The following is a 115,343-nucleotide window of genomic DNA, read 5'->3' on the forward strand; positions in this document are numbered from 1 at the left end:
AGAGAACTCATTATGGTTGCGTTACAACCCGACAAAAACAATTCGTGAAGTGTTGACCCGTATTTATGAATGCGATGCGGTTGAGATTAGTGATGATGAACGCGATTTGTATGCATCGCTTAAACGCCATTTGACGAAAAAAGAGCTCAAGATGGTGATGATGAATGAGGCGGGAATGAGCAGTGATGAGATTGCAGCTGAAGTGGGTATCAAGGTAGAGGATTTAAAACTAGCTCAACATAAAGCTTATCGTAAAGTCCGTCAAGAGAAGATTCGCACTGAAGTACGGGCCAATAAAGTCAAAGAAGAAGTCATTGAAGAGGAAGAATAAAAAAACTCTTTTAAATTTGTTTTATTAATAGTCTATTTATACTTTACGTGATATCATTGTGTTGATAAGCAAAAAATCAATATAAGGGAATCGTATGATGAAATCAACTTCGTTTTTACTTGCAGCGGTAGTTGCTGTTGGAATGATGAGTACAACTGTATCTGCTGATGATAAAAAAGGTCAAAAAGCATATTTGAAAACCTGTAAAAACTGTCATGGTAACGGTACAAAAGGTGCAGCGATGCATACACAAGATGAGTGGGAAGACCTTTTTGCAAACGGCGGAGAAAAAATGATCAAAGCACACGCAAAAGATAAATCTTCAGCATATTTCAACGGTGAAGCTTTCAAAGATCAAGCAAAAGATCTACGTGATTTCTTATTCATGTACGGTTCAGATTCAGGAAATGTCCCTTCTTGCGGATAACTTCTCATTAGCACCCATTTCTGGGTGCTCTTCTTTAGCTCCATATTACCTTCAAGATAATAAAAATTAATCCTTAATTTATACTAACTAAGATACTATTATTGCCATATTTATAATAAAAGGAAATATAATGATCCATTTATCTCCATTTTTTGCTGTATCCTTTGCTTTGATGTGCTTCATGAGTACTACTGCATCAGCCGATATTGCTAAAGGTCAAAAGTGGTACGTTAAAAATTGTAAAGAGTGTCATGGGGATGGATCAAAAGGTGCAGCACTACATACTCAAGATGAGTGGGAAGAACTATTTGGCAATAGTGCGAAGCTGCTTATTAAAAAGCATGAAGGAAGTAAAGTCGAGTTGTATTTTAAAGGTGATGAATTTAAAGATCGATCGAAACATATTCGTGATTTTTTATTTGAATACGGTTCTGATTCTGGAAACGTCCCTGCCTGTTAAACTTTTTGTTGGTTAAGTGTTATACTTAACCACTCTATCACTTGATGATTCACTTTATCCATATTTTTTTTCAATGCTTCAATTCCCCCTTTGGCATTATTAGACGCCGATGGATGGGTTGAATAAAAATGTTTTGTTGCAATTACTTTTTTGGATTCCAAATCGATTAATCGATAGCTTATATCAATTATCCCCTCACTACTTCCATCCTCTTTTATTGTATGTTGAAAAATGGCTAGATTGGATTCAAGAATGTAATCTGTTTTTGCCCATGAAGCTGATGGAGCAACAGTAGAAAATAAGTTGCTGTGTTGAAGCGCAAGAAACAGAGTATTTTCTATCATACTAGAGGGGGTATCGCTCCATGCACTGTAGAGATAATTTCCTGATTCTTGAGTGGATGAGGAGTAATGAATCGATTTGGTAGCAAGAGAGGATAATGTGATGGGTGCATTGAGTTTAATGCTTTTAGGTAAGCTGGTAGAAAAAGGAGTTATACCTGATGGTGCTGGAGTCAACAATGAGTATTCTGTAATCGCAGGAGTGTGAATAGAACATCCGCTAAAGAGTGCTAAGATAAGAAGTGGGAAGATTTTTTTCATTATTTTTCTCCTGGTCCTGGGGTTGGATTAGATGTTTTAAATAAGATGTCTGAAGGGCTCTCTTTGAGTGTTTTCAAAGTTTGTTCCATCTCCACTAATGTCGCACGGGATTGTGCTAAGAGGGCATTGAGCTCTTGGGTGGAGGTTTGGATATCATAATCTCCTCGCGCCATACTACTTTGAATAGTCTCAATAAGGGCATTTGTTTTTTTTGAGGTCTCTTTCCATGCGTTCATACTAGGTCCGAAGCTATCTTTCATGGTGGTTCTAAAGGTTGCCATAGAATCATTGACGGTATCGGAGGATTTTCCGACTCTTGCCATCATATCATCCATATTTTTTCCAGTTTGGATAGAATTTTTGAGGAGGATATCGATTTCATCTTGATAATCCGCCATTTGGATTGAAATATTTTTGAGATTTGCCAAGGTTTGTGAAAAGTTTTGGGCATTTTTATCATTTAAGATAGCGTTTGTTTTATCAAGTGTATAGGAAAATTTTGTGACAACGCTACTAAGTGTTTCATCGAGTCGTTTAATTAATGAGGGTGAGGTCGGGATAACGGAGATATTTTTATCGGATGTTTGTAGTAGAGGGGCATTTTTTGCACCTCCGGCGATTTCGATAAATGCGAGTCCCGTGATACCGAAAAATTTGAGCATAGCGGTAGAATCATTTTTAATAGGGGCTGTTTTTTTGATTTTTAAAATAAGGACAACTTCTTCACTGTTCTGAGGATTGATTTGGATTGATTCCACTTGACCTACATCAACACCGTGAAATTTAACGGAGGCTTCGGGAGCGAGCCCTGATACCGATTCGGTAATATAGACTTTAAAGCGTTGGTATTCATTATCATCGTCGTTGTATTTGCCAAGCCAAAAGACAAAAATAACCATGGCAATGGTAAAAAAAAGGACGAATACCCCTACGATTGTGTAATTAACCTTGGACTCCATGTGTCTCCTTTTGAAAGAAATAATCGATTATGGGATGATTGATTTTAAGTACTTCAGGAAGTGTCCCCTCGGCAATCACCCTCTTTTCTCCTAATAAAACAAATCGATCTACAATATGATGTATAGTATCCAAATCATGGGTAACGATCACTATAGTGAGTCCTAAAAGATCGCGAAGCTCTTTAATAAGGGCATCAAATTGACGTGAACTTAACGGATCAAGCCCTGAAGTGGGTTCATCTAAAAAGAGAAGTTTAGGATCAAGGGCGAGAGCGCGAGCAAGGGCTGCACGTTTAATCATCCCTCCGCTGAGTTGGCTTGGGTAAAGATGGACAGCGTGTGCCGGAAGTCCGACAAGATCAATTTTTAGTTTGACAAGCTCTTTAATCAATTTTGGTGGGAGATCGGTGTACTCTTTGTAGAGTAACTCAATATTCTCACCGACGGTGAGGGAGGAGTAGAGTGCACCTGATTGGAACAATACCCCCCATTGTCGTTGAAGAATTTGGGATTGCTGAAGATTTAGATTTTTTAAATCATATCCTAATACCGAGAGTGAACCTGAAGATGGTTTGCCAAGGAGAATCATCTCTCGAAGGAGTGTTGATTTTCCTGAGCCGCTTCCACCCAAAAGGGCATATATCTCATTTTCATAAATCGTGCAATTAACTCCGTTATGAATTAGATTATTGCCAAAAGAGGTTACGATATTGCGTCCTTCGATAACTACTTTTTTCATAATTGTAGCTCTGTGAGGAGAATAGAGAAAATAGCGTCACAAGCGATGACCAAAAAAATAGAGTTTACGACACTCTTGGTCGTGTATTGACCGATACTCTCTGTATTGGAGGAGACTTGAAACCCTCGATAGGTTCCTACCAATGCGATAAGCATCGCAAAAAAAGGTCCTTTGACTATACCGATGACGAAATGTTTCATCGGCAGTGATCCTTGCAAGCGATGTATAAACTCACTGTAAGAGAGATGTGCTTGAGCGTTGGCAACGACCATCCCTCCGAAGATTCCTACCAAATCGGCAAAAAAGATAAGCAATGGCATGATAATCATTAGCGCAATCACGCGAGGCCATACGAGAAAGAGGTAAGGGTGAAATCCCATCGTTTTCATAGCATCAATCTCTTGGGTCATTTTCATCGCCCCAATTTGAGCCGTAAAGGCTGAACCACTCCGTCCGGCAATAACGATTGCTGTGATGAGAGGGGCAAGTTCACGGGTTAAAGAGATACCGATCATATCAACGATGAGAATATCGGCACCAAATTTTTGGAGCTGTTCGACACTTTGATAGGCGATGACGACTCCGATTAAAAAAGCGCTGAGTGCGATAATAGGGAGTGCGTCGGCACCGGAGGTAATAATGTGGGAGCTAATCGAGCGATAACGGATTAGCCACGGTTTACGAAGAGAGTGTAACAACACCATAAATGCTTCACCGAGAAAACTAAAGAAATTAAGAGTTTCTCGTAATGATTTGATACTCTCAACCCCAAGGCGAAAAAGAAATGTGGGACGTATAGGTGGAATCTCATCGGCATGTGGATGGGGGTAGAGGAGGTGATAGAGTCGTAATTGCTCATCATTTGCACCGATGAGTTTTGAGGGGAATCCTAACGCTTCAAATTCACGGTAATAGAGTTGTAAAAGGGCAATTCCGGCAGAATCAATCGTTGTAATCGCCGTTATGTCCCAATGTAAAGGTAAAGTTGGAGTAAAATTTTCTAATATCTCGGCAAGTGGGCGTAAAGTATGAAGTTGCCATTCCCCACTGCAGACAATACGGATATGATCATTTGCAGTATGTAGTTCACATGATGGGAGCGGCGTCTTTTGCATATCTTATTGTAACGCAAGTTTGTTTTAAAAAGTGGCTTTTAACCCAGCATATACCATTCGCCCACGTAGTGGTCCCCAGATGTGGGCTGAGTCAAATCCACCAGTGGCATCATAAAAAAGTGGTGATTCGGTATCCGTTTGGAGGGTATCAAAAAGATTTTTTGCCCCCGCGTATACGGTAAAGTTTTTATTGAGCTCTTTTGAAATTTTCAGATCGACGGTTGTGTAGGATGGAGCTGTTGTGTTTTTTGGCGATGTCGCGAGAGCATCGTTGTAACGATCACTATACCCATAAGGGGTTAAATCACGTGCTCCTACCCATGTGGCTTCGGTATACAATTCCCATCCATTGGCATCATAATCGATACTAAAACGGGCACGTTGTTCGATAGCGGCGAGTGAGAGATGGGATTTATAGGCATTATCATAGCGATACATTTCATAAGCACCTGAGAGGTTTAATCCTTCGATGACTTCATAGCCGATGGAAATATCGCCATTTTTAACGCTGCCGGATTCAGTGCTATTGCGCAATATCGGTGTTGCGGCAGAGTTGTCGATGTAGGCGAGATTTTTAACCTGTGTATAAGCAGCGGATGCGGTAATATTTAATCCATGTGTATCATACGAGAGGGCATAACTTGCCCCTTTGGATTTTTCCAGTTCGGTGATTGCCATATCAAATCCGCTATCAAGTAGTCCGTGCTCCGATTCGAAAAAGGTCAACGGCGCACGATACCCCATTCCGGCACTGAGTCGTGATGTTAACTCATTGGTGTGGTTGTGTCTCCAAAGCAAACGCGGTACGAGCATGGTCTCATCGATTTCATTGCCCTGAGCCGTTTTGGCACGCCAATCAGCAGTTATTTTTGCACCGCGTAGTGCAAGGGTGAGCTCATTTTTATCATCAATCATCCATGCATCTTGGGCATAAAGACCTAATGCGGTGTAATCAAAATCATCTTTATCCATCCCTGCAACATCGAAAAATGCGACCGATTGTGAGCGTGCCGTTTCGATTTTAGCATCGGTTCCATACGTTAAGAAATGGTTGTTGTTGAGGGCGTGATCGATTTTTAGATCGCCGAAATAGGTTTTATCGGTATTGAGATAATCGGCACCTTCGTAGAGAGAATCTTGGAATTGTTCAGCATACGCGAGAGTTGTTTGGAGATTCATGGTACCGTTGAGTGTATGACGCTGTTTGAGGTAGATTTCATCGCGCTTTGTGTTGATACGCTCTAATACCGACATAGGCTGGCTGATGAGAGGATTGTTAACATTACCGCCTGCAAATGTAGGGTTATTGTTAGCTGGGTCATAGTTCGCTACCGCAGAACTTTCTGAAACCATCGATCCACCAAACGAGTTAGAGGTAAAATGGCTCGCTTTGAGTTCAATCGAATCATACGGTGAAAACTCATGGGTTACCATAAGAGAGAGTGATTGATTCTCCAAACTCGGCGATTCGCTGACGCTATTGTGATCGTTATCTACTTGATTTTGCGTGTGATAGGAGGCGGAGACGAGTATACCGGTTTTTTTATCGCTACTCATCGCCTCACCCAAAACAGAGTAGTTTTTAGTCCCTAATGTCCCTATAGAGAGATCCGTTTCCATAGCATTGTTGCGTGGTTTGCGAGGAATAATGTTGATCGTTCCCCCGATAGCTTCAGGTGCTGTGAGCGATGTCCCTGTCCCGCGAGCGATTTCGATACTCTCGATGTCCGCCGTACCGATAGCATCCATGCCGTAAAAACTCGATACGGTTGAGTTAAAAGGGATACCGTCGATTAATACCGTTGTATGCTCCCCTTTAAGACCGTTTATTTGTACCCGTTTAAGTCCGCAGATGGAACAGCCGGTGGTGACGTTAATCCCCACTTCTTGATTGATGGCTTCGGCGAGAGTGGAAGATTGTGTATGCTCAAGTTCTTTTTTGTTGATCACTTCTGTTTTTTCTACCAAATCTTTGAGTAAGCCTTTGTGCTGAATAACGGTAGTAACCGTACCATTGACCGTGATAGTATCGAGGTGTGCTTCATTGGCGGAAGCGAGGGTACAAATCGCTGCACAAGCAATGAGTGAAAGTGTTTTTTTCATAGAAATATCCTAATTGTTTAAAATAATAGTAATGGTTGAGTATTTAGGGTATTTTAGGAGAGTGGGGGTGATCGGCTATGTGTTGGAATGGTTATGGCGAGTACATAAGGTGGTGCGTGTAAAAGAAACGGCTCAAAAACGGTGTTGAGAGTGGGAAGGTTCACCTCTGCATTCATCATTGTTGGAGTATGGGCATAGAGATAAAGAGCACAGCTCTCATCATTGTCATGTCCGAATTCATGATGATGATCGTGAATGATTTCATGGAGTGCGCTAATGAGGGTTGCAACAATAAAAAGCAGTGCAAAATATCGTCGAAAACGTCGCATTAAACCCCTTGTAAGAGTCGAATTATAGCGCGAATGGTATGAAGTTTGCTTAGTGATGAGGTATGACTGTAGAACTAAGGATTTTCTCATAATGATTAAAAAAATAACCTCTTTGTGTTTAGCGTTTAGTATTTCACTCTATGCGGGTGTCGATAAAAATGAGCTCGACCATCTTCGTGTAGGGGCATTGGTAGTTAAAGATTTAAAAACGCGGAATGTTCTCTATAGTAAAGATGGGGATAAGCGGGTGAGCCCTGCGAGTTTGACGAAAGTGATGACGGCATTGCTCGCTATTCAAAGTGGTAAAATGAACAAATCGGTCACTATCACGCAAGAGATGATTAGAGTGGAACCGACGATTGCGGGATACAAGCGGGGAGAGGTTGTGTTGATGTCGGATTTGGTGAAAGCGGCAATGATCAAATCGGATAACGATGCTGCCAAAGCGATTGCTATTACAGTAGGGGGAAGTGAAGAGCATTTTGTTGCTATGATGAACCATTACGCCCATTCTGTCGGGATGAGAAATACCCATTTTAGTAATCCTTGCGGATATGATAAGGATGATCACTATTCAACGCCAAACGACCTTTTAAAACTCAGTGAGTATGCGATTCGCAATAAAACTTTTAATGCCATCAGTAAAATCAATGAGTACACCTATTATTCACAAAATACCCATCGCAAATTTTATGCTTATACCCATAACCGTCTTTTAAATCGTTATGCCTATGCAGTAGGGATAAAAACAGGATTTACCAACAAAGCGGGTGCGTGTCTCATCGCACGGGCGAAAAAAGGGAATAAAGATTGTCTTATAGTGATGATGCATGCTAAAGAAGATCGTTGGAAGACTGCTAAAAATATCTTTGAGCAGGTTCTAAATAGCTAGGTATTTTCCTAAAAAATCTTTATAGAGTTTTGCTTTTTCTTCTTTTTTCATTGCCGCATGAGCAGGTGATGTGGAGGGGAGCAATACTTTTTCTATTTTCAAATTTTTAAAAAACTTCATAAACAAATCATGGCTTTTTTTTCCCGTAAAGGCGAGGACTTGAATATTGGGATACTCCTCTAGTAGCTTTTCAAAATCATTAGGGATGCAGTTTTTCAGATTCGTATCGCTCGAATTGCTTCGCTCACATGAACCGATTACATCCCACAATCCGATTCCCTTTTCCAGACAAAATGTTTTTTTCGCTTCATTGGTTTCCAAATGTACATCAAAAATTTCTTCGAGTATCGGCCAAAACGCGTTGCGCGGATGGGCATAATAGAAGGCTTGCTCGAACGATGCGATACTGGGGAAACTGCCCAAAAAGAGGATGCGGGTATTTTGGTCGAGGAGTGGGGGGAAGGGGTGATTATAGGAGTTCATAGAAGAATTTTATCTCAATTTACCTTCCCCTAAACCACCTTTTGCTACAATCCCGCCATTAATTTATGGGCATACGACCCAATCAAAGGAACTGCATGAAGCGTGCATTGCTCAGTGTCAGCGATAAAAGCAACATCGTTGAATTTGCCAAATCTCTTATCGGTTTGGACTATCAGATCATCTCTACGGGCGGAACGTACAAAATGCTCAAAGATGCGGGTGTAAGTGCCATCGAAATCGATGAGGTGACCAAATTCCCTGAGTGTTTCGAGGGGCGTGTTAAAACCCTAAACCCGTACATCCACGGCGGTATCTTGCACCGACGCGATAAACAATCGCACCTCGATCAAGCGGTCGAACTCGGTGTCGAAGCGATCGATCTCGTGTGTGTCAATCTCTATCCGTTCAAAGCTACGATTGAGAAAACCGACGATTTCGAAGAGATTATCGAAAACATCGACATTGGCGGTCCTGCGATGGTACGCTCTGCGGCGAAAAACTTTGACAGTGTGATTATTCTCACCAATCCTTCGGATTATTCTCTCGTGCTCAATGCGATTGCTAACGGTGAAAACACAGTTGAATTCCGCCGTGATCTCATGATTAAAGCGTATGAGCATACTGCAGCGTATGACTCGATGATCGCCAACTACATGAACAAACGGTTTAACAACGGCATGGGATCAAAACAGTTCATCGTCGGATCCAAAGTGATGGATACCCGTTACGGCGAAAACCCGCACCAAAAGGGCGGTTTGTACGAGTTCGATACGTTCTTCTCACAAAACTTCAAAACCCTCAAAGGGGAAGCGAGCTTCAATAACCTTACCGACATCAGCGGTGCGGTGAAAATTGCGGCGGCGTTCGGGGATGAAAATGCGATCTGTATCGTCAAACACGGTAATCCATGCGGTTTTGCAATCCGTGAAAACCTCCTCGATGCGTATAATGAAGCGCTTAAATGTGATCCGATCTCCGCATTCGGCGGTGTCGTTGCGGTTAACGGTGTCGTGACGAAAGAGCTTGCGGAGAAAATGAACGAAATGTTCCTCGAAGTGATCATTGCAGGCTCTATCGATGAGGAAGCGCGCGCAGTGTTCGAGCCGAAAAAACGTCTTAAGCTATTCGAGTACGGCAGTGATCGTATCGCCCTCAGCAACGATGCAATCGATTTCAAACACATTGATGGCGGGTTTGTATTCCAAGATGCCGACCGTGTAACGCATGAAGAGGTTGCTAACGCGAAACTGGTAACCAAACACGTTGCAAGCGATGCGGCTTTGAGAGATGCCGAAATCGCCTACAAAGTAGCGTCATTGACCAAATCAAACTGTGTTGTTTACGTCAAAGATGCGGCGATGGTCGCCGTCGGTATGGGGATGACCTCACGTGTCGATGCGGCGCGTTGTGCATTGCGTAAAGCCGAAGAGATGGGTCTGGATGTAAGCGGTTCGGCTCTTGCTTCTGAAGCATTTTTCCCATTCCGCGATTCGATCGATGCGGCGGCGGGTGCTGGTGTTAAAACGGTTATCCAACCGGGCGGTTCGGTACGGGATGAAGAAGTAATCGCGGCAGCGGATGAACACGGGATGGCACTTTACTTTACAGGTGTTCGCCACTTTTTACACTAAGAATGATTGCGCCGATATGGCGCAACTTTAATTCCTCTCTAAAAGCCTACTCTACGAACTTTTCTTTTTAACCTTGATTGACTTTGACTCAACTATTCTGTTATAATTTTTAACAAATAATTTACAATGATTCAACAGGATTAAAAAATGTCAAAAAGTTTATACACTACTCTCGAAATATCCCCCGGCGCAAGTGAAGCGGAGATTAAAAAAGCGTACCGCAAGCTCGCCCGTCAATATCACCCCGATGTGAACAAAGACCCCGCAGCAGAAGAGAAATTTAAAGAGATTAATGCCGCGTATGAAGTGTTGAGTGATAAAGATAAAAAAGCGAAATACGATCAGTATGGGGACTCGATGTTCGGTGGTCAGAATTTCCATGATTTTTCTCGTGCCCAAGGTGGCAATGTCGATTTGGATGAGATTTTACGCAGTATGTTCGGTGGCGGCGGTGCTGGCGGATTCAGCGGCGGTGGTTTCGGTGGATTTGGTGGCGGTTTCGGCGGTGGTGGATTTGGAGGGGGGATGAACCTCGATATCGATGCTAATGTAACCATCCCATTTGCCGTTGCAGTGCTCGGAGGCAAACATGCTATCAGTCTTAATGGGGATAGTTTTGATATTAAAATTCCTGCCGGTATTAAAAACGGTGAAAAACTTCGTGTTCGCGGAAAAGGGAAAAAACACGGTTCCCAAGTGGGTGACTTGTATTTAAAGATTGAGGTTGGAAGCAACCCTGAGTATGAGAGAGAGGGGGATAACCTCGTCAAAACGTTTAATGTTCCTCTCTATGCAGCACTCTTTGGGGGTAAAGTAGCGGTTCAAACGTTGGAGAAAGAGGTAACCCTTAAAGTGCCTGAAAATACCAAAAACGGACAACGTTTTCGCCTCAAAGAGATGGGGGTAATGAACCGTCAGAGCAATGTACGTGGCGATTTGTATCTAAAAGCCAATATCGTGTTGCCAGCTGTTGATAAAATCGATTCGGATTTGGTCGAAGCGATGAAAAAAACACTTCCACAGGAGTAGAGTATGCACCATTTTGACGAACCGGTTTATATGATCAGTATTGTTGCCAAGATTTTGGATATCCACCCTCAGACCCTTCGTCAATATGAGCGGGAAAACTTAATTGCCCCGTCACGTTCGGATGGGCGGATACGTCTTTATTCTCAGCGTGATATCGAAAAAATCAAAATGATTTTACGTCTGACTCGTGAAGTAGGGGTGAACCTCGCGGGAGTCGATGTAGTGATTCGTCTCAAAGACAAAATGGAAGCGATGGAGCAAGAGATGATGGAGTTACGCGCCGAAATCGCACGTATGCGAAGCTCTAGCGGTGTCCCTCCTGAAAAATCACTCGTGACCAAACGTAGTATTTACGAAATGGTCATTTTCGATGATGATATTCTCAAATAATGGCAACTAATCCGATTATCCATGAAAGCTGGAGAGAGGCGTTAAGTGCTGAATTCGCTCATCCGTATATGGAGGAGTTGAAAGCCTTTTTGGTCGAAGAGAAAAAACATTACACGATTTTCCCCCATGGAAGCAATATCTTCAATGCGTTTAACTCCACCCCTTTTGAGAGTGTCAAAGTGGTTATTTTAGGTCAAGACCCGTATCACGGAGTAGGGCAAGCGCACGGGTTGTCATTCTCGGTACAGCAAGGGATTCCTCTCCCCCCCTCACTCCAAAACATCTTTAAAGAGCTGGTGAGCGATATCGGATGCCCGTATCCCAAAAGCGGTGATTTGAGCCATTGGGCTCGTGAGGGGGTATTGCTCCTCAACACTCTCCTCACTGTCCGCTCAGGTGAGCCATTTTCGCATAAAGAGCGGGGGTGGGAGCGGTTTACCGATCAGGTAATCCGAACACTTAGTGCACAACGTGAACATATCGTTTTTATCCTCTGGGGAGCACCTGCGGGGAAAAAGGCTTCGTTGATTGATGGACGTAAACATCTGATTCTCACGGCTCCTCATCCCTCTCCTCTCTCTTCGTATCGAGGGTTTTTCGGCTCAAAGCCGTTTAGTCAAACGAACAACTATCTCAAATCGATACAGATAGCTCCGATTGAGTGGTCTCTTTGAGCTTTTGAAGCACTTTTTTTTGTTTTTTCAATAACTCTTTGACCTCGGGTGAGGGAAATTCCAGATAGATTTTTTTAAGCAGGTCGATTTGGTTGACGGTGTCTTGGATGGAGCCTAACATGTTTTGTAGCTCTTTACAGTGGGCAATCACTTCACTGCATTGGTGTAAATCGGAAATCTCTAAAAATTCAAAACCGTAGCGTGCGTCTTTGAACTCTATTCGGAGTTGATGGAGCATTTTAGGGGTGGCATTACTCTCTAATGCTAAATAAGAATCCAAACAATGTTGGTAATGGGTCAGCACTTTTTGGATAAGTATTTCGGAGATAAAATCGGGTTCGTATTGTGAAATGAGATAGGAATACTCCTCTATCAACAAAAGAGTTTTCGTGTGATATTGAGGGGTAAAAAGGGTTTTTACACTTTGTTTTCGAAGTTTCTTGAGATGTTTAAAAAGTTTTGGGTATTGGGAGCGTTTAAGGGTGTTAATCAGTACATCGAGTTCTCGAATCGAGTTGGTCTCTTGCATAGCAGTTTTTAAAATTTTTGGAAAAGGGGTAACGTCATTGAGAAAGAGTTTTACGAGAGAACGGATACTGCGAAGGGTGACTCGAAACTCATGGATTTGCTCCTCCTTGCCATTATTCGAATGGAGAAGAACTCGTGCGTGATAAAGCTGATAAAGTAAAAACTGAGTTAATTTATGTGGTTTCATATGACTATTATAGCAAGAATATTCTATATTCGAAACAAAGCATAAATCGGTAAGTGATCGGAATACCCCTCTCCTAAATGATGTTTCGGGTAGTTTCGGCTCGATTTCCAGCGGTAAGGCTTCCCTTTATCAAAGAGATAGTCCGGATCAAAGCGTTCAAAACTCCCCCGTATGTATTCTATCCCCTGACCATCAGCTAATGCGTGGGGGATGATGATGTTATCGAGAGCTTCCCCTTTTCCCCTAAAGAGATGACTCCACCGTTTTTCTTCCGTAAGGTCGTACCAAAGGTTGTAGAGAGTGTCGGTAGATTTTTGCAATGTTTCGTAGGTGATAGGATTATTATCATCATCGATGGTGTGGAGGATATGGTTGATTCCGGTAATCCCCTCGGTATTGTTGAGTTTACGGCTTTTTAAAAAGGTTTTATACTCTTCATAGTGGGAGTTAAAATCGCCAAGAAGGACAAAGGGTTCATTGTGAGGTAGCTCTTTAAGTCGTAGAAGAAGCCGTTTTGCACAGGCTAATCGTTCACTTTCGGGTCCACTTTTGGATTTCCAGTGATTGACGAACATGTGTACTGTTTTTCCGTTGATGTTTATTTTGGCTTCGAGAATATCGCGGTATTTACCGCTGTAATTGACGGGGTGTTTGAGGGCGCTTTGGATTGGGTAACGGCTGAGGAGTGCTACGTTTACCGCTGAATTGCGTGTTTTGGCAAATGCGTAATAGGGGTAATAGAGCCCTTGACGGTTAATTTCCGCTTTGAGATCTTTGAGGGCTATTTCGGATTCAATCTCTTGTAAACCGATGATGTCGGCACCGATATCTCGGATGACGGTCGCGGTATGGCTCAGTTTTATCCGATACATATCGCTTGTCCATCCCCACGCGGTGTTGGGGATGTACTCTTCGTATTCACTACCGTCGTCGTTCATATCAAAGAGGTTTTCAACATTGTATGAGGCTATTTTCACGTCGGCTCCTTGGGTTAGTGTTAGTAGGAATACTAATAGCCAGATGAGTTTCATCCATGAATGCCGTTAAGTCGTAGTAGATGTGCCGTTTCACACTCTCGTCCCATCATCTCGTGAAAAAGTTCCTGCATACTTTGCGATCCCCCTTTGGCTAATACAATCTCTTTGTATTTTTGTGCCAGTTCGGAATCAAAAATCCCCTCATCGACGATAGCGTAATAGGCATCTGCACTGAGGACTTCTGCCCATTTGTAGCTGTAATACCCCGCACTGTATCCTCCGCTAAAGATGTGGGAAAATCCGTTTTGAAATTTGTTATACGATGGCGGTTTGATAAAGGTTGTTCTCTCTCGGATAGAGTCGAGGAGGTGTTGAATAGCATCTCCTTGGTAGAGTTTCGAATGGAGCTCAAAATCAAAGAGGGAGAATTCGAGTTGGCGGAGCATAAAGAGGGCGCTTTGAAAATTCTTGGCACGGATAAGTTTGGCAATCATCTCATCACTGAGCACTTCATTTGATTGATAATGTTTGGCAAAAAGTTTGAGAACTTTAGGTTCATAGGCAAAATTTTCTAAAAATTGGGATGGGAACTCTACCGCATCCCACTCGACACCATTTACACCGCTTACCCCATGCTCACGAGTGAGACTGAGAACATGATGGAGGGTATGCCCCATCTCATGAAAGAGGGTGACGACATCATCGTGACGTAAGAGGGATGGGGAGGTGTCGGATGAGGGTGGGAAGTTACACACGACAAACGCACTGGCGAGATGGGTAGACCCCTCGCAATCTTCGTGGTGGGTTTGAAAATTGTGCATCCATGCTCCACCTCGCTTGTTTTTACGTGCTTCGAGATCAAAATAGATACGTGCACGAAGTACGTCGTTATCGTATACGTCGTACATACGTGCTTTTTCATCCCATAGTGGAGCATCAACTTTAACAAAACGGATTTTGAACATTTTTTCTAAAAAGGTAAACATCCCATTCAGAACACTGTGTTGTTCAAAATAGGGGCGATACTCCTCTTCATCGATGTCATATTGAGCTTTTTTGAGAATCTCACCGTAGTAGGCGGTATCGTAGCTTTGGAGATCGATGTTGGGGGCAATGGTACGCAGTTCGTCAATTTCACGCGAGGCTTGTGCGTGGGAGGTGTCGATAAGTTCATTTAAAAATTTTAAGACGCTTTGGGTATCAGGTGCCATTTTCGATGCCAACGAGTAGTGTGCGTAATTATCAAATCCGAGGAGTTGCGCCATCTCTTGACGTAGAGACATGAGTTCATCGATGATTGCACCGTTTTGGGGAGCGCGTGTTGTATAAGCACGGTACAGCTCTTCGCGGATGGTGCGGTTTGGTCCATAAGTCATGTAGGCGATATAGGAGGGCATTTGGAGAGTGAAACGGTATTTTGTGACCCCCTCTTCTTCAAAACGTGCCTCTTCGAGATCACTCTCCCCTATCCCCTCGATATCGCGCGGATCGGTGATAATCTTTTCATACGCATTGGTCGCATCGAGGACGTTTTGGGAAAAATCATTCGAGAGGGTACTTTTACGGTTATTGATTTGGGCTAAACGCTCTTTGCTCTTCTCATCCAAATGGGCACCCGCGAGTTCAAAATGGAGGATATTGAGATCGACAATTTTGCGTTGTTCGATGTTTAGTGATTCATATTCATTAGATTTAATCTCTTTAAACGCATCGTAAATGGCGAGATTTTGCCCGACAAAGGTGGAATAATCGGTCAAAATAGGGAGCGCTTCCGCGTATACTTTTTGGGAAGCTTCGGAGTTATTAACCGCATTGATATGAGAAAGTGGGGTAAACAAAAGTTCCATCTCGTCTTCCATCAGATCAAACGGACGGACAAAATTGAGATACGTTTTAGTCTCAATAGTAAGTAATTTCTCAATGGTGACGTGATTTTTGGTAATCAAAGTGTTTAAATCATTGATAAAAATCTCTAAGTTAAGGGTAAAGTCGATAAAAGGGTGCATGGTTTCTCCTAAAAAAGTGTGTTATTGTAGTAAAGAGTTTCAAAAACTATTCTATAATATTGCAATTTGAAAGTAAAAGGAAGTTTATGGGCTCAAAAGCCAAATTATTATTTCGCTATATTTTTGTAGGGGCTTTATCTCTTTTCCCTTTAATCTTGGTATTGATTGTTGTTAATTATCTAAAAAATTTGGGGGTTAGTGCCTATCTCTCTTTGCATGATTTTACCAATTCGTTCGGAGTGACAATCTTTTTGATGATTGGAGTTATTGTTGTTTTTGCAGTTCTTGGGTACTCGATAGAAAAATACGGTCGATCTATTTTTGTCTCCGCTATCGACAACACTTTTGAAAAAATTCCCGCCGTCCGCTCTGTCTATTCGATTTCGAAAAAAATGGCGGCGATGTTTTCAGGGGGGGATGAAAATTCGAAAAAAGAGGTAGTTCTCGTCGAATATCCCAAAGAAAACGTGTGGGTTCCCGCTTATTTGCTAAACCATCATGAAAATATTTGTGTCTTATTTATCCCTACCTCTCCGAACCCTACGAGCGGTTATACGGTATTGGTCGATGAAAAGATGATTAAAAAAACAACCCTTACCCTTCAAGAAGCATCCTCCTTTATTATCAGTATGGGGGCAGATTTTCCTCAAAAAGAGAAAGTCTCACAACTTATTCAAACTCATCAAACTTCGGTTCAGGGGCTTTAAAATTCTCAATCAGATTTTTTTGATAGAGAGGTGCTTGGGTATAAAGGGCGGTAAATGCTCGTTCTCCGTACTCTTGGGTGAGAGAGGTATCGATAATCACATACGAGAGATAGACGGTATTTTGATCGATAGAGAGTTGTAAATCTTCTAAACGCTCATTTTCTGAGAGTAAAAAATCATAAAGCAGTTCAATATTCTCTTGGGGAATCCGACACAGTGCCGCATCGGCGATAACGACTCCGTTATCATAATAATTGACTTCAATACGTGTATTTTGTCCATCAAATCGCCAGCTTCGTTGAGATCGTCGAGACAAGGTGACGTTGACCCCTAATTTATTGATAATTTTTTCGATGAGGGCTACTGCACCAGAGGGTTTGTACCCTTCACGACGACGTTTGGCAACATCGAGTTTGATACCGCACTTGGGGCAGTAATCATTTGCAATATTCGATTCTTGAATCAAATTTTTACACGATACGCAACGGATAATATTGGTTTGATTCAGAGCTAAGAAATTCTCCAATGCCTCTTGGAGGAGATAATAGGGGAGGGCAAATCCTAGATTATTGGAATTTTGGATGATAAAGGTATTGACTCCGATCACCTCTCCAGCTTCGTTAAATAGAGGACCCCCGCTATTACCGGGATTGATGGCGGCATCGAATTGGATGTATTCGGCTTCTCCTTGTACCCGTATTGCTTTGGAGATAATCCCCTCGGTGGTTGAATAATTGAGACCGTAAGGGTGTCCGATAGCGACAACAGTATCCCCATCATTAATCGTCTCTGTGCAAAGACGGAGCGGTTGATTGGGATGGATAGGGGAGGGGGACGCGATAAATGCCAAATCGTATCCCGCATCATCGTAAATAACCTCACCTATCGTTCTAGGGAGCGTTTTGGTGCTAATAGTCACCTCTTTAAGCCCTCCTACAACATGGGAGTTCGTAACAATTAAATCACCGATTATAAACCCACTTCCTGTCCCATAAGGGGTCATGATTTGGACGATACTTTCGATTGAGGTTTCGAGTGTCTCTTGGGTCAATTGTTTCATACTCAAAGCTCCTGATAATCGAGATTTTTGATTTGAAGATAGAAGCTTTGGCTAAAATGGTCTAAATCGGTGTAATTTAGCTCTTTTGCAAAATTTTGCAGATTTTTATATCGGTGGGTATAGGGCTCTATCGCTGAGGCTATCAATTCACTGATTCGCTGAATGTTAAACGATTTTGTTGATGGAGTATACAATCGCTCTTCCCCCTCATCGGCAAAAAAATCGGACGCATAGATTTGAACATGGAGGTGAAAGAGGACGCGAAGTGAAGGGTGGAGACCGTAATTAAACAAAACATAGAGGGCAATATAACGATAAATCGTCGGGATAACGTAACTGACATGGTTGTTTTTATACCAACGAACTTTTGCTAACGATTCATCGATAAACGTAGCGATATCATCATGCATCGCCTGATCGTAAGGTGAAAATGTTGTTGGGGCTGTGTAAAATTGGGTTGAAAAGTCCTCAAAACTCATCTGTGAAAGCTCATCCAAATAGCTCTCCAAATCACTGTTCTTATCGGTCGTGAGTTTTTCATCATCGATAAAATAGCCGTTGATTTTCTCATTAATCTCTTTTGCCATTTTTTTATGAGGGGTGAGGAGATAATCAATTTGGAGCAAGAGTGCAAGATAGCTAAACGATGCCATTCCGTTATTGTCATTGGATAACAAGCCAACCAAACTCTCTTTTGTTTGGGCAATCCAAGAGAGCATAGTCGTATAGAGGTGGCGAAGCCGTTCGTGATTAATAGGGTGGATATGATCTATTTCAAGCAGTGCCGATTCATCGAATTCGCTGGCAATAAAATCTTTTTCAAAATCGGCATTAAGGGCAAGCTCACGGAGGGGAAAAAAGATTTTTTGAGGGGTGATTGTGGTGTTGTGTAACTCAATGCTTAAAATGATATGGTTCTCTTTTTGGGAAAAATGGGCGTAGGTAAGTTGAAAATTACGTTCCAATAACCGTCGTTTCATGGCAACCGGTATTTTAGAGGCATGGGCAATTTTTGCAGATGCGTAAAAACGCTCCTCGCTCACCTCTGCTTGTAGGATTGCCATCCCTTGTTGGAGGGTAAAAGAAATGCTTTTTTCATGTGGTTTTAGTATCAGATGGTGGGTATTGCCATGATGTTGAATCGATTCGAGAAAAAAGTGGTATCCACGGAGAACTTCATGGTTTCCAAATGCTTCAGCGGATGCTTCAAAGAGTTTTTGCTCATCGGGATTTGGAAGAGCATGGATACCTCTTCCGTAGTGAATAATCGGAGGATTTTTTTGAGGTATAAAATGGCGCCAAAGCTGTTTGAAAAAATTTATATCCACTTTTTAGCTCCCTTTATCTATGGCTAAAGTGTAATCAAAGCAACCTTAAAGCGACAATAAAGTATAATCCGATTAATTACGTAAAGGGGGTTGTATGGGTTACAAACGTGTATTGGTAAAGTTCTCAGGTGAGGCTTTGGCTGGTGAAAACGGTTATGGTATCGATACAAAAATCCTAAAATTTATCGCAACAGAGATTAAAACCCTCGTAGATGCAGGGATCGAAGTGGGAATTGTTATCGGTGCCGGTAACATTATCCGAGGTGTTACCGCTGCTGCGGATGGAATTATCCGTCGCACTTCAGGTGATTATATGGGGATGCTTGGAACGGTGATTAACTCGATTGCCGTACAAGAAGCGTGTGAACACGAAGGTATTTTAGTTCGTGTTCAAAGTGCCATTAAGATGGAGCAAATTGCAGAAGCTTTTATCGTCCGTCGTGCAATGCGTCATTTAGAAAAAGGGCGCGTTGTGATTTTCGCCGCAGGGACAGGGAATCCGTTTTTTACGACCGACACGGCGGCAACGCTTCGTGCGGTAGAGATCGGTGCGGAAGTTATTATTAAAGCGACCAAAGTTGATGGTGTGTATAATAAAGACCCTAAAAAGTTTGCCGATGCCATTAAGCTTCCGTCTCTAGGATATGAAGAGGCGCTCCAAGATCATATCAAAGTAATGGACGATACCTCAATCGCATTAGCCAAAGAGAATAAATTGCCGATTATCGTGTGTGATATGTTCACTCCGGGTAATCTACTCAGCATCATCCAAGGGAACTTGGATACTTGCTCAATCGTTAAATAAACCACAAAGGAAATAGAATGATGAGACTTGAACAATTAACAGCAAAAGCGTTAGAAACTGCCAATATTGATCGTTATCAATTGGCATTAGCGGTAGCAAAGCGCTCAGAAGAGCTTTTAAACGGTGCATCAACAAAACTTAATGTTGATACAAAAAAAATGAAACATGCTGATATTGCTTTGATGGAAATTGCTGAGGGGCATGTTACTATCAAAGGCTTTGTTAATAAAGCGTAATTTTTTTTAAAGCTGCATCGTTGAATCAAATCGATATTAAAACTATTCAGAGTATCAATGATGTTGAAGGTGCGGTGACGTATCTTCGTGCGCAAATCCCCTTTTCCCCCCTTTTAGAACAATCTCTCAATTTAGCATCGGATGCTCATGCAAACCAGCTTCGAAAAAGCGGTGAACCCTATATCGTCCATCCTATTTTGGTCGCGAGTATCGTAGCAGGTCTAACCGGTGATGAAGCGATGGTAATTGCGGCATTGCTCCATGATGTTGTTGAAGATACGGTGATTACGATTGATGAGATAGGATTTGATTATGGTCCAGATGTCGCCCATTTGGTAGAGGGGTTGACGAAAATCGATACGATTCGTGATGCAGAGCTTATCCCGTCTCATTCGGATCAAAAACTGGTTGTCTCTGCACTTACTTTTCGCAAAATGCTCCTTGCCTCTATCGAAGATGTTCGGGTATTAGTGGTAAAACTGTGCGACCGATTACACAATATGTTGACGTTGGATGCATTGCAACCGTATAAACAACATCGAATTGCTGAAGAGACACTGGTCGTATATGCCCCTATCGCCCATCGTCTTGGGATCTCTTTTCTAAAAAACCTACTCGAAGATTTAAGTTTTCAATATCTTTTTGTTGATGATAAACATGCGATTGAGAGTTATTTGGAAGAGAATTTTCGTTCAATCAATGAACGACTCGATGATTTTTGTGAGAAGTTAACCCAAATCTTGTTATCTAACGGGATGTGTCAAGAGGATTTTGAGATATTGAGTCGGGTAAAACATCATTACTCTATTTATCTTAAAATGCAACGTAAAGGGATTAGTATCGATGAGATTCTTGATCTTTTAGCCGTCCGTATTTTGGTAAAAGATTCGATTGATTGCTACAAAGTTTTTGGCATGGTACATTTGCATTTTCAGCCGCTTAGTGCACGCTTTAAAGACTATATCGCCATCCCAAAAGAGAATGGATACCAAACCCTCCATACTACTGTTTTTGATGAGAGTGCTATTTTTGAGGTTCAAATACGCACTTATGAGATGCATGCAACGGCAGAGCTTGGGGTTGCGGCTCATTGGAAGTACAAAAGTGGCGGAAATAATGCAATCAACCTTGATTGGCTTCATAATCTTCAGTACCAAAACGAATCGGTAGAGGCTTTTTACGAACTTATTAAAAATGATCTTTACAGTGATGATATTTCGGTTTTCTCTCCTAAAGGTAAAGCATTTACGTTACCGCGTGGAGCGGTTGCACTCGATTTTGCTTATGCCGTTCACACCGCAGTGGGAGATATGGCTGAGGGGTGTTTAGTTAATAAAGAGAAAGCGAGTCTTTTATCTGAATTGCACAACGGTGATGTTGTTCGTATTATTACCGCACCTGATGGGAAAAAAATTACACGATGTACATGGGTCGATGCAGTTAAAACATCAAGAGCAAAATCGAGCATGCGCTCTAACTGTAACCAACGTATCCGCTCTGTAGACCATGATAGTGGGGTAAATATCCTTTCCACTATCCTTCGATTGCCTCCGGATAAAGTAGCTGAAGTGTTAGAAAAAGTGGAACTTTCTGAACAATGGCATCGGATTCCGCGTGAGCTCGATTTTCTAAAAGAGGTATTAAACCGTATTAAAGAGGCGATGCAGGAAAACAGCCGTTTCGGTGCTTTTTGGACACGGGATCGCTTTAAATTAAAACCCTATCTTTTTAATTCGATAGAAATACTCTCCAACCAAACGATTTCGGATTCGGTATTTGATTATTGTTGTCATCCGAAATCGGGAGATGAGATTGTTGCCTTTTTACAAGATAATAAAGCACATGTCCATCATAAAATGTGTCGTTATGCCAGTGGGATGATTGATGCGCACCAACCGATGCTATTTGTGCAATGGAAGCGGGAACACCTTAGCCGTTACCATCTTATTATTAGTATGGCAAATGCCAAAGGCTCTCTTGCAGAGTTACTTACCTATATGGCAAAAATGGGGTGCGATATTGAGAGTATTGAACTGGGTAAAGCAAAATCAGAGCATACCCAATATTGTGAGATGGAGTTTCAAACGTTGGAGCGTGATCTTAACCGCTTGCGCTCTAAGCTGGATAAAAAAGGGAAAATAATACAATTTTTTCGGACCGATGATGCGTACCGAAGCCAAGGATAAACAATGAATCAAAACAAAATTACTGAAGCACTCCGTGAAATTAGACGCGGTACGGCTGAAATTATTGATGAAGCACGGATGGAAGTATTACTCAAAAACTATTTTGACAAAGGGGAGACCTATACTGTTAAAGCAGGATTTGATCCTACGGCACCTGATTTGCACTTAGGGCATACGGTGTTGCTCCAAAAATTGGCAATCTTTCAAAAATACGGTGGTCGTGTACAGTTTTTGATTGGCGATTTTACCGCACAAATCGGTGATCCTACTGGAAAAAGTGAAACCCGTAAAAAACTTCTCCCTGCGCAGATAGAGGAGAATGCGGTGAGTTATAAAACGCAAGTATTCAAAATCCTTGATCCTGAAAAAACCACGGTGGTTTTTAACTCTGAGTGGATTAATCCCTTGGGTGCGGCTGGAATGTTGGAACTTACAACGACGTTTAATGTTGCCCGTATGTTGGAACGGGATGATTTTGATAAACGTCACAAAGCAGGTATTTCCATCTCTATCAGCGAATTTTTATACCCGCTTCTTCAGGGATATGACAGTGTTCATCTTAAAAGTGATATTGAAATCGGGGGAACCGATCAAAAATTTAATTTGTTGATGGGACGACATTTGCAACGCTCGTATGAAGTAGGAAAAGAGCAAGCAGTATTGATGATGCCTATCTTAGAGGGGCTTGACGGTGTCCAAAAGATGTCCAAAAGCTTAGGCAACTATATCGCCGTTGCGGATGCCCCCAACGATATGTACGGTAAAATTTTGAGCGTTAGTGATACGTTGATGTGGCGCTACTATGAGCTTTTAAGTGCACTTACATTAGATGAAATCGATGGACTAAGAATCGGTGTAGAAAATGGTTCTCTTCATCCTAAAAAAGTGAAAGAGGCGTTGGCATTAGAGATTACGGCCCGTTTTCATACACAATTAGAAGCGCAAAATGCGGCTGATGAATTCCAAAGAGTTCATGCGCAAAGTGAAATTCCAACAGAGATGGATGAATTTAGTTTTGAAGGACCTGTTTGGGTTGCAAAAGTTCTTGTAGAATGTGCACTTTCTCCATCAACGTCCCAAGCACGACGGGAGATTAAGCAAGGCTCTGTTAAAATTAATCAAGCTAAAATAGATGATGAGCAGTTACAATTAGAAGCTGGCGAGTATGTTATGCAAATCGGCAAACGAAAATTTGCCAGAATAAAGGTGTCCTAATGAGTTTACAATCACTTCAAATCGGTAAATATACCATTCCCGTCCCTATTGTTCAAGGTGGTATGGGTGTCGGAATCAGTTGGGATAGATTAGCAGGTACGGTATCGTTAGAGGGTGGTTTAGGGGTCATCAGTTCTGTAGGAACTGGGTATTATGAGGATAAATCGCATTCAGATAAATTGGTGGCAGGGCGTCCATTGGAAGCTGATAACTTTTATTCCAAAAAAGGGCTAATAGCTATTTTTGAGAATGCTCGAAAAATCTGTGGTGATGCACCGCTTGCATGTAATGTACTTTATGCGATTAATGATTATGGTCGTGTGGTTACCGATGCGTGTGAAGCAGGTGCTAATATTATTATTACAGGTGCAGGACTACCAACCAATATGCCTGAATTTACGGCAGATTATCCCGATGTTGCGTTAGTCCCTATCGTCTCTTCGCCTAAAGCATTATCTATTATCTGCAAACGTTGGCAGAAACGGTATAACCGCTTACCGGATGCGGTCATACTTGAAGGGCCGCTTAGTGGAGGACACCAAGGGTTTACCTATGAGCAATGTGCTATGGAAGAGTTCCAACTTGAAAATTTGGTAGCTCCGGTTGTCGAAGAGGCGGCTTTGTGGGGGAATATCCCTGTAATTGCTGCCGGCGGGGTCTGGGATAAAAATGACATTGACAAAATGATCGCACTCGGGGCTTCCGGAGTACAGATGGGTACCCGTTTTATCGGGACACATGAATGTGATGCCCATGATAATTTTAAACAGGTTCTCCTAGATGCGCAGGAGAAAGATATTACGTTGATGAAATCGCCTGTTGGGTATCCTGCGCGCGGTGTACGGACTAACCTTCGTAATCTAATTGATACACGAAGTGGACCGGCTATAAAATGTATTTCTAATTGTGTTGCACCGTGTCATCGTGGAGTAGAAGCCAAAGAGGTAGGATTTTGTATTGCTGATCGTCTTAGTGATGCTTATTTGGGTAATTTAGAATTGGGACTTTTCTTCTCTGGAAGTAACGGTTACCGTATTGATAAAATTATTTCCGTCAAAGAGTTGATGGCGAAATTAACAGAAGGCGAATAATCAATTATGATCCGCTTTTTTCTTTCACTTATTGTATGTGTTTCGTTATTGTTGGGAGCTACTGATAGTGAACGTTTAGAGAGCGCACAAAAAGCATTAAATAGTAGTGATGAGATAGAGCAGTTTCGTGGTTATAATGAGTTTAAAACTCTCTATACTAAATCCCTATCTACTAAAAATAGTGCTATGACGAAAGAGACATTAGAGGGGATTATAAAAGGGGGGGAGATTTTAAAGATTGATGTTACTCGATACAAAACAGAACTTTCAAAACTCGCCCCACAAGAGATAGTAAAGCCTGTTGAAATTGCTCCACCTGTAATTGCACAAGAGAATCAAAAACCGCTTGTATTCCCAAAGGAGTATCTCAAAGCACCATCAGTAGCTACTAATGTCTCTACTAATTTTTTAACTCCCTCATCAGAACAGTTAAAGCAGCAAATTGAAATTCCAAAGTTTACTAATGATTTAGGTAAGTCTCACCGTCTATTGGATGTAAAATGGAAAGATAATAGGATTGAATTGCTTTTTGATACAGCGATTGATTCAAAAGAGGTACAACTCTCTAAGATTATTGAAGCCGATAAGCAGCGTTTCCGTTATATTATCGACATTGAACAAACCACAATTTCTGGAACAAAAGTTTTGGAGCAAGATAAACTTCAAAAAATACGACTAGCACAATACGATGCAAAAACTCTCCGAATTGTGATAGAAAATAACGAAGCTATTGCCCTTAAGCCGGTGTATAAAGGGACATCAATATATGTAGATTTTTCATTTCAAAAAGGGACACTAACAACTCCTTCTCCAGCCGTAACACCGGCAGTAATTCAACCCCCGATTGTAAAAGATCCCCCTCCGATTATTGCTCTTCCTCCTATGCAAAGTATTACCCCTCGTGATCGAAGTAAAAAAGTGATTGTGATTGATCCTGGGCACGGTGGAAAAGATAGTGGTGCAATTGGTAATGGCTATATGGAAAAGGAAATCGTTTTAAAAATCGGTTTAGAGCTTGCCGATCAACTTCGAACATTAGGGTATACCGTCTATATGACACGCTCTACTGATATTTTTATCGAGCTTAAAGATCGTACCCATTTTGCGAATGATAAATCAGCAGATCTTTTTTTATCCATTCATGCTAATGCCATCCCTAAGGGAGCTGATGCAAACACAGCATATGGGATAGAAACCTATTTTCTCTCGCCGGGACGAAGCGAACGTGCTATGAGGGTAGCAGCATTGGAAAACTCAGAAGATATGGGTGAGATGGGGGCGTATGGAAAACTCAGTTTTTTAAGTGTTCTTAATACGGAAAAAATAATTGCTTCCAATAAACTTGCTATCGATATTCAAAAAGGGGTATTGAATAATTTACGAAAACAATATCCGAATGTTAAAGATAACAGTGTACGAGAAGCACCGTTTTGGGTATTGGTCGGTGCGCAGATGCCCGCTATTTTGTTAGAAACAGGCTATATCAGTAATCCGGACGAATCTGCACGTATTGCTGATCCAAAATATCAAAAATGGATGGTTGAGGGGATGGTAGATGGTATTAAACACTATTTTGCAAATAACCCTTAACCCACTTCATTAGCCTACTAAAAGGAGAATAATGTTCTTTAAAACAGTACTTTATTTTCTTTTTGCTATCTCTTCTCTATCCGCATCTACCCTCTCGTATCTTAAAGATATTCATCCCATTTTAGAAAAACGGTGTGCCGTATGTCACTCGTGTTATAACGCCCCCTGTCAGCTTAAAATGGAGGCTTTTGAAGGGATAGATCGCGGTGGAAGCAAAAAAGCCGTTTATATGGCAACCCGCTTAAGAGCACAAGATCCTACCCGTCTTTTTATGGATGCAAACACAACGGAACAATGGCGATCAAAAGATTTTTTTAGTGTAACCAATGACTCTAATCAATCCATTTTACAAGGGATGTTGGATTTGAAAAAACTCCATCCCGATTCTAAAGGGAGCTATTTTGCCGAAGCTGAAGATATTACTTGTGTTAACAATAAAGAAGAATTAGAGAGTTATAAGAGAAAACATCCCAACTGGGGAATGCCCTATGGATTTCCACCTCTCAAAAAAAATGAGTATGAGACTATGACGCGCTGGTTAGCTCAAGGGGCAAAAGGACCAAGCCAAAAAGAACAATTATCACTTATTACCCCTTCCCTTAGCGCTTCAAAAAATATACGAAAATGGGAAGTTTTTTTAAATCAGCAAGATCCAAAACATCAAGTTACCGCCCGTTATTTGTATGAACATTTTTTCTTAGCACATATTCGGTTTGGGACAAGCAGCGGACGAGAATTTTTTGAATTGGTGCGATCTTCAACACCATCCGGTGAACCTATTAGTGTAATCTCTACTGTTCGTCCCTATGATGATCCAAAATCTGAATATGTTTACTATCGGTTTCGTAAAATTCATGCTACTATTACCCATAAAACCCATATGGTTGTATTACTGGATGATGAACGTTTAGAACGATACAATGAGCTTTTTATAGCACCAAAATGGGTTGAAACGCCTCATTTACTCTCCTTTGACCCTATAATCAGTGCTAATCCCTTAATTGCATATGCCCAAATTCCGGCAGAGTCACGGTACAAATTTTTGCTTGATCACTCTCAGTATATTGTAGATACATTTATACGAGGTCCCGTATGTAAAGGGCAATTAGCTCTCAATGTTATAGAAGATCATTTTTGGGTTATGTTTATGGATCCGAAATACGATTTAGGGGTAAAGTATCCTGAGTTTTATCGCGAGCAACAAGAAAATTTATCGATTCCCAATGAAGCGGGAAGTGATATGAAGGTATGGAACATTTATACCAACAAATATATTAATCGCTATGAGGAGTATTATGCGGCGAAAACAGCGTTATATGATAAATATTATCCCAAAGGGTTACCGCTAGAATCGATATGGAGAGGTGAGAGATCGGTGGATGCCCCACTCTTAACGGTCTATCGCCATTTTGATAGCGCATCGGTTCATCGTGGAGTAAAAGGGGAATACCCGAAAACAGCATGGGTAATGGATTATGCTCAGTTTGAACGAACCTATTATGCCCTTGCTGCAGGATTTGATGTTTTTGGAAATATTGCCCATCAAACTAATATTCGTCGATTTATGGACTCTATACGTGAGGATGGTGAGTTAAATTTTATCCATTATCTTCCACGAAATGTACGTTATTCTCTTATCTCATCATGGTATTTGAGTGATACGATTGATCCAAAATATTTTGAACGTTTTCAGGGAAAATTTGATACTTCTTTTGAATACACAAGCGGTGATCCAAAACGTGAATTGATTGAAAAAGTAGTTGAACAGTATATATTACCCTCTACAAATATTGCGTTTGATACTCTTAACTATTTTAGAGCTCACGACGAGCACCCTAAAATGCCTACAGTATTTAAAACAAAAGCCGATTACATGCAAGGCTTTAGAGCATTAACCGCGCCAGGGACAGGTTTTATCCGAAAAGTGAATGAATTTGGGGTGGATGTAGTTTATATCCGCATCCGAAATACCCCTATAGGTGATCGATTTGTATCTATGGTGATTAATCGTTGGCATAACAGTGTAAATACAATCTTCAAAGAGTCAAGTCAATTAGACCCCAGCAAAGATACGATAGATTTTTTTGCTGAGAGTGTTGCTTCTTACCCTAACTATTTTATCGACGTCGATTTTTCACAACTCCCTGATCTTTTTGATTTATTGCAAAATTATGATGGTTCGGAGCTCTATAAAGCAAAATTAAATAAATATGGAGTTAATCGGACAAATGAGCATTTTTGGGAAGTGTTTGATGCATTTCAAAAGAATTTTAATAAAAGTGAACCGATAGAATCAGGGCTATACGATTTAAACCGTTATTACAATAAAGCAACCGAAGAAGAGAGCTTGGTAACGAGATTAATGGAACTTAGAAATTCATTGTAAGAAAAAGCTATTATCAATGATGTAATAGGATTACGCAGGTGATATTACATTTGAATGTGTTATAGAAAAAGTTTATATTTATGTTTCAAATGAAAATTATTCAGTAGACTTTTTAAATGATGAAAATATTTCTACATATAATAGCGATTAAGGGATATTAGTACTTACATAAATATTAGTAAGCCTTATATTCATAGTAAAGTATTTAATGCTCTCTTTTTAGCTTTAATTTATGGCTTTATGATTATTGCAACATTTTTTGTATTATTAGAGTGTTATTGTAGTCAAAATTTATATTTGTTAATTTTTCAATTTTCCATGTATCTTGAAAAAGTTTTGTAGTATTTTCTTCATATATATTTAATATCAAAAGTTTTATTTGCCTACTCTTTTCTGCTTCATCCGTCACATTTAAATCTTTTAGACTATTTGTTTGAAATATATCATAATAATAATATACACCATCCTTAATACCTAAAAAAATAATAGGTTTTTGTAAATATTTGTCATAAACAAGAGAAGTTTTATTGTCTATGTAAAAATCTGCAACCATATTTTGAATTGGGAAAATTTTTCTATTCTTGTTATTGTTTGCGCCAGCAATAATTGAGGAAGTAGCGTATATTATTAAAAGAAGAACAGCAGTTTTTTTCAAAACAGACAATAAATTATGTTTTGAATAACTGTTTTTTGATTTAGAATCAGCATAAATCATCAAAAATGTGATTACGGCAAAAATAGAAAAAATTGATAAGAATATTGCAATAAATATTTTAATTGATAAAAGGATTTCACTATCATTAATTAAGCTGTATGGTATGGTGTGTAGAATTAATAGTATAGATGCAACAAGAATGGAAGAATATGTGGTTAAAAGGATTTTAGTTCCTGTGAAAGAACCTAAATTTTCTTTAATATATATTTCATATTTCAAATTATCGATATTTATAAAACATTCAAGTGTTTCTTTGAGCTCTCGAATTGCTTGTTTTTTATCTTTAGGAATTTCAATAAGAATGATTTTAACAGTTTCATCTATCTTAAAAATATTTGTAATATTTTCTTTATTTAATGTCTCATACTGATTAGTAACACCATGTTTTTCTCGATTATAAGTATCTTTTAAAAAAAACGGTGTATATAAAATCCATTTGAAAATATTGCAGCCAAAATTCAAAATTTTCTTTTGTTTAGAAAGCAGTTTTATATATTTTGCATGAACAATTTTTTTCTTATCGTCATAAAAAATTAAAAATTGTGACATATCAGAGATTAGTTCTATGTCTTGTACTAATAAAAACTCTTGAAAACTTTTAAAGTCACCATTAAAAGTTAAATATGTTTGGATATTTTTTAGGATTTTATCATCATATATTGATAAATCACGTTCAATTGTCATGTATAAGATTCACAAATTGTTTTAGCAATAAAATAATTAATTATTATTGACATTAAAATCCTTTTATCTTTAAATATTTTTTTTACTTATTTTATCATCTGCCGTTGCTAAATTATCAGTTTCAGCTTTACGAACAAAGCGACGGATCTGTTCAACTTCTTGGTAATAGTTACTTATTTGCTCTGTACTATCTTTGCCAAAACTTTCTGGTCTATCAAGTAAACGCCGATAGGTATCATAAAACTCTGATTCACCATGTCTAAATGATTTATAATTGTCTTCAATTTTAAGTCCTCTATGAAAAGCTAATAAAATTGCAGTGAATGTTGAAATGAGAGTTAAAAATTCTTTAGAGAAATTATTGGGTTCAATAAATTGCGTAATTAGTGGAATTAATACGGAAGAAGGAATGGTCCAAAAAAGAGTATATATGTGAAATCTTCTATATTTTTCTGATTCATTCTTCCAAAAAATCAATGTGCCATGTATTCTTGAATAGTGTTGGCTAAGCATAAATTTTTCATTTTCGCTAAAATGCAAAGATTCTTCGAAAGATTTTCCACCAGGATTTAATTTTACTCGCTTTATAATCGCACAAAATACAGGTAGAAAACTTCCGATTGCTAAGACGCAATAAAGAATAAAAAAAAGAGACCAAATATCATTCATTTGCATTAAAATAACTTCCTACTTATCATTAAATACAGTTAATAAAAAATTTATACTTATTGTATCTTGATATTTCTCAAAAATAAGCTAATCATAACAACGGATGGAATTGTTGTAGTTTTATGGCACATTAATTCTCAACTAATGCTGGAATGACCTCCTAGCAGTTGTGACCTTTTTATTTAAAAGTACATAAGTGACTTGAAACTTAATTTTATAAGAAATCTAATTCTGGCAACTCTGAAGATGTCTCAAGAGTTATTATTTAGTATCTTTTTGTTTTTCAAATTGATAATAATGAATTAAGTCATCTCCATCTTCTTTCATATGAATAATATACATAATTTGGTCATCTAAAAGCCTAATTTGATGTGAGTTAAGTAAATTCATAATTTCACTGTACCATTTATGCATGTTTTCTCTATAATAGCTATAGTCAATTTTTCGACCATATGGATTCTCAGCATGCAGGATTGCTCCGCATTTTTCATATATGAGTTCGAATCTTTTTTTTGTTAGATATCCTTCATTTTTATCATGAAGTATAGATGTTAAATCTTCTTGATTAACAAATTCTTCAAAAATTGGATTTGGATAAAAATTTGGATTAATTTTTTCTAAATCTTTTAAAAGGTTTTTTGCATTCCAATGTTTTGCAAAATTTTCATATTGTTTTGAATATGTGCGTTTGTTGGCAATTAGTGAAGAGAATGCGATAAGTTCTAATATTTTTCTAAATTGTAACGCCATTGATTCAATAGTTGTTGCGTTAAACATAGTATTATCAAGAAGCAATGAAAAATTTACTATTGTTTTCATCCTTTTTTTGATTTCTTCCATTGAGTCACAATATTTTTCAATCTCTTTTTTTTCCATTAATAATCCTGAAACCTTTGCTTTATAAAAAAATAATAAATGGGCAAGTAAATAAAAAGGTGGAGCGGGAAACGAGACTCGAACTCGCGACATTCAGCTTGGAAGGCTGACGCTCTAGCCAACTGAGCTATTCCCGCGTATAAAAATAAACATGAAAGTGGCGGACGAGGAGAGATTCGAACTCTCGGTACCGTTGCCAGTACGTCTCCTTAGCAGGGAGGTGGATTCAGCCGCTTTCCTACTCGTCCTTCGTATTGAAGAGGCGTAATTATACGCAGGAGTAGATAACAAGTACCTTAAAGTACTGGTTATAATGATTTTAGAATTTTTTCAACCACTTCGGCAGGATTAGCAGCTTTATAGATGGGGCGACCGACGACGATAAAGTTTACTTTCTCATTATGGGCTATTTCTATCGTTGCTACCCGCTCTTGATCCCCTGCATCTTCACCAAACGGTCGAATACCGGGGGTAAGGGTGATAAATGTATCGGATGTTAAGGATTTAATCGAAGCACTCTCGTAAGCACTGCACACCACTCCATCAAGTCCAGCTTCATGAGCATCCTCAGCAAATTGATCGGCTTTGGTAGCGATAGATTTTTCATATACGTGGCTAAATTCTCCCTCTTCGAATGAGGTGAGGGCAGTGACTGCGAGGACGAGAGGACGGTTTTCATAGGGCTCAAGCCGCTTCATCACTTCCCTCATCGCTTTACGCCCCGCAGAAGCGTGAACATTAAACATATCGACACCCAATCCCATAATTGATTCAGCAGCATCTGCCATTGTGTTAGGGATGTCGTAGAGTTTAAGGTCCAAAAAGATTTTGAATTCGGGATTAATGGATTTGATAGCATCGATAAAAGGTTTACCGTCACGGATATAGGCGCGTAGACCCACTTTGAGCCAAATAGGATAGGTTTTAAGTTTTTCGATAAGGGCTAGGTTCTCATCTTGAGAAGGGAGATCAAGTGCGACACACAATTGCATATAAAACCTTTGAAAAATGATTCAAAAGTATAACAAAGCTTAAGTTTTTTTCTCATTAACGTAGTGTTAAGAAATCGTTTTAAAAAAGACTATACAATAGTCCCTGATATTTTAGAAATAAAAGGGGATAAAATGAATAAATTAGCCGTCATATTGGCTGGAATACTAGTGAGTGGAAGCGCTCTTTTCGCAGCACCTTACTCGGTCGATGTCTCTCACTCCAGTGTTGGTTTTAAAGTTAAACACATGATGATTAGTACGGTAAGTGGAAACTTTAGCGGTTTTAGTGGATCGTATGATTTGGAAAAAGGTAAATTGAAATCATTAAGTGGTACGGTTAAAACGACAACCGTTGATACCGGAATACAAAAGCGTGATGATCACCTTCGCAGTGCTGATTTCTTTGATGTTGCTACTTACCCAGAAATGACGTTTGCCATGACATCACAAAAAGGGAAAAAGGTTACCGGAAATCTCACTATACATGGTATTACTAAAGCGGTAACCATGACGATGGATATGGGTGGAGAAATTACCGATCCATGGGGTAACAAACGTTCTGGTTTTGTATTGAATGGAGTGGTCAATCGAAAGGATTTTGGGTTGAACTGGAACAAAGCGATTGAGGCAGGCGGTGTGGTTGTCGGTGATGATGTTAAAATCACCATCGAGATTGAAGGGGTAGCAGATTAAGTTCTGCGCTTACCCTTGCAGTGATGCTAATTGAGCATCTATTTTAGTAATCTTATCTTCTGCATCGGCAAGACCATTACGATTTTCGGTAATAACGGCTTCAGGTGCATTCGCTACAAAACGCTCGTTAGAGAGCATTCCACGTAATTTATCTACCTCTTTTTGAAGTTTTTCACGCTGTTTGGTAAGTCGGTCGATAATTGGGCTTAAATCAATCGCATCGGTTGGCAAGTATACTTCGACGCTATCTCCGATATCGCTGATTGCATTATCGATTTTTGTGTCGGTGAAGTGGAGAGTCTCCACTTTTGCCAAGCGGACGATAAACGGTGCCATCATCGCTTGATCGCCAGCGCATTTGAGGTAGGCAAAATCGATTTTTTGGTTGCCGAGATCGACGAGGGTTTTGGCACGACGGATCGTGACGATGGCATCCATGATGATCGCGAACTCTGCTTCAATCGCCTCATCTATCTCGATATTTTCAGGGTATGCCATAATCATGATGGAGTTACCCTCTTCAAGCGTTGTCCCTGAGAGTTCATGGTAGAGGTACTCGGTGATGAATGGCATAAACGGGTGGAGTAGTTTCATCGACTCTTTGAAGATACTTCCCAGCTCATCAACGCTCTCTTTGGACGCTTTGCCCAGCTCGATACCCCAGTCACAGAACTCGTTCCATAAGAAGCGATAGAGTACCGTAGCCGCATCGTTAAAGCGGTATTCGTCCAAGAACGCTCTCGTCTCAGCTGTTGCACGATGAAAGCGAGAGAGCATATAACGACCCAATGGAGTGGTGATCTCTTGATCCGCCAAATCTTTAAATGTCGGAACATTCATTTGGAGGAATTTGGAAGCGTTGAAAAGTTTGTTGGTAAAGTTACGGCTTTGTTCCAATCGGTCGTTACTGAGGCGGATATCGCGTCCTTGAGCAGCAAGGACGGCCAACGTAAAGCGGAGGGCATCGGCACTGTATTTTTCAACCATGTCGAGCGGATCGATAACGTTCCCTTTCGATTTGGACATTTTTTGACCGTTTTCATCGCGCACCAATGCGTGGAGGTAGATGTGGTTAAACGGCAATTCTCCCGTGAAACTTTCTCCCATCATCATCATACGGGCTACCCAAAAGAAAAGGATATCAAATCCCGTAATAAGAAGGGTATTCGGATAAAATCGAGCCATATCTTCGCTTTGGAAGAGTTGATCTTGTGCGGTATCACCATTCCCCCATCCGAGAGTCGAGAACGGCCAGAGAGCAGAGCTGAACCATGTATCGAGGACGTCAGGGTCTTGGGTGAAGTTTTTACTTGCACAATGAGGGCACGAAGACGGGGCTTCTTCCAAACTTGCCCACTCATGGTTACACTCGTCGCAGTAAAAAACGGGGATACGGTGTCCCCACCACAGTTGGCGAGAGATACACCAGTCGCGCAGTTCACCCATCCATGCGTTGTAGCTGTTGATCCAGTGCGGAGGGAAGAATTGGGTTAGCCCCTCATTGGTTTTATCGATGGAACCGCGTGCTACTTCTTTGCGAACGAACCATTGTTTAGAGATGTACGGCTCTACAATATTTTTACAGCGGTAACAATGCCCTACTTGGTGGGTGTGTTCTTCGATTTTCTCAATAAATCCAGCCTCTTCTAAACGTTTGACGATGACTGCACGGGCTTCGAGACGCTCTAATCCTTCAAATTCGCCTGCGTGGTGATTCAACATCCCTTTTTCATCGAATACGGTGATGAATTCGAGATCGTGACGTTTTCCTACTTCGTAGTCGTTCGTGTCGTGGGCTGGGGTGACTTTAACAACCCCTGTTCCGAATTCACGATCAACATGGCTGTCGGCGATGATTTTGATATCACGGTTGATAAGCGGCAAGGTGACGCTTTTCCCGATGAGGTTGAGGTAACGCTCATCATCCGGGTGTACCATGATCGCAGTGTCGCCGAAATAAGTCTCAGGGCGGGTAGTCGCAACCACGATATGACCGCTTCCATCACTGAACGGGTAACGCATGTGGTAGAAGTTCCCTTGGTGCTCTTCGTGCTCTACCTCGATATCACTCAATGCGCCGTCATGAGTACACCAGTTGACCATATAGTTTCCGCGAACGATGAGGTTTTGGTTGTAGAGGTGGACAAATGCCTCTTTGACAGAGGATTTTAGCCCCTCATCCATCGTAAAGCGCTCACGGCTCCATGCGGGAGAGACACCGAGTTTTCGGAGCTGTCCCACCATGATTCCGCCGCTCTCCTCTTTCCAAGCCCAAACGCGCTCTAAGAATGCATCTCGTCCGAGTTCCTCTTTGGTTTTCCCCTCGGCGAGAAGCTGTTTTTCCACGACGTTTTGGGTAGCAATCCCCGCGTGATCGGTTCCCGGTTGCCAGAGGGTCATGTAGCCATCCATCCGTTTGTAACGGACGATGATGTCTTGGAGGGTAAAGGTGAGAGAGTGTCCGATATGGAGTCGTCCCGTGACGTTTGGCGGAGGCATCATGATGGCAAAATGTTTATCTGGCTTTGCAATTGATTTATTTCCGTCTATTTCGAAATAACCCCGATTTTCCCAGATGGGATAGTAGTTCTCTTCAATATTTTTTGGGTCATAATGGGTTGCGGACATAGTAAGAGCCTTAAATAGGTAAATTATGGGCGAATTATACCAAAAACTTAGAGGAATGAATTTTGCTTTAGTTTACTACTTTAGCGCTAAAAGGGAAAAAGATGCAGTACGACGTAAAATCGGTGATTTTAGGATTTGAAAATATCACGAAGGTTGAATTGAATGAAATCGATGAGATGTTTTCAACGTTAAAAAGTTGTGATGAATCTAATATTGGATTTACGGTCGTGAATCCGTATAGTTTACGAGAATATTCGTTTGATGTTCCTACTCCTATCCGTATTTTGCTTGACATTAATGAGAATTCAAAGCTGCTTGTATATAATATCGTCATTATTCAAGACCCACTCGATGAATCGTGTATTAACTTCCTTGCACCATTAATTTTCAATCAAGAGAATGGGACTATGGCCCAAGCGGTATTAGATGCCGTGACTCATCCGGATTTAGGTTTAGCCGAACCGATCAAAAATTTTAAAGTATAATTTAGCTCCTTCCTAGGGGCTTTAAGGAGCCTCTTGCCACTTTCGCGCCTCAACGAACAACAATACAGTGCTGCCACAGCTGCGTATGGACACAATCTTATTATCGCATCTGCCGGTACAGGTAAAACATCGACGATAGTGGGACGTATTGCCTATCTTCTCTCTCAAAATATTAAACCCGAAGAGATTTTATTATTGACCTTTACTAACAAAGCAGCGCAAGAGATGGTGGATCGTGTTGCGGCCTTTTTTGGGCGGGAAATTGCTTCTAAAATCGATGCAGGGACATTTCATGCGGTAAGTTATCGATGGCTCAAACGTAAAGAGGGGAGGGTTGTTTTAAAACAACCTCGCGAATTGAAAACCCTTTTTCGTAGTGTCTATGAAAAACGGACGTTCTCTCATCTTGATAATGCAACTCCTGCGTATGGCGCCAATTACCTTTACGATGTCTACTCCTTTTATCAAAATACTGAACTTACTATGAATTTTGAAGAGTGGATTAAAGCACGCCAAGATGAACATGCAGTGTATGCCATGATCTATGGTGACATCATTGATGAATTTGAATCCCTCAAAAAAGAGTATGGTTTTGTCAATTTTAATGATCTATTACTCCAAATGCGCTATTTAGCATCACAAAATGATCTAGGGTATAAAGAGGTATTGATTGATGAATATCAAGACACTAATGCATTGCAAGGGACATTAGTAGGTGCCATGAACCCTCCGTCACTTTTTTGTGTTGGAGACTATGATCAGAGTATTTATGCTTTTAACGGTGCGGATATTTCCATTATCGGATCGTTTGATAAAACATTTAGTGATGCACAAGTGCATACTCTAACCAAAAATTATCGCTCAACCGTCCCCATTCTCTCTTTAGCCAATACCGTTATTTCGTATAATGAACGTATCTATCCCAAAGCACTCGAAGTAACCCGTACGGGTGAAGCGAAATCACCTGCTTTGATTGTGTACGAAGAACTTTTTGATCAATATCATGGCATTGCCCGTCTTATTGGAGATTCTTCCATCGCACGCGATGAGATAGCGGTGATTTTCCGTAACAATGCATCTGCTGATGGGATTGAAGCGACGTTACGGGAAATGGGGATCGCGTGTCGTAGACGTGGCGGAACGAGTTTTTTTGATTCCAAAGAGATTAAAGCATTGCTGGATATCTATACACTACTTGTCAATGAGTCAGATATGATGGCATTTATCCACCTTTTTGATTTTGCTAAAGGTGTTGGAAGTGCGGTAGCAAAAGAGCTCTTTGTTGCACTTCAAAAGCTAGGAAATGGCTCTTTTTTTCGAGGACTCTATACCCCTGATACATCGATTTCAAATCCTTTTGAAAAACGAAAACTAAATCACCAACTAGGGTTGTTTGATGATTATGCAGAATTAGGAAGTGCAGGTCGGTTTGCTAAACTAGGACTCGATCCGAATTTTATGGGAAACCCTATCTTAAAACACTCAAAACTTTCCAAAGAGTCAGCCACTTTTTTACACGATTTATTTATGTTATTTCGTAAACTCAAAGAGGCAAAATCTCCTAAAGAGGCGGTACAAAAGATTGCCCTCTCTAATCTTTACGGCCATGTCATAGAGCATTTGTCCCATCGACGTGCCATGAGCGAAAACGGTTCCGTTGATGAGCGGGTAAAAGCGGAATCGGGAGATAAAATCCGTCGGAAATGTACTTTACTGTTTGAACTCTCAAAGCCTTATAAAGAGCATGAACGTTTTTTAAACGCAATGATTTTAGGCTCTCAAGATTTAACACAAGGTGAAGGGGTACATTTACTAAGCATTCATGCATCCAAGGGGCTAGAATACAAAGAAGTGTATGTTATTGATTTGATGGATGGACGATTTCCAAATCGAAAACTGATGTCTCGAAGCGGTAGTATTGAAGAAGAGAGACGATTGTTTTATGTCGCGGTAACCCGTGCAAAAGATCATCTGTTTTTAAGTTACGCAAAATACGACAAGATTAAGAAAAGTAATTTTGTCCCGTCTCAATTTTTATTTGAAACAGGATTGATTCCTAAAGACGAACTTTATACCGCCCTTGTTAACAAAGGATCGGTTGAATAATCGGTTAAGGTCGTTTTATTTACGACCGTTAACAGCGTTCCCCATACTCCACATTGGTAAGAAGATACCGAGTGCTAATAAGATTACCATCCCTGCAATTAAGAAGAGCATGATAGGCTCCACTGCTTCTGAAAGGCCATCAATGATTGCATCAAATCTCATTTTATAGTATTCCATTACTTTTTGCATCATCGCATCAAGTTGACCGCTCGATTCTCCCGCAGAAACCATCTGGATAATCATATTTTCAAATAGTTTTGTCTCTACTAATCCTGCGTGCAGGGATCCTCCTCGTTCAACGGTTGTACGGACTGTAAGCAATTTTTCTTGCAATGGTAAACTGTCAATCATCGCAGTAGAGGTCTCAAGTGCTTCTGCAATAGGGATACCTGCTCGGACGAGTTCTGAGAAAACCAACGTAAAACGATTTAAAGTTGCAAACATGATGATATTTTTGATAAGGTAGGTTTTGAGCAAAAACTGGTGCCATTTATATCGAAATTCACGATTATGGTCAAGCATATATCTAAATACAAAAATAAAGACGACTATCGCTCCAAGGACATATAAACCATAGGTATTAAAAAGGTGTTCTAAAAAGAGGAGAATTTTCGTTGGAAGTGGTAGTTCTGCATGTAATTGCTCAAATATCGCCTTGAATTGAGGAACAACATATGAAATAAGGATAGTAAATGCAACTGCCATAGCTATCATAACGTTACGTGGATAGGCCATCGCTTTTTTAAATTTGATGATATTACGACGAATTTCTTCCAACATATCTGCTAGCTTATGTAAAGCATCAGCCATATTCCCTGTTTTTTCCCCTAATTCAATCATTGCAATACTAAGGGTACCTAATTCATACGTAAATTTACTTGCAGATTTAGACAAACTATGTCCGGCATTGATATCTTCTGCCATTGTTCCAAGAACTATTTGTAATGTTTTATCCGTCGTGGCTTCTGTGATCTCATGAAGAGAGTCATGGATTGAGATACCAGCATTTGCCATAACTGCAAGTTGTCGAATTGCTGCAATTAGAGAATCCTGTTTGAGTTTTCTTTTTTTAATATTGGATAAAAATGTCTCTTTGAACTTTTTAAACTGATCTTCTAGCGGAGGAGAAGATTCTACCGCTTTTAAAACCATCCCTGTGAATTTTATTTTTGCTAAGTACTGAGCCTCTTTTTTATGTTCTGCATAAAAGCCATATTCACTCTTTTTTCCTTTAGAGAGAACGGTTACGATAAAGTATTTCATCCTTTTGCTACCCTTAGTATTTCATCTATGGTGGTGACACCTTGTACCGCTTTTGCCATGCCATTTTCAAACATACCGACAAATCCTTCTTGTTTGGCTTGCTTGAAAATTTCCTCTTTAGATCCTCCTCGAGCAATCAAGCTTGAAAGTTCTTCGCTAATGGGGAGTACTTCACATATCATTTCACGTCCCATATACCCCGAACCATTACACTCTTTACATCCAATTCCTTGATAAAAAATAGTTCCATTGGGGATATATGCACTGTATTCTTCTTTTAATAATAAAGGAATATCGGCCTCTTTTTTACAATATTTACAAATACGACGTACAAGGCGTTGAGCTTGTATCGCTACGAGAGCACCGCTTATGAGATACGGTTCGATTCCCATGTCGGACATACGAGGTATTGCACTTATAGCATCATTGGTATGCAATGTTGAGATTACTAGGTGACCAGTAAGGGCAGCTTTAATAGCAATTTCAAGTGTCTCATGGTCACGTATCTCCCCAATCATGATTTTATCGGGGTCTTGACGGAGGATTGAGCGAAGCGCATCGGCAAAAGAGAGTCCTACTTTAGCATTCACTTGTACTTGTTGAATCAGGTTCATCCGATACTCTACCGGATCTTCTACGGTGATTACTTTATCCTCTACGTTACGGAGTTCATTAAGTGCTCCATATAGTGTGGTGGTCTTACCACTTCCGGTAGGTCCGGTAACCAAAATGATTCCAAAAGGGGATTCAAGCGATTTAATAAGCTTTTGGTAACTTGCAGAATCCATTCCAGAATCTTCAAGTTTGACGAGTGCTTTGGTTTTATCCAAAATACGCATTACTATCGATTCCCCATATAAAATAGGGAGGGTTGAGATACGAAAATCAAACTCAGCGTCCATAACCATGGCTGAAAAACGACCGTCTTGAGGTTTTCTGCGTTCGGCAATATCGAGATTTGCTAAGAGTTTAATGCGAGATGCAAGTGGAGGATAAATATCACGATCAAAAATAAAAATTTCACTGAGTTTTCCATCGATTCGACCTCGAACGACACAGTTTTTTTCGGTTGGCTCAATATGGATATCACTGGAGCGTCCTTTTATACACGCTTTTAAAATAACGTCAATAAGCTGTAAAATAGAAGAGGCTTCTTGTTGCTCTTCAATCGTTCCAATATTTCGTAACTCACTACGTATGTTATTGACAAGTTCTTTAACACTATCTTTGAGCTCAATTTTAAAGAGGTAAGCTTGAATCTGTTTTTCGGTAGCAACGGCGACTTTTAAAGATTTACGAGGAAAAAGACGTTGCAGAGATTCTTGTGCCTCAATATTGAGTGGATCTGCAAAAGCAATAGTAATATACATGTCATCTTGAAAAATAGGTAATGCGTTATATCGTTTTAATTGAGCTGTAGGAATTTTATCTACAAGTTTATAATCCATATCAATAGAATCTAAGTCTACATAAGGAAGTTCAAGAACTTCTGCCAAATACGATAATATAGAAGATTCATCCAAAAAATGGTAATTTTTAATAATTGAGAGTTCATATATCCCAAGTCGTATTTGTTCAACAACGAATCGTTTGACAAAATTAAGAGAAACAACTCCTACTTTTGTCAATGTTTCGAGAATAGTATCATTCTGTACTCCTCGTGAAAGGAGGCGATCAATTTGTTGTTGAGTGATATGACGCTTTTCTAATAAATCTTGCGTTATTCTATCCATCTCAACTTTCCTTAATATACATGGTGTAATGTTAATATTTTATCATAGTATTCATCAATTGCAATCGTTTTTCTTCCTGTAATTTCGATAGAATAGAGTTTATACGATATTCTAGGATTTATTGAATCTATATATTCTTTGACTGTACTTTGTGGTTGAGGGTTATTTTGGTAGAAGTTAAATAATTTTGAAAGTAGATGAGAGCTTGTGGGTAATTTAAGAGTTTTAATTGGGTAATTATCAAATAAGGCTTGGGTAAGTAGTTTTTTTTGTAAGACAATTAAAGAAAAAAATGAAGCGTTAGCACGTGCTTCTCTGGTTTGATTTAGAATCATTATTGGATCATTAAGACGATCAATTTGATCTGCTTTTAGACATGAAAATGCATATAAAGAGGTATAGGCTTCATTGAATTCTAATTGCTTTAAATGTTGGAAACCAATATTGCAGGAAGCTGCGTAGTCACCTTTTTGATACAGTTGAAACATTTGTGATGATGTATCAGCATGTAGGTTTAAAGAGAGAAAATAACAGAGTAAGACAAAACGGATCATTTTGAATTGTCCTTATTGAGTGAATCAAGTAAAGACTTGGCATTTTCTGAATTTGTTTGAGATACATAAAGTTGTAGCGTTTTTTTTGCTTGATCACTTTTACCAAGTTTGACTAATGATTTTGAAAATATAAGCCAACTCTCTTCAATTGAACTGTCAATAGCGTTGGTTTTTAAGGCGTAATTATATGCTTCGTTGTAATTTCCATGATCATAGTGATATCGAGCAATATAGAGACCTAAATGAGGATTTGAATTATTTTTAAAACGTTCTTCAATTTCATGCACATCAAAGGTTGCAGTATCTCGTTTTATAGATGCTGGAGAAAGTAAAGGTTTTACTGGTGGTGGGGAAATAATAGTGTTTTGAGGAACAGGTGTTGTTACTACAGGTGTAAAAACTTTTTGTTGCACATTCACTTTTTTTGTATTTACTGCAGCTACTGGTTGAGGAATAGGTGCTTCTTTTATATCAGGAGATATAGATTCAATAAATTGCATAGAGGGTTCAAGGATCATATTGTCATTTGGTTTTGTTTCAACGGGCTTTATTGCAATTTTAGTTACTTTTGGTTTTGTAATTATAACTTGAGGTTGTTTTTTATCTGAACTGGAAGTTGAAAATAAAAAAAATATAATTATAGAAATGGCGCTTAATATAGAAATTATAATGTGAGGTAGATAATGTTTAAATTTATATTTTAGCCAACGTCGTTCTAGTGTGTGGGTATCAAGCATGGATAAGTCCTGTATGGATTGCTGCCATCTCTATCCATTGCGATTTTAAGGCATTATATTTTATTTTTGACGGGTTGTGTTCTTCATACCACTCATATAAGCTAAAGAGAGAAAACATTAATTTATTTGCATCACGATAATTGCCTTTGGTTAATTTAGCAATCAATTTAATATTTTTGTCGTTTATCATATTCGCTACATCAAAACAGTTTGATTTAAGAAGTTTTTTTTGAATATAAATTTTAAGTTCTTCAGGAGTTGCATTTTGTAGTTCTATACTTTCCCAAATACGTGTTTGAAAATGCTCTTTTGCAATAATATCTTCATCTTCTGTCTTATGTAAAGTAATAACAAATTTTAAAGCACGCGCATCAGAGATAAGGCGTATCTTTTCCATCAAAGATGAACTGTAAAGTTGCGCTTCATCGAGTAATACAATAGGTGTTTGAGGATAATTAACTGCAGATGCTAACTCTAAAAAATAGGTTAGTGTAATTGCATCTCTGTTCACATATCCATAAATCTTACTAGCAAGAACCCTTAAAAAATCATCTTCATCTATAATAGGGATATCGATCATAAATACTTTTTGATGTTTAGAGAGATCATGATTTAATTTATGAAGAAGCATACTTTTACCGGTACCCGGTTTCCCATAAAGTAATATCATTTTGAGAGGTTTTTGTACAGATGATTTTAAATTTTGATACATATGTGAAACACTATCGATTTGGACGTAATCACGTGGATTGACTACGTCAATAAATAGCTCTTTTGGTTTTGAGAAAAGGGAAGACTCCATATTTTTTATTTAACGTTTTCTTTCATATCTTTTGTTTTAGTAGCATCTGTTTTGATTTGCTCATTTTGCTTGAGTCTATCATTTTCCATAGCTGGAGTTAAACGGCTGTAGCCCAAATCAGAAAGACCGATATTTGATCCATCTTTTTTAATGATATGAGGTTCTATAACAATAACAAGTTCTTCAACTTTCTCGCTGACACCATCTTGTTTGAAAAGATATCCAACGACTGGTATATCTCCTAAAAATGGAACTTTCGTTGTTGAATTTGAAGTTTTCCGATTAATTAAACCACCTAAAACAACACGACTACCATCTTTGACGGTAACCACAGAAGATATTTGTCTACGGCTTAAATCCGGTGGCATAGTACGAGTAGAATTATCCGTTGAGAGGGTACTGGCTACATCAGAGACAGAAGGATTAATACGTAGAGTTATACTACCATCTTTTGCAATCTCCGGGGTAATATCCAATAAAACACCTGAGAAGACTGAACTGATAACTTCATTTTGTGATGTTGTTCCAGTTGAGCCTCCTGCTAGAGTAGACGAACTGACTGTTTTATAAAATAATTCTGTTCCCGCAGTAATAAGGGCTGGCTGATTATTAAGGGTCATAATTTTTGGATTAGAGATAGAGTACACATCCCCTTGGGTTTTTAAAAACATAAGGAGGTTGTTGATACTAATACTATTGCTCAACGTAAACATTTTAGAAGTTGTATTTACTGCTTCACGAACACCTGCTAAAGGAGCCCATTGAATTGTTGGAGATGCAAGGGTTCCTGAAGTACGAGGACCTTCTACAGAATCACCTGTAGTTGCGGTTGTAATTTTATTACCGGTAAAGGTATCTACGTTCTGAAAATTGATTTTATTAAATCCTACTTCAAAATTTTGAAGCTTATAAATTTGAGACCAATCGATACCGGTTGTCGAACCATCGTTAAAGACAACACTGTACATCTTAACATCAATCATCACTTGAGATTGCATTTTCTTTTGCAAGTCATCAATATAGGCATCTAAACGCTTTATTTGTCTTCCAGTCCCGGTAACAGTAACTAATCCTGCATGTTTGTTAATATATATAGCATGATTGTCTTCATTTGTATCAGATTTGTCTTTATTATCCGTATTAGTGAGTTTTTTGGTTGATTGATATTGATCTTCAGGGCGACTGAGTAGATTTTTAACTTCTTTCTCTAAGTTGTCCCAAAATGTAACTTCATCAATAGTAACAATATTGGTACCTGATTCTGATGATCCACCATTTGAACCCGATGATGATGTGTTACTTGTTGAAGATGTGCCACTTGATGAAGATGTGCTACTCGCTCCAGAATTTGAACTCAATCTTATGTTGGTGCTTCCACTCCCTTTTCTACCTGTTGCAATGTAATCAAGTTGGTAGGTTTTGGTTGTCAAATACGAAATTTTAAGTACATTGTTTTGTAATGTGTATTGTAAATCATTTTCAGAAACAATTAAATCAAGCACTTCATTAAGCGTAAGATTTTTTAAATATGTTTTATTCATCTGTTTTTTGAGTATATTTTCTGCTTCAGCATCAGCTATAACGACACTTATACCACACTCATCACTGATTTGATCAATAAATTCTCCAACACTCGTCCCTTTTACGGATGCAATATTAAATAGCTCATAAGTACAATCAGCGTACATTGAGCTACTAAGCAATGCTGCAGTTACAACAGATAAGAAGAGTTTGTTTGCATTTGGTTTAAATACTTGTCTCATGGTGCTTTCCTACTTTGTTTGTATTTTGATATTGTTGTTGTTTTTGCTAAGAAATAAAATTAAAGGTTCACCTTTGTTGCCACGTAGCATTACAGATGATGATTTAATCTCGCTTAGGCTATAGCTACGTACTGCGTCATTTAATCTATACCATTTTCCATTAATAAGCGCAGCTTTATTCATCAGTGCTTGTAATTTTAATGGTTCTTCTACAACTTTGACAATGGTTGGTATCTGCAAAGTACTACCTAATTTTGGAGGAGCAAGTAAAGTTGATCCCACTCCTGTTACGATGCCTGTCTTACGCTCAGGTATTTTATATTTCATTGGATCAATTAATGAATTGATAAAACCATCAGATATTCCAACACGCGCAGGGAGAATAGCTTTAATATGTTCATCAACCCACTGCAATTCTTTATCATTACCTGATTCTACAACTGTAACAGTATCTGTTGTAGGTGCAGTCATTGTTGCATTAATAGAATTCGAAGCCGATGCCGAAATGGCAGATAGTAGTAAATAAATAAGGGTTAATGATTTCATTGTCGCACAATCCCCCATACTGAAATATTGAGATCACTTTTTAATTTATCTCCACTTGTCATATTGATATCATGCAGATCCACAACGAGATAACTTTGTTCTAGTGCATTGATAAATTTCAACGTATTTTTATAAGGCGCTTCTGATGAGATAGAGATATCTAAAACATGCCCAAAAGAACTATTGTCCGTTGTTAGTACATTGGCAAATTTAGTAAGTTTTACATTATAAGCTCTAGCGTATTTACTAATAGAATCTAAATAAGCACCCCATATTTGTTCATCATAATATAATGATGAAATTTGTTCAAGTTGTTTCTTAATATAGTCATTATATTCAATATAGTGTTGATGGTCTAACTCTATTTGCTTGGTTTCTTGCTCAATTTGAATAATACGCTCTGGTGGGTTTGCAGATAAATATTGCTTGTCAGTATTAAGATTTTTTTCCATTGCTGAAGCTTTTTCATGAGAAGTGTTAAATCCAGCTTCTGCCCCTTCCCATAAAAGTAAATAGGAAAAAGCAAACAATCCCGCAAAAATCATAACGAAAAGCATCATCTTGTCGCGTTCACTTTTTAATGAAAGTGAACGATCTAAATTATAAAGGTGATTTTCTATGTTAAAAGTCATTTGAGTACCGCCTTAAGTTCACTAAGATAACTGGAACTATTTAGATCATAAGAAATTAATTGCAGATCAAAATCATAACGATCTTGTTTCGTCGCTGTCAAATGTTTAAGTAGTGCTGTGATATCTTGAGTATTTGGTGAAGTAAGCATAAAATTAAACGTTTTTTCGCTGGTATTTATGTCTTCAGAATATCCTAATGATTGTAGTTTTACACGATATTGATTAAAACTTTGCGTGAAATCGGCAGCAATTTTAGCTTTCATAGGATAATTGACTTTCTTATCATGTACTTGAGTAAGGGTGTCTTGCTTTTGTTTATAAGAATTTTTTTGCTCATTTAAAAGAGCTTGCGCAGCATTTTTATTTGCAGTTTTAAGATTAATTGTAGCTTCTCGTGTTGTTTTTTCAATATGTATACCTTCATACTCTTGCTTCATAAGGGCATAATGAAACTCTTCAACATAGGATAATCCCCAATAGCTTCCCGGATAAAGTAATGCTGTGGCAAGCGCAGCAGCAGTTACTAAAATCAATTTTCCACTATCACGCTTTGCAAAAGGTGGTGGGCGATGATAAATGGTAAAATTACATTCATATCGCTCATCAGATTGCAGACGAGCGTACAAATGCATTAATTGATGAATTTGATCTATACTCTTTCCAGCAATACTGAATCCATATTCAAAATCGAAAGCTTGTGTATGTAAGCCAAGATAGGTTTGCGTATACTCATCTAGACCGTTTACCTTTCCAACGGTAGTGCCAATATAGATCATTTCAAATTGTTTAATTTCAAAAGCACGTTTAGAATAGGTAATAACATCATTTACATGGAGAAATATCTCACCAAAAAGTTTTAATAGATTTTTTTGATATTCTGGATTTGTTGGATTTAGTCCCTGTTCACTTAAAATATTTTCAAAAGATGCCAAGTCAATAGGCTCTCCCAGTAATTCACAAAAACGCTCATGCATTTGTTTAAGTGAATATTTAAGTGATTTTGTATAGATAAATTCTTGTTCGTTATAAACAGTGAAAAAAGCATCATTCTCTTGAAAATAGATAAATCCATGTGCTCCGTTTAATTCAATAATATTTTGAGTATACAGAGATTTTAGTATAAGAGGTACCGGTATGATTTGATCGATATATTTAACAGCTTCCACCGTAGATGCAAATTCTTGCTCCAAAGTGAGTGGATCAACAACGAAAACATGAAAGAAACGCTCACTTTCGCTTAACCTATTTGGTGCTTCAACATATTGCAGTTGATATTCTACTGCCATATCTAATGCAAGTTCTTCATATACTTTGTTTTCTAATGCATCAGAAATATCATCATCAGGAACGTTTTTACTGATTCCTATAAGTGCCGAAATAAAACCTTTTGTATTTAAAAAAGAGATAACATATTGCTCTTTTGAAAATGACGGTGATGTAATTTCTGTAATGCTATTAAGAGTACTACTATAGTAATCTCTTCTATAAGGATTAGCTGATACGATGGTAGAAAAAGATTGTTGTTTACTCATCTAGTGTCCTATTTAAAATGTGCGAGAACCATCCCACAAAAACGATTGCCTCGATAAAATTCAACTCGATAAACTTTATGGTTTTGATCGATAGAATATTTCGGATCTAAATCACCAATACTAACATTGGCGTTAGCTTCATCATTTCCACTTTTTGGCGTGTACCCAATGATATTTACGCGAATGTCTTTGTTCTGTATTATAACCTTAAAATCGGCAGTTACAAAAAATTCTGTAGCAAAAACAACATTTTTTTGTTTTTTATCGATTTCAAGAACAATTTTTTCATCACATTTTGCAACTTCGTGGATACTTTGGGATAATGTTGTGACTTTTTTATTCCCGATATATAGGTCGAATTTATCTTTATTTTTAACAGCCAATCCCAATGGATGGGAAAAATCAAAGTGATTCAAATCAGATTGTAATGGGATATAGCTTAAATTGTTATTGATATTATCAAGATTTAATATAAATGTGTTATTAATAGTAACAGTTTCGCTTTTTTTAAGTAAATTTATAAGGTTTTCTGTTGTTAAATTAAATGTACGGGTATAAGTGATCCCTAAAAAACGCATATACGCTTCAATAGCCCGTAATTGATAAAAAACTTTTTCAGGTAAAGTCGGAAGATTTTTACTAGTTTCTATAGCAAATGCTGGTTTGTTATGATTAATAGCAAAGTAGGTTAATGAATGTTTCATGGCTTCATCATCAAAACGGGTGTTAGTATTTCGTATATCAAAGGAATGATAATCTTCAATGAGCCCGTCATTAAGTTCTTCACGAACGGCTAAGGCTATTTTATTTAAATCTTTATAAGGATGGTCGCAATCTAGAGTTGTTTGATCTATAACACATGTTTGTCCCCATGAAGCAGGATTGAATATAGTATTTTTATACTCTTTACGGTAAAAGCCGTGCCCATCGTGTAAATTTAAGATGAGATCAACTTTTGGTTCAGTTATAATGTTTTGAATCTCTTTCACAACAGTGTAATCAGGATCGCTTGAATTAATTTCGGCAAATTTACGGTTCATATCCCCATTAACGCCTCTATTATCCATTGCAATACTAAGTTTATTAAGGTTTGGCACAATCCACAAATGTCCACTTTGAATGGTATAGTATTGCGAAAGTATGGAGGTAGCAAAGTAACTCCCAGGTTCATTACCGTGAATTCCACCAATAACAAGTAATGTGGGGCCATCCTGACTGGAAGATTCATGTTTGATGAATGAAAATGAAAGGGCATGTGATTGAAAAAATAATAAAAATAACAAGATGAAAAATTTCATTGTTATTGCTCAGATATTATTGAGATTGAATTATCAGAGTTAAGTAATAACATTAGTATTTTTGGACCGGTAAAATTGTGTTTATCACTAGTGTAAACTTCATCAAAGGTTACCATAAACAGATTAGGCCGATCACCTGGATACGGGATAATATTCAGATTGGTGAAAAAGATCTCTTTTGTCTCTTTACGTTCAAAAATACGTTGTTTATAGTTCTTGAAGTCAAAGTATTCCATACCGTCAAAGCGTACAAATGTAGTATCATAAAATGATAGATAAGCTTGAAGATCGTTATATTTCCAAGCATATCTCCATTGATAGAGTTGTGAAATAATCGCATCGTAAGCAACATTGCCATAGGTTTTAGTTTTAGTATCAATGATCAAAAAAAGATTTTTGTAATTTATATTTTGATCTAAATTGGTGAGTTCTCCGTTGTCAATAGCTATACATCCTTTGGTAAAGCTATCACGATCTCCTGAAATAGGGACACCATGTATCCAAATACCATCTCCATTTTTACCTCGAATACGGTCATACAGGTTAGGATAAGAGGTAACAAATGCCATTGGTCCATAAAATTGATCAACGTTCTCCCGTTTTTCCGTTAAGGTATAAACACCGATAGGGGTTCGTCGGTCCCCAGCATTCATTTTATCGCCCTCAAATTTTCCGGTAAAAGCCGGTATTGTTTTTATCCGTGTAAAACGTTCTTTATTATCTTTACGATACAGAGAAAGGGAAGGTTGGTTTTTCTCACAAATGAGCAATGTGTTAGTTGATTCGTAATAACCGAACTGAAGATCTTTCTGAGCCAATTTTTCTTTCCAAAAAGTACGATCACCAAAACCATGGTCAATCTCTTTTTGGATTGCAGCCATTCCCCCTTGACGATAAAGATCCATTACTTCTCCTCCAAAGAGAGAAGTAAAAAGCAGAGGAAGTAATACTATTTTTTTTACCATTCGTATCCTAAGTCACTTAAGAATTTTTTGTCACTTGTCCACCCTTTTTTAACCGAAACAAAAAGTTCGAGATAGACAGGTTTGGAAGAGAGCCGTTCAATTTTTTCACGAGCACTTTTACCGATTCGCTTGATGGCTGCCCCCCCCTTGCCGATAATAATCCCTTTTTGGGAATCTTTTTCGACGATAATGGTGGCACGGATGTGTTCAGTCGGAGTGTCTTCATCAATTTTATCAATAATAACATCCGATTCGTAGGGAATTTCATCACTGATATTTTCAAATATGGCTTCACGAATAAACTCTTTATAAATCGTACGAATCATCTCTGTGGTGATATTTTCGGGGTCATATAAATATGGAGACTCATCAAGATGTTTGACAATGGTATTAAGCAAGTCATTTTTGCCCACATTTTTAGTGACTGACATTGGAATAAGGGCAAGAAATTGATCACTGTATTGGTTATATTCCCCGATTTTTTTGAGCAAATCACCTTGTGAAATTTGATCAATTTTGCTTAATACAATGATATGTTTCCGTTTTTGGTGATTAAGCTCTAAAAATTTTTCATAATGGAGTGTTTTATCGGATGCGGGAGCAAGATAGACAACAACATCACAATCGCCGATTGCTTTTAGTGCCTCTTCGAGCATGTATTGATTGAGAAGTTTTTCAGCTTGATGGAGACCTGGGGTATCGACAAAAATAATTTGATCATCATTATGCATAACAATTGCGTTTGAGCGTTTGCGCGTTGCATTGGCTTTCTGACTGACGAGGGCAATTTTTTCACCCAATATCCAGTTCATAAGGGTACTTTTTCCTGCATTCGGTCGCCCCACAAGAGCGACAAATCCTGCTTTACTCACCCTTGATCTCTAGGTGAAGTGTTGCATGAATACCATGACCGAGTTTGAGATCTAAATCATGCAAACCGGTTGTTTTAATACCATGTTTGGCATCAAGCTCTTTTTTATCGATCTCAATACCATGTTGTGTTTTCAATGCATCACTAATCTCTTCTTTGGTGACAGCACCAAAAAGATGGCCAGTATTACCGAGCTTTTTTGTGATTAGTACTTTTATATCGGCAAGTTTTGCTTTAATAGCATTGAGATTTTCAATCTCTTGTGCTTCACTGGCCGCTTTTTTTCGTTGATCGGCTTCGTATTTCTTAATAACTTCATGGGTTGCAATCAGCGCTAACCCTTTACCTACTAAAAAGTTTTTTCCGTAGCCATCAGCTACTTCTTTGATTTCGCCTGCACGTCCTACACCCTTGACATCTTTAGTCAATAATACTTTCATAAATCTCCTTGATTAACCGCGAACGATTTTACCACTGTATCCCACAATACCGTGGATAAGATTGGTTACTTTAGTGTATCCCATATCAGTAAGGATACGTTGACAATGGGCACTTCGACTTCCTACATGACAGTATACAATGATGTTTTCATCATTATTGAGTCCTGATTCATTGAGTGTTTGGAAAAAACTACTTGTTGGAACAAGAATATCTACCCCTTCAATACGGCCTGATTTCCACTCCATCCATTCACGAACGTCCACCAATTTGAAGGTCACCATTCCAAGCTCACGCGCTTCAAAGAGAGAGGTTAGCTCATCTGCGTCGATATTGCGTTTTTGTAGTAAAAATTGGCACTCTTCGGTAGTAAGACCACGGGAATGTTGATGGGTGACGGTTTCAATCTCTTCGGATTTCATCAAGGATACCGCATATTCAGGTGTACAAAAAATTTGACAGTGACAAACACCCTCTTGTGGTATCTCTTGCTCAATAGCAGGAGTACAAGGGCAGAGTCTATTATCACTACTTTTATAGACGCCATCTACCTCTTCCACCATATAACAAGGGCAAAACCGTTTGTTATACATCATTTTATTACGGGCAAGTCCCATTTGGACACCCTCGTTGATTTCAGCATGAGGATTGTATACCCAGTTGAATTGCGCAACGACTTTATCGGTAAATCTAACTGTTTTTTCGAGTTCAGCCTGAAACTCAGGTGAATTCATATCGATTTTGATGATACTCATGTTTGTTCCTAAAAATTATTTGTTTTTTCGTGCTTTACCGGCAATAATAAAACGTAATGCATTGAGTTTAATAAATCCACCGGCATCTTTTTGATCGTATACAGAATCTTCTTCAAAGGTACAATATTCTGGATTAAAGAGTGAAAGATCTGAGCTACGTCCTACTACCATTACATTTCCTTTGTAAAGTTTCAATCGGACGGTTCCTCGAACATTTTGCTGTGTTTTATCAATTGCCGCTTGAAGCATTTCACGCTCCGGTGCAAACCAAAAACCGTTATAGATTAGTTTTGCATAACGAGGCATTAGCTCATCTTTGAGGTGCGCTTCTTCACGATCCAATGTTAAAGACTCGATTGCACGATGCGCTTTGAGCATAATGGTTCCACCCGGAGTTTCGTAACATCCGCGGCTTTTCATCCCCACAAAACGGTTTTCTACGATATCGGCACGACCGATACCGTGACGTCCTGCAATAATATTAAGTTGCTCAAGCATATTGGCAGGAGAGAGTGCTTTACCGTTTAAGGTGATTGGATCTCCTTTTTCGTAGCCGAGTTCAATGTATTCTACTTCATCCGGTGCATTCTGAGGAGATACCGTCCAACGCCACATACTCTCTTCGGGCTCAGCGGCAGGATCTTCTAAGATTCCCCCTTCATAGGAGATGTGCAAAAGATTTGCATCCATAGAATATGGAGATTTTTTTCCGCTCATTTCGATTTTGATACCGTGCTCAGCTGCATAAGCAAGAAGTTTTTCTCTCGAGTTTAGATCCCATTCACGCCAAGGTGCGATAATAGTGAGGGCACTGTTTTGCCCTAAATATCCCATCTCAAAACGGACTTGATCGTTCCCTTTTCCGGTTGCTCCGTGACTGACTGCATCTGCTCCGGTAATACGAGCAATTTCAGATTGACGTTTTGCAATCAAAGGTCGAGCAATAGAGGTCCCTAATAGATATTCTCCCTCATAAATAGCATTGGCACGAAACATAGGAAATACATAGTCACGGACAAACTCTTCGCGCAAATCTTCGATATAAATATTTTCAGGTTTGATTCCAAGACTAATCGCTTTTGCACGTGCCGGTTCTACCTCTTCTCCTTGTCCAATGTCAGCAGTAAAGGTTACCACTTCACATTTGTACTCGTCTTGGAGCCATTTTAGAATAACACTGGTGTCCAATCCGCCAGAGTAGGCAAGAACAACTTTTTTGACCTCTTTTTTCATAACTATCCCTATATGAATATATTTTCACACAATTGTGAAGTAAATGGGGGGATTTTAACAAAAAATAGATGAGATAACGGTTAAAGTTTGAGATTTAGTGATGAGGGCTCAGAATTTTCGGTTGCTTTTAAAAAGTCAATGGTACTTTTAAGTTGTTTAAGAGAATGAAGTGTTGCAGAACGTTCGTTCTGCATAAGATTCGTTGCATTTTGCAGCAAATAAGATGCCTCTTCCATTTGTTCAAGTGATTCAAATGAAGGGATGTCGGTTATAAGAGATTCAAGTAGTTGATAATCTTTAAGAATGATTGCTTTTTTAAGCTCATTCAGCCACATTGGTACTTTCTCTCCAAGCATCTAAAAGTGCTTTGACAACACCCGTTACTTCATCGAGTTTGGCAGGGTTACTGTAAAGATTAGCTTCTGATAAAAGGCGAATTTGATAGTTATACAATCCTGCTAAATAATGGGCTATCTCACCATGGTTAAAATCAAGGATATTAATAAGTTCACTAAAAACGGCATTTGAACGATTAATCCAGTAGGTGCGACGTTCGATATCACCTTCGTTAATAGAGCGTTTTGCTTGCATATTGAAGCGTAAAATTCCCTCATACATCATCTGTACCAATTTTTCAGGTGATTCAACTCCGACATTGTTTTGAGTGTAAGTGCTATAGGCCAAATTATTATTGTACATTGAAAAATCCTTAATTAAATCGTTATCTTTATTCAAAGTGATACTTATCCTTTATGATCGAAAAGTATTCCTGTCACTTCTTTCATTTTTGGTAATAATTGTTCAGCTTGCTCCAGTGGAAAACGACGTAGCATACGATTGCTTTGGGTATCAACGACGGATACGTAAAAATCATCGCTTTTATTGTCAAAACCAAAACGAAGAGAGGTATTAAATGGATCAAGCGATTTATTAAGCTGATCGATGAGTTTATCCATATCTTCTTGACTACCCACTTTTTGTGTTTTTGAATCACTCTCTTGTTGAGCTACTTTATCTTGATTGATCTGTGCTTTTTGAATCTCTTGAACACTTTGCGTTTGTTGTGTAGCCGCAACTTTTGCTGTATTCATCTGAGATTGCTGCATTTTAGCAGTAGATTGTAAGATTTCCATTGGGTCTTCCTTTGTTCGGAGGTTGAGTTTGACTCTTCTTGAATGCTATATCGTCTTCGTAAAAAAAAACTTTAGAGGGGGGGTGGAAGTTGTGCTAAACTTCCCCTCATGAAACGCTATTGGACACTTTTACAAAACGAGCCGTTGCTTCGTCGTTTATCGATTATTCAGTTGATTGCCTATTTTGGTGCGTGGTTTAGTAATGTTGCTATTTATACCCTATTGATTCAATTGCATGTGAGTGCAACGACCATAGCCTTGGTTGCTGCACTCCATTTTTTTGCGGGAGTATTGCAAGCTCCATTAAGCGGGGTTATTATTGATCGATTTTCACCTAAAAAATTGATGATACTATTGACCCTGACTGAAATTTCAGCGACACTCGGATTGCTTTTGATTCATGATATTTCACAGTTAATTTGGCTTTATGGGTTGGTATTTATCCGTATGGGGGCGGCAAGTTTTCAATTTACGGTGGAGATGTCGCTATTACCCAGAGTACTGGAAGGGAAAGCACTTCAATACGCCAATGAGATACACTCTGTAATTTGGTCATTTTCTTATACAGCTGGGATGGCATTAGGGGGTGCTGTTGTCTATTATATTGGGACTACGTATGCTTTTTTACTCGATGCCTCTTTGTTTATGATAGTGTTAATGTTACTTTTTACCCTTACAATTTCTGTGAATATTGAGAAGCAACACCAAACATTTGTCACAATGATGGGAGATGCCTTTCGTTACATTCGGCAGAATAAAATCGTGTTGCATTTGATGTTACTTCATGCGGTGGTCGGATTTACTGCTTTTGATGCATTGGTGGTTCTTAGTGTGAAACAATACTACATGGATATGATTGCGGTTTCGCTCGGAATCGGTTTGGTACATGCTTCAAGAGCTATCGGATTGACAATAGGGCCACTTTTTCTAGGTGAGTGGGTCACATTAGAACGGTTGCGCTATCTTTTTGTTGCAGAGGGGTTAACGATTATCTTATGGGCTATAGTAATCGAACATTTTTATCTTTCGCTTCTCGCATCGGTTTTAGTGGGACTTGTGACAACTACCCTATGGTCGTATACCTATACTCTTTTGCAACACCATACACAAAGTGACTATTACGGTCGAATCGTTGCTTATAATGATATGATTTTTTTGATAGTTGGCGGATTCGTATCTCTGTTAATCGGATTTTTAGTTGATATCCATATTCCACTGGCAATCATTACGGTGATTTTAGGGGGCGCTTTTCTGGTCGCCGCATTTTATTATGGGTGGATACGACACCATTACACATTATTTGAAATTGGACATCAATGATATACACACATAACGAGCAAACAATAGATTTGGCTAAAGTAACCCGGCTTTATCCGGCGGCATTGATTAGTGCCGGAGGGGAGCGTGCTTCGGTATCATTAGAGTGGGCAGAGATGAAAAAAGGACAAATTCTCCTTGAAGCTTATGTGTTAATTTGTGATTTTGACCCTATAGGTGAAGTGCCTCTCAATCGAGTTGAATTACGATTTGAGACAAAAGAGAAACTTTTTGAAGCAATGAATGAGATATCCCATCTCTTAAAGTCGTGAATTCTACCTCTCTACGTCGGCGTGTTGTCTCTTTAGCCGTACCTGCTGCATTAAAACAGTTACTCGATATTGTGCAACTATTGATTGATATGTTGATGGTTGGTACTCTTGGAGTAGCAGCACTTGCTGCAGTCGGACTTTCGATGCAGTTTATGATGGTAGTTCAAGCGATTATGTCTCTTTTTGCAGTTGGAGCCAGTACCCTTATTGCTCACTATATAGGGAGTGGACGTTTTAATCGCGCATCAAGCGTTGTCTATACAGCAGGACTATTGGCGTTAGGGCTCTCGCTCATTGTTATGATTATTGGGCATTACGGTGCAAATGATTTTTATCAGATGATGAGTAAAGATAACGAAGTCGTTCGATTAGGAACTCAATTTTTTGGTGTTTTATCGCTAGGGATGTCTCTTGTTTTTTTAGATGCCTTGGCATTTAGTGCACTAAGCGCTGGGGGAGATACTAAAAGTTCATTGTATATAAAAATTGGTTCGGCATTTTTAAATGGAGTGCTAAATTATCTCTTTATTTTTGGGCATGGCGGGTTTGAACCGATGGGGGTAGTGGGAGCTGCTTATGGAACTTTGTGCGCGTATGGCTTTAGTTTGATATTCTATGGATGGTTGTTTTACAAAGGAAAAATTTTAACGGTTATCCCCATCATAAATAAGAAAGATGTGCAGAGGATTTTTCGAATAGGTCTCCCCTCGGTTGCAGAACGTTTTATAGGAATTAGCGGATTTTTGGTTTTTATTTGGCTTATCGCCAGTTACAGTACGGAATCGTTAGCAGGATATCAAGTGGGATTACGTATTGAAGCGTTTGCCTTTATGCCGGGAGTCGGATTTTCAGTTGCGGCAATGGCTCTTGTCGGGCAATATATTGGAGCGAAAAACTATGAAGATGCCTACAAGGCAGGAGTTCTGAGTGCTAAAATAGCAATCAGTTTTATGGGAAGTGTAGGGATTATATTGATGGTTTTCCCCCATTTTTTAGTTGAGCTATTTACAACCGATACCGCAACCATTGAACAAGCAGTATTGTATTTGCGTTTTGTCGGAGCGGTTCAAATCCCTTTGGCATTGACATTTGTACTCAGCGGAGCTTTACGTGGTGCAGGTTCGACACGATTAACACTTCGTATCAGTTCACTTTCGTTATGGTTGTTTAGGATAGTACCGGCATGGTTGGTAGTGCAATTAGGTTATGGGATACTTGCCGTTTATGTGGCGATGACGGTAGAAACAATCATTAAAGGGTTTTGGTTTTGGCGTGAATACAAAAGTAGACGTTGGATGAAAAAGATTCTTTAAGAACCTTTTTCTACCTCCATTAATTGTTTGTATTGATTAATGATGGTGCTGAGACGGATGCGATCCGGCATTTTACGTGAAGCGATATAGCCGACAACTTCTCCATGTTCATTTAATTTTGGGACGATATTGACAACAACCCAATAATATTTACCGTCCTTACGAAGATTTTTAACATATCCTTCCCACGTTTTTCCCTCTTTGATGATTTTCCACATCCCCTCAAAGGCGGCTTTTGGCATATCAGGATGACGAAGGATGCTGTGGGGTTGTCCGATAGCTTCTTCTTTGGTATAAAGGGTCATTTCGGTGAATTTGCGGTTGACAAAAGTGATAACACCTTTTGTATCTGTCTCAGAAATGAGACTTCGTCCGTCAAACAGAACTTCTTCATTAACAGGTGCGGGACGTTTCATGGGCTATAAATCCTAGAATAAAATTTAAATCAACTACAAGCATTGTATCAAAAGTATCACAAAAAAACAAAGGCAAAATCAAACAGTTGCAGATTATAATAACAAAATGTATTACTGAGGAAGCAAATGTGAATGTTTTAGAACTCTTGAAAAAAATGATAGAATCGAAAAGTCAGACCCCTGATGATGGAGGATTGCTCGATTTTATTACCGAATATCTTGATGGATTTACGGCAATACGAATCGATATCGAAGGGGTAAAAAATCTTTTTGCCTATCGCCGTTTTGGAGAGGGTGAACATCTGTGTTTTGCAGGGCATGTTGATGTTGTCCCTTCCGGTGATGGCTGGGAAAGTGATCCGTATGTCGCAACATTGAGAGATGGATTTGTCTACGGGCGGGGTGCTCAGGATATGAAAAGTGGGGTGGCGGCATTTACACAAGCACTCAAAGAGGCTAAATCGTTTAAGGGGACATTATCAATTCTCCTCACCTCAGACGAAGAAGGTCCTGCAAAATTCGGGACACTTGAAGTATTGAAATATCTAAAAGAGCATGACCTCCTTCCTGACGCAGTAGTGGTAGCAGAACCGACGTGTGAAACAGTTTTTGGAGATGCAATGAAAGTAGGGCGTCGCGGTTCTATAAACGGTATTTTAGAGGTGATTGGAAAGCAAGGTCATGCGGCATATCCTGAAAAAGCAATCAATCCTATCCATCAAATGGCGAGTATCTTGCCTCGTATAGCAGGGGCATTTTTAGATGAGGGAGATGAAGTTTTCGCCCCTTCTCAACTGGTCATTACTGATATACGCTCCGGCATCGAGACGACAAATGTCTCTCCAGGAAAATTGAAGATGATGTTTAATGTTCGTAATTCGACCAAAACTGATAAGATGAGTATTGAAGCATTTATCGCTGATGCGTGTAAGGGATTAGAGTATACACTGACTCTCGATCAGAGTGCTGAGCCTTTTGTGACCGATTCGGCTACCAAGATAGTGCGTGTGTTAAGTGAGTGCATCAATGAGGTGTGTGCTTATACCCCGAAACACTCTACCGCCGGTGGTACATCCGATGCACGCTATATCGCAAAATATGGAATTGACGTTATCGAATTCGGTGTTAAAAACGATACGATTCACGCACCAAATGAGAGAACTTCTGTAGCTGAAGTAGAAGATTTATATAAAGTTTTCAGTTTATTGATACGCCGTTTTTGATAAAATAGCACCAAAGGATATATATGAAAAAATTATGGTTACTTGCCTTAATGGTCGTTAGTGTGTTTGCAAGTGAAATCAACTGGAACAGCTCGTATGATCAGGCTTTAGAACAAGCAAAAAAAGAGAATAAGCCATTAATGGTATTGATTACCAGTGAGCAATGTCGTTGGTGCCGTAAACTCGAAAATACAACACTCAAAGATGAATCTATCATTAATCATATCAATGGTAAATTTCAAGCCGTCAATGTTACGAGAGACAAGAGCATTTATCCCAAAACATTAAGTGCTAAAATGGTTCCTATGAGTTATTTTATCGATCCTAAAACGGGTAAAATTCTCTCTTCAATCCCTGGATATTGGGAAAGTGAAGATTATAACTCTATTCTCGATGAAGCACTACAAAAATTTAAAAAATAAAGGATAAAAATGACAATAGTACAAACTCCCAATGCTCCGGCAGCTATCGGACCTTATTCACAAGCGATTATTGCAAACGGTATGGTTTTTACCTCAGGACAAATTGCCCTCACTCCAGCAGGTGAAATGCTTAGCGGTGATGTGAAAGTGCAATGTGCACAAGTGATGTCCAATTTGAAAGCGGTTCTCGAAGCATCTGGTAGCTCGTTGGATAAAGTGGTTAAGACTACTATTTTTCTCGATAATATGGATGATTTTGTGGCTGTGAATGCTATTTATGCAGAGGCATTTCGCGATCATAAACCGGCACGCTCTACCGTTGCGGCAAAAACATTGCCGAGAAATGCTTTAGTGGAGATTGAAGCGATAGCAATGATCTAATCAATTAGGGGTTTATAAACCTTTAAAGAACTTATAACATTTCACAAGTTCTTTTGGTCACTATTATGCAGGTATAACACCTAGCACCTGTATTCCTGTTTGAATCCAGAGATCAGGTGCTGTTGTATCACCCATATCATAGGTAAAATAATTAATTCCACCAATATTTTCAGTACCTATTTGGTAAGCAGGATTTGTCATGGTAACTGTATCGTTAGCATTTCCCGTAATATAAAGGGTATGATTTTCATTAAGAGAAAGCAGATTGCTAAAGTTTAAAATTAGGCTGTTGTGATCATTTGAATTATAATCTAAACTAATTTTTTCAATGCTGGCTATTTTAGTATTGTCTATAGCGGTTAGATCTAGTGTGATTGAACTAGCATCTAATACTAGTGTATCCATTTCTGTACCTCCATTGATTTGCATGTGATGATCATTATTATCGCTTAATGAAGTGATATTTGATTCATTAAGAATCAAGGTATCATCGTATGCTCCTGAAAATAATACATCAGATCCCCCATTCCCTATTATCACATCGTATCCATACCCTCCAAGAATAATATCATTAGACGACGTACCAGTTAAGATATCGTTACCACTAGTACCTAAAATATCTACCATGCCGGATAAAATAGATAATGTATGGGATTGGAGATTGCTAGCGTCAGTAAGTGCTTGTTGTCCATCTGTACGTGCACTATCAGCGATTCCATTGAGGGTAACAATTGTCGCTTGAGCTACATCAAGAGCTGTTTGTTCCATGGTAGTATCTTCGTTTGCGGCAACTGCTTTATCGTAGGCGTCTTGGACAATACTGAGAGTGTTTTGAGCTTCCATGGATGCATATTGTATATCCATCATGTTTGATATCATGTTTGCATAATTTAGGGCTGCGTCTACAGCATCCTGAGCAGTGATATCCGCATCAACAAGGGTTTGAATATTATTGATGTTTATTGCATTTTGCGCTGTCGTTGCTGTAGCAAGTGCCGTAGTTGCATTATTTGCGAAATGGTTGTGCGTCATAGTGTAGTTTTGATTTGTCCCTTCGACTAGTATCTGTGTGTTATGTACATTATTTTGTGCATTATCCAGTGCAGATGCTACGATTGCATCAGTTGCTGCTTCGGTTGCGGTTTGGAGATCAAGCGCTGCGGTAAGTGCTTGTTGTCCTGTTTGTTGTGCATTTATTTGCGCTACATGGACGCTATCAACAAGTCCATTAGCTGTAGTGACTGCGCTGTGTGCTGCATCAAGAGCGGCTGTTTGTGTTGTGGTATCTTCGTTTGCAGCAACGGCTTTATCAAAGGCGTCTTGTGCCGTGTTAAGGGTATCATTAGCATACATTTGAGCTCTTTGAGCATCCATGAATGCCATCTCGAAAGCGAATCCATTAGCGATGTTGTTCGCTACGTACACTGCGTTTTGTGCAGCATTCTCTGCATCACTGAGGGTTTGGTTATTATTACTGCTAATCGCAGCTTGAGCCGCTTGAGCTGTAGCGAGTAATGAAGTTGCAGCGTTTGCATAATCGTTTGCCATAGAGAGATCCATGTTGACCATCTCGGTAGACATTTGGGTGTTTTGTACCATGCTTTGAGCATTGGCAAGTGCAGATGCTACGATTGCATCAGTTGCTGCTTCGGTTGCGGTTTGGAGATCAAGCGCTGCGGTAAGTGCTTGTTGTCCTGTTTGTTGTGCATTTATTTGCGCTGCCATAACGCTATCAACAAGTCCATTAGCTGTAGTGACTGCGCTGTGTGCTGCATCAAGAGCGGCTGTTTGTGCTGTGGTATCTTCGTTTGCAGCAACGGCTTTATCAAAGGCGTCTTGTGCCGTGTTAAGGGTATCATTAGCATACATTTGAGCTCTTTGAGCATCCATGAATGCCATATCGAAAGCGAATCCATTAACGATGTTGTTCGCTACGTCCACTGCATTTTGTGCTGCATTCTCTGCATCACTGAGGGTTTGGTTATTATTACTGCTAATAGCTGTTTGAGCCGTTTGAGCTGTAGCGAGTAATGAAGCCGCAAAGTTTGCATAATCGTTTGCCATAGAGAGATCCATGTTGACCATCTCGGTAGACATTTGTGCGTTTTGTACCATGCTTTGAGCATTGGCAAGTGCAGATGCTACGATTGCATCAGTTGCTGCTTCGGTTGCGGTTTGGAGAACTTGTGCGTCACTTAATGCCTGCTGTGCTGCACTTAGTGTTGCTTGTGCATTAGCAAGTGCAGTGTCTGCTGCACTTCTATTGTTACTTACAGGGGTTAAAAGTGCCATTATTGCAGTATTATCTGCATTCGCTTGATTCGCTTGATTTAGTGCGTTATAAACTGCATTTGCCGCTGTTATAGAATTGGCTTGGGCAGTTGTTGCATCGGCTACCAAGGTAGTTGCCGCTGTTACATAGTCGGTCGCTTTTGCCACAGCATCGGCTGCAGTGCTTTCAGCTGTTGTTATGGTTGTATTATCACTATAACTGATTGCACCTTGTGTGCTCATTGCTGCAGTATATGCTATAGATACTTCATTTCCTTGTAAGCTGGCGAGTGTATACTCATCTTGTACACTATTAACGTTATTGATTGACTCGGTTAATGAATCAGCTGCAGCGGTAACGATACCTGCCAAGATCCCAGCCGTATCAATGATCACGCTGTTTCCCGAGACTAATGAGAGATTTCCTGCCGTATCCGCTGTGTAGAGCTTATAGGTACCGTCTATCAATCCTACCAATGACAATGTCGTATCGGTGTTGACTGTAGTGATGGTAACGCTGTTAAAAGTATTATTTCCTGCTGCAGTGATGCTTGCCATATTCGTAACACTTACCGTATCGTTGACGAGATACGCCATACCCACTTCAGTGCTTTGAACAGTGATATTCGCTGTACTCATAAGCGTTGCGGCGGTGAGAGTTGCTGCATCCGGTGCACTGGTGTCGACGATAAGAGTAGTAGGCTTTGCTACAATGGTACCATCAGCATTGAACTTTTGGACAAATATGGAGTTGTCCCCTTGACTATCGGTTCCATAAAACGTCACCACATACTCACCAGTAGTCCCCACCGAAGTGATTTGAGTACCTTGATCAGTACTATATGGCATATTGATTGCTTCGAGCATTACCATAGAGCCTTGTGTGGTTCCATTAGCATTGAACTTTTGGACAAAGATGGAGTAATCTGTTGGTGATGAGCTATCTTGCCCAGTAAATGTCACCATATACTCACCCATAGTCCCGACAGAAGTGATTTGAGGAGCAGAATCACTACCATCCGTTTTAGCGATTGCTTCGAGCTGTACCATAGAGCCTTGTGTGGTTCCATTAGCATTGAACTTTTGGACAAAGATGGAAGTATCCGTTGGTGATGAGCTATCTTGCCCAGTAAATGTCACCACATACTCTCCCGTAGTTCCTACGGCGGTGATTTGAGGAGCAGAATCATTACCATTCATATTAGCGATTGCTTCGAGCTGAACCATAGATCCTTGTGTGGTTCCATTAGCATTGAACTTTTGGACAAAGATGGAAGTATCCGTTGGTGATGAGCTATCTTGCCCAGTAAATGTCACCACATACTCACCCGCAGTTCCCACTGAAGTGATTTGAGTAGCAGTATCAGCATCATTCGTCATATTGATCGCTTCGAGCTGTACCATCAAGCCTTGTGTGGTACCATCAGCATTGAATTTTTGGACAAATATCGAGTTGTCCCCTTGGCTATCTACTCCATAAAACGTCACGACATACTCTCCCGCAGTTCCCACTGAAGTGATTTGAGGAACAGCATCATTAGCATTCGTTTTAGCGATCGCTTCGAGCATTACCATCTTGCCTTGTGTGGTTCCATTGGCATTGAACTTTTGGACAAAGATAGAGTAATCCGCTGGTGATGAGCTTTCATACCCATAAAACGTTACCACATACTCACCCGTAGTTCCCACTGAAGTGATTTGAGGAGCGCTGTCCTGACCGGTCGCATTCCCATTCGCTTCGAGCTTTACCATAGAACCTTGCTTCGTTCCATTGGCATAGAATTTCTGTACATATATAGATTGGTCTGTTTGTGGTAACGTATCTTGCCCAATAAATGTCACCACATACTCACCCGCAGTTCCCACTGAGGTGATTTGAGAAGCAACGTCCAAACCGTTTGTTCTTCCAATCCCTTCGAGAATTACCATAGAGCCTTGCTTCGTTCCATCGGCATTGAATTTTTGGACAAAGATGGAAGCATCCGCTGGTGTTGAGTTATCATAGCCCGTAAACGTAACCACATACTCTCCGTTTGTCCCCACCGAAGTGATTTGAGGAGCAGAATCATTACCCGCCGTATTCAATATCGCTTCGAGCTGCACCATCGCATAGGCTCGATTATCACTTCCCATTTTAGAGATATTGCTATTACCTATGAGATCGTATTGTTTCACTAAAATATTTCGCGTATCGTAAGTTCCATCCGCCAACGTAATCGTATTTGAACTTCCGACATTCCAAGTTGTTCCTCCATCCGTTGAGAACTCCCAGTGATCGGTATCGTTAGCGAGACTAAGGATTATTGTAGGATTTGAGGTGATGGTATCGGTCGAACTGATACCGGTATCACTATTGACAAACCCTGATTGACTGATGAGTGTTGGTGCCGTGGTATCGACACTGATATCATAGGTAGTGGTCGTGGTGTTACCTGCCGCGTCAGTTGATACGGCACTCAAGGTCTCTGAACCTTCTCCCATTGCGGTGATTGCAGCAGCATCAAGAACGTAGCTCCAAGTTGTTGTGGTATCTTGGGTAACGGCATGTCCGTTTAGTGTGGTTGTCGCATCTGCTGCGTTGGTACCTGTGAGGGTCACGGTTGCGGTTTGTTCTGCTGCACTGATGATATTGTCTGTTGCTACCGTATCGATGGTTGGTGCAGTTGGTGCTGTGGTATCGACGGTGAGTGTCGCTACTGTTCCTACCGATGTACCGTTGAGGGTAGCGGTAAATACTTTATCTGCCCCATCACCGGCATTTGCTAATGTTGCTGTCGATACAGCAACTGTAGCGTAACCATTTGTGATATCTGATGCAAGAAGTATATAGGAAACGGTTTGTTCTGTCCCTGAACCGCTTGCTGAGATAGTAAGAACTATTTCTTGATCTACTATTGCCTCTGAAGGAAGTCCAACTGCAACACTGATTCCTCCATCTGAAAGTGAATCAGTAGAATTTATCACACCATCTGCAAGTTCTCCTGTATGGTTTATGACAAGTGCATGGGTAGTATTGTAAAGAGTTGTCGCACTACTTAGTACACTACTTGCGCTAGCAAGTTCTGCATTTGCATTAGTAAAAGCAGTATTGGCTGCTGTTTTTGCTGTGCTGGCATTATCAAGTGCTGTTTGTTCCTTGATAGTATCTTCGTTTGCGGCAACTGCTTTATCGAGTGCGTCTTGTGCAACGATTAGTGCTGTTGTTGCATCGGCTTGTGCTATTGTTGCATCAGCTACTAAAGTCGTTGCTGCTGTTACATAGTCGGTTGCTTTTACTACGGCGGTTGCTGCGGTGCTCTCAGCTGTTGTCAAAGTTGTATTATCACTGTTGCTGATTGCAGCGTATGCTGTGGTAGCAACTGTAAGGGCATCCGTTGCATCACTTTGTTTACTGTCTGCGTTCACTTGCTCATTACTTACGATAGCTTCTGAACTGCTTGCTACTGTTGCCGCTTGGGCTGCGTTATCCAGTGCATCGGCGACGATTGCATCGGTTATACTCTCAGTTTGAGTTTGGAGATCAGTTGCAACACTCAAGAGATTTAGAGCGTCTTTATTGATCGCCATCGCATTTACAGCTGTTGCATCCGCTGCTTGGTAGGTCGACATCGCCTGATTAAGAGCCGCTTTTTCTGCGGTGGTATCTTCGTTTGCGGCAACTGCTTTATCAAGTGCGTTTTGTGCAGCGGTTACAGCCACTTTGGTCATGCTCACGGCATCGCTTGCATCTGTGAGTGCTTGTGCTGTTGCAGCCACATATTTTTGAGCAATATCAACCGCCATTGCCGTTTCACTCTCGGCTTTTGTCAATGTAGTGTTGTCCGTAGTACTGATTGTACTTACTACTGCTGCCGCGTTTGAAATCGCTGATGATGCAACTGATCCGATAGAGGATGCATTTGCTATTTCATTCACGGTCATAGCCGTTTTATTTTGAGCAGATGCTACGTCGTTTTGAGCAACGCTCAATGCATCGGCGACGATTGCATCGGTTATACTCTCAGTTTTAGTTTGGAGATCAGTTGCAACACTCAAGAGATTTAGAGCGTCTTTATTGATCGCCATCGCATTTACAGCTGTTGCATCCGCTGCTTGGTAGGTCGACATCGCCTGATTAAGAGCCGCTTTTTCTGCGGTGGTATCTTCGTTTGCGGCAACTGCTTTATCAAGTGCGTTTTGTGCAGCGGTTACAGCCACTTTGGTCATGCTCACGGCATCGCTTGCATCTGTGAGTGCTTGTGCTGTTGCAGCCACATATTTTTGAGCAATATCAACCGCCATTGCCGTTTCACTCTCGGCTTTTGTCAATGTAGTGTTGTCCGTAGTACTGATTGTACTTACTACTGCTGCCGCGTTTGAAATCGCTGATGATGCAACTGATCCGATAGAGGATGCATTTGCTATTTCATTCACGGTCATAGCCGTTTTATTTTGAGCAGATGCTACATCGTTTTGAGCAACGCTCAATGCATCGGCGACGATTGCATCGGTCATTGCTTCTGTTTGATCTGCAACAGCTTGCGCCATACTTACTGCTTTTGATGCATCCGCCTGTATTGCCAATGCATCAGTATATGCTTTATTGGATACAGGTGAATCTGCTACCGCAAGTGCATCTGCAGCTTTTGTAACTAATGTATCTGCCAGCTTACTGTACTCTATGGCTACAGTATAGGCAGTTTCTCCAGCTTTTTCAGCATTACTAAGAGTTGTATTGTCATTTGCAGTGATTGCATCTTGTGCAGTGATTGCAGATGTAAAAGCAGTCAGAGCATCGTTTCCTTTAGTTATTGTGAGGGTTTGAGTATCACTTACTTTACTATTAAGCCAATCAGATAGTGATATGGTTTGAAGCGTTGCAGTTATCCCCTCTTGAACCATGATTTTAGTCTGAGTAGTCTCATCGGTATAGGTGATGTATCCCGATGGTGCATTGGTTCGTGTCCATGTACCATCGGTGAGGGTTAGGGTATCTCCTGTGTTACCGTTGATGGTAATGCTATGGTATCCACTCTCTAGGGTACTCATACTTTGGATATCGATAGTTGAGAGCTTTAGGTTGTTGTTTCCGTTAGCTGTAATATCGATGGTTTCGATATTTTGGAGACGAGTGTCTCCGATTTTTGTCAAGTCGAGATTGGCATACCCTTCAAGCTTGAGGGTATCAATTCCTGCCCCTCCGTTGATGATGGAATTAACCATATCGGAGTTCCGTGTGATGATAAAGGTATCATCACCTGTTTCCCCGTTTAAGTGATCGGATCCTCCGTTACCTCTTAGGGTATCATTACCTACTCCACCGTTTAGGATATTATTTCCACTGTTTCCGATAAGGGTATCGTTGTATGCACTTCCGGTTAGGTTTTCGATATTGGTTAGGGTATCTACTCCTGCTCCTAGTGTATCTTGGGCAGTAGTGATAGTAAGATCGACATGTACTCCGATAGTTGCATTACCGTAGTTTGCGTTATCAATCCCCTCTCCTCCATCGAGTATATCATTACCTGCTCCACCTAGTAGGGTATCATTCCCTGCTCCACCGTTTAGGGTATCATTTCCTTTTCCACCGTTTAGGGTATTGTTTCCGCTATTACCGGTTAGGGTATCGTTCAAAGCGCTTCCGATAAGAGTATCGTTTGTGGTACCGGCACTTGCGGTTAAATTTAAAAGTGTTGAGGTATAGTGTTCAACGCTTAGGGTATTACTCTCAATAGTTCCTGTAGTTGCCTCTAGGTTCCAGTCTCCTTTTAAACCTGTGAGATCGGTAGATGCTGCTATATCTGCATTGGTGTAGGTTGAGAGTGTCTGTATGAACTGCTCCCCTTTTTCCCCTTGGGCTACATCACATCCGTACAGTAGAATATCCCCTTTAGTACTGAGGGATTGTCCGATTGTTTGAAGTTGTTCTTGGTAGCCATCTATATTCGTCTGATTGAGAGTTACATTGCCCAGTGTTATACTTCCGCTCTCTCCGTGTGAAATGATATGCAAACTCTCTACATCATTGTATCCGCTGAGTATATTGGCTATTTGTTCTAGTCCATTTTTATCGGCTTCTAATACATAATACCTTGCACCACTCTCTAGGCTTGCGATTATTCGCTCTTGATCGGTTACTTTGCTATCGATGATGTAGAGGGGGGTTGGCATGGGGGGGCTCCGAGTATGATTTTAATGATAAAATCTTACACTCCAAGTATCATTAGAGTATCATCAAAACAACAAAAATTTTATTTTTTGATAAATTAGCCAATTTAGATTATCGTAGTGGAACTTTTAATCTTTTATTTTATAACAACTGATTATAGTAGTTAATAAAACAATATTGGTTACAAAAAAAATATTTTATGGAATAATGATGTACTATTCTCAATAAGTACATCGATTGGATAAAATTTAAACGACATGCGTATAAAAAAAGTTTTTTTTTACTATATATTTTTAGTGCTATTTTCCTTTTCATCAACCCTGTTTGCCGTTGATGTAACGGTAGGTTTCGGTTATTCCAAACCCCCGTTTGTTTTTGCTCAATCCGAAAAAGACACCAATGAAAATCGCGGCATTGAATTGAAAATCATGTCAGAAGCATTGGCATATCGAAACCATACGATGAAAAGCAAATATATCAGTAAAAATAAGTTACTTACTCAACTACAAAGCGGAATCGTTGATGCTTCGTCAGCACTTTCTACTTCAGAATCGCAACACAATATTTACTATTCAGATGAATTTGTCTATTTTTGGAACTATGCCGTTACCCAACCAGATGATACAAACACCATTTCTTCGTTAAACGACCTCGAAGGAAGGAAAGTACTTGCTTGGGAAAGTGCTACTAAGGATTTAGGGCCAAAGTTTAAAAAAGCAACATCAAAAATGGCATTTTACAGAGGAGTCGCCAATCAGGAAGAACAGGTCTTATTGTTTTTAGAAAAACGAGCTGACACATTGGTAATCGATTGGAATGTTTTTTCCTACTTTGCACTAAAATATGGCTATGACCCGACCAAATATCACCAGTACAATATATTTGGCGGTAAAACGGGATACAAAGTCGGATTTCGAGATGCTGCGTTGCGCGATGACTTTAATGCAGGACTTGCGCATCTCAAATCTTCCGGACGATACGATGAAATCTATGATAAAATTTGGACAGTATCCGATAAAGTTTCGTTGAGCAAAGAAGAACAAACTTATATCGCACTTAAAGGTTCTCTGCGATTATGTTTTGATCCGGACTGGATGCCCTATGAGGGGAAAACAAAAGATGGTATGCTAGATGGCATGTCCTCTGATTATCTCGCTTTGTTAAGTCACAAAACTGGTTTTGATATAACTTTACGACCAACGTATAATTGGTCAGATAGCTTATTGGCGATAAAAAAGCGTCAATGCGATTTAATAATTATGGCAACGTCAACGAAAGAGAGGAAAGCTTATTTAGATTTTACAACTCCTTATCTCTCTTTTCCTTATGTGGTTGTGACTCAAAGTAAGCAAGATTTTGTAGATGATTTTGAGAAAGTCATCAATCATAAGTACGCAGTACTAAAAGATTATGCTAGTGTAAGTGATCTTAAAAGAAATTATCCCTCTTTGGATCTAGTAGAAGTTAAAAATATCTCTGAAGGTCTTCATAAAGTTAAAAGTGGTGAAGTTTTTGGTTTTATTGATTCTACAGCAACTGTGTCGCGTGTTATTCAAGCCGAAGGGCTGGATCTAAAAATATCCGCTAAATTACCTATTGGTTACGAACTCGCAATTGCTACACGTAATGATGAAGTATTCTTACATTCTATATTCCAAAAAGCTGTTGATTCCATTACTCCTGAAGATAAACAACGTATTGAGAATAAATGGTTAGCAATAAATATTCAACGTATTACTGATTATTCGTTAGCGTACAAAGTGTTATTTGGAAGTATAGTATTTATGATATTGATTTTATATTGGTATAAAAATCTTAAAAAAGCGCATAAGCGGACACAACATGCATTATGGCTACTTCAAAAGGCTAAAAAAAATTTAAAACAATTAAATTTTAATCTTGAAAAGCGGGTTGAGGAGGAGCTCGCTAAACGTATGAAGTTTGAGAAAGAACTATCTCAAAAAAGTCGTTTAGAATCTATGGGTGAAATGATTGATAATATCGCACATCAATGGCGTCAACCACTCATGAATATCAATGCAATTTTGCTCAATATAGATCGTATGTATGAATTGGGAAAATTAGATGCAAGCTATTTGGAAGATACACTCAAAGAAGCTACTGATTTGACAGCACATATGTCTCAAACTATCGAAGACTTTAGAAATTTTTTTCGTAAGGATAGAGATAAAGAGCTCGTACATATGAATGAGATTATGACTTATTCGTGTAATCTCTTAAGTAGCGTTCTTAAAGATATAACAATTTGTTTGGATAGTGCAGAAAATCTAAAAATATTAGTTTATAAAAATGAATTGATTCAAGTGATAGTTAGTATACTCAGTAATTCTATAGATGTTTTGATGCAACGAGATATTGGAAAGAAAAAAATTTTTGTTTCTGTAGTAGATTATAATGATGAGATAAGAATTATCATTGAAGATAACGGTGGTGGGATAGCAGATGAACATATAGACAGAATATTTGAACCTTATTACACTACAAAGCATAAGTTTGGTGGCAGTGGATTAGGGCTATATATATGTAAAATGATTATTGAAGAGCATATGCATGGTTTTATTTCTGTAGAGAATACGACAAATGGTGCAAAATTTATTATTATATTAAAAAAGGAGTTCTCTTGGGAGCAGATTTAAGAGAATATACTCTTCTTTATGTCGAAGATGAACGTAAGATTCAGCTTAAAATGGGTGAGTATTTTGAATCATATTTTAAAACTGTTTATTATGCATCAGATGGGAATGAGGCTTTAAAATTATATCACCACTATTATCCTGATGTGGTAATTTTAGATATTAACATACCAAAAATAAATGGTTTAGAGGTTGCTAGACAAATTCGAAATGTAAATAAGAGAACAAGAATTATCATAATGAGTGCTCATTCAGAGAAAGAACTATTATTGCAAGCAACTGAAATTGACATGAGTAAATATTTAATAAAGCCTGTATCCCCATTTGAACTGAAAAAGGCACTTGAAAAAATAACTTATGAACTATCATGGATGACTACTAATTTAACTCAAAAAAGTTTTGATTATCATATTGGCAAAGAGGGGCTAATATTCAAAAATAATAGTCCATTATCCTTATCGAAAAGTGAACATAAAGTACTAGGGTTACTTATTAAAAATTTTGGTAATATTGTTAGGTATGAGAGTTTTTTTTATGATGAGCTAAATTCCCCAATTACAAATGAAGCAACATTACGTAATATTATTGCAAAACTTCGTAAAATATGCCCAGATATTATTATTAAAAATATTAAAGATGTAGGATATATTAGTAATAAAGCTGAGTAGTTTGGTTGTCATTTTCCACTTACATGGAAATGACAAGGTAAACAAAAATTATCTTCCTGCTGGCAATATATTGGGATTAGGGACATTTTGCGTGTTGTCCCATCCTCCTCCGAATGCTTTATAGAGATTCACTGTAGAAATCAAATTATTTTGGCGTGCTTGCAGGTAACTTTGTTGTGCTGAGAGCCATTGTTGTTGAACGATAAGCAAATCGTTGTAGGAGATTGTTCCGACGTTATAACGAAGTTTTGCCTGATCAAAGGCGATTTTAATAGCTTCTGAGCGTTCTTTTTGGTAGCGAAGTTGATCATTGGATTTAGAGTTTTGAGCGATGGCATTATCCGCATCGTTAAAAGCATTTACGATAGCTTTTTGATATGCTGCAAGCATCTGTGTATGTTCTGCTTCTGCTGTTTTTATATCTCCCTCTACTCGTCCTGCCGTAAAAATAGGGAGTGTGATGGAGGGGAGGATTTTCCATATTGTGGTAGGGTTTGAGGTAAAATTAGAAAGATCTAGGCTTTGTATTCCACCCATACCGGTCAACTGAATACTTGGATAATATTCGGCGCGCGCAATACCGATTTTGGCATTTGCAGAGATGAGGTTTTGTTCTGCTAATGCAATATCCGGACGATTTTGGAGAATTTGAGACGGAAGGGCTGATGGTAAGGTTGGTAAAGTGATTTTATCCAGTTCTGTTGTTGTCACATTGGTAGGGTTTCGTCCCAATAAGAGATTAAAATTTGCCTCTTCGGCAATTTTAGACGCTTCGAGTTGAGAAGCTATAGCTTTGGCATTTTGAACCTCCGCAGACGATTGGAGAAGGGTAGTTTGGGCGATTGTCCCATACTGATATTTAAGTTTATTAAAATTATAGATATCTTCGGAAGCTTTGATGTTTTCACGTGCAAGAGCTATTTGGGAGTTTAAAGAGGAAATTTTGATATACGATGCCGCAACATTGGCACTGATGGAAATTTTTAGTGTTTGGTGTGAAAATTCTGTGGCGAGTAATTGGGCACGTACCGCTTCATTAGCACGGCGTACTTTTCCAAAGAGATCGATTTCATACGTTGCGAGTGAGAGATTAGCGGCATAGGTTGAGGTAACTCCATCCTTTAATTGATACGTATCAGTTCCATTGACACCTTGACGAGTGAGTGATCCGTTTGCATTGATTTGAGGGTACAAATACGATTTTGCCGTATCAAATTTTCCCAACATAGCATCCACCGATGCCGAAGCACTGATGAGATCAAAGTTATGGGCCAGTGCCTCTTCAATACTTTTATTGAGATAATTATCATCAAAATGGTTCCACCATGCTTTGTCAATGGTTGTTGAGGTATTGCCATCACTGTATCGAAAAGAGGTAGGTGCACTATTTTGAGGACGTTCGTAATCGGGTCCAATCGCACACCCCCCTAAAAGAAGGGAACAAAGTAATGAGAGTGTAATGGTTGTGTTATTCATGAGCGACTCCTTTGCGTGATGCAAATTTTTCTTGAGTCGTAGCGACCCAGTAATAGAGGAACGGAATAAAATACCGCTCGATAAAGGTTGCCGCAAGCATACCTCCAAACATTGCAACTCCGATTGAGAAACGTCCCATAGCACCCGCCCCCGAACTAAAGATAAGTGGGAGCATCCCTGCTAAAAAGGCAAACGAGGTCATCATCATCGGACGGTAACGAAGACGTGCCGCTTCCATCGCTGAATCGTAGACACTTTTCCCCATCAGCCGTTGCTCTTCGGCAAATTCTACTACTAAGATAGCATTTTTTGCCGAGAGGGCGATAAGGGTGAGTAGCCCGATTTGGAAGAATACGTTGTTATTGAGAAACGGAATCAACCAAACCACCGTATACGCTCCCATAATCCCATACGGTACAGCGAGCATAATTGAGATTGGCAATGTCCAACGCTCATAGAGTGCCGCAAGAATCAAATAGACCATCACCAATGCAAAAGCCATAATCATCAGTGCTTTAGAACCGACGAGTTTCTCTTGGAGGTATAACCCTTCCCAATCATAACTTACCGTTGATGGTAAGACATTATCCCCTTTGGCTTCCAAAATTTTAATCAAATCACCGGAACTATAGCCTGGTGCAGGTGAACCCATGACGGTGGTACAGAGAACACCGTTAAAGTGCTCGATACTAGATGGTGCACTCGACATTTTAGCGGTGACAACTGATGAAAGGGGGACGAGTTGTCCAGATGATGAGCGAACCCATGCCCGTCCGATATCTTCAGGGGTTGCACGATACGGTGAATCGGCTTGCATTTCTACCCAGTAGGTTTTACCGTTTTTATCAAACTGGTTGACGTACATGGCTCCGATGGTTGCTTGGAGTGTTTGGTAGACATCACTGATAGAGAGCCCCATCATTTTTGCTTTTTCGCGGTTCACTTCAACCATGAGCGTCGGTGTATTGATATTCATGGTGCTCATCGGGTTTTTGATACTCGGCTCTTTGCGTAAATCGGCAACAAAGGCATTGGTAGCATCGGCGAGTTTATTAAAATCGTTATCCCCTGGTTGTAGGAGGCGAAGTGAAAACATATCCGATGGCCCCATACCACGAATCGACGGTGGAGGCATCGCAAACACTTTGGCCTCTTTGATACTGCCAAGTTTTGGTCCTACGGAGTTGAGTATACCAAAGACTTTAAGCTCTTTAGTTGTTCTTTCGCTCCACGGTTTTAGACGGGTAAAGACAACCGCAGAATTAGGCTCTTGAGAGAAAGTGAGAATATTGATACCGGTAATAGCGGTATATTTGGAAACACCCTCTTGTTTGCTCAAAATTGCTTCAACTTGTTTAACGACCTCTAACGTACGGTTAGCGGTTGCCCCGTCAGGGAGGTTAATACTCGTAATAAAATATCCCTGATCTTCCATCGGCAAAAAGGCGCTTGGAAGGGTTTTGTGAAAAAATCCGATAAAAAAGTAGGTTGATAAATAAATGATTAAAAAGATAAATGATTTACGAATCATGAATCCGGATCGGCGAACATAATTATCGGTCATATTGGCAAATTTACGGTTAAACCAGCGGAAAAAACGGGCAGGTTCATTCTCATGGTGTTTGAGAATCAATGCGCCGATAGCAGGAGCAAACGTAAGTGCCATAAAGCCTGAGAATACGACAGAAATCGCGATGGTTGCGGCGAATTGTTTATAAAGCTGTCCCGTCATACCACCCAAAAAGGTTGCAGGGATAAAGACGGCACACATGACCAAGACAATCGCTACAACAGGACCGGAAATTTGTCCCATGGCCTTGATTGCCGCTTCGCGAGGAGAGAGTTTCTCATGTTGAAGTATCCTCTCCATATTTTCGATAACGACGATAGCATCATCGACGACAATACCGATAGCGAGAACAAGACCAAAGAGGGTGAGGGTGTTGATAGAGTACCCTAGTAGATACATACCGATAAAAGCGCCCGTAAGAGAAATCGGGATGGAGAGAATCGGAATCATTGCCGCACGATAGCTTTGCAAAAAGAGGTAAATAACCAAACTGACCAAAACAATAGAGGCTATGAGTGTAAAGACAACCTCTTCAATCGAAATTTTGACGAAATCAGTTGTGTCGTAGGGGATATTGTACTCAATCCCTTTAGGAAATTTTTTGGAGAGTTTTTCCATTTTAGCAGCAACAGCGGCTGATGTGTCGAGTGCATTCGCATTGGTATCGGCAAAAATACCGATCATAGCAGCCGGTTTACCGTTAACACGACCAAAAAATTCATAGTTTTGACTACCCAATTCAACACGGGCGACATCTTTAAGATGAATCATAGAACCATCATTTTTAGAACGTATTATGATATTTTGGAACTCTTCAGCCGTTGAAAAACGCCCTTTTGAGGTGAGTTGCATCGTCCACATTTGAGAGTCGTTGGTTGGCCCTTGACCTAAACGCCCCGGAGAGACTTGAAGATTTTGATCTCTAATCGCTGAGGCTATTTCAGCAGTACTCACCCCTAAAGATGCCATTTTGTCTGGATTTAGCCACACCCGCATTGCATAATCGCGTTGACCGAAAATCTGTGAACGTCCTGCACCGGGAATTTTTTTAATCTCATCTATGAGGTTGGCGGAGATATAGTTACTAATTTGAGTTGAGTCATAGCTTCCATCTGGGGATGTAATCGCTACCAATAACAAAATATCAGACGTTTTTTTCTGAACCGTAACTCCTAAATCACGAGTTGTTTGGGGTAGCTGAGCAATAACCGAGTTGATTCGGTTCTGAACATCTACCGCCGCGAGATCTTGGTTGACACCGATGTTAAAGGTACAGGTGATTGAAGCACTTCCCGGTAGAGCAGCTGCTTTGGAGGACATATACATTAACCCATCCGCTCCAGAAATTTGAGATTCCAAAGGGGTGAGGATATTGTTGGCGATGGTTTGCGCATCAGCACCGGGATACTGCGCGGTAACAACAACAGTAGGAGGGGTGAGATTCGGCAACTGTGAAATCGGTAGTGTTTTAATTGCCACAAATCCGAGCAGCATGATAATCATTGCAATAACAGCTGATAGAATAGGGCGATTGATAAAGTATTTACTAAACATAATTATTTTGTATTCGGAATCACTTCCGCTCCCGGTTTGAGTTTAGGAAGTCCATCGGCAGCGATTTTATCTCCTGCATTGACACCGCTTTCGATGAGGATATTTTCACCTACCCATTCTCCTGCAACAACAGGTTTCGGAGTAACGGTATTGTTGGTTTCGAGTGCGTAAAGAAATTTCCCTTTTTCACCGGTTAGAAGTGTTTTTTGAGGGACATAGAGAGCATTCTTCCACTCCATCCCTTTAACTTTTACTTGAACAAATTGTCCAGGGAGAAGCTTATGGTCACTGTTATTGATTTCAGCACGATAGGTAATATTTCCGGTAGTTGAATCGACAAATGGCGCGATAAAATTGATAGAGCCTTTACGTGCTAACGTTGTACCGTCACTGAGGGTGAGCTCAATTTCATATTTCCCATCTTTTGGAATAGTAAGCTTACCGTTTGCAATTGCATTTTGTCGAGCAAGTTTTTCATTTTCACTAAAAGTAAAATTAACGTACATTGGATCGGTTTGGTAGACGGTCGTGAGTAGACCATTTGCACCTGCAGCAACATAAGTACCGACATCGATTTTGGATTTATCGACGAATCCGTTGAGTGGAGATTTGAGGGTAGTATAGCTAAGATTGAGTTTGGCTTGTTCTAACGATGCTTTTGCTGCCGAGAGAGCTGCGGCTGCGTTTCGCTCACTAGCTGTTGCACTATCGAGATCTTGTTGACTAGCCGCATTTGCTTCCGCCAAAGGTTTAATACGGTTCAAAACGGCTTTGGCATTAGTATGTGTAGCGGATGCTAGCTCATACGCCGCTTTGGCACTCTCTAAAGCATTTTTTAAATCACTCGGGTCGATAACAAATAACGTATCCCCTTTGTTGACGAATGAACCTTCAGTATACGAACGTTTTTGGAGATATCCATTGACACGTGCAAAAACTTGAACCGTATTAAAAGCTTGCGTTTGTCCGGTTGCTTGTAAAACAGCGGGAAAATTACCTGTTTTGACTTCGGTCGTTGTTACAGGTACCGGCCCTTCGGGCGGTTTTTCCATACCGGCAGCTTTTGGGCGTTCGCATCCGCTCATCGCGATGATAAGTGCACTTGATAAGGTAATAGTTGTGAGACGATTCATTCAGATTCCTTTGAGGTGTAATTAAGTGTGAAACACATTTGTTTTAAAACGCGCATGGTAATGGCGAGTTCGTTTGGATCGATTCCTTGATGCATGTAGTGAGATGCTTCCTCTAAAACTTTCATGGTCGGTTTCTCCAGTGCGATTCCTTGCGCCGTTAACGTGACATGATTGCATCGCTTATCTTGACATGCTGTCGCTCTTTCTATAAGAGAGCGTTTTTCCAAACCTGCGATAAGTCGGGTTACGGATGTTTTGTCTTTGCCGACGAAATCGGCAATGTTTTGTTGTGTAGAGGTTCCCTCTTTCCACAAAACAACCATCACTTTAAACTGCTCAATCGTCATATCGATTCCATTAAGGGCAAGTTGACGAGTGAGGTAGTTACGTGCGGCCATCGCAGAATGGTTTGTTACGCACCCTAGCGACTCTTCAATCGGGCATTCACATCGATTCATAAAAACTCCCAAATAGTTGACTATGCAACTAATTGGACGAATTGTATTTTATTTCTCACTCTAAAGTCAAGGTGTATATGTTAATAATGTTAATAGTTAAGTCGAGGGTTAAAATCATATTTGAAGAGAGATACAAAAAAATTCTATTCGCTTTAAAGCAAGCTTAAATATTAGTTAGCTATAATTCGCAACTTTTTGTAGACTTATAGGTAAGGAACGCTAATGTACGCAATCATTAAAAATGGTGGTAAACAGTACAAAGTTCAAGAGGGTGATATCCTTTTGTTCGATAAAATGGGCTTAGACCCTAAAACTGCCATCGAAATCAAAGAAGTTCTTGCTGTGAATAACGGTGAGCTTCGCACAGGTACTCCATTTGTAGAGGGTGCTGTTGTTAAGGCTGAAGTAATCAACGAAGGTCGCGACCGTAAAGTTGTAATTTTCAAAAAACGTCGTCGTAAAGACAGTAAAGTAAAACGTGGTTTCCGTAGAGATCACACTCGCGTTCGTATCACTGCGATCAGCGCGTAATTAAAAGCAGGAGGACAGCATGGCACATAAAAAGGGTCAGGGTAGTACCCAAAATAACCGCGACTCAGCGGGACGTAGATTAGGTGTTAAAAAATACGGCGGTGAATTCGTACGTGCGGGTAATATCATTATTCGTCAACGCGGAACAAAAGTTCACCCAGGTAAAAATATCGGTATGGGTAAAGATCACACTTTGTATGCATTGGTTGACGGTGTTGTTGCTTTCGAGCGCAAAGACAAAAAACGCAAACAAGTTTCTGTAGTACCTGCCGCATAACTCATCCCCATCGAGCAATTCTTTGCTCGATTCATTCACTATTTCCAAGAATTATTTTTTAATCGTGTATTTTCAATTCGTAAAATGTAGGTTTGAGTAAATAAGCTTCACTAGTATGTAGCCAAAAGGATTATAATGTTTACTGATAGTGTTGAACTAACCCTCTCTTCTGGTAAAGGGGGAGCGGGATGTGTCGCTTTTAGACGTGAGAAATATGTTCTCCAAGGTGGTCCAAACGGCGGAGATGGCGGTAAAGGTGGAGATGTCTATTTTAAAGTAGACAACAATACCCATACACTTGCCCATTTTCAGGGGAATAAAAACCTAAAAGCCGGTAAAGGTCAACCGGGTGCGGGATCGAATATGGCAGGCAAACAAGGGGAAAAACTTGTGGTTGTCGTCCCTCCCGGAACTCAAGTAGTGGACGTAGAGACAGGGGAAATTTTACTTGATTTGCTCGAAGATGGCAAAGAGGTATTGTTCCTCACAGGCGGTCGCGGTGGTCTAGGAAATGTCCATTTTAAATCTTCTACGAATCAAAAACCGATGTACGCACAACCGGGTGAGCCTGAAACGGTTAAAATCGTTAAACTCGATTTGAAGTTGATAGCGGATGTTGGATTAGTTGGATTCCCGAACGTGGGTAAATCGACACTCATTTCGACCGTCTCAAACGCTCGTCCTGAAGTGGCAAACTATGAATTTACGACATTGACACCAAAACTTGGTCAAATCAATATCGATTATGATTCGTATATTATGGCGGATATTCCGGGAATTATCGGCGGTGCATCGGAAGGTCGTGGGCTAGGATTAAAATTCTTACGCCATATTGAGCGTACCAAAACACTTCTCTTTATGATTGATTTGGCATCGTACCATGAGCTTGAGTACCAGTATGAAACATTAAAAAAAGAGTTAGAAGCTTTTTCTCCATTATTGGCAGAACGCAATTATGCGATTGCTTTAACCCGTTTGGATGCGATGAGTCCTGAAGAAGCGGTGGAAAAAACCAATCAATTTTTGCAAATGATGGGATTAAATGCTACAGTAAAAAGTCGCTTTGGTTTTTCGAATGAGTATCCTGTTTACGAGCAAGAGAGTTTTGATGCAGGGTTTTACGATAAAAAACTTCCCGCTTTCATCGTCCCTATCTCTTCAGCGATTAATATGAATATCAAACCATTAACGTATGCACTTTATCAAATGGTCGTCACGGAGCGTAAATGAAGCGGTTGGTCGTTAAAGTCGGAAGTGCGGTTTTAAGTGAGCAAAACCGTATCGCAAAAGATCGTATGCAAGCGTTGGTCGATTTTATTGCTGAGCTTAAAACTCGCTATGAGGTGATACTTGTTTCATCGGGGGCAGTAGCAGCAGGATATACTGAACTCAAACTCGATAAAAAAATTTTGGCAAATAAGCAAGCCCTTGCATCCATCGGACAGCCGATACTCATGAACAAATACCGTAAGATGTTTGAACACCACCATCTTATCCCCTCTCAAATTCTTGTAACGGCTGCTAATTTTAACACCGTTGAAGAGTCTCAAAAAGTAAAAGATACGATTGAAACTCTTTTAGCTCATAATGTTATTCCTATTATCAACGAAAACGATGCAACGGCAACGGAAGAGTTAGTACTAGGAGACAATGACCAGCTCTCAGCGTATGCGGCGCACCATTTCGGTGCTGATTTATTGGTGATACTCTCCGATATTGATGCCTATTATGATAAAGATCCCCGTGCACACAGCGATGCGAAAGTACGACTACGTATTGAAGAGATTACCCATGAAGAATTGGTAATGGAGGTCACCCCTAATCATAATTTTGCAACAGGGGGAATCGTTACAAAACTCAAAGCGGCTGACTTTTTACTCAAACGGGGCGGTACGATGTTGCTTGCCAGTGGATTTGATTTGAGCGATGCCCGTTCATTTCTCCTAAGCGACACCCATGTCGGTGGTAGCTATTTTAAGGCAAGTGAGTTTTGATGATTCGTGTTTTGTTTATGGGGACACCTGAGTATGCAACGGAAATTTTTAAAGCTCTTGTTGAATCAAACGATATCGAGGTTGTGGGTGTTTATACTCAGCCCGATAAACCGGTAGGACGACATAATCTCCTCACCCCTCCGAGCGTCAAAGTAGCGGCATTAGAGAAATATATCCCTATTTATCAGCCATCACGTCTGCGAGATGTCGAGGTGATTGAGCAGGTCAAATCGATAGAGTGTGATTTAATCGTTGTAGCGGCGTATGGTCAGATACTCCCCAAAGAGATTTTAGAGTACGTCCCTTGTATCAATCTTCACGCATCCATTCTCCCTCAATATCGTGGAGCAAGTCCAATACAGCAAAGCTTGTTAAATAATGATACTCAAAGCGGTGTTACGGCGATGTGGATGGATGAGGGGTTGGATACCGGTGCGATTATTAAAATCGAAACAATAGATATTGACCCCAATGAGATGGTATCGTCACTCTATGAGAGGCTGACTACGCTTGCTTGTGATTTAACACTCGATGTTGTACGCTCATGGGATCGAGCAAGTGCAACACCGCAAGATGAAACAAAAGCATCCCATTGTAAAAAAATCTCTAAAGCGGATGGATGCATAGCATTTGACAATGCTTCGGAAATTTTTAATCGTTACCGTGCTTTTACCCCTTGGCCGGGAATTTATTTGGAATCGGGATTAAAAATCAAAAAAATGGGTCTTGAAGAGAGCCTCAGTACCGGTCATGCAGGTGAAATTATTGAAATCTCAACAGAGAGTATTGTGGTGCAATGTCTAAAAGGTTCATTGCGTATGTATACGTTACAAGCACCTTCAAAAAGCGAAACAGCTTCAACAGCGTATTTGAACGGAAAGCGATTAGTGTGTGGAAATACTTTGGCTTGATGAGGTTGAATCAACCCAAACCTATCTTATAGATGCTCTTAAATCGGGAGTCTTAAAAATACCTATCTGTGTTGGTGCTTCACGGCAATCAAACGGGAAAGGTTCACGTGGCAATAGTTGGATAGGATATGAAGGTAATTTTTTTATTTCCTTTGCCCTCTCCCGTGCTTCTCTCCCCGATGACCTCAAATTGGAATCTTCATCAATCTATTTTGCCTACATCCTCAAAGAGGTACTGAGTAATCTAGGCTCATCGTTATGGCTAAAATGGCCGAATGATTTTTATATCGGGGAGAAAAAAGTGGGGGGGGTTATCACGAATCTTGTCGGTGAAAGCCTTGTTTGCGGGATAGGACTAAATTTACAAAACGGATCTGGAGATTTTGGTGTTATGGATATAGAAATCGATTCGAAAGATTTAAGTAAACTTTATATTACAGAGTTAAAAAAGTTTTACTCATGGAAGCAGACTTTTAGTAAGTATAGAATAGAATTTGAAAGAAGTAAATCTTTTTCCACACACTCCAACAATAGACTTATTGAATTGAAAGAAGCTGTTTTATGTGAAGACGGTTCCCTTGAATGCAATGGGCAAAGGATATTTAGTCTACGATGAGCGAAGTAATTGTAATTGCGAACCAAAAGGGGGGCGTTGGTAAAACAACGACTGCCGTCAACTTAGCTGCCTCTTTGGCAGTTGCAGAGAAACGTGTACTATTGATTGATGCCGATCCTCAAGCTAATGCGACAACCTCGTTAGGATACCATCGTAATAATTATGAATTTAATATCTATCATGTTTTGATCGGGGCAAAAAAACTTCGTGAGATTATTCTAAAAACTGCATTACCAAAACTCTTCATTGCCCCATCAAATATTGGTTTGGTTGGGATTGAAAAAGAGTATTATGATTCTGAAAATGCCAAAGGGCGTGAGCTTATTTTGAAAAAAGCGATTGCACAGGTAAAAGAGGATTATGATTATATTATCATCGATTCCCCTCCTGCTCTTGGGCCGATGACCATTAATGCTCTTTCAGCATCGAATTCGGTGATTATCCCGATTCAATGTGAGTTTTTTGCGTTAGAGGGGTTGGCGCAGTTACTCAATACGGTCAAATTGGTACGTAAAACGATTAATCCAAAATTGACAATCAAAGGATTTTTGCCGACAATGTACAGCGCGCAAAATAACCTTTCCCGTCAAGTATTTGCTGACTTACAGCAACATTTTCAAAGCAAGCTGTTTAAATCGAGTGAAGATGGGTTTATTGTTATTCCTCGTAATGTCAAGTTGGCAGAATCTCCGAGTTTCGGTAAACCGGCAATTTTATACGATGTAAAATCAAGTGGGTCAATAGCGTATCAAGATTTAGCTTACGCTATTATCGCGTAAGGGAAGTTTATGGCTAAAGCATCAGCATTGGGACGTGGTTTAGGGGCATTGCTCAGTGAAATCGAAGAAGCATACGATAATGAACTTCCAAAAAAGGGTGGGGTTGAAGAGGTTTCACTCTCTAAAATTCGTCCCAATCCGTATCAGCCACGTAAACATTTTGACCCAGAATCACTCGCAGAACTCTCAGAATCGATAAAAACTCACGGACTTTTGCAACCGATCGTTGTCAAAGAAGATTTAGACGGTTATATTTTAATCGCTGGTGAGAGACGTCTTCGTGCACATAAACTTGCTAAATTTAAAACTATAAAAGCCATTATTGTATCGGTAAGTGATGAGCAAATGCGTCAACATGCATTGATTGAAAATATTCAACGTGATGAGTTGGGTGTGATTGATTTGGCTCAAGCGTATCAAGAGTTGATTGAGATACACGAGTTGACTCATGAACAGCTCTCTGCTACCGTACATAAAAGTCGCGCACAAATCACGAATACTTTAAGATTGTTACAGTTGAGTGAGAAAGGGCGTAAAGCACTTATTGATGGCAAAATGACAGCAGGGCATGCCAAAATTGTTGTTGGATTAGATGAGAAGGAGCAATCACTGATTATTGACTCTATCATCGGACAAAAACTGAGTGTTCGTGATGTCGAACAAATGGTTAAAAAATTTAAGTCTCATGAAACTGCTACTTCGCATATAATAGAAAAATCTATTGAACTTGATTTTAGTGCTTTACAATCGCTTTTAGAGGATATGGGTTTAAAATCATCCAAAAAAGGTTCAAAATTAACCATCAGTTTTGAAAATAATGGTCAAATTGATACATTTCTAACCACTCTTTCTTCATAATTTCTTTCGTTTAACTGTCCCTTCAATTTACTCATTGTATAATCACGTAACTTTTAGGAGGTGGTATGTTAGATATAAGTCCGATGCTGTTAGCCAGCACACTGATTGTCTTTCTTGTCCTTATTGCCGCTCTAAATAGTTTACTTTATAAACCTCTCTTCAGTTATATGGAAAAAAGAGATGCGGATATTAAAAAAGATCTCGAAGAAGTTGGTAACAACGATGCTGAGATTGCTGCATTTCATACTACTGCTGAAAAGATTATTAGTGACGGTAAACTACAAGCGCATGCAATGAGAGAAAAAGCTGTTGCTGAAGCTAAAGCTTTAGCTGCAAGCAAAATGGAAGCAAAACGTGCTGAGCTAGCATTAGAATATGCTAAGTTCGAAGAGGCAATGTCCGAAGAGCGTTCACGACTAAGTGGGGTACTCGCTCTCGAGATACCTAATTTTGAAGCGGCAGTTTCTGCCAAGCTTAATCAGATATAAGGAGAAAAGATGGGTAAATTAGTAATTGCATTATTAGCACTTAGTCCTTTTCTTTTTGGATCTGAAGCTGCAGAAGCTTCAACAGATATCGTTCAACGAACCGTCAACTTCCTTGTATTTGCAGGTATTTTGGTTTATCTTTTGGCAGAGCCTATCAAAAGCTATTTCGGCGGTAGAAGTTCAGGGATTGCTAACGAGCTTGAAAAAGTTCAAGAGCGTCTAGCTGAATCAAAACGTTTGAAAGAGTCTGCGGAACATAAAATCGAAGAAGCGACACAATTCGTTAATGAGCTCATGGAAACAACAAAAAAAGAGTGCAAAATCTTAAGTGACAAAATTGCTTCACAATGTGAACAAGACCTTGATGTTATGCATAAGCAAAGTAACGGATTGATGGAACTTGAAAAACGTCAAATGGTTCGCAGTGTTGTAAGTGAAGTGATGGATCAAGTTATGAGTGCAAGCGATGCGAGCATGAATAGCGATGCTATGACCGATATTTTGAAAAAGAAGGTGGCGTAAATGAAGCATGAAATGATTGCTAAACGTTATGTTCAATCTTTGGTTGGAGTATTGGACTCAACATCATTAGACAATACATCCGAACTTTTCACTCTTTTAGCGACAGCCTTTAGTGATGATAAATTTATTCAAATTATGAACAGTAATGATATTGCTACATCTGCAAAAACTGCATTAATCCTTGGGATGGTTGCAAATGCACAAAGTAGTGATATTAATAATTTGATTAAACTTTTGGGAGAAAATGGTCGTTTGCCATTGATTCCGGCTATTGCAAAAGAGTTGAAACGTCAAATTTCGGATATCAAACGTGTCTATTCCGGAACAATTTACAGTTCTTCTACTATGGATCAAAGCTCTATCGATGGTATTGCTCGTGATTTAGGGAACAAAATGGGAGCCACCATCTCATTAGCGTTCGCTCCTAGTGCAACAAACGGTGTCCGTATTGTTGTTGATGGACTCAATGTTGAAATTGACTTCTCAAAAAGTCGCCTTAACGCTCAAATTACTGAGCACATTTTAAAAGCAATTTAACCCTCGCGAAAGGAGAAACTAGTGGTAGCAAAAGTACAAGCAGATGAAATCAGTTCAATCATTAAAGAGAGAATTGGAAATTTCGAACTTAACGTAGATATTAATGAAACTGGTAAAATCGTCTCATATGGAGATGGAATTGCCCAAGTATACGGTCTTAATAACATTATGGCCGGAGAAATGGTTGAATTCGAAGACGGGACTCAAGGTTTAGTCATGAATCTTGAGGAGAGCAGTGTCGGTATCGTTGTTCTTGGACGTGCAAAAGCACTTCGCGAAGGTATGAGCGTTAAACGTCTTGGACGTTTATTGAAAGTTCCTGTCGGGGAAGCATTGCTAGGTCGTGTTGTTAATGCACTTGGAGAACCGATTGATGGAAAAGGTCCGATTGAAACGACTGAAAGCCGTTTTATCGAAGAAAAAGCACCTGGTATTATGTCTCGTAAATCGGTTCATGAACCAATGGCAACCGGTATCAAATCTATTGATGCCCTTGTTCCAATCGGTCGTGGTCAACGCGAACTTATCATCGGTGACCGTCAAACAGGTAAAACAACCGTTGCTCTTGATGCGATTATGAACCAAAAAGGTAACGGCGTAGTATGTATCTATGTTGCTATCGGTCAAAAAGAATCAACTGTTGCTAACGTTATCCGTCGTCTTGAAGAAGCGGGAGCTATGGAGTACACTATCGTTGTCTCTTCATCAGCTTCTGAAGCGGCAGCTCTCCAATTCCTTGCACCGTATACCGGTGTAACGATGGGTGAGTACTTCCGTGATTCTGCACGTCATGGGTTGATCGTTTATGATGATCTCTCTAAACATGCGGTTGCGTATCGTGAAATGTCTTTGATCCTCCGCCGCCCTCCGGGTCGTGAAGCGTATCCAGGGGATGTATTCTATATCCACTCACGTTTGTTAGAGCGTGCAGCAAAATTGAATGACGAATTGGGTGCAGGTTCTTTGACCGCTCTTCCAATTATCGAAACTCAAGCGGGTGACGTTGCGGCGTATATCCCAACTAACGTTATTTCGATTACTGATGGTCAAATTTTCTTGGAAACTGATTTGTTCAATGCAGGTATCCGTCCGGCAATCAACGTTGGTCTTTCTGTATCACGTGTCGGTGGTGCTGCTCAAATCAAAGCAACGAAACAAGTGGCTGGGACATTACGTCTTGATTTGGCACAATACCGTGAGCTTCAAGCGTTTGCACAATTCGCTTCTGATTTGGATGAAGTGAGCCGTAAACAACTTGAGCGTGGTCAACGTATGGTGGAAGTATTGAAACAACCTCCATACTCTCCACTCGGTGCAGATAAACAATCATTGATTATCTTCGCAGGTAATGAAGGGTATCTTGATGATCTTCCGGCATCTGCTGTTGTGAAATTTGAAGCTGAACTTTATCCATTTGTTGAAGCATCGTATCCACAAATTTTTGAGAATATTAAAACTACTTCTCAAATTAACGATGAAACTAAAGGAATGATGAAAAAAGCGATCGAAGAGTTTAAAACTACTTTCGTTGCTAACTAAGGATTTCTATGGCTAACTTGAAAGAGATTCAACGACAGATTAAGAGCGTTTCAAATACGCAAAAAACTACACGTGCAATGAAATTGGTCTCTACGGCCAAGCTTCGACGTGCAGAAGAACTTGCAAAACGTTCACGTCTGTTTGCTCAAAAAACAAATCAAGTTATCGCTGAAATCGCAGGTCGTATCCAATGTAATAAAGTAGGTGGTATTGATAACCGATGCTTTATGAAAAATGATGCGCCTAAAATGATCGACATTATTTTTGTAACAGCTGACAAAGGTCTTTGCGGTGGTTTTAACATGCAAACGATTAAAGCGGTAAAACGCTTAATGGCTGAATATAAAAATAAAAACGTAGAGATTCGTGTTCGTGGTATCGGTAAAAAAGGGGTTGAGTTTTTTACATTTAATCAAGTTGAATTACTTGATGCGGTAAAAAATCTTAGTTCTGCACCCGATATGCAACGTTCAAGCGAATTTATGACACGATCGATTAAAGATTTCAATGATGGTGTTGTTGATGCGGTATATCTTGTCTATAACGGATATAAAAACGTTATTACTCAAGAGTTACATGTAAATCGCATTTTGCCGGTTTCTATCGATGAATTTGATTGTGAAAAAGTTCAAAACAGTGTTCTTGAACTCGAAGCACATGATGAAGAGAAAATGCTCGATTCATTGGTGACTAAATACGCTGAATACAATATGTATTATGCGTTGATTGACTCTGTTGCGGCTGAGCATAGTGCTCGTATGCAAGCAATGGATGCAGCAACAAACAATGCAAAACAAATGGTTAAATCGTTAACCGTCAAGTTTAATAAAGCTCGACAAGAGGCGATTACGACAGAACTTATCGAGATAATCAGCGGCGTCGAGTCGATGAAATAATTATGGAGGATAGAATGATTGGTAAAATTGCTCAAGTAATTGGTCCGGTTGTTGACGTTGATTTTGAAGGTTACCTTCCAGCAATCAATGAAGCAATCGAAGTTAGTGTTAGTGTTGAGGGAAAAACAACACGTTTAGTGTTGGAAGTTGCAGCACACCTTGGAAATGGTCGTGTACGTACGATCGCTATGGATATGTCAGAAGGTTTGGTTCGCGGTATGGCGGCAACGTCAACTGGTAACCCAATCAAAGTTCCGGTTGGTGAAAAAGTTCTTGGTCGTATTTTCAACGTTATCGGTGAAACTATCGATGGCGGAGATCAAATCACTGATTGTGATACATGGTCAATCCACCGTGATCCTCCTGCACTTATTGATCAAAGTACTAAAACAGAAATGTTTGAAACAGGGATTAAAGTTGTTGACCTTTTAGCTCCATACGCTAAAGGTGGTAAAGTTGGTCTTTTCGGTGGAGCGGGTGTTGGTAAAACCGTTATTATCATGGAATTGATTCACAACGTTGCACATGGGCATGACGGTCTTTCTGTTTTCGCCGGTGTCGGTGAGCGTACTCGTGAGGGGAATGACCTTTATCACGAGATGAAAGAATCGAGCGTTTTGGACAAAGTAGCACTGTGCTATGGTCAAATGTCAGAGCCACCGGGAGCACGTAACCGTATCGCATTGACGGGTCTTACAATGGCGGAATATTTCCGTGATGAGAAAGGACTTGATGTATTGATGTTTATCGATAACATCTTCCGTTTTGCACAATCAGGTTCTGAGATGTCAGCACTTCTTGGACGTATCCCATCAGCTGTTGGTTACCAACCGACATTGGCTCGTGAAATGGGTGCTCTTCAAGACCGTATTACATCAACCAAAAAAGGTTCAATCACTTCTGTTCAAGCGGTATACGTACCTGCGGATGACTTGACTGACCCTGCTCCTGCATCGGTTTTTGCTCACTTGGATGCAACAACGGTTCTTAACCGTAAAATTGCTGAAAAAGGGATCTACCCTGCGGTTGATCCATTGGATTCAACATCACGTTTGCTTGATCCACAAATCATCGGTGAAGAGCATTACAATGTAGCACGTGGTGTTCAAAAAACTCTTCAAAAATACAAAGATTTGCAAGATATCATTGCAATTTTGGGTATGGATGAACTTTCTGAAGAAGATAAATCGGTTGTTGAGCGTGCTCGTAAAATCGAAAAATTCCTTTCACAACCGTTCTTCGTTGCGGAAGTATTTACAGGTTCTCCAGGAAAATATGTCTCTCTTGAAAACACCATCAAAGGGTTTAAAGGTATCTTGAGCGGTGAGTATGATCATTTACCAGAAGGTGCATTCTACATGGTTGGTGATATGAACGAAGCGATGGAAAAAGCTGAAAAAATGAAAAGCAAATAATTGCTTTTTAAAGGATTGAAATGCATACTCTAGTTTTAGAAGTGCTAACTCCAAACGGCTCAATTTTTAACGGTCCTGTTACCAGTGTAACAGTTCCGGGAGAAGAGGGTGAGTTCGGTGTTCTTTCTCAGCACGTAGCATTGACAACACTTCTTAAAGCAGGTGTTATTGATATTATCAAAGAGAATGGTAAAAAAGAGTCCATAGTTGTCAACTGGGGCGTCGTTCAAGTTGCTAACAATACGGTTACCGTATTGGTCGATGGAGCCGTTGCTATTCGTGGTGATAGTGAAAGCGACATTGCGAAAGCTCTTGATGAAGCTAAAGCCCTTATCAGCAGTGTTGCAGATTCTCATGCGATGATCGCTTCTGTTTCTGCTCGCGTTGAATCAGCGGCACATAGCCATCTTCACTAACGCTCATGTTTGAGCTTCTTTCTGACTTTGTTGCTAAAAGCCATCCGGTTACGCTGGGTGTCTTATTAGTACTTTCCTGTTATTTTATCCTTATTAATTGGGTTTTTTTCTATAGATGGCTCTCTTTAAATCAATGGATTAGTGTCGAAAGTGAAACATTGGAAACGCTTTTGATGGGTTCTAACCGTTTGAACGAGCGTTCTTATCTTAGCCATTTTGTAAAATCAGGAAATACTATCACAAAATCATTATTTGATTTAGCACAATATGCATCCACTAAAGAGGCAACAAAAGGGTTGACTGTTCTTTCGGTTGTGGCTTCTACTACCCCTTTTATTGGCTTGTTTGGAACGGTTATCTCTATTCTTGATACTTTTGATCATATTGGACAATCGAGTGGTACTATGAGTATTATTGCTACAGGTGTATCTGATGCTCTGGTCGCAACTGCTTCGGGTATTTTTGTCGCTATTTTTGCCTATACTTATCATCAAATTTTGAAACGACAATCATTCGAATTAGTTGGACTGATACGGATGCAAAGCGATTCACTATTGTCTAAAGAGCAATAAATATGTTTGATTGGGATGAAAAACCTGAACTTAACATTACACCTCTTGTGGATGTAATGTTAGTTCTTTTGGCAGTTTTAATGGTAATCTCTCCTAATATTGTTTACGAAGAGTTAATTAATCTCCCTAAGGGTTCAGCACAAACCGAAGTAAAAGAGAAAAAAGAGATTGAAATTGTTATTACCGATTCCAAACGTATAACGGTAAATAAAAAGCCGTTTGAGTTTGCTACCTTCAGTGATAATTTTGCCCTCTTTTCTAATCAATTTTCTAAAGAAAGTGTTGTTCGTATAAGTGCAGATCACCGCTTAGAATATGGAGATGTTATGGGAGTAATGAGTGGTGTTAAACATGCAGGATTAACCAATATATCATTAGCAACCAGTAACTAAACACGCCTATGCCCATAGAAAATAATAAACTTTTTTTCCTTAGTGGAGTTCTTTCATTCCTACTATTTGCTTTGATTGTAATAATTGTTGCATGGCAAGTAAATAACACTACTGCACTTCCTACATTTGCTATGGTTCAAAGCGATGTTATCTCTGTTTCGTTAGAGATGTCAGAAAAAAAAGTTTCTGAGCCGATTTTAAATGACAATAGCGAACCCTCAGTGGATCCTATTGAGCCTCCGCAACCTAAGCAAAAAGAGGTCAAAAAGAAATCAACACCTGTTCAGCCAAAAATTAATGATCTTTTTTCATCTGTTAAAACAACAGAAACTTCTCCCAAAAAAGAGTCAGTAGAATTGTCAAAACTTAATGAATTAGAGCAAAAAGTCCTCTCTACTAAACGGGATTCACAACTTTTTGAAAAAGCAAAAAATGTTAATTTAGCTAAGTCGGGTGTAAAAATGCTCACTCCATCGAGTGGACCGTTGGTGAACGAATATTATGCTAAAGTGCAGGGGATAATTTATACAAATTTTCATCCGGCATCGGGGACAGAAGGTTTTAGCGCAAGAGTTAGAATTACGTTGAATTCTAATGGATCATTGTCTGGATATCGAGTGATTAGTTATTCGGGTAATACACTATTTAACGCAGAAGTTGATTGGTTGAAAGAGAGGTTGAAACAAGTATCTTTACCCTCCCATCCACAAGGTGAAACGGCAGTTTTTGAAATTATTTTGACAGCTAAGGATTAGAATGCGTTATTGGATTATATTAGTTATTTGGAGTGTAACACTTTTTGGGGTAGATACGACTCTTGAAGTGACTAAAAATGTTGGAACGCTGGCAAAGCTTGTCATAGAAGATGGAAGTCTTGGTGGAATAGATTCTGATCAAAAGTTTCATAAAATGTTGAGTGCAGATATGAAAGTCGTTTCTCTTTTTGATGTGGATGATTCATATGCATTGCAATCGTATGAAAAATTTGAACCTGCAACCTCTCATAAAAATGCAGCTTTTGTCCTCCGTTATCGTTTATCTGATGATGGAAGTGGAGGATATAAAAGTGATGTTAAGTTGCTTCAAAACGGTTTAGAACTTTTTTCAAAAACGTACTACCTTAAACAACGTGAGATGGTTGTTTTTCTATCGCACTCTATTGCTTATGATATAAATGCAAAAATGGGGGGGACACCATTAGAGTGGATGAAACGAAAAGTGTTATTAGTTCGTCTCAGTGGTGCTAAACGTTCCGAAATTGTGGCGGCAGATTATACCCTTTCGTATCAAAAAGTAATTTTGAGCGGAGGGATGTATGGTTTTGCAAAATGGGCAAACCGTGAGCAAACCGATTTTTATTATACTTCTTTAGGTGATTTTAAACCGACTATTTATAAAGCTAATTTAGCAACAGCTCAAAAGCAGCCTATCATCTCATCGGATGGGATGGCGGTATGTTCGGATGTCAGTGAAAATGCTCAGCAGTTGTTACTCACTTTAGCCCCTAACGGTCAGCCCGATATTTATTTGTATGATTTGGTTTCTCATACAAAAACAAAGATCACAGATTACTCAGGAATTGATGTGAATGGGCAGTTTATGGGGAATGATACGATCGCTTTTGTCTCAAACCGTTATGGAAATCCAAATATTTTTTCAAAAAAAATAGATGGAAATGCGATTACTCAATTGGTTTTTGGAGGAAAAAATAACTCATCATGTACAACCTACCGCAATTTATTAGCGTATAAAACTCGTGAAGAGAATGGATTTAATCTGTACCTTATGAATTTGAATTCAAATTCACTCCGACGTTTGACGAGTAGCGGAGATAATGATTATCCTCGTTTTTCGTATGACGGAGAGGCATTGTTGCATATTAAACAAGAGGGATCGCAAAGTTTATTGGGGATTATACGATTAGGATTAAATAAAAGCTTTACATTTCCTCTTCATGTAGGGAGAATACAATCAATAGATTGGTGATTAACATTTTTTTGGTATAATTCCAATTATAAAAATCATAAGGAGTTTCATAATGAAACGTATTGCGTATCTGAGCGGGGTTTTGGCATTATTGGTATTTAGCGGATGTTCTACTAAGGAACCAACAATCGATGCAACTGCTAATGGAAGTACTTTAAGTAGTGGTACTAATAGTCAAACACAAACAGCAGCAAATAGTACACCTGCATCAGTCTCTAGTACGGATAAATCAGCTGTAATTGCTCCGGTTACAAATGCAAATGCAACCGATACAAATGTAAATAGCAACGTCAATGGTAATTCAGGTGCTATGGTCGATGGTGCTAAAGGGGTAGCAAGTATCTATTTTGATTATGATAAATTTGATATTCGTAATGATATGCAAGAAGCAATGAAAACAAATGCTGCATTGACAAAAAACAAAACCGTCAAACTTGAAGGTAATTGTGATGAATTTGGTAGTGATGAATACAATTTTGCTCTTGGTCTTAAACGTGCAAACAGTGTAAAAACTGCTCTTGTTAATAGTGGACTAAGCGCTGATTCAATCAGTATGACCAGTTTAGGTGAAGGCAATCCGGCATGTAGTGAAAAAACCCAAGAGTGTTGGGCAAAAAATCGTCGTGTTGATCTTAAACTTCAATAAATGCGATTTTTAGTACTATTCCCTCTTTTTTGCTCCTACCTACTTGCATCAGAGCCATCGGCTTTTGGTGCTGGTGATTTGAATAACCCCAATCCTTATGGCTTAACTCATGAAGAAAAATTGATTCAAGAAAATAAAAAAGAGATTGAGGGAATTGCACACAAAAACAATCTTCAAACTGCTAAAGTAGAATCGGTTAGTGAGCGTCTTGATGGTATGCAAGGTATTATTGAAGGATTATCACAGTCGGTCAATGAACAAAAAATTGCCATTAGTAATCTGAGTACAGTAGTAAGTGATAATAATCAATCAGCTCTTTTGGATGCATTGTCAAAGCAAAATAGCACTAATGAAGCTAATATTGTCCAATTAAAAACAGTATTGGAAGAACTTTCCAGCACAGTAGATGCGATTAACACTTCGTATGTCAGTAAGGAAGAATTTTCTGCATTGATGAAAGAACTTAAGGTTTCTGTTTCAAGTGCACCAAAAAAGCTTGACAACCCTGCGATGGAGAAAGAAGCTAAAAATCTTTTCGATCAAAAAAAATACGATGAAGCACAATCCTATTATGAAATGATGGTACAGAAGAAGTATAAAGTTTCTGATGCAACGTTTTGGATAGGTGAATGTTATTTTGAACGTAAAAAGTACAAAGATGCAATTGGGTACTATAAGCAAAGTGCAGCACAAAATGAAAAGGCATTGTATATGCCGACACTCCTTTTGCATACGGGGATGTCGATGGAAGCAAATGGTGATATAGCGAGTGCAAAAGCATTTTACAACGCAACCGTTTCAAAATTTTCAGGATCGGGTGCTGCAACAACTGCAAAAGAGAAATTGGCTAAGCTAAAATAGCTATTTCTCTCTTTTCAGCCAAAGCAGAGCAAAATGTGCTAAAATCCCAGTGATTAAAAAAACAAGGACAATGATATGGCAATTGAAGCAAATCAGATCGTTTCGATCGAGTATGAAGTACGCGATGGAGCAACAGTAGTAGACAGTAATGTAGGCGGACACCCATTGGTATTTATGTTTGGAAAAGGGCAAATTATCCCTGGCTTAGAAAACGGTATCGCTCACATGAGTATTGGTGAAAAAGGGGATGTTCTTGTAAAAGCTGCTGATGCATATGGCGATTATAATGAAGATGCTCAACAAGAACTTCCACGTGAACAATTTGCAGGGATTGATTTAAATGTTGGTATGACATTATACGGTCAAGGTGAAGATGGTGGAACAGTTCAAGTAACGGTTAAAGATATTAAAGATGATAACGTTATTATCGACTTCAATCACCCACTTGCTGGCAAAGACTTGATGTTTACTGTAACCATTAACAATGTACGTGATGCATCGGTTGAGGAAGCTATGAGCGGTATTCCTGCTGAGAATAAAATGGAAGAATCCGGATGTTGTGGAAGCGGTGGTAATCACGGTTGTGGATGTCACTAATTTTTTAACTGCCTCAAATGCCTCGCATGAGGCATTAAAAACTGCTAATTTGTTAAAAGGTCTATCGGTCAATGCCATGATTATGGGTGAACGAGGGACTGGAAAACTCACTCTCGCGCGCACTATTTTGCCCTCTGCTCCTGTTATAGATGGTCAACATTTTGATGAACTTTTAAATGCATTGGAAAAATACGATACGATTATTATTCACCGATTGGATGATATTGCTAATTTAAAACGTTTTGAAGAGACTTTAAACAGAACCAAAACACGGGTTATTGCCACCGGCGGTTTTCGCTATACATCAGAGCAACTCGAAAATATTTTTAGTATCCGATTTTTAATCCCTCCATTACGAGAACGTCTTGAAGATATAGCACTTTTAAGTGAACTTTTTGTTCAAGAAGCAGCGATAACGTTTGGAAAAATAGAGTTTAAAAATATAGAAAATATTCGTCATGATGTGAGTGAAAATGCTATATCACTACGTCGTCAAATTTATTTACACTGCTTGCTAAGCGGTATAGAAGAAAATAATTTGATGGATGTAATGGAAAATTTTTTATTTTCCAGAATGGGAAGTAATAACGACTATAGAAAGTTTTTACATCTTTTTGAAGTGCCACTTATACGAGCAGGGATTAAAAAATTCAAATCCCAATTACAGTTAGCAGATAGATTAGGGCTTAATCGAAATACATTACGTAAAAAAATCTCAGATCATGCAGAATATAACTTAGAACTTAAGGAATAAAGATGTCAAAAAAAATAGCAATGATTTTTCCGGGGCAAGGATCACAAACCATCGGAATGGGAAAATCATTTTACGAAAACAGTGAGAAAGCACGTTCCATGTTTGAACGTGCAGGAGAACGTATCGGTGTTGATTTTTCAAAGTTATTATTTGAAGAGAATGAACAAATTAATGAAACAGCCTATACTCAACCCGCTATTTTGCTTATTTCTATTATTGCGTATACATTGTTTCAAGAAGCTCGTCCAACTAACGCAACTTTGTTTCTAGGGCATTCTTTAGGTGAGTTGAGTGCTTTGTGTGCAAGCGGTGCTATTGATTATGTGGATGCGGTAGAGCTTGTCCATAAACGCGGCTTGTTAATGCAGCAAGCGTGTGAGGGGATCAGTGCGGGGATGATGGTTATTTTGGGGTTGGATGATGCAAAAGTTGAAGAGATTTGTCTATCTGCTAACACTGAGGGAAAACGAGTTTGGCCGGCGAATTATAATCAAACAGGACAACTTGTCGTAGCGGGGATTAAAGAAGATTTGCAAGCTATGGAGAGTCTCTTTAAAGAAGCAGGTGCAAAACGTGCGATGCTTCTCAATATGTCGATAGCGAGTCATTGTCCTCTCTTAGCCAGTGCAATGGAACCATTGGGTGAAGCGATGGAGAATATGGTGGGAGAGAGTTTTAGTGCCCCTATTGTCTCTAATGCTTCAATGGAGAAATACGCTACCAAAAAAGAAGCGATAGAGTGGCTTAAAGTACAATTGATTCAGCCTGTTAAATACAAACAATCGATTGAATCTATTGCTTCAGAAGTAGAGATGATGATTGAGTTTGGTAACGGTTCGGTTCTCAAAGGATTAAACAAAAAAATTGTTCCTGATATTGAGACCATGAATGTGTCGGATATGGAAACATTGGCAAAGGTTTGTGAAGCACTCTCATGAATGTAGCCCTCATCCAATCATCGCCGAAACTAAGTCGTTCTAACCTCTCTGATGTGATTGCTTTGATTGAGGCTAATGCACATGCTGATGTGGTTGTTTTTCCTGAACTTGCGCTTAGTGGCTATATGCTTCAAGATAAACTTTTTGAAGATGCGTGGAATAGTGATGAATTGGAACCGTTGGCGCAGTTAAGCAATCGGTGTGATATCGCCATTGGGGCAGCTTTATGGGATGGGGGAAGTGTTTATAACAGTGCTCTCTATTTTAGCGGTGGCAAGTTAGTTCACACGCATCATAAAAATCATCTTCCAACCTATGGAATGTTTGAAGAGGGACGCTATTTTGCAGCCGGTGAAGAGATCGTAAGTTTTAAAACAACTTATGGAAATGCCGTTATGGTAGTGTGCGAAGATGTGTGGAGGGGGGAAAGTTTTGCTAAGCTTTCCACCCTCGATGTTGATGTAATCTACGTTATGGCAGCCTCTCCAGCACGTGATTTTGGTGATAATGGTCTTATAATTGAAGCTCAATGGGATGCGTTGTTAAAATCTCTTGCGTTACTTACTAAAGCGTATGTTATTTTTGTCAATCGTGTCGGTTTTGAAGATGGACTAGGTTTTTGGGGAGGAAGTCGTGTTATTACCCCTGCTGGGATTGTAGAACATCAGCTTTCCCTTTTTAAAACAGAAGCAAAGCAAGTTGAGTTAAACCATTCACTCCAAAAACTAGCCCGTTATATTGGAAAAAATACCTAAGGAATCAATAATGAAAATAGCAATTATGGGGGCAATGCGTGAAGAAATCGACCCGATTTTAGCCACTGTCGGAGAATACTCTACCACGGAATATGCCGGAAATATTTTTTACGAGTGTAGCTATGCGGGGCATGAGTGTGTTATCGCCTATTCAAAAATCGGTAAAGTCTTTTCAGCAATTACCGCATCGGTGATGATAGAGCGTTTCGGTGCAACCCATCTCCTTTTTAGCGGTGTTGCAGGAGGTATCTCTAAAGAGCTTAAAATCGGTGATTTGATTATGGCAAGTGAATTGTGCCAGCATGATGTCGATATCGTTGCATTCGGTCATCCGTATGGGTTTATCCCTGAGGGTTCTGTAATGATTGAAACCGATGGCAACCTTCGCTCTCTCGCTTCCGAAGTTGCGGTTGATATGGGGATAGAGCTTTATGAGGGGATTATCGCGACTGGGGATCAGTTTGTAGCTTCCAGTGAACGTAAAGAGTGGATAGCAAAAACGTTTAATGCTGATGCGTTAGAGATGGAAGGTGCGAGTGTGGCGTGCGTATGTCATAACTTCGGTATCCCATTTTTTGTTTTACGGGCGATTAGCGACAGTGCTGATGGCTCAGCCGATATCGATTTCGATACTTTCCTGCAAAGTTCTGCTCAAGTGAGTGCTACATTTATTTTAGAGATGGTAAAACGTCTTGGCGATTAAAATTAGTCGTAAAATCATGCGGCGTATGGGCCAAACCAATGCAGCATTTAATCTCATCGAAGAGGGTGATAAAATCCTCGTCGGATTAAGTGGTGGTAAAGATTCACTCACCATGATTCATGCCCTCAGAGAGCAGCAACGTCGTGCCCCTTTTAAATTTGAACTACTTGCCGTAACGGTAACCTATGGAATGGGAGAAGATTTATCGGCACTCATAGAGCATTGTGCCCAACATGGGATTCCTCACCATGTGCATGAGACCAATACTTACGAGATAGCCGGTGATAAAATACGGGCTAACTCCTCGTTTTGCAGTTTCTTTTCCCGTATGCGTCGTGGAGCACTCTACAGTGCCGCGTTAGAGCATGGGTGCAATAAAGTAGCCTTGGGTCACCATCTCGATGATGCGGCAGAGAGCTTTTTTATGAATCTGATTTATAACGGTCATATGCGCTCACTTGCCCCCAAATACAAAGCGGGCAACGGGTTGATTGTGATTCGTCCGTTGATTCAGTTGCGTGAGCGTCAACTCAGTGCGTGTGCTCTCGATAATGAAATGCCGACTATCGGTGATGAAGCGTGCCCATCGATGCGTTTCGATGTCAAAATGCCCCATGCTCGTGCCAGTATGAAAACAATGCTCTTTGAGATGGAGCAAAAATATCCCGATATCTTTGTCTCTATTAACTCTGCATTCGGTCATATCAGTGACGATGCGTTTTTTGATCCTACGAGATTTTCGTTATAAATTCAACTACTTTATAATCAGCTCTGCTGAGTGATAGGGTGGTTATCTCTTCCAAACTAAACCAATCAAAAAATTCATCTTCAAACGGGTCACTACTGAGATATACCTTTGCGTCGAGTGTAAAGTGGCTGTAGTGTTGTGTAATTGAACCTAAAAAATCTCCTGTAACATTTTCCGATGTCTCATAAAAACCCCAAAGCCCTGATAAAAAACGGTTTGTTCGTTGTGTTAGGGCATATTGTTTATCTCGTTGATAGATGATAATCGAGCGATACCGTATGGGTTTTGTTTGTTTGGTTTTAGGTTCAGGATAGAGGAGGGGGGTTGATTTCCCCTGGCAACTATTTTCCAAAGGGCAATTGTCGCATAACGGTTGTTTGTGAGTGCATACTAAACTCCCTAAATCCATCATCGCTTGATTGTATTCAAAAGGATGAGTACTATCAAAGAGCTGATAAGCATATTCCCACAGTTTTTTTTCATTCCGTTCTGAGAGGGCAAAATAGCGGTGCAGTATCCGTTTGACATTGGCATCGAGAATCGGTAACGGTTCGCGGTAAGCAAAAGCAGCTATTGCATGAGCAGTAGAGCGTCCGATACCACTAAGTTGCATCAAATCATGCGCGGTTGTTGGGAGTTTTCCATTGCATTGACGTGCGGCATTGTGGAGATTGCGTGCACGGGTGTAGTAGCCAAGTCCTTCCCAAGCTTTTAAAATATCATCGATATCGGATTGGGCAACATCTTTATAAGTAGGGAATTTTTCCAAAAATTGGAAATAATATCGTTCTAGCACTGTTTTTACTTGCGTTTGTTGGAGCATTATTTCACTCAAATAAATATGGTAAGGATTATCAGTTGTCCGCCATGGCAAATCGTGACGACCGTTTTGGTGATACCAAATCAAAAGAGATTGATGCGCTTCTTCATACATAACGAAATTGTATCCTAATACGCAATATACAGATAGCATATTCAGAAGAGCTAATGTATAATATCCGATTAACTTTCATAAAGTGAGCACCCTGATTGATGTCTAAACCTATAGTAAAGTTTATTTTGGCATTCCTAGTCGTTTCAAGCAGTTATCTTATGGCACATGATTTGCCTAATAAATGCAGTAGAGATTTAAATCCAAACGAGTTTACCATTCTAAGCTATCATGAAATTGCCGATAAAACGCAAACTCTCGATTCAACTTATGCAGTAAATCCAGTTCATTTTGAAGAACAGATGCGTTGGTTAATAGAGAATGGATATCATTTTATTAATGTTGATGATATTCTAAATTATAGAAAACACGGTAAAGCATTACCATCAAAAGCAGTTCTAATTAGTTTTGATGATGGGTATCATTCTGTGTATGTTAATGCGTATCCAATACTCAAAAAATATAAAATTCCTAGTGTCATTGCATTGGTTGGCAGTTGGTTACAAAAAGAAGATAAAGTGGATTTTAGCGGGAATATTATTCCGCGCAGTGAGTTTTTGAGCCAAAAAGAGATTAAAGAGATGGTAGCCAGTGGCTTAGTAGAGGTTGCTAGCCATTCATACGCAACGCATAAAGGGATAATGGGCAATCCTCAAGGTAATATGGAACCGGCAATACGAACCCGTCAATGGTTAAGTGATAAACAAGTGTACGAAGATGAAAAAACGTATGAAAAACGGATATACAACGATTTAGCAGAAAATAATAAGTTTTTAAAGAATTATACCGGAGAAAAGCCCCGTGTTATGGTTTGGCCGTATGGACATTATAACAAAGAGGTGCGACGCATTGCGGAGCGCTTAGGGATGAGTGTTGGATTAACTTTGGATGATGGAAGTAATACTGCGATTACACCGTTGTGGGGATTACGTCGTATCTTGGTTGAGGGTAAAATGACTCTTAAGGATTTAGAGGTAAATATGTTGGTTCGAAATGCCAATTATACCGATGATGCCAGAACGACCAAAGCGGCTCATATAGATTTGGATTATATTTATGATCCCAATCCGATTCAACAAGAGAAAAATTTGGGTGATTTGCTTGAACGGATAAAAAGATTGGGTGTTAACACGATTTATTTGCAAGCGTTTGCCGATCCTGATGCTAACGGTGCGGCAGATTATGTCTATTTTCCGAATCGAAATATACCTATGCGCGCTGATTTGTTTAATCGCGTTTCTTGGCAAATTGGAACCCGTACACAAGTGAAGCGTATTTATGCGTGGATGCCGATGATTGCATGGCAGTTGCCTCAAAAGAATTCGGCGGTCAAAGATACTGTTGTGACAATGCAAGTCGATCCGACTCATCTAAATATGGGATATCCGAGATTGTCTCCATTTTCGCCAAAAGCACGAAAAGTGATTAAAGAGATTTATGAAGATTTAGCTAAATCCTCTTATATTGACGGGATATTATTTCATGATGATGTCACACTGTCTGATTTTGAAGATGATAGTGACGCTGCCCACGCCCAATATAAAAAATGGGGATTATCGCAAACTGTTACAGCCATTCGAAATAACAAAAAACAGTTTCAAAAATGGACAAAACTCAAAACAGATTATTTGGACGCTTTTGCAATGGAACTCGCTCAGATTGTTAGAGACGAACAGCCTGGGTTAAAAACTGCACGAAATCTATATGCACAAGTTGCACTTAATAAAGATGCACAAGAGTGGTATGCTCAAAGCTTACGTGAATCTATTAAGCATTACGATTACACCGCTATTATGGCAATGCCGTATATGGAACAAGCGAGTGATCCTAAAGAGTTTTATGAAAAAATAGTTCACAATATTAAGCAAGAAGAGTGTGGGATGGAGCGTACGGTAATGGAATTACAAACGGTCGATTGGAGAAAGGATAGTGAGCCTATCTCTTCTGATGAATTGAGCAAAACAATAGAGCATTTATACGATTTAGGTGTCCATCATATCGCGTATTATCCTGATAATTTGTATAAAAACAATCCTGATGCCGATAGAATAAAAGAAGATTTTGCTAATAAACCGATGCGTATGCATCCGTTAATACCGAATAAGTAAGCAAGGATCGTAATGACTCTTACAATTTTTTTACATTTATTATGGCATACCGTTTTAGGGTTTGTATTTTATTATCCACTGTTTATGTCAAGTTTATGGATTGTAGGGGCAATCTTTTTTTATTTTAAAAATGAAAAACCTTTGCTCAAATACACAATACCTCCACTAAGAGATGATGAAAGTTGGCCGGGGGTAAGTATTTTGATCCCGTGTTACAATGAAGGAGAAAACGCAGTTGAAACAATTACTTATGCCCTTAATGTAAAATATCCTGAATTTGAAGTTATTGCGATTAATGATGGTAGTAAAGATAATACTTTAGAGATATTGTTAGAGTTGGCAAAAACTAATCCGAAATTGAAAGTGGTCAATTTAGCCGCCAATCAGGGGAAAGCGTTAGGACTTCAAGCAGGTGCACTGGTAGCGAAATATGAGTATTTAATAGGTATTGATGGCGATGCTTTGATAGATGAGTATTGTCTGTATTGGATGGTGAAACATTTTATCCGCTATCCTGAAGTTGCCGCCGTTACGGGAAATCCACGAATACGGAACCGTACTACATTATTAGGGAAGATTCAGGTAGGGGAATTCTCTTCAATCGTCGGTATGATTAAACGTGCACAGCGTAGTTTTGGACGAATTTTTACCGTATCAGGAGTTATTACCGGTTTTAGAAAAGCAGCAGTTCACGAGGTGGGGTATTGGAGCCCCGATATGTTGACCGAAGATATCGATATTACGTGGAAGCTTCAAAGCAATGGTTGGGATGTTCGCTTTGAACCGCGTGCGCTTGTATGGATTTTGATGCCGGAGACATTGAGCGGATTATGGAAACAGCGATTGCGTTGGGCTATGGGTGGTGCTCAAGTAATGTTAAAAAACTTCAAAGTTTTGTTTATGCCAAGACAAACACATCTTTGGGGGCTGATGGTTGAACTCATGCTGAGTACATTATGGGCGTATAGTATGGTATTTATATTTGCCGTTTGGTTTTTAAGTTTATTTTTTTATGTTGGATATTTAATGCCGGATCATTCCCCTATCTTACCGGATCAAACCAGTGTGATTCTCATCGGTGCATGTTTAGTTCAATTTGGTGTGAGTAAATGGTTGGACGGTCATTATGATAAAGGTTTAGGGAAAAATTATTTTTGGATGATTTGGTATCCGTTCGCCTATTGGCTCCTTAATTTATTTACCGCTGTAACCGCTCTTCCAAAAGTACTGTTTGGTAAAAAAGGTCGTGCGAGATGGGTCAGCCCTGATCGTGGTGCACATCAGCAGATTAAAAAGGGCTAAGAGAATGGAAACATTGATTATTAATAAACGCCGAGAACTACCTAAAGCTAAACGGATCATATGGGACATCATTACACTTTTACTTTGGGGCGGATTTATTTATTTATGGAAGCCGGTATTTCATATATTTTATCGTATTATTACATTAGGTGCCCCTGCGGAAGAGTTGGCCGATTGGATCTATGGTGAAATTCATAGTGTTACGTTTGAGCATGCGCTCTATATGCTGATTGGAACACCTATTGTATTGTTTATACTCTCTAGGCTAAATCACCATCAAGCTCCAAGTGAACATTTGATTTATCATTCAAGTGATTATTCTGAGTATTTTAATCTAGACGATACAGAGTTGGAGCAGGGTGTAAATAGCCAATTGGTTACAGTATACCATGATGATCATGGGCATATTATCCATTTGTCGGCTGATATTCAAAAAAATAACGAAGGATAATGAGCACTTTGGTATTACCCGCCCTCATTGGCAGACCCAAAGTCTCATTGGAAAAGTATAACAAATTTTATGTTCAAATAGTGATTAAATTTTAGTCATCTGTTATTTTTTAATATAATTAATAGATTATAGTGTATAAAAGTAATGGAGTAGGATGAAAACTAATGGTAAGTATAGGTGAAATATTCTCTGATTCGATTGAGATAAAAGGGTCAAAATTCATTTCGTTTTTGATACCGATGTCACAGTATGAAGTGCAGATGGAATATTTACGTATGCATCATCCCAAAGCAGTCCATTTTGTCAGTGCATTTCGTTATCTAAATGAGTTTGATCAAATTGTGGAACACGCTGGTGATGATGGTGAACCCAAAGGGACATCAGGAAAACCGACATTGAGTGTGTTGCAAGGACATGAGCTAATCAATGTGGCTATTATTACGGTACGCTATTTTGGCGGGACGAAATTAGGACCCGGAGGATTGGTGAGAGCGTATGCGGAAGCGGCAAATGCAGCATATGCACAAGCACAGCTGTTGCCGTATGAAAAACTTTTTATCCAAAAAATTGAATGTAATTACTCCAATGTATCGATGGTCGAATATGAGTGTACCCAAAAAAATATTCGAATACTCTCTAAGGTATTTGGTGAGATAGGAGCTATTTTTGAGATTGAGGGGACGGAGTATGATTTAAATCAACTTATAGTTGTACTTGGAAGATGTATACGAAGGATTGATGTATGAAGAAAGCTATTATCTATAGAGTTGCACTCTATTCTATTGCGACTATCATCGCATTTGGGATTTATCACCGCTCACAAGTCCCTCTCGAAACCGATCAAGAGTATTGTGATCGAACAGGACGTGTAAAAATTCATGACCGTTTTTTTAAATACGATGTTTATCAAAACAATGAGATGAAACCGATTGCGGATATGTTATCGAAAAATTGTAACGGTGATAATTATTGTGAAATCAATCACGCATATCAATATGTCGTGAAAATTCCTTATAAAGAGAGCAATGTAAGTCGTACTCCCTCCGATGTTATCAACCAAAATGGTGGAGATTGTGACGAAAAATCTTTTTTATTAGCAACACTCTTGCTTGAAATGGATCAACAATCTATTTTTATTACGACAAAAGATCACGCTTATCTCGCAATACATTTAAAAAATGAAGAACAACTAAAAGGTCCACTCTCCTATTTTATGATTCATGACAAACGTTATTATGTTGCAGAAACAGCCACAAACCAAGGTTATATTGGTCAGTATAATAAGATAGAAGAACGAGAAATTGATGGTATTTATGATATTGTTGAAAAAAAGGAGATTCCTTTAGATCAAGTAGAATACCATGTAAACAAAAGTTAATTTAAGAGTACGATATGATTATAATGAAATTGTTACTCTTTACTCCACAATTTCTCATTAAGTTTCAACTCTTCTACCAACCCTATTGTATATCGTAGGGTATTGATATACTCCATGGCTTGTTTATAATCAAGTAATGAGGTAAATACCGCTGGTTCAAACAAATCTTTTCCCGCACCGATACCAACATGAATATGATTATAGACAAACGAAATAAAAAGAGGATAGGAGATTTTTTTTTGAAATTCTACAATACGATTCATCATCGAATGGCTGAGAATATAGCGTGCTTCAATAGGGTCATTGCCGTAAACCACAAACTTTTTTTCAAACTCAGGATCATCCAACTGTATCACTTTGTCGCGTGATATATTTAAAGATTGAAGCCATCCCCCTATGAGGTTTCCAAAAGTTTTTTCAGCAAGATCAGGGAGTAGTACGGTTCTACTTTTAAAATGCTTATTAAATTCAGCGACAAGGAAAAGACCTCGAAAGAGGGTATGCCATTGAGTTCGTCCTTTTGAATCACGAGTTTGATATTCTGCATGGACATCAGAAAATTCGATAGGTACACCATCGATAGATCCTTTGACATAGTCGTTTCCTCTGTAACGATCAATAGAGTGGTTAAACAGTTGTGAACGCTCAAAAAGGGTTTGAGAAATCATCAAATCTGGATTATAAAGAAGATTCGAGTCGATTGCATTGATGAGAGGGGTAATCACTTTTTCTTTAAAATCTTTGGCATAGTTTTGAGTCATTGAGCGGTATATAATGGTTCCTACAGCAATAAAACCGATAGCGATAGCGATTGACATAGGGTGAAGTAGTCCAAAGGTTTTAGTGCACCATATTGCCACTAGTCCAAATAGTGCTAGCCCCATTCCCCCATACAATTTGAGACGGGAAGCAATTTCCTGTCGAGTTTTTTCAAGTTCATCTATCGAGGGATAGAGCTCTTTATAATAGTAGTCAGTGAGTTCAGAAAGGGTTTTCATGAACGATTAAATAAATCATGGACATTGACATTTTGACGCTCTGTAGTTGTAATTTCAAACAGTAATCGTCGTTGCAAATTCATCCACCCGGCAACTATATTGGTCGGGAACATCTCGATGGCGTTATTGAGATCGGTAACCGATTGGTTATAAGCACGGCGAGCCGCTGAAATTTGTTCTTCGATTTCGTTAAGCGTCCGCATTAAGTGCATAACGTTTTCATTGGCTTTAAGATCAGGATAGGCTTCCATCGCGATATTGATCGCACCGAGGGCAGAGGTGAGTTTGGCATCAAGAGCGATTTTTTGATCGTCACTAATCCCAGGTTTCATCGCCTGAGCACGGTATTCAGTCACTTTCTCTAACGTTGATTTTTCATGTTCCATGTACCGTTCCACCGATGCGACAAGGTTAGGGATGAGATCATACCGTTTTTTAAGGACAGTATCGACTCCGGCAAAAATATTATCAACTTGATTTTTTTTGCCGATAAGGGAGTTGTATATTAAAATTGCGATTAACGCAACAACACCGAGAATACTTAAAAAAACAGTCATGTAATTTCCTTTGGAAGTAATTCTCTATTTTAAGCGAAGTTTTCTAAAAAGAGGTTTATAGTTATCGTATTAGGAGGTGCATAATGCAAGTTAGTTCATATACATTTAAATCCCCTTATCCGCAAGCGATTCAGATAGGGCAACCTGATCCTAACAGTACAACAAAAGAGGATCAAGCGCAATCACCATTAGCCATGCAAAATGAGAAAAATAAAAGTTCCGATGCTAAGGTTAATCCAACACTGGATTCAGGGGTTACTATATCATTGAGTGCATTGCAAAGTGGAAATTCTCAGAGTGGTGTATCAGAATTCAAATCATTAGTAAATGTTAATCAAGCACAAAAAGCGTACACTCAACAAAATTAAAAAGTAGTGGTTGATAATATAGAGAGGGAAGATGGCGCAGCGGACGGGACTCGAACCCGCGACCTCCTGCGTGACAGGCAGGCATTCTAACCAACTGAACTACCGCTGCGCCTAAAAATGGTGGGAATTACAGGACTCGAACCTGTGACATCTACCTTGTAAGGGTAGCGCTCTACCAACTGAGCTAAACTCCCAAAATTTGTCTTTTTTCCTTAATACTTTGTCAAACTCTTTTTTTCATTTCGTCATGTACTTGATGTACACTTCCTCATTCAAAAAATTCGTTTTCCGCGTCTAAAGCAAAAAATCTTAAATTTCAAAAAAATCAAATAACAATATGGCGCAGCGGACGGGACTCGAACCCGCGACCTCCTGCGTGACAGGCAGGCATTCTAACCAACTGAACTACCGCTGCGCCTAAAAATGGTGGGAATTACAGGACTCGAACCTGTGACATCTACCTTGTAAGGGTAGCGCTCTACCAACTGAGCTAAACTCCCATGAGTTTAAAATTAAAATAACTTGAACAAGTGGCGACCCCTAAAGGATTTGAACCTCTGTTCCTACCATGAAGTGATAGTGTCCTTGGCCACTAGACGAAAGGGTCACTTAAAACTGTAAACATGGTGTCCCGTGATGGACTCGAACCATCGACCCCTTCATTAAAAGTGAAATGCTCTACCGACTGAGCTAACGGGACCTCTTCAATCATCGAAAATTCGAACGATTGTGAGGGCGAAATTATAGGGGAAAGATGATGTTTTGTCAAGGAGAAATGAGATGATGTTGATAAAAATCTTTTAAGACTCCTGTAAAGGGGGAATTTTACTAGAATTTTTAACTAAAAAATAGCTCTCTATCAATATTGAGTAACATTTTGACTGCCATAAGAACACTTTGTTCTTGGATATAGTTACGATCTCCTTCAAAAGCAAAACGTTCAGTATGGACACTGTTTTGTGAACGTGCGCTAATATAGACGGTTCCGACCGGTTTGGTTTCGCTCCCACCTGTTGGACCTGCGATACCGCTGATAGCGAGAGCAAACGCAGCATAACTGACGTTAAGTGCCCCCTCAGACATTTGGTTAACAACATCGGCACTTACAGCACCATGGGTTTCAAGCGATTCTTCTTCAACCGCAAGCCAGTTGGCTTTGAGGATATTATCATAGGTGATAAGAGAGCCTTCATATACAGAGGAAGCTCCGTTTTGAGAAGTAAAGAAGTAAGCGAGAGAACCTCCGCTGCAACTCTCAGCAAACGAGATTTTTTTCTCATGTTTGGAGAGTTTTTCGATGATATAAGCGGCAATGTTGGATGCGGCTATCACTTTATGGTGAAGTAGACCTTTGGCAGAGGCGATAAATTGTGCCATATTCCCATGTTTACGAGCTGTGATTTTTACCTTTACCCATCCTTCTACTAGTTCTGATAATTCGAGTTTGACATCAAAATTTTGAGCAAGCGGTTCGAGGAGTGCCGATACACTGGAGAGCTCTTCATTAAAGACATGTATCCATCCGCTTTTACTCTCATCATCAATGAGTACTGGAGGGAGTGTTTTCCCCTCATGAGCAAGCAGAACATTGATCTCAGAAGAATGGTGTGTCAAGAGATAACTTCCATTTTCCAAAATACTGGCACGGGAGGGGATAAGCATATTATCTTTTAAGACTTGGTTGTCTGCCGTAACGGTACTGAGCAATTTTCCAATGATAGTAAAGGTACTTTTAGTAGTAATAATTACTAATTTGGATTCGATTTTTAAGAGCTGTTCAAGGTGGAGAAATAATCCTTTATCGGACTCTTCAAAATAGCTTATAGAGTCAATGGCGGAGAGCTTTTCTTTGATGCTTCTCACGACATAACGCTCGAAGGGTTCATTTAAAATTAATCTATTGCCGACAAAAAGTACATCACGTCTCATCTGTTTATCCTTCAAAATTTATGGTTGCACGAAAACGAATTCATCCGTTTTCGTGGCAAGGAGTGAAGTCCTTTGCAATCCCCTAAAGCTACAAAAGCAGTGCTTTTGAGAATTATATTGTGAAGTAGTATAGCATAGCTACTCCTTACGACAGCAAAATTTAAACCCCTAAAAGCTATAATGCAAAACTTTTATATGCACATTATTAAGGGATCCAATGGATTATAAAGATACCCTCTTGTTACCACAAACTGAATTTCCGATGCGCGGGAATTTGATTAACAACGAACCACTTCGCTATGCATCATGGATTGCACAAGATGTCTACAGCCGTATGAAAACCAATCGTCAAGGGGCTCAAACCTTTACGCTTCACGATGGTCCACCGTACGCCAACGGTCATACCCATATCGGTCACGCACTGAACAAAATTCTCAAAGATATTGTGATTAAATACCACTATTTTAACGGTAAATCGGTCCGTTTTACCCCAGGGTGGGATTGTCATGGATTGCCGATCGAGCAACAAGTAGAGAAAAAGCTGGGTGGAAAACAGAAAAAAGAGGCTTTAAGTACCGCTGAAGTGCGTCAACTTTGTCGTGCTCATGCGCAGGAATTTATCGATATTCAACGTGATGAGTTTAAAAAATTGGGAGTTGTTGCCGATTGGGATAATCCCTATTTGACAATGGACTCTAAATTTGAGGCAAATATCTATCGTACCCTTTGCGCAGTAGCGAAAAAAGGGTTGTTGATAGAGCGTTCTAAACCGGTATTTTGGAGCTGGGCGGAGCGTACGGCACTCGCAGAAGCAGAAGTGGAGTACGAAGATAAAGAGGATTATTCTATCTACGTCGCGTTTGAACTCTCTGATGAAGCAAAAATACGTGCAGGAATCGAGGGTAATGCCGCCATCGTGATTTGGACAACAACGCCATGGACATTGCCAGCAAATACCGGTATCTCACTCAATCCTGATGAGGTGTATATCCGAACCAGTGATGGGTATATCGTGGCGCAAAAGCGTTATGAGGCAATGATTGAAGAGGGTGTTTTTAGTGGGACGGTTGTTCAAAAAATCGACGCCAAAAAATTTGAAAATCTCTACGCTATCAATCCGCTCAACGGTCGAGGTTCTCATCTAGTACTTGGTGAGCACGTTTTGATGGAGAATGGGTCAGGGTGTGTTCATACTGCACCGGGGCATGGGGAAGATGACTACCGTATCGGGCTTCGTTATAACCTCGAAGTGGTAATGCCTGTCGATGAGACGGGATGTTATGATAATACGCTAGTGCGTGAAAAACTACTTCCGAATCCAGAAAGCTTTGTAGGGATGCATATTTTTAAGGCGAATGAGCCAATCTTGGAGCTGTTGGGTAACAAAGCACTCAAAGTATCGAAATTTCGCCACTCCTATCCTCACTGTTGGCGTTCACATACTCCATTGATTTATCGTGCAACCAAACAATGGTTTATTAGCGTTGATGGAACACCTGAAGGTGAGAACAAGACATTACGAGAAATTGCACAAGCAGAAGTGGCAAAAACAGTATTTTATCCAGAAACGGGAAAAAATCGTTTAGGCTCGATGGTTGAAAATCGCCCTGATTGGTGTATCTCACGTCAGCGTGATTGGGGAGTCCCTATCGCATTTTTCCGTGTCAAAGAGACGGGCGAGGTAATTTTGGATGAGAAAGTTCTCAACTATATCGCGATGATTTTCGAGATGCACAGCACCGATGCGTGGTACTCGATGAGCATCGAAGAGCTTCTTTACCCCGGTTCAGGATATAAAGCGGACGAACTCGAAAAAGTCTCCGATATTCTCGATGTATGGTTTGATAGCGGTTCAACATGGAATGCGGTGCTCAAATCACGAAATTACGATGCGGGAACTTATCCTGCTGATTTGTATATCGAGGGGTCTGATCAGCATCGCGGATGGTTTCAAAGCTCACTTTTCCTCAGTACGGCAGTAGAACATGTTGCTCCCTATAAAGCACTTTTGACCCACGGATTTACCGTCGATGAGAAGGGTGAGAAGATGTCAAAATCCAAAGGGAACGTTGTCGCTCCCGAATCGGTTTTGAAAGAGTATGGTTCAGAAATTTTACGTCTATGGGTAGCGATGAGCGATTACCAAGGGGATTTGAAAATTTCGGGCAATATCCTCAAACAAACGGCGGAACAGTACCGAAAGCTTCGTAATACTTTTCGTATTATGCTCGCGAATCTCGATGGGCTCGAAGCAATCGTCCCCTACAGTGAAATGGGTGAGATTGATAAGTGGATTGTCTCTAAAGCTAAAGAGGTGTTTGATGAAACCCATCGTCTTTTCGGAGAATACAATTTCGTACACGGGATGAGCGGATTAAACTATTTCATCGTGAATGAACTCAGCGGTGTTTATATCGATATTACCAAAGATCGTATGTATTGTGATGCGGCAGATTCACGCGAACGTAAATCTTCTCAGAGTGCGATGGCAATCATTGCCCGCTCGATGTTAGGCCTTATCGCTCCGATATTGACCTATACGGCGGATGAGATTTTTGAAAACGCGCCATTGGTTATTCGTGGAGACGCAACCGATATTTTTGATATCACTTATACGGCTATCGAATCGGTTGAGAGCAGTTGGGATGATGCAGTGATGAAAGTGATTCGTGAGAAATTTAACGAAATCGTGGATGGGTTGAAAAAAGAAAAAGTAATCAAAAATACCCTTGAACTTGTTATTTCAACCACCTCTGAGCATGCCAAAGCGATGAAAAAAGCCGATATCGAAGAGTATTTAGTTATCTCCAAATGGTGTGCGTGTGAACTCAAAGATATTTTAGGGACGTTTGCGATAGAGGGGGATACATTTAATATCGCTCTCGCATCCAAAGCAAAATGTCCTCGTTGTTGGAAATATCACAGTGTTGATGAAGAGACGTTATGTGAACGTTGTGCGCAGGTTGTAGCCTAATGGTGGATGTAACTCAAGCGGTACCGATGAGTTTTATATTTGAGACAATCGGTGCTATTTTTGTAATCATTGCATTGGGGATTATGATGGTAAAACAAGCAAAAAAGAAAAAGGAATCTCTATGATAACTCTTAAAGAAGCATTGAAGCTCTCAAAAGAAGAGATTGTGCTACTCAAAGAAGAGCTTAAAGCAAAAATTGCGGCATATCCTGAACTCAATGCTTATATTGATGTTCTAAATGTCGGTGAGGGGATACCTATCGCGATTAAAGACAATATCCAAGTAAAGGATTGGTCGGTAACATCAGGTTCGAATATTCTCAAAGGGTATATAGCTCCCTATAATGCGACCGTAATTGAGAAGCTTTTGGACAATGGTCTATCACCGTTTGGGCGAACCAATATGGATGAGTTTGCGATGGGTTCGACTACTGAGAGTAGTTGCTATGGTAAAACACTTAACCCACTCAATCACAATTGTGTTCCTGGGGGAAGTTCAGGAGGATCGGCAGCGGTAATTGCGGCTGGACTAGCGGTTGCAGCTTTGGGGAGTGATACCGGGGGATCGATTCGTCAACCTGCGGCATTTTGTGGAATCGTCGGGATGAAACCTACCTATGGGCGTGTCAGCCGTTACGGTCTGGGTGCGTATGCGAGTTCACTCGATCAAATCGGACCGATGACCCAAAATGTCGAAGATGCGGCGATTCTTTACGACATCATACAAGGGCATGATCTTAAAGATTCTACTAGCTCTGAGCGAAACGATGGCAAAGTGAGTGATAAGCTTGATCCATCGGTTAAACTCACTATCGCTATCGTCCCTGATTATATAAAAGAGGCTCACGAGGATGTTCGTAAGGCGTATGCGAAAACTGTTCAAGCGTTAAAAGATGCTGGGCACACCATCGTCGAGAAATCGTTGATGGACCCAAAATACGATATCTCAGCCTACTACATCACGGCAACGGCAGAAGCAACGACCAATTTGGCACGTTATGACGGTATCCGCTACGGTAACCGTGTTGAGGGAGATAATCTCAAAGAGACCTATTTAAAAACCCGTTCTGCGGGTTTTGGTGCGGAAGTACAACGTCGTATCATGCTCGGAAATTTCGTCCTCTCATCAGGGTATTATGATGCCTATTATGTCAAAGCACAAAAAGTGCGTACATTGATTCAAGAGGAGTATAATAAGATTTTTGAAGAAGTAGATTTGATCCTCACTCCGGTTGCACCGCGTACAGCGTATGAATTTGGTGCTCTTAGTGATCCTTTGGAGATGTATTTGAGCGATATTTATACTATTTCGGTCAACCTCGCGGGGCTTCCGGCTATCTCTCTCCCCGTTGATATCGCTGAGAATGGAATGCCGGTAGGATTACAACTAGTCGCTCGTGCGTATGCAGAGCAAACACTTTTCAACGGGGCATTAAGTCTCGAAAACCAACTAAAAGGACTGTAAATGAATATTCGTAAACGCGCTCTTACTTTTGAAGATGTATTACTCATCCCTAAATACTCTGAAGTGCTCCCAAAAGAGGTGAGCTTAAAAACGATGTTGACCCGAAATATTCCTCTTAACATCCCGATGGTCTCTGCTGCGATGGATACGGTTACTGAATATCGTGCCGCAATAGCAATGGCACATTTGGGCGGTATCGGTATCATTCACAAAAATATGGATATCGAAACCCAAGTGAAACAGATTAAAAAAGTGAAAAAATCAGAGAGCGGTATTATCATCGATCCGATTTACGTCTATCCTGATGCAACACTCGAAGATGCTGAAGCGTTGATGAATGAGTTTAAAATTTCTGGTGTTCCTGTAGTGGATGAGCATAACAAGCTTTTGGGTATTTTGACCAACCGTGATATGCGTTTTGAGAAAGATCTCTCTAAATTGGCAGTCGATGCGATGACTCCTATGCCTCTTGTAACGGCAAAAGCAGGGATTACGTTGGCGGATGCTGAGCAAATGATGCACGTGAACAAAATCGAAAAACTCCCGATTATCGATGATAACGGATGTCTCAAAGGTCTTGTGACGATTAAAGATATCAAAAAACGGATTGAATATCCCAATGCGAATAAAGACGATTTCGGTCGTTTACGTGTCGGTGCGGCTATCGGTGTAGCTCAATTGGATCGTGCCCGTGCGCTTGTGGATGCGGGTGTCGATGTTTTGGTTCTCGATTCGGCTCATGGTCACTCAAAAGGGATTCTCGATACCGTTAAAGCAATCAAAAAAGAGATGGTTGTTGATATCATCGCCGGAAACGTTGCGACGGGCGAAGCGACGTTGGCACTCATCGACGCGGGTGCTGATGGGGTGAAAGTAGGTATCGGACCGGGGTCAATCTGTACAACTCGTATCGTAGCGGGTGTCGGTGTTCCTCAAATCTCGGCTATCGATGAGTGTGCGGCGGTTGGACGTAAACACGGAGTACCGATTATCGCTGATGGAGGTATCCGCTATTCTGGAGATATCGCTAAAGCTCTTGCTGTCGGTGCAAGCGTCATTATGGCAGGTTCACTCCTCGCAGGGACCGAAGAATCCCCAGGTGATACCATCATGTACCAAGGGCGTCAGTACAAATCGTACCGTGGTATGGGCTCAATCGGAGCAATGACCAAAGGTTCAACCGACCGTTATTTTCAAGAGGGGACGGCTGCTGATAAACTCGTTCCAGAGGGGATTGAGGGGCGTGTACCGTTTCGTGGAAGTATCGCGGCTGTAGTACATCAAATGATGGGTGGACTACGCTCTTCTATGGGGTATTGTGGAAGTGAGAGCATCGAAGCGTTCTGGGATAAAGCAGAATTTGTTGAGATTACCAGTGCAGGGCTCAAAGAGTCTCACGTACACGATGTTATTATTACCCAAGAGGCACCGAATTACCACGTATAATTTATATTCCGTTCGCCCTGAGCTTGTCGAAGGGTGGACTGTGGTTCGACAGGCTCACCACGAACGGGCTAAAATAGAGTTTATGAAATAAGGATTTTCATGCAATTACAAACCGAAGCATTACACGCTGGATACGATAAAGATACGCAACGAACCATGGCAGTACCGATGTACATGAGTACCGCTTTTGATTTTGGGAGTACTGATTTTGCCGCGAGCAGTTTTAATCTGCAACAAGGGACCGATAATGTCTATACTCGTGTAGGTAACCCGACTACTGCTGTTTTAGAAAAACGGTTCGCCGTTTTAGAGGGGGGAAGCGGTGCACTAGCAGTGAGCAGTGGGATGAGTGCGATATTTTACAGCATCCTCAATGTCGCACAAGCGGGAGATAATATCATCGTTGCTAACCAACTTTACGGCGGAACGGTGACACTCTTTTCTCAAACACTCAAACGCTTAGGAATTGAAGCGCGGTTTTTTGATATTCACTCACCTGATGCTATTGAAGCGTTAGTGGATGAGAAAACCCGATGTCTCTTTTTCGAGAGTATCACCAATCCGAGTATCGATGTTCCCAATTTTGACACATTAATCGCTATTGCAAACAAACACCAAATCCTCACGATTGTAGATAACACCGTCGCAACTCCTATGTTGTGTCAGCCGTTGTTATTAGGGGTGGATGTTGTGGTTCACAGTGCGAGTAAATACACGACGGGGCAGGGGCTTGCTATCGGCGGATTGATTGTTGAGCGACAAAACCTAGCTGAAAAAATCAAAGGGAATGTCCGTTATCCCGATTTTAATACCCCTGAGGTGAGCTATCACGGATTGGTGTTTGCCGATTCAGTAGTGAG

The 115,343-nt window shown here is 39.8% G+C and carries 110 protein-coding genes, 8 tRNA genes and 1 pseudogene (3 of these 119 running past the window's edge); 66 read left to right on the top strand and 53 right to left on the bottom strand.

Annotated features, from left to right (window positions below; translation table 11 throughout):
* Nucleotides 1–2 (top strand): annotated as a pseudogene (gene serB, locus PHC76_RS02825) (phosphoserine phosphatase SerB) (its annotated part extends 640 nt beyond the left edge of the window); the annotation flags it as partial.
* Nucleotides 1–331 carry the 3' portion of a hypothetical protein gene (locus PHC76_RS02830; protein ID WP_299971456.1) on the top strand. It extends 5 nt beyond the left edge of the window, so only the last 331 of its 336 coding nucleotides appear in the window; the start codon falls outside the window, past its left edge; its stop codon occupies nucleotides 329–331. The pseudogene serB and the gene PHC76_RS02830, both read left to right, overlap by 7 nt.
* 94 nt (nucleotides 332–425) lie before the next feature.
* Complete coding sequence (locus PHC76_RS02835; protein ID WP_299971459.1) at nucleotides 426–758, top strand: cytochrome c; 333 nt, start codon at nucleotides 426–428, stop codon at nucleotides 756–758.
* Nucleotides 759–888: 130 nt separating this feature from the next.
* On the top strand, nucleotides 889–1,218 hold the full coding sequence (locus PHC76_RS02840) for a cytochrome c (protein WP_300209784.1): 330 nt from the start codon (nucleotides 889–891) through the stop codon (nucleotides 1,216–1,218).
* On the opposite strand, the gene PHC76_RS02845 is transcribed toward PHC76_RS02840, so the two are convergent.
* The 6 genes from PHC76_RS02845 to PHC76_RS02870 are packed head-to-tail and all read right to left on the bottom strand — an operon-like array spanning nucleotide 1,215 to nucleotide 7,065.
* Nucleotides 1,215–1,820 carry an ABC-type transport auxiliary lipoprotein family protein gene (locus PHC76_RS02845; protein WP_299971465.1) on the bottom strand — a complete coding sequence of 202 codons (606 nt, stop codon included), beginning with the start codon at nucleotides 1,818–1,820 and terminating at the stop codon, nucleotides 1,215–1,217. The genes PHC76_RS02840 and PHC76_RS02845 overlap by 4 nt on opposite strands.
* A complete protein-coding gene (locus PHC76_RS02850) occupies nucleotides 1,820–2,779 on the bottom strand; it encodes an MlaD family protein (protein ID WP_299971468.1) in 960 nt (319 codons plus the stop codon). The genes PHC76_RS02845 and PHC76_RS02850 overlap by 1 nt, the downstream gene beginning before the upstream one ends.
* A complete protein-coding gene (locus PHC76_RS02855) occupies nucleotides 2,763–3,518 on the bottom strand; it encodes an ATP-binding cassette domain-containing protein (protein ID WP_299971471.1) in 756 nt (251 codons plus the stop codon). Before PHC76_RS02855 ends, PHC76_RS02850 begins: the two co-directional genes overlap by 17 nt.
* Complete coding sequence (locus PHC76_RS02860; protein WP_299971474.1) at nucleotides 3,515–4,633, bottom strand: MlaE family lipid ABC transporter permease subunit; 1,119 nt, start codon at nucleotides 4,631–4,633, stop codon at nucleotides 3,515–3,517. The genes PHC76_RS02855 and PHC76_RS02860 overlap by 4 nt, the downstream gene beginning before the upstream one ends.
* Nucleotides 4,634–4,657: 24 nt before the next feature.
* Nucleotides 4,658–6,736: a TonB-dependent siderophore receptor gene (locus PHC76_RS02865; protein WP_299971477.1), complete on the bottom strand. Its 2,079-nt coding sequence runs from the start codon at nucleotides 6,734–6,736 to the stop codon at nucleotides 4,658–4,660.
* Nucleotides 6,737–6,789: 53 nt separating this feature from the next.
* Nucleotides 6,790–7,065 (bottom strand): hypothetical protein, encoded by a 276-nt coding sequence (locus PHC76_RS02870; protein ID WP_299971479.1) that lies wholly within the window; start codon nucleotides 7,063–7,065, stop codon nucleotides 6,790–6,792.
* Nucleotides 7,066–7,156: 91 nt separating this feature from the next.
* On the opposite strand from PHC76_RS02870, the gene PHC76_RS02875 reads away from it, so the two are divergent.
* Entirely contained in the window at nucleotides 7,157–7,957 is an 801-nt protein-coding gene (locus PHC76_RS02875; protein ID WP_299971481.1) for a D-alanyl-D-alanine carboxypeptidase family protein, read from the top strand.
* Here the strand turns inward: PHC76_RS02875 and PHC76_RS02880 are convergent.
* A complete protein-coding gene (locus tag PHC76_RS02880) occupies nucleotides 7,946–8,440 on the bottom strand; it encodes a DNA-deoxyinosine glycosylase (protein ID WP_299971484.1) in 495 nt (164 codons plus the stop codon). The genes PHC76_RS02875 and PHC76_RS02880 overlap by 12 nt on opposite strands.
* 95 nt (nucleotides 8,441–8,535) lie before the next feature.
* Between PHC76_RS02880 and purH the strand changes: the two genes are divergently transcribed.
* From purH to ung, 4 genes are all read left to right on the top strand, one after another.
* Nucleotides 8,536–10,071, top strand: coding sequence for a bifunctional phosphoribosylaminoimidazolecarboxamide formyltransferase/IMP cyclohydrolase (gene purH / locus PHC76_RS02885; RefSeq protein WP_299971486.1), 1,536 nt, complete (start codon nucleotides 8,536–8,538; stop codon nucleotides 10,069–10,071).
* A 147-nt stretch (nucleotides 10,072–10,218) separates the two neighbouring features.
* A complete protein-coding gene (locus tag PHC76_RS02890; RefSeq protein ID WP_299971488.1) occupies nucleotides 10,219–11,100 on the top strand; it encodes a J domain-containing protein in 882 nt (293 codons plus the stop codon).
* Between the two features lie 3 nt (nucleotides 11,101–11,103).
* Nucleotides 11,104–11,490 carry a helix-turn-helix transcriptional regulator gene (locus PHC76_RS02895; protein WP_299971490.1) on the top strand — a complete coding sequence of 129 codons (387 nt, stop codon included), beginning with the start codon at nucleotides 11,104–11,106 and terminating at the stop codon, nucleotides 11,488–11,490.
* On the top strand, nucleotides 11,490–12,164 hold the full coding sequence (gene ung, locus PHC76_RS02900) for a uracil-DNA glycosylase (protein WP_299971493.1): 675 nt from the start codon (nucleotides 11,490–11,492) through the stop codon (nucleotides 12,162–12,164). Before PHC76_RS02895 ends, ung begins: the two co-directional genes overlap by 1 nt.
* On the opposite strand, the gene PHC76_RS02905 is transcribed toward ung, so the two are convergent.
* The 3 genes from PHC76_RS02905 to PHC76_RS02915 are packed head-to-tail and all read right to left on the bottom strand — an operon-like array spanning nucleotide 12,124 to nucleotide 15,862.
* Complete coding sequence (locus tag PHC76_RS02905; RefSeq protein WP_299971496.1) at nucleotides 12,124–12,879, bottom strand: CHAD domain-containing protein; 756 nt, start codon at nucleotides 12,877–12,879, stop codon at nucleotides 12,124–12,126. The two genes, ung and PHC76_RS02905, sit on opposite strands and share 41 nt — an antisense overlap.
* 23 nt (nucleotides 12,880–12,902) lie before the next feature.
* Entirely contained in the window at nucleotides 12,903–13,856 is a 954-nt protein-coding gene (locus PHC76_RS02910; protein WP_299971499.1) for an endonuclease/exonuclease/phosphatase family protein, read from the bottom strand.
* A gap of 50 nt (nucleotides 13,857–13,906) precedes the next feature.
* Nucleotides 13,907–15,862, bottom strand: a complete 1,956-nt coding sequence (locus tag PHC76_RS02915; protein WP_299971502.1) for a M3 family metallopeptidase — start codon at nucleotides 15,860–15,862, stop codon at nucleotides 13,907–13,909.
* 86 nt (nucleotides 15,863–15,948) lie between these two features.
* Between PHC76_RS02915 and PHC76_RS02920 the strand changes: the two genes are divergently transcribed.
* Complete coding sequence (locus PHC76_RS02920) at nucleotides 15,949–16,569, top strand: DUF502 domain-containing protein (protein ID WP_299971504.1); 621 nt, start codon at nucleotides 15,949–15,951, stop codon at nucleotides 16,567–16,569.
* Here the strand turns inward: PHC76_RS02920 and PHC76_RS02925 are convergent.
* Both PHC76_RS02925 and PHC76_RS02930 read right to left on the bottom strand, forming a co-directional pair.
* Complete coding sequence (locus PHC76_RS02925) at nucleotides 16,532–17,629, bottom strand: trypsin-like peptidase domain-containing protein (RefSeq protein WP_299971507.1); 1,098 nt, start codon at nucleotides 17,627–17,629, stop codon at nucleotides 16,532–16,534. The two genes, PHC76_RS02920 and PHC76_RS02925, sit on opposite strands and share 38 nt — an antisense overlap.
* Nucleotides 17,630–17,631: 2 nt before the next feature.
* The gene (locus PHC76_RS02930; protein WP_299971510.1) at nucleotides 17,632–18,957 is read right to left on the bottom strand and encodes a hypothetical protein; all 1,326 of its coding nucleotides are present in this window, start codon (nucleotides 18,955–18,957) and stop codon (nucleotides 17,632–17,634) included.
* Nucleotides 18,958–19,051: 94 nt separating this feature from the next.
* Here PHC76_RS02930 and pyrH point away from each other — a divergent pair, with 94 nt between their 5' ends.
* From pyrH to PHC76_RS02965, 7 genes are read left to right on the top strand one after another with little or no spacing between them, the layout of a single operon-like run.
* A complete protein-coding gene (gene pyrH, locus PHC76_RS02935) occupies nucleotides 19,052–19,762 on the top strand; it encodes a UMP kinase (protein ID WP_299971513.1) in 711 nt (236 codons plus the stop codon).
* Nucleotides 19,763–19,782: 20 nt separating this feature from the next.
* Entirely contained in the window at nucleotides 19,783–19,998 is a 216-nt protein-coding gene (locus PHC76_RS02940; RefSeq protein WP_299971601.1) for a DNA-directed RNA polymerase subunit omega, read from the top strand.
* Between the two features lie 20 nt (nucleotides 19,999–20,018).
* Entirely contained in the window at nucleotides 20,019–22,184 is a 2,166-nt protein-coding gene (locus PHC76_RS02945; RefSeq protein ID WP_299971516.1) for a RelA/SpoT family protein, read from the top strand.
* A gap of 3 nt (nucleotides 22,185–22,187) precedes the next feature.
* On the top strand, nucleotides 22,188–23,399 hold the full coding sequence (tyrS, locus tag PHC76_RS02950) for a tyrosine--tRNA ligase (protein WP_299971519.1): 1,212 nt from the start codon (nucleotides 22,188–22,190) through the stop codon (nucleotides 23,397–23,399).
* The gene (locus tag PHC76_RS02955) at nucleotides 23,399–24,490 is read left to right on the top strand and encodes a nitronate monooxygenase (protein ID WP_299971522.1); all 1,092 of its coding nucleotides are present in this window, start codon (nucleotides 23,399–23,401) and stop codon (nucleotides 24,488–24,490) included. Before tyrS ends, PHC76_RS02955 begins: the two co-directional genes overlap by 1 nt.
* Before the next feature lie 6 nt (nucleotides 24,491–24,496).
* Nucleotides 24,497–26,080, top strand: coding sequence for an N-acetylmuramoyl-L-alanine amidase (locus tag PHC76_RS02960; RefSeq protein WP_299971525.1), 1,584 nt, complete (start codon nucleotides 24,497–24,499; stop codon nucleotides 26,078–26,080).
* A 31-nt stretch (nucleotides 26,081–26,111) separates the two neighbouring features.
* A complete protein-coding gene (locus PHC76_RS02965) occupies nucleotides 26,112–28,466 on the top strand; it encodes a fatty acid cis/trans isomerase (RefSeq protein ID WP_299971528.1) in 2,355 nt (784 codons plus the stop codon).
* Between the two features lie 244 nt (nucleotides 28,467–28,710).
* Here PHC76_RS02965 and PHC76_RS02970 read toward each other — a convergent pair whose 3' ends face one another.
* The 6 genes from PHC76_RS02970 to pyrF form a co-directional block, all read right to left on the bottom strand.
* A complete protein-coding gene (locus PHC76_RS02970) occupies nucleotides 28,711–29,865 on the bottom strand; it encodes a hypothetical protein (protein ID WP_299971530.1) in 1,155 nt (384 codons plus the stop codon).
* Between the two features lie 69 nt (nucleotides 29,866–29,934).
* Nucleotides 29,935–30,540 (bottom strand): hypothetical protein, encoded by a 606-nt coding sequence (locus PHC76_RS02975; protein ID WP_299971532.1) that lies wholly within the window; start codon nucleotides 30,538–30,540, stop codon nucleotides 29,935–29,937.
* 255 nt (nucleotides 30,541–30,795) lie between these two features.
* A complete protein-coding gene (locus PHC76_RS02980) occupies nucleotides 30,796–31,410 on the bottom strand; it encodes a hypothetical protein (protein ID WP_299971535.1) in 615 nt (204 codons plus the stop codon).
* 60 nt (nucleotides 31,411–31,470) lie between these two features.
* Nucleotides 31,471–31,547: transfer RNA gene (locus PHC76_RS02985), tRNA-Gly, on the bottom strand.
* Nucleotides 31,548–31,568: 21 nt separating this feature from the next.
* Nucleotides 31,569–31,658 (bottom strand) — tRNA-Ser (locus PHC76_RS02990).
* Between the two features lie 60 nt (nucleotides 31,659–31,718).
* Nucleotides 31,719–32,402 (bottom strand): orotidine-5'-phosphate decarboxylase, encoded by a 684-nt coding sequence (pyrF, locus tag PHC76_RS02995; protein ID WP_299971538.1) that lies wholly within the window; start codon nucleotides 32,400–32,402, stop codon nucleotides 31,719–31,721.
* 132 nt (nucleotides 32,403–32,534) lie between these two features.
* Here pyrF and PHC76_RS03000 point away from each other — a divergent pair, with 132 nt between their 5' ends.
* Nucleotides 32,535–33,095 (top strand): YceI family protein, encoded by a 561-nt coding sequence (locus PHC76_RS03000; RefSeq protein WP_299971541.1) that lies wholly within the window; start codon nucleotides 32,535–32,537, stop codon nucleotides 33,093–33,095.
* A gap of 9 nt (nucleotides 33,096–33,104) precedes the next feature.
* Here PHC76_RS03000 and PHC76_RS03005 read toward each other — a convergent pair whose 3' ends face one another.
* Nucleotides 33,105–35,723: a valine--tRNA ligase gene (locus tag PHC76_RS03005; RefSeq protein WP_299971544.1), complete on the bottom strand. Its 2,619-nt coding sequence runs from the start codon at nucleotides 35,721–35,723 to the stop codon at nucleotides 33,105–33,107.
* A 101-nt stretch (nucleotides 35,724–35,824) separates the two neighbouring features.
* Here PHC76_RS03005 and fliW point away from each other — a divergent pair, with 101 nt between their 5' ends.
* Both fliW and PHC76_RS03015 read left to right on the top strand, forming a co-directional pair.
* Complete coding sequence (fliW, locus tag PHC76_RS03010; protein WP_299971546.1) at nucleotides 35,825–36,208, top strand: flagellar assembly protein FliW; 384 nt, start codon at nucleotides 35,825–35,827, stop codon at nucleotides 36,206–36,208.
* Between the two features lie 33 nt (nucleotides 36,209–36,241).
* A complete protein-coding gene (locus tag PHC76_RS03015; protein WP_299971549.1) occupies nucleotides 36,242–38,314 on the top strand; it encodes an ATP-dependent helicase in 2,073 nt (690 codons plus the stop codon).
* 15 nt (nucleotides 38,315–38,329) lie between these two features.
* Here the strand turns inward: PHC76_RS03015 and PHC76_RS03020 are convergent, their stop codons facing one another.
* The 18 genes from PHC76_RS03020 to PHC76_RS03105 form a co-directional block, all read right to left on the bottom strand.
* A complete protein-coding gene (locus tag PHC76_RS03020) occupies nucleotides 38,330–39,577 on the bottom strand; it encodes a type II secretion system F family protein (protein WP_299971552.1) in 1,248 nt (415 codons plus the stop codon).
* Nucleotides 39,574–41,310, bottom strand: a complete 1,737-nt coding sequence (locus tag PHC76_RS03025; protein ID WP_299971555.1) for a GspE/PulE family protein — start codon at nucleotides 41,308–41,310, stop codon at nucleotides 39,574–39,576. Before PHC76_RS03025 ends, PHC76_RS03020 begins: the two co-directional genes overlap by 4 nt.
* An 11-nt stretch (nucleotides 41,311–41,321) precedes the next feature.
* Nucleotides 41,322–41,864, bottom strand: a complete 543-nt coding sequence (locus PHC76_RS03030; RefSeq protein WP_299971558.1) for a hypothetical protein — start codon at nucleotides 41,862–41,864, stop codon at nucleotides 41,322–41,324.
* Nucleotides 41,861–42,601 (bottom strand): hypothetical protein, encoded by a 741-nt coding sequence (locus PHC76_RS03035; RefSeq protein WP_299971560.1) that lies wholly within the window; start codon nucleotides 42,599–42,601, stop codon nucleotides 41,861–41,863. Before PHC76_RS03035 ends, PHC76_RS03030 begins: the two co-directional genes overlap by 4 nt.
* Nucleotides 42,594–43,403: an ATP-binding protein gene (locus PHC76_RS03040; protein WP_299971563.1), complete on the bottom strand. Its 810-nt coding sequence runs from the start codon at nucleotides 43,401–43,403 to the stop codon at nucleotides 42,594–42,596. The genes PHC76_RS03035 and PHC76_RS03040 overlap by 8 nt, the downstream gene beginning before the upstream one ends.
* Before the next feature lie 5 nt (nucleotides 43,404–43,408).
* Nucleotides 43,409–45,166 carry a pilus (MSHA type) biogenesis protein MshL gene (gene mshL, locus PHC76_RS03045; RefSeq protein ID WP_299971566.1) on the bottom strand — a complete coding sequence of 586 codons (1,758 nt, stop codon included), beginning with the start codon at nucleotides 45,164–45,166 and terminating at the stop codon, nucleotides 43,409–43,411.
* 9 nt (nucleotides 45,167–45,175) lie between these two features.
* Nucleotides 45,176–45,712, bottom strand: a complete 537-nt coding sequence (locus tag PHC76_RS03050; RefSeq protein ID WP_299971569.1) for a hypothetical protein — start codon at nucleotides 45,710–45,712, stop codon at nucleotides 45,176–45,178.
* Complete coding sequence (locus PHC76_RS03055) at nucleotides 45,709–46,344, bottom strand: hypothetical protein (protein WP_299971571.1); 636 nt, start codon at nucleotides 46,342–46,344, stop codon at nucleotides 45,709–45,711. The genes PHC76_RS03050 and PHC76_RS03055 overlap by 4 nt, the downstream gene beginning before the upstream one ends.
* Nucleotides 46,341–47,876, bottom strand: a complete 1,536-nt coding sequence (locus PHC76_RS03060; RefSeq protein WP_300209787.1) for a hypothetical protein — start codon at nucleotides 47,874–47,876, stop codon at nucleotides 46,341–46,343. The genes PHC76_RS03055 and PHC76_RS03060 overlap by 4 nt, the downstream gene beginning before the upstream one ends.
* Nucleotides 47,877–47,884: 8 nt before the next feature.
* Nucleotides 47,885–49,174 carry a M99 family carboxypeptidase catalytic domain-containing protein gene (locus PHC76_RS03065; RefSeq protein WP_299971575.1) on the bottom strand — a complete coding sequence of 430 codons (1,290 nt, stop codon included), beginning with the start codon at nucleotides 49,172–49,174 and terminating at the stop codon, nucleotides 47,885–47,887.
* Nucleotides 49,175–49,176: 2 nt separating this feature from the next.
* On the bottom strand, nucleotides 49,177–50,079 hold the full coding sequence (locus tag PHC76_RS03070; RefSeq protein ID WP_299971577.1) for a L,D-transpeptidase family protein: 903 nt from the start codon (nucleotides 50,077–50,079) through the stop codon (nucleotides 49,177–49,179).
* Between the two features lie 53 nt (nucleotides 50,080–50,132).
* Nucleotides 50,133–51,011, bottom strand: a complete 879-nt coding sequence (era, locus tag PHC76_RS03075; protein ID WP_299971578.1) for a GTPase Era — start codon at nucleotides 51,009–51,011, stop codon at nucleotides 50,133–50,135.
* Nucleotides 51,004–51,450 (bottom strand): 50S ribosomal protein L9, encoded by a 447-nt coding sequence (rplI, locus tag PHC76_RS03080; RefSeq protein ID WP_299971580.1) that lies wholly within the window; start codon nucleotides 51,448–51,450, stop codon nucleotides 51,004–51,006. The genes era and rplI overlap by 8 nt, the downstream gene beginning before the upstream one ends.
* 12 nt (nucleotides 51,451–51,462) lie before the next feature.
* Nucleotides 51,463–52,203, bottom strand: coding sequence for a ferredoxin-thioredoxin reductase catalytic domain-containing protein (locus tag PHC76_RS03085; RefSeq protein ID WP_299971582.1), 741 nt, complete (start codon nucleotides 52,201–52,203; stop codon nucleotides 51,463–51,465).
* 15 nt (nucleotides 52,204–52,218) lie between these two features.
* Nucleotides 52,219–53,436 (bottom strand): argininosuccinate synthase, encoded by a 1,218-nt coding sequence (locus PHC76_RS03090; protein ID WP_299971584.1) that lies wholly within the window; start codon nucleotides 53,434–53,436, stop codon nucleotides 52,219–52,221.
* An 80-nt stretch (nucleotides 53,437–53,516) separates the two neighbouring features.
* Nucleotides 53,517–53,792, bottom strand: a complete 276-nt coding sequence (locus PHC76_RS03095) for a hypothetical protein (RefSeq protein WP_299971586.1) — start codon at nucleotides 53,790–53,792, stop codon at nucleotides 53,517–53,519.
* Nucleotides 53,758–54,135 carry a flagellar export chaperone FliS gene (fliS, locus tag PHC76_RS03100; RefSeq protein WP_299971588.1) on the bottom strand — a complete coding sequence of 126 codons (378 nt, stop codon included), beginning with the start codon at nucleotides 54,133–54,135 and terminating at the stop codon, nucleotides 53,758–53,760. The genes PHC76_RS03095 and fliS overlap by 35 nt, the downstream gene beginning before the upstream one ends.
* 44 nt (nucleotides 54,136–54,179) lie before the next feature.
* A complete protein-coding gene (locus PHC76_RS03105; protein ID WP_299971590.1) occupies nucleotides 54,180–54,569 on the bottom strand; it encodes a flagellar protein FlaG in 390 nt (129 codons plus the stop codon).
* 108 nt (nucleotides 54,570–54,677) lie between these two features.
* Between PHC76_RS03105 and PHC76_RS03110 the strand changes: the two genes are divergently transcribed.
* The 3 genes from PHC76_RS03110 to PHC76_RS03120 are packed head-to-tail and all read left to right on the top strand — an operon-like array spanning nucleotide 54,678 to nucleotide 57,471.
* Nucleotides 54,678–55,889, top strand: coding sequence for an MFS transporter (locus PHC76_RS03110; RefSeq protein ID WP_299971592.1), 1,212 nt, complete (start codon nucleotides 54,678–54,680; stop codon nucleotides 55,887–55,889).
* A gap of 29 nt (nucleotides 55,890–55,918) precedes the next feature.
* Nucleotides 55,919–56,158, top strand: a complete 240-nt coding sequence (locus PHC76_RS03115; protein WP_299971593.1) for a hypothetical protein — start codon at nucleotides 55,919–55,921, stop codon at nucleotides 56,156–56,158.
* On the top strand, nucleotides 56,155–57,471 hold the full coding sequence (locus tag PHC76_RS03120; RefSeq protein ID WP_299971594.1) for an MATE family efflux transporter: 1,317 nt from the start codon (nucleotides 56,155–56,157) through the stop codon (nucleotides 57,469–57,471). The genes PHC76_RS03115 and PHC76_RS03120 overlap by 4 nt, the downstream gene beginning before the upstream one ends.
* Here PHC76_RS03120 and PHC76_RS03125 read toward each other — a convergent pair.
* Entirely contained in the window at nucleotides 57,468–57,887 is a 420-nt protein-coding gene (locus PHC76_RS03125) for a PAS domain-containing protein (protein WP_299971595.1), read from the bottom strand. The two genes, PHC76_RS03120 and PHC76_RS03125, sit on opposite strands and share 4 nt — an antisense overlap.
* Nucleotides 57,888–58,015: 128 nt before the next feature.
* Between PHC76_RS03125 and dapE the strand changes: the two genes are divergently transcribed.
* From dapE to PHC76_RS03140, 3 genes are read left to right on the top strand one after another with little or no spacing between them, the layout of a single operon-like run.
* Complete coding sequence (gene dapE, locus PHC76_RS03130) at nucleotides 58,016–59,110, top strand: succinyl-diaminopimelate desuccinylase (RefSeq protein ID WP_299971597.1); 1,095 nt, start codon at nucleotides 58,016–58,018, stop codon at nucleotides 59,108–59,110.
* Nucleotides 59,111–59,133: 23 nt separating this feature from the next.
* The gene (locus PHC76_RS03135; RefSeq protein ID WP_299971599.1) at nucleotides 59,134–59,532 is read left to right on the top strand and encodes a DUF255 domain-containing protein; all 399 of its coding nucleotides are present in this window, start codon (nucleotides 59,134–59,136) and stop codon (nucleotides 59,530–59,532) included.
* A gap of 9 nt (nucleotides 59,533–59,541) precedes the next feature.
* Nucleotides 59,542–59,913 carry a RidA family protein gene (locus PHC76_RS03140; protein WP_299971600.1) on the top strand — a complete coding sequence of 124 codons (372 nt, stop codon included), beginning with the start codon at nucleotides 59,542–59,544 and terminating at the stop codon, nucleotides 59,911–59,913.
* A 63-nt stretch (nucleotides 59,914–59,976) separates the two neighbouring features.
* On the opposite strand, the gene PHC76_RS03145 is transcribed toward PHC76_RS03140, so the two are convergent.
* Nucleotides 59,977–68,334, bottom strand: a complete 8,358-nt coding sequence (locus PHC76_RS03145) for a DUF4347 domain-containing protein (protein ID WP_300209789.1) — start codon at nucleotides 68,332–68,334, stop codon at nucleotides 59,977–59,979.
* Between the two features lie 255 nt (nucleotides 68,335–68,589).
* On the opposite strand from PHC76_RS03145, the gene PHC76_RS03150 reads away from it, so the two are divergent.
* A complete protein-coding gene (locus tag PHC76_RS03150) occupies nucleotides 68,590–70,989 on the top strand; it encodes a transporter substrate-binding domain-containing protein (RefSeq protein WP_299975202.1) in 2,400 nt (799 codons plus the stop codon).
* Entirely contained in the window at nucleotides 70,974–71,654 is a 681-nt protein-coding gene (locus PHC76_RS03155; protein WP_299975200.1) for a response regulator, read from the top strand. The genes PHC76_RS03150 and PHC76_RS03155 overlap by 16 nt, the downstream gene beginning before the upstream one ends.
* A gap of 48 nt (nucleotides 71,655–71,702) precedes the next feature.
* On the opposite strand, the gene PHC76_RS03160 is transcribed toward PHC76_RS03155, so the two are convergent.
* The 4 genes from PHC76_RS03160 to PHC76_RS03175 are packed head-to-tail and all read right to left on the bottom strand — an operon-like array spanning nucleotide 71,703 to nucleotide 77,845.
* On the bottom strand, nucleotides 71,703–73,130 hold the full coding sequence (locus PHC76_RS03160; RefSeq protein WP_299975198.1) for an efflux transporter outer membrane subunit: 1,428 nt from the start codon (nucleotides 73,128–73,130) through the stop codon (nucleotides 71,703–71,705).
* Nucleotides 73,123–76,254: an efflux RND transporter permease subunit gene (locus PHC76_RS03165; RefSeq protein WP_299975195.1), complete on the bottom strand. Its 3,132-nt coding sequence runs from the start codon at nucleotides 76,252–76,254 to the stop codon at nucleotides 73,123–73,125. The genes PHC76_RS03160 and PHC76_RS03165 overlap by 8 nt, the downstream gene beginning before the upstream one ends.
* Before the next feature lie 2 nt (nucleotides 76,255–76,256).
* Nucleotides 76,257–77,387, bottom strand: a complete 1,131-nt coding sequence (locus tag PHC76_RS03170; protein ID WP_300209791.1) for an efflux RND transporter periplasmic adaptor subunit — start codon at nucleotides 77,385–77,387, stop codon at nucleotides 76,257–76,259.
* Nucleotides 77,384–77,845 (bottom strand): MarR family transcriptional regulator, encoded by a 462-nt coding sequence (locus PHC76_RS03175; protein WP_299972278.1) that lies wholly within the window; start codon nucleotides 77,843–77,845, stop codon nucleotides 77,384–77,386. The genes PHC76_RS03170 and PHC76_RS03175 overlap by 4 nt, the downstream gene beginning before the upstream one ends.
* A 222-nt stretch (nucleotides 77,846–78,067) precedes the next feature.
* On the opposite strand from PHC76_RS03175, the gene rplU reads away from it, so the two are divergent.
* The 27 genes from rplU (at nucleotide 78,068) to PHC76_RS03310 (ending at nucleotide 98,576) form a co-directional block, all read left to right on the top strand.
* A complete protein-coding gene (gene rplU / locus PHC76_RS03180; RefSeq protein ID WP_299972280.1) occupies nucleotides 78,068–78,376 on the top strand; it encodes a 50S ribosomal protein L21 in 309 nt (102 codons plus the stop codon).
* A 19-nt stretch (nucleotides 78,377–78,395) separates the two neighbouring features.
* The gene (gene rpmA, locus PHC76_RS03185; RefSeq protein ID WP_299972282.1) at nucleotides 78,396–78,653 is read left to right on the top strand and encodes a 50S ribosomal protein L27; all 258 of its coding nucleotides are present in this window, start codon (nucleotides 78,396–78,398) and stop codon (nucleotides 78,651–78,653) included.
* Nucleotides 78,654–78,788: 135 nt separating this feature from the next.
* Nucleotides 78,789–79,883: a GTPase ObgE gene (obgE, locus tag PHC76_RS03190; RefSeq protein WP_299972284.1), complete on the top strand. Its 1,095-nt coding sequence runs from the start codon at nucleotides 78,789–78,791 to the stop codon at nucleotides 79,881–79,883.
* Nucleotides 79,880–80,647: a glutamate 5-kinase gene (gene proB, locus PHC76_RS03195; protein ID WP_299972286.1), complete on the top strand. Its 768-nt coding sequence runs from the start codon at nucleotides 79,880–79,882 to the stop codon at nucleotides 80,645–80,647. Before obgE ends, proB begins: the two co-directional genes overlap by 4 nt.
* Nucleotides 80,647–81,558 carry a methionyl-tRNA formyltransferase gene (fmt, locus tag PHC76_RS03200; RefSeq protein ID WP_299972288.1) on the top strand — a complete coding sequence of 304 codons (912 nt, stop codon included), beginning with the start codon at nucleotides 80,647–80,649 and terminating at the stop codon, nucleotides 81,556–81,558. The genes proB and fmt overlap by 1 nt, the downstream gene beginning before the upstream one ends.
* Nucleotides 81,539–82,174, top strand: a complete 636-nt coding sequence (locus PHC76_RS03205) for a biotin--[acetyl-CoA-carboxylase] ligase (protein ID WP_299972290.1) — start codon at nucleotides 81,539–81,541, stop codon at nucleotides 82,172–82,174. The genes fmt and PHC76_RS03205 overlap by 20 nt, the downstream gene beginning before the upstream one ends.
* The gene (locus PHC76_RS03210) at nucleotides 82,171–82,953 is read left to right on the top strand and encodes an AAA family ATPase (protein ID WP_299972292.1); all 783 of its coding nucleotides are present in this window, start codon (nucleotides 82,171–82,173) and stop codon (nucleotides 82,951–82,953) included. The genes PHC76_RS03205 and PHC76_RS03210 overlap by 4 nt, the downstream gene beginning before the upstream one ends.
* A 9-nt stretch (nucleotides 82,954–82,962) precedes the next feature.
* Nucleotides 82,963–83,811, top strand: a complete 849-nt coding sequence (locus PHC76_RS03215; RefSeq protein ID WP_299972293.1) for a ParB/RepB/Spo0J family partition protein — start codon at nucleotides 82,963–82,965, stop codon at nucleotides 83,809–83,811.
* Between the two features lie 65 nt (nucleotides 83,812–83,876).
* A complete protein-coding gene (locus PHC76_RS03220) occupies nucleotides 83,877–84,299 on the top strand; it encodes a F0F1 ATP synthase subunit B' (protein WP_299972295.1) in 423 nt (140 codons plus the stop codon).
* Between the two features lie 9 nt (nucleotides 84,300–84,308).
* On the top strand, nucleotides 84,309–84,821 hold the full coding sequence (locus PHC76_RS03225; RefSeq protein ID WP_299972297.1) for a F0F1 ATP synthase subunit B: 513 nt from the start codon (nucleotides 84,309–84,311) through the stop codon (nucleotides 84,819–84,821).
* Nucleotides 84,822–85,358 (top strand): F0F1 ATP synthase subunit delta, encoded by a 537-nt coding sequence (locus PHC76_RS03230; protein ID WP_299972299.1) that lies wholly within the window; start codon nucleotides 84,822–84,824, stop codon nucleotides 85,356–85,358.
* Between the two features lie 21 nt (nucleotides 85,359–85,379).
* Nucleotides 85,380–86,897: a F0F1 ATP synthase subunit alpha gene (gene atpA, locus PHC76_RS03235; RefSeq protein WP_299972301.1), complete on the top strand. Its 1,518-nt coding sequence runs from the start codon at nucleotides 85,380–85,382 to the stop codon at nucleotides 86,895–86,897.
* Nucleotides 86,898–86,905: 8 nt separating this feature from the next.
* Entirely contained in the window at nucleotides 86,906–87,793 is an 888-nt protein-coding gene (atpG, locus tag PHC76_RS03240) for an ATP synthase F1 subunit gamma (protein WP_299972303.1), read from the top strand.
* Nucleotides 87,794–87,807: 14 nt separating this feature from the next.
* Complete coding sequence (gene atpD / locus PHC76_RS03245; protein WP_299972304.1) at nucleotides 87,808–89,208, top strand: F0F1 ATP synthase subunit beta; 1,401 nt, start codon at nucleotides 87,808–87,810, stop codon at nucleotides 89,206–89,208.
* Nucleotides 89,209–89,228: 20 nt separating this feature from the next.
* Nucleotides 89,229–89,624, top strand: a complete 396-nt coding sequence (atpC, locus tag PHC76_RS03250) for an ATP synthase F1 subunit epsilon (protein WP_299972306.1) — start codon at nucleotides 89,229–89,231, stop codon at nucleotides 89,622–89,624.
* A gap of 5 nt (nucleotides 89,625–89,629) precedes the next feature.
* On the top strand, nucleotides 89,630–90,196 hold the full coding sequence (locus tag PHC76_RS03255) for a MotA/TolQ/ExbB proton channel family protein (protein WP_299972308.1): 567 nt from the start codon (nucleotides 89,630–89,632) through the stop codon (nucleotides 90,194–90,196).
* Nucleotides 90,197–90,198: 2 nt separating this feature from the next.
* The gene (locus PHC76_RS03260; protein ID WP_299972310.1) at nucleotides 90,199–90,588 is read left to right on the top strand and encodes a biopolymer transporter ExbD; all 390 of its coding nucleotides are present in this window, start codon (nucleotides 90,199–90,201) and stop codon (nucleotides 90,586–90,588) included.
* Nucleotides 90,589–90,659: 71 nt separating this feature from the next.
* Nucleotides 90,660–91,343 carry a TonB C-terminal domain-containing protein gene (locus tag PHC76_RS03265; protein WP_299972312.1) on the top strand — a complete coding sequence of 228 codons (684 nt, stop codon included), beginning with the start codon at nucleotides 90,660–90,662 and terminating at the stop codon, nucleotides 91,341–91,343.
* Between the two features lies 1 nt (nucleotide 91,344).
* Nucleotides 91,345–92,574 (top strand): Tol-Pal system protein TolB, encoded by a 1,230-nt coding sequence (tolB, locus tag PHC76_RS03270; RefSeq protein WP_299972314.1) that lies wholly within the window; start codon nucleotides 91,345–91,347, stop codon nucleotides 92,572–92,574.
* Nucleotides 92,575–92,626: 52 nt separating this feature from the next.
* Nucleotides 92,627–93,220, top strand: coding sequence for an OmpA family protein (locus tag PHC76_RS03275; RefSeq protein ID WP_299972316.1), 594 nt, complete (start codon nucleotides 92,627–92,629; stop codon nucleotides 93,218–93,220).
* A complete protein-coding gene (locus tag PHC76_RS03280) occupies nucleotides 93,221–94,081 on the top strand; it encodes a tetratricopeptide repeat protein (RefSeq protein WP_299972318.1) in 861 nt (286 codons plus the stop codon). It abuts the gene before it with no gap.
* A gap of 75 nt (nucleotides 94,082–94,156) precedes the next feature.
* Entirely contained in the window at nucleotides 94,157–94,678 is a 522-nt protein-coding gene (locus PHC76_RS03285; RefSeq protein WP_299972320.1) for a peptidylprolyl isomerase, read from the top strand.
* The gene (locus PHC76_RS03290; protein ID WP_299972321.1) at nucleotides 94,641–95,432 is read left to right on the top strand and encodes a helix-turn-helix domain-containing protein; all 792 of its coding nucleotides are present in this window, start codon (nucleotides 94,641–94,643) and stop codon (nucleotides 95,430–95,432) included. Before PHC76_RS03285 ends, PHC76_RS03290 begins: the two co-directional genes overlap by 38 nt.
* 2 nt (nucleotides 95,433–95,434) lie before the next feature.
* On the top strand, nucleotides 95,435–96,370 hold the full coding sequence (fabD, locus tag PHC76_RS03295) for an ACP S-malonyltransferase (protein WP_299972322.1): 936 nt from the start codon (nucleotides 95,435–95,437) through the stop codon (nucleotides 96,368–96,370).
* Complete coding sequence (locus tag PHC76_RS03300) at nucleotides 96,367–97,125, top strand: nitrilase-related carbon-nitrogen hydrolase (protein WP_299972324.1); 759 nt, start codon at nucleotides 96,367–96,369, stop codon at nucleotides 97,123–97,125. The genes fabD and PHC76_RS03300 overlap by 4 nt, the downstream gene beginning before the upstream one ends.
* A gap of 10 nt (nucleotides 97,126–97,135) precedes the next feature.
* Complete coding sequence (locus PHC76_RS03305; RefSeq protein WP_299972326.1) at nucleotides 97,136–97,828, top strand: 5'-methylthioadenosine/adenosylhomocysteine nucleosidase; 693 nt, start codon at nucleotides 97,136–97,138, stop codon at nucleotides 97,826–97,828.
* 16 nt (nucleotides 97,829–97,844) lie between these two features.
* Nucleotides 97,845–98,576 (top strand): ATP-binding protein, encoded by a 732-nt coding sequence (locus PHC76_RS03310; RefSeq protein ID WP_299972327.1) that lies wholly within the window; start codon nucleotides 97,845–97,847, stop codon nucleotides 98,574–98,576.
* On the opposite strand, the gene mutY is transcribed toward PHC76_RS03310, so the two are convergent.
* Nucleotides 98,557–99,510 (bottom strand): A/G-specific adenine glycosylase, encoded by a 954-nt coding sequence (mutY, locus tag PHC76_RS03315; protein WP_299972329.1) that lies wholly within the window; start codon nucleotides 99,508–99,510, stop codon nucleotides 98,557–98,559. The genes PHC76_RS03310 and mutY overlap by 20 nt on opposite strands.
* Before the next feature lie 158 nt (nucleotides 99,511–99,668).
* Here mutY and pgaB point away from each other — a divergent pair, with 158 nt between their 5' ends.
* From pgaB to PHC76_RS03340, 5 genes are all read left to right on the top strand, one after another.
* Complete coding sequence (pgaB, locus tag PHC76_RS03320) at nucleotides 99,669–101,615, top strand: poly-beta-1,6-N-acetyl-D-glucosamine N-deacetylase PgaB (RefSeq protein WP_299972331.1); 1,947 nt, start codon at nucleotides 99,669–99,671, stop codon at nucleotides 101,613–101,615.
* A 12-nt stretch (nucleotides 101,616–101,627) separates the two neighbouring features.
* Entirely contained in the window at nucleotides 101,628–102,917 is a 1,290-nt protein-coding gene (gene pgaC, locus PHC76_RS03325; protein ID WP_299972333.1) for a poly-beta-1,6-N-acetyl-D-glucosamine synthase, read from the top strand.
* A gap of 4 nt (nucleotides 102,918–102,921) precedes the next feature.
* On the top strand, nucleotides 102,922–103,368 hold the full coding sequence (pgaD, locus tag PHC76_RS03330; protein WP_299972335.1) for a poly-beta-1,6-N-acetyl-D-glucosamine biosynthesis protein PgaD: 447 nt from the start codon (nucleotides 102,922–102,924) through the stop codon (nucleotides 103,366–103,368).
* A 164-nt stretch (nucleotides 103,369–103,532) separates the two neighbouring features.
* A complete protein-coding gene (locus PHC76_RS03335) occupies nucleotides 103,533–104,114 on the top strand; it encodes a YigZ family protein (protein WP_299972336.1) in 582 nt (193 codons plus the stop codon).
* Complete coding sequence (locus PHC76_RS03340; RefSeq protein WP_299972338.1) at nucleotides 104,111–104,746, top strand: hypothetical protein; 636 nt, start codon at nucleotides 104,111–104,113, stop codon at nucleotides 104,744–104,746. The genes PHC76_RS03335 and PHC76_RS03340 overlap by 4 nt, the downstream gene beginning before the upstream one ends.
* Nucleotides 104,747–104,778: 32 nt before the next feature.
* Here the strand turns inward: PHC76_RS03340 and PHC76_RS03345 are convergent, their stop codons facing one another.
* The gene (locus PHC76_RS03345) at nucleotides 104,779–105,744 is read right to left on the bottom strand and encodes a DUF3137 domain-containing protein (RefSeq protein ID WP_299972340.1); all 966 of its coding nucleotides are present in this window, start codon (nucleotides 105,742–105,744) and stop codon (nucleotides 104,779–104,781) included.
* Entirely contained in the window at nucleotides 105,741–106,301 is a 561-nt protein-coding gene (locus tag PHC76_RS03350; RefSeq protein ID WP_299972342.1) for a LemA family protein, read from the bottom strand. The genes PHC76_RS03345 and PHC76_RS03350 overlap by 4 nt, the downstream gene beginning before the upstream one ends.
* Nucleotides 106,302–106,384: 83 nt before the next feature.
* Between PHC76_RS03350 and PHC76_RS03355 the strand changes: the two genes are divergently transcribed.
* A complete protein-coding gene (locus PHC76_RS03355) occupies nucleotides 106,385–106,669 on the top strand; it encodes a hypothetical protein (RefSeq protein WP_299972344.1) in 285 nt (94 codons plus the stop codon).
* A 32-nt stretch (nucleotides 106,670–106,701) separates the two neighbouring features.
* Here the strand turns inward: PHC76_RS03355 and PHC76_RS03360 are convergent.
* The 7 genes from PHC76_RS03360 to PHC76_RS03390 form a co-directional block, all read right to left on the bottom strand.
* A tRNA-Asp gene (locus PHC76_RS03360) sits at nucleotides 106,702–106,778 on the bottom strand.
* Between the two features lie 9 nt (nucleotides 106,779–106,787).
* Nucleotides 106,788–106,863, bottom strand: a tRNA-Val gene (locus PHC76_RS03365).
* A 144-nt stretch (nucleotides 106,864–107,007) separates the two neighbouring features.
* Nucleotides 107,008–107,084, bottom strand: a tRNA-Asp gene (locus PHC76_RS03370).
* A gap of 9 nt (nucleotides 107,085–107,093) precedes the next feature.
* Nucleotides 107,094–107,169, bottom strand: a tRNA-Val gene (locus PHC76_RS03375).
* Between the two features lie 31 nt (nucleotides 107,170–107,200).
* Nucleotides 107,201–107,276 (bottom strand) — tRNA-Glu (locus PHC76_RS03380).
* A gap of 17 nt (nucleotides 107,277–107,293) precedes the next feature.
* Nucleotides 107,294–107,369: transfer RNA gene (locus tag PHC76_RS03385), tRNA-Lys, on the bottom strand.
* A 137-nt stretch (nucleotides 107,370–107,506) separates the two neighbouring features.
* Entirely contained in the window at nucleotides 107,507–108,598 is a 1,092-nt protein-coding gene (locus PHC76_RS03390) for a CinA family protein (protein ID WP_299972346.1), read from the bottom strand.
* 217 nt (nucleotides 108,599–108,815) lie between these two features.
* Here PHC76_RS03390 and ileS point away from each other — a divergent pair, with 217 nt between their 5' ends.
* The 5 genes from ileS to PHC76_RS03415 all read left to right on the top strand — a co-directional run.
* On the top strand, nucleotides 108,816–111,572 hold the full coding sequence (ileS, locus tag PHC76_RS03395; RefSeq protein WP_299972348.1) for an isoleucine--tRNA ligase: 2,757 nt from the start codon (nucleotides 108,816–108,818) through the stop codon (nucleotides 111,570–111,572).
* The gene (locus PHC76_RS03400) at nucleotides 111,572–111,697 is read left to right on the top strand and encodes a hypothetical protein (RefSeq protein ID WP_299972350.1); all 126 of its coding nucleotides are present in this window, start codon (nucleotides 111,572–111,574) and stop codon (nucleotides 111,695–111,697) included. The genes ileS and PHC76_RS03400 overlap by 1 nt, the downstream gene beginning before the upstream one ends.
* Nucleotides 111,694–113,037, top strand: coding sequence for an Asp-tRNA(Asn)/Glu-tRNA(Gln) amidotransferase subunit GatA (gene gatA, locus PHC76_RS03405; protein WP_299972351.1), 1,344 nt, complete (start codon nucleotides 111,694–111,696; stop codon nucleotides 113,035–113,037). The genes PHC76_RS03400 and gatA overlap by 4 nt, the downstream gene beginning before the upstream one ends.
* A complete protein-coding gene (gene guaB, locus PHC76_RS03410) occupies nucleotides 113,038–114,483 on the top strand; it encodes an IMP dehydrogenase (RefSeq protein WP_299972352.1) in 1,446 nt (481 codons plus the stop codon).
* Nucleotides 114,484–114,582: 99 nt separating this feature from the next.
* Nucleotides 114,583–115,343, top strand: partial view of an O-acetylhomoserine aminocarboxypropyltransferase/cysteine synthase family protein gene (locus PHC76_RS03415; protein ID WP_299972354.1) — the 5' portion only. Its footprint extends 511 nt past the window's final position; the window shows 761 of its 1,272 coding nt (coding positions 1–761); its start codon is at nucleotides 114,583–114,585; the stop codon falls past the right edge of the window.

Source organism: Sulfuricurvum sp. (assembly GCF_028710345.1).
Taxonomy (GTDB): domain Bacteria; phylum Campylobacterota; class Campylobacteria; order Campylobacterales; family Sulfurimonadaceae; genus Sulfuricurvum.

Coding starts and splice junctions, on each gene's coding strand:
- PHC76_RS02835 (WP_299971459.1), top strand. CDS start 426: ATGATGAAATCAACTTCGTTTTTACTTGCAGCGGTAGTTGCTGTTGGA.
- PHC76_RS02840 (WP_300209784.1), top strand. CDS start 889: ATGATCCATTTATCTCCATTTTTTGCTGTATCCTTTGCTTTGATGTGC.
- PHC76_RS02845 (WP_299971465.1), bottom strand. CDS start 1,820: ATGAAAAAAATCTTCCCACTTCTTATCTTAGCACTCTTTAGCGGATGT.
- PHC76_RS02850 (WP_299971468.1), bottom strand. CDS start 2,779: ATGGAGTCCAAGGTTAATTACACAATCGTAGGGGTATTCGTCCTTTTT.
- PHC76_RS02855 (WP_299971471.1), bottom strand. CDS start 3,518: ATGAAAAAAGTAGTTATCGAAGGACGCAATATCGTAACCTCTTTTGGC.
- PHC76_RS02860 (WP_299971474.1), bottom strand. CDS start 4,633: ATGCAAAAGACGCCGCTCCCATCATGTGAACTACATACTGCAAATGAT.
- PHC76_RS02865 (WP_299971477.1), bottom strand. CDS start 6,736: ATGAAAAAAACACTTTCACTCATTGCTTGTGCAGCGATTTGTACCCTC.
- PHC76_RS02870 (WP_299971479.1), bottom strand. CDS start 7,065: ATGCGACGTTTTCGACGATATTTTGCACTGCTTTTTATTGTTGCAACC.
- PHC76_RS02875 (WP_299971481.1), top strand. CDS start 7,157: ATGATTAAAAAAATAACCTCTTTGTGTTTAGCGTTTAGTATTTCACTC.
- PHC76_RS02880 (WP_299971484.1), bottom strand. CDS start 8,440: ATGAACTCCTATAATCACCCCTTCCCCCCACTCCTCGACCAAAATACC.
- purH (WP_299971486.1), top strand. CDS start 8,536: ATGAAGCGTGCATTGCTCAGTGTCAGCGATAAAAGCAACATCGTTGAA.
- PHC76_RS02890 (WP_299971488.1), top strand. CDS start 10,219: ATGTCAAAAAGTTTATACACTACTCTCGAAATATCCCCCGGCGCAAGT.
- PHC76_RS02895 (WP_299971490.1), top strand. CDS start 11,104: ATGCACCATTTTGACGAACCGGTTTATATGATCAGTATTGTTGCCAAG.
- ung (WP_299971493.1), top strand. CDS start 11,490: ATGGCAACTAATCCGATTATCCATGAAAGCTGGAGAGAGGCGTTAAGT.
- PHC76_RS02905 (WP_299971496.1), bottom strand. CDS start 12,879: ATGAAACCACATAAATTAACTCAGTTTTTACTTTATCAGCTTTATCAC.
- PHC76_RS02915 (WP_299971502.1), bottom strand. CDS start 15,862: ATGCACCCTTTTATCGACTTTACCCTTAACTTAGAGATTTTTATCAAT.
- PHC76_RS02920 (WP_299971504.1), top strand. CDS start 15,949: ATGGGCTCAAAAGCCAAATTATTATTTCGCTATATTTTTGTAGGGGCT.
- PHC76_RS02925 (WP_299971507.1), bottom strand. CDS start 17,629: ATGAAACAATTGACCCAAGAGACACTCGAAACCTCAATCGAAAGTATC.
- pyrH (WP_299971513.1), top strand. CDS start 19,052: ATGGGTTACAAACGTGTATTGGTAAAGTTCTCAGGTGAGGCTTTGGCT.
- PHC76_RS02940 (WP_299971601.1), top strand. CDS start 19,783: ATGAGACTTGAACAATTAACAGCAAAAGCGTTAGAAACTGCCAATATT.
- tyrS (WP_299971519.1), top strand. CDS start 22,188: ATGAATCAAAACAAAATTACTGAAGCACTCCGTGAAATTAGACGCGGT.
- PHC76_RS02955 (WP_299971522.1), top strand. CDS start 23,399: ATGAGTTTACAATCACTTCAAATCGGTAAATATACCATTCCCGTCCCT.
- PHC76_RS02960 (WP_299971525.1), top strand. CDS start 24,497: ATGATCCGCTTTTTTCTTTCACTTATTGTATGTGTTTCGTTATTGTTG.
- PHC76_RS02965 (WP_299971528.1), top strand. CDS start 26,112: ATGTTCTTTAAAACAGTACTTTATTTTCTTTTTGCTATCTCTTCTCTA.
- PHC76_RS02970 (WP_299971530.1), bottom strand. CDS start 29,865: ATGACAATTGAACGTGATTTATCAATATATGATGATAAAATCCTAAAA.
- PHC76_RS02975 (WP_299971532.1), bottom strand. CDS start 30,540: ATGCAAATGAATGATATTTGGTCTCTTTTTTTTATTCTTTATTGCGTC.
- PHC76_RS02980 (WP_299971535.1), bottom strand. CDS start 31,410: ATGGAAAAAAAAGAGATTGAAAAATATTGTGACTCAATGGAAGAAATC.
- pyrF (WP_299971538.1), bottom strand. CDS start 32,402: ATGCAATTGTGTGTCGCACTTGATCTCCCTTCTCAAGATGAGAACCTA.
- PHC76_RS03000 (WP_299971541.1), top strand. CDS start 32,535: ATGAATAAATTAGCCGTCATATTGGCTGGAATACTAGTGAGTGGAAGC.
- PHC76_RS03005 (WP_299971544.1), bottom strand. CDS start 35,723: ATGTCCGCAACCCATTATGACCCAAAAAATATTGAAGAGAACTACTAT.
- fliW (WP_299971546.1), top strand. CDS start 35,825: ATGCAGTACGACGTAAAATCGGTGATTTTAGGATTTGAAAATATCACG.
- PHC76_RS03020 (WP_299971552.1), bottom strand. CDS start 39,577: ATGAAATACTTTATCGTAACCGTTCTCTCTAAAGGAAAAAAGAGTGAA.
- PHC76_RS03025 (WP_299971555.1), bottom strand. CDS start 41,310: ATGGATAGAATAACGCAAGATTTATTAGAAAAGCGTCATATCACTCAA.
- PHC76_RS03030 (WP_299971558.1), bottom strand. CDS start 41,864: ATGATCCGTTTTGTCTTACTCTGTTATTTTCTCTCTTTAAACCTACAT.
- PHC76_RS03035 (WP_299971560.1), bottom strand. CDS start 42,601: ATGCTTGATACCCACACACTAGAACGACGTTGGCTAAAATATAAATTT.
- PHC76_RS03040 (WP_299971563.1), bottom strand. CDS start 43,403: ATGGAGTCTTCCCTTTTCTCAAAACCAAAAGAGCTATTTATTGACGTA.
- mshL (WP_299971566.1), bottom strand. CDS start 45,166: ATGAGACAAGTATTTAAACCAAATGCAAACAAACTCTTCTTATCTGTT.
- PHC76_RS03050 (WP_299971569.1), bottom strand. CDS start 45,712: ATGAAATCATTAACCCTTATTTATTTACTACTATCTGCCATTTCGGCA.
- PHC76_RS03055 (WP_299971571.1), bottom strand. CDS start 46,344: ATGACTTTTAACATAGAAAATCACCTTTATAATTTAGATCGTTCACTT.
- PHC76_RS03060 (WP_300209787.1), bottom strand. CDS start 47,876: ATGAGTAAACAACAATCTTTTTCTACCATCGTATCAGCTAATCCTTAT.
- PHC76_RS03065 (WP_299971575.1), bottom strand. CDS start 49,174: ATGAAATTTTTCATCTTGTTATTTTTATTATTTTTTCAATCACATGCC.
- PHC76_RS03070 (WP_299971577.1), bottom strand. CDS start 50,079: ATGGATCTTTATCGTCAAGGGGGAATGGCTGCAATCCAAAAAGAGATT.
- rplI (WP_299971580.1), bottom strand. CDS start 51,450: ATGAAAGTATTATTGACTAAAGATGTCAAGGGTGTAGGACGTGCAGGC.
- PHC76_RS03085 (WP_299971582.1), bottom strand. CDS start 52,203: ATGAGTATCATCAAAATCGATATGAATTCACCTGAGTTTCAGGCTGAA.
- PHC76_RS03090 (WP_299971584.1), bottom strand. CDS start 53,436: ATGAAAAAAGAGGTCAAAAAAGTTGTTCTTGCCTACTCTGGCGGATTG.
- PHC76_RS03095 (WP_299971586.1), bottom strand. CDS start 53,792: ATGCTTGGAGAGAAAGTACCAATGTGGCTGAATGAGCTTAAAAAAGCA.
- fliS (WP_299971588.1), bottom strand. CDS start 54,135: ATGTACAATAATAATTTGGCCTATAGCACTTACACTCAAAACAATGTC.
- PHC76_RS03105 (WP_299971590.1), bottom strand. CDS start 54,569: ATGGAAATCTTACAATCTACTGCTAAAATGCAGCAATCTCAGATGAAT.
- PHC76_RS03110 (WP_299971592.1), top strand. CDS start 54,678: ATGAAACGCTATTGGACACTTTTACAAAACGAGCCGTTGCTTCGTCGT.
- PHC76_RS03125 (WP_299971595.1), bottom strand. CDS start 57,887: ATGAAACGTCCCGCACCTGTTAATGAAGAAGTTCTGTTTGACGGACGA.
- PHC76_RS03135 (WP_299971599.1), top strand. CDS start 59,134: ATGAAAAAATTATGGTTACTTGCCTTAATGGTCGTTAGTGTGTTTGCA.
- PHC76_RS03140 (WP_299971600.1), top strand. CDS start 59,542: ATGACAATAGTACAAACTCCCAATGCTCCGGCAGCTATCGGACCTTAT.
- PHC76_RS03145 (WP_300209789.1), bottom strand. CDS start 68,334: ATGCCAACCCCCCTCTACATCATCGATAGCAAAGTAACCGATCAAGAG.
- PHC76_RS03150 (WP_299975202.1), top strand. CDS start 68,590: ATGCGTATAAAAAAAGTTTTTTTTTACTATATATTTTTAGTGCTATTT.
- PHC76_RS03160 (WP_299975198.1), bottom strand. CDS start 73,130: ATGAATAACACAACCATTACACTCTCATTACTTTGTTCCCTTCTTTTA.
- PHC76_RS03165 (WP_299975195.1), bottom strand. CDS start 76,254: ATGTTTAGTAAATACTTTATCAATCGCCCTATTCTATCAGCTGTTATT.
- PHC76_RS03170 (WP_300209791.1), bottom strand. CDS start 77,387: ATGAATCGTCTCACAACTATTACCTTATCAAGTGCACTTATCATCGCG.
- PHC76_RS03175 (WP_299972278.1), bottom strand. CDS start 77,845: ATGAATCGATGTGAATGCCCGATTGAAGAGTCGCTAGGGTGCGTAACA.
- rplU (WP_299972280.1), top strand. CDS start 78,068: ATGTACGCAATCATTAAAAATGGTGGTAAACAGTACAAAGTTCAAGAG.
- rpmA (WP_299972282.1), top strand. CDS start 78,396: ATGGCACATAAAAAGGGTCAGGGTAGTACCCAAAATAACCGCGACTCA.
- obgE (WP_299972284.1), top strand. CDS start 78,789: ATGTTTACTGATAGTGTTGAACTAACCCTCTCTTCTGGTAAAGGGGGA.
- proB (WP_299972286.1), top strand. CDS start 79,880: ATGAAGCGGTTGGTCGTTAAAGTCGGAAGTGCGGTTTTAAGTGAGCAA.
- fmt (WP_299972288.1), top strand. CDS start 80,647: ATGATTCGTGTTTTGTTTATGGGGACACCTGAGTATGCAACGGAAATT.
- PHC76_RS03210 (WP_299972292.1), top strand. CDS start 82,171: ATGAGCGAAGTAATTGTAATTGCGAACCAAAAGGGGGGCGTTGGTAAA.
- PHC76_RS03215 (WP_299972293.1), top strand. CDS start 82,963: ATGGCTAAAGCATCAGCATTGGGACGTGGTTTAGGGGCATTGCTCAGT.
- PHC76_RS03220 (WP_299972295.1), top strand. CDS start 83,877: ATGTTAGATATAAGTCCGATGCTGTTAGCCAGCACACTGATTGTCTTT.
- PHC76_RS03225 (WP_299972297.1), top strand. CDS start 84,309: ATGGGTAAATTAGTAATTGCATTATTAGCACTTAGTCCTTTTCTTTTT.
- PHC76_RS03230 (WP_299972299.1), top strand. CDS start 84,822: ATGAAGCATGAAATGATTGCTAAACGTTATGTTCAATCTTTGGTTGGA.
- atpG (WP_299972303.1), top strand. CDS start 86,906: ATGGCTAACTTGAAAGAGATTCAACGACAGATTAAGAGCGTTTCAAAT.
- atpD (WP_299972304.1), top strand. CDS start 87,808: ATGATTGGTAAAATTGCTCAAGTAATTGGTCCGGTTGTTGACGTTGAT.
- atpC (WP_299972306.1), top strand. CDS start 89,229: ATGCATACTCTAGTTTTAGAAGTGCTAACTCCAAACGGCTCAATTTTT.
- PHC76_RS03255 (WP_299972308.1), top strand. CDS start 89,630: ATGTTTGAGCTTCTTTCTGACTTTGTTGCTAAAAGCCATCCGGTTACG.
- PHC76_RS03260 (WP_299972310.1), top strand. CDS start 90,199: ATGTTTGATTGGGATGAAAAACCTGAACTTAACATTACACCTCTTGTG.
- tolB (WP_299972314.1), top strand. CDS start 91,345: ATGCGTTATTGGATTATATTAGTTATTTGGAGTGTAACACTTTTTGGG.
- PHC76_RS03275 (WP_299972316.1), top strand. CDS start 92,627: ATGAAACGTATTGCGTATCTGAGCGGGGTTTTGGCATTATTGGTATTT.
- PHC76_RS03280 (WP_299972318.1), top strand. CDS start 93,221: ATGCGATTTTTAGTACTATTCCCTCTTTTTTGCTCCTACCTACTTGCA.
- PHC76_RS03285 (WP_299972320.1), top strand. CDS start 94,157: ATGGCAATTGAAGCAAATCAGATCGTTTCGATCGAGTATGAAGTACGC.
- fabD (WP_299972322.1), top strand. CDS start 95,435: ATGTCAAAAAAAATAGCAATGATTTTTCCGGGGCAAGGATCACAAACC.
- PHC76_RS03300 (WP_299972324.1), top strand. CDS start 96,367: ATGAATGTAGCCCTCATCCAATCATCGCCGAAACTAAGTCGTTCTAAC.
- PHC76_RS03305 (WP_299972326.1), top strand. CDS start 97,136: ATGAAAATAGCAATTATGGGGGCAATGCGTGAAGAAATCGACCCGATT.
- PHC76_RS03310 (WP_299972327.1), top strand. CDS start 97,845: ATGCGGCGTATGGGCCAAACCAATGCAGCATTTAATCTCATCGAAGAG.
- mutY (WP_299972329.1), bottom strand. CDS start 99,510: ATGTATGAAGAAGCGCATCAATCTCTTTTGATTTGGTATCACCAAAAC.
- pgaB (WP_299972331.1), top strand. CDS start 99,669: ATGGCACATGATTTGCCTAATAAATGCAGTAGAGATTTAAATCCAAAC.
- pgaC (WP_299972333.1), top strand. CDS start 101,628: ATGACTCTTACAATTTTTTTACATTTATTATGGCATACCGTTTTAGGG.
- pgaD (WP_299972335.1), top strand. CDS start 102,922: ATGGAAACATTGATTATTAATAAACGCCGAGAACTACCTAAAGCTAAA.
- PHC76_RS03335 (WP_299972336.1), top strand. CDS start 103,533: ATGGTAAGTATAGGTGAAATATTCTCTGATTCGATTGAGATAAAAGGG.
- PHC76_RS03340 (WP_299972338.1), top strand. CDS start 104,111: ATGAAGAAAGCTATTATCTATAGAGTTGCACTCTATTCTATTGCGACT.
- PHC76_RS03345 (WP_299972340.1), bottom strand. CDS start 105,744: ATGAAAACCCTTTCTGAACTCACTGACTACTATTATAAAGAGCTCTAT.
- PHC76_RS03350 (WP_299972342.1), bottom strand. CDS start 106,301: ATGACTGTTTTTTTAAGTATTCTCGGTGTTGTTGCGTTAATCGCAATT.
- PHC76_RS03355 (WP_299972344.1), top strand. CDS start 106,385: ATGCAAGTTAGTTCATATACATTTAAATCCCCTTATCCGCAAGCGATT.
- PHC76_RS03390 (WP_299972346.1), bottom strand. CDS start 108,598: ATGAGACGTGATGTACTTTTTGTCGGCAATAGATTAATTTTAAATGAA.
- ileS (WP_299972348.1), top strand. CDS start 108,816: ATGGATTATAAAGATACCCTCTTGTTACCACAAACTGAATTTCCGATG.
- PHC76_RS03400 (WP_299972350.1), top strand. CDS start 111,572: ATGGTGGATGTAACTCAAGCGGTACCGATGAGTTTTATATTTGAGACA.
- gatA (WP_299972351.1), top strand. CDS start 111,694: ATGATAACTCTTAAAGAAGCATTGAAGCTCTCAAAAGAAGAGATTGTG.
- guaB (WP_299972352.1), top strand. CDS start 113,038: ATGAATATTCGTAAACGCGCTCTTACTTTTGAAGATGTATTACTCATC.